Annotated in this window: 111 protein-coding genes, 2 pseudogenes, 1 riboswitch and 1 other annotated feature; of the genes and pseudogenes, 33 read left to right on the top strand and 80 right to left on the bottom strand. The window is 36.2% G+C overall.

The features are described 5' to 3' along the window. From BHX94_RS13235 to BHX94_RS13020, 4 genes and pseudogenes are all read right to left on the bottom strand, one after another. A pseudogene (locus tag BHX94_RS13235) lies at positions 1 to 1,507 on the bottom strand (lectin-like domain-containing protein); the annotation flags it as partial. A 1,443-nt stretch (positions 1,508 to 2,950) separates the two neighbouring features. Continuing rightward, positions 2,951 to 3,076 (bottom strand): annotated as a pseudogene (locus tag BHX94_RS13230) (KxYKxGKxW signal peptide domain-containing protein); the annotation flags it as partial. A 451-nt stretch (positions 3,077 to 3,527) separates the two neighbouring features. Then, complete coding sequence (locus BHX94_RS13025) at positions 3,528 to 3,620, bottom strand: hypothetical protein (protein ID WP_238999240.1); 93 nt, start codon at positions 3,618 to 3,620, stop codon at positions 3,528 to 3,530. Between the two features lie 199 nt (positions 3,621 to 3,819). Next, a complete protein-coding gene (locus BHX94_RS13020) occupies positions 3,820 to 3,918 on the bottom strand; it encodes an ATP-binding protein (protein WP_242446697.1) in 99 nt (32 codons plus the stop codon). Positions 3,919 to 3,935: 17 nt separating this feature from the next. Here BHX94_RS13020 and BHX94_RS13225 point away from each other — a divergent pair, with 17 nt between their 5' ends. Then, entirely contained in the window at positions 3,936 to 4,028 is a 93-nt protein-coding gene (locus BHX94_RS13225) for an IS3 family transposase (RefSeq protein WP_111746766.1), read from the top strand. A gap of 221 nt (positions 4,029 to 4,249) precedes the next feature. On the opposite strand, the gene BHX94_RS11335 is transcribed toward BHX94_RS13225, so the two are convergent. The 5 genes from BHX94_RS11335 to BHX94_RS11315 form a co-directional block, all read right to left on the bottom strand. Continuing rightward, a complete protein-coding gene (locus tag BHX94_RS11335) occupies positions 4,250 to 5,833 on the bottom strand; it encodes an ABC transporter substrate-binding protein (protein WP_146606924.1) in 1,584 nt (527 codons plus the stop codon). Positions 5,834 to 5,962: 129 nt separating this feature from the next. Beyond that, a complete protein-coding gene (locus tag BHX94_RS11330) occupies positions 5,963 to 7,540 on the bottom strand; it encodes a periplasmic substrate-binding domain-containing protein (protein WP_111746762.1) in 1,578 nt (525 codons plus the stop codon). Positions 7,541 to 7,628: 88 nt separating this feature from the next. Next, positions 7,629 to 9,107, bottom strand: a complete 1,479-nt coding sequence (locus tag BHX94_RS11325) for an EVE domain-containing protein (RefSeq protein ID WP_111746761.1) — start codon at positions 9,105 to 9,107, stop codon at positions 7,629 to 7,631. A 231-nt stretch (positions 9,108 to 9,338) separates the two neighbouring features. Further along, entirely contained in the window at positions 9,339 to 10,310 is a 972-nt protein-coding gene (locus BHX94_RS11320) for a YeiH family protein (protein WP_111746759.1), read from the bottom strand. Next, the gene (locus BHX94_RS11315) at positions 10,307 to 10,978 is read right to left on the bottom strand and encodes a helix-turn-helix domain-containing protein (RefSeq protein WP_242446696.1); all 672 of its coding nucleotides are present in this window, start codon (positions 10,976 to 10,978) and stop codon (positions 10,307 to 10,309) included. Before BHX94_RS11315 ends, BHX94_RS11320 begins: the two co-directional genes overlap by 4 nt. 77 nt (positions 10,979 to 11,055) lie before the next feature. Here BHX94_RS11315 and BHX94_RS11310 point away from each other — a divergent pair, with 77 nt between their 5' ends. After that, positions 11,056 to 11,616 carry a thermonuclease family protein gene (locus BHX94_RS11310; RefSeq protein WP_170120835.1) on the top strand — a complete coding sequence of 187 codons (561 nt, stop codon included), beginning with the start codon at positions 11,056 to 11,058 and terminating at the stop codon, positions 11,614 to 11,616. A 36-nt stretch (positions 11,617 to 11,652) separates the two neighbouring features. Here BHX94_RS11310 and BHX94_RS11305 read toward each other — a convergent pair whose 3' ends face one another. Then, entirely contained in the window at positions 11,653 to 12,699 is a 1,047-nt protein-coding gene (locus BHX94_RS11305; protein WP_111746753.1) for a LysM peptidoglycan-binding domain-containing protein, read from the bottom strand. A gap of 506 nt (positions 12,700 to 13,205) precedes the next feature. Between BHX94_RS11305 and trhA the strand changes: the two genes are divergently transcribed. Beyond that, positions 13,206 to 13,874 (top strand): PAQR family membrane homeostasis protein TrhA, encoded by a 669-nt coding sequence (gene trhA / locus BHX94_RS11300; RefSeq protein WP_111746752.1) that lies wholly within the window; start codon positions 13,206 to 13,208, stop codon positions 13,872 to 13,874. 65 nt (positions 13,875 to 13,939) lie between these two features. Here the strand turns inward: trhA and BHX94_RS11295 are convergent, their stop codons facing one another. Both BHX94_RS11295 and BHX94_RS11290 read right to left on the bottom strand, forming a co-directional pair. Then, positions 13,940 to 15,079 (bottom strand): TcaA NTF2-like domain-containing protein, encoded by a 1,140-nt coding sequence (locus tag BHX94_RS11295; RefSeq protein WP_111746750.1) that lies wholly within the window; start codon positions 15,077 to 15,079, stop codon positions 13,940 to 13,942. Positions 15,080 to 15,208: 129 nt separating this feature from the next. After that, positions 15,209 to 15,445, bottom strand: a complete 237-nt coding sequence (locus BHX94_RS11290; protein ID WP_111746748.1) for a hypothetical protein — start codon at positions 15,443 to 15,445, stop codon at positions 15,209 to 15,211. Between the two features lie 350 nt (positions 15,446 to 15,795). On the opposite strand from BHX94_RS11290, the gene BHX94_RS11285 reads away from it, so the two are divergent. Then, positions 15,796 to 16,074 carry a hypothetical protein gene (locus tag BHX94_RS11285; RefSeq protein ID WP_111746746.1) on the top strand — a complete coding sequence of 93 codons (279 nt, stop codon included), beginning with the start codon at positions 15,796 to 15,798 and terminating at the stop codon, positions 16,072 to 16,074. Positions 16,075 to 16,115: 41 nt separating this feature from the next. Here the strand turns inward: BHX94_RS11285 and BHX94_RS11280 are convergent, their stop codons facing one another. The 4 genes from BHX94_RS11280 to BHX94_RS11265 form a co-directional block, all read right to left on the bottom strand. Beyond that, a complete protein-coding gene (locus BHX94_RS11280; protein ID WP_111746744.1) occupies positions 16,116 to 17,072 on the bottom strand; it encodes a cation diffusion facilitator family transporter in 957 nt (318 codons plus the stop codon). Positions 17,073 to 17,084: 12 nt separating this feature from the next. Next, positions 17,085 to 17,585, bottom strand: coding sequence for a hypothetical protein (locus BHX94_RS11275; protein WP_111746742.1), 501 nt, complete (start codon positions 17,583 to 17,585; stop codon positions 17,085 to 17,087). A gap of 389 nt (positions 17,586 to 17,974) precedes the next feature. Continuing rightward, entirely contained in the window at positions 17,975 to 18,226 is a 252-nt protein-coding gene (locus BHX94_RS11270; protein WP_111746740.1) for a hypothetical protein, read from the bottom strand. 84 nt (positions 18,227 to 18,310) lie between these two features. Beyond that, entirely contained in the window at positions 18,311 to 19,471 is a 1,161-nt protein-coding gene (locus tag BHX94_RS11265; protein WP_111746738.1) for a Rho termination factor N-terminal domain-containing protein, read from the bottom strand. A gap of 147 nt (positions 19,472 to 19,618) precedes the next feature. Here BHX94_RS11265 and BHX94_RS13220 point away from each other — a divergent pair, with 147 nt between their 5' ends. The 5 genes from BHX94_RS13220 (at position 19,619) to BHX94_RS11240 (ending at position 23,266) form a co-directional block, all read left to right on the top strand. Then, on the top strand, positions 19,619 to 19,732 hold the full coding sequence (locus BHX94_RS13220; protein WP_379875399.1) for a hypothetical protein: 114 nt from the start codon (positions 19,619 to 19,621) through the stop codon (positions 19,730 to 19,732). Positions 19,733 to 20,155: 423 nt separating this feature from the next. Then, positions 20,156 to 22,015, top strand: a complete 1,860-nt coding sequence (gene nrdD / locus BHX94_RS11255; RefSeq protein WP_111746736.1) for an anaerobic ribonucleoside-triphosphate reductase — start codon at positions 20,156 to 20,158, stop codon at positions 22,013 to 22,015. Beyond that, positions 22,012 to 22,500: an anaerobic ribonucleoside-triphosphate reductase activating protein gene (nrdG, locus tag BHX94_RS11250; protein ID WP_111746735.1), complete on the top strand. Its 489-nt coding sequence runs from the start codon at positions 22,012 to 22,014 to the stop codon at positions 22,498 to 22,500. The genes nrdD and nrdG overlap by 4 nt, the downstream gene beginning before the upstream one ends. Before the next feature lie 24 nt (positions 22,501 to 22,524). Next, positions 22,525 to 22,785, top strand: coding sequence for a hypothetical protein (locus tag BHX94_RS11245; RefSeq protein WP_111746733.1), 261 nt, complete (start codon positions 22,525 to 22,527; stop codon positions 22,783 to 22,785). Positions 22,786 to 22,966: 181 nt separating this feature from the next. Then, entirely contained in the window at positions 22,967 to 23,266 is a 300-nt protein-coding gene (locus BHX94_RS11240) for a DUF2316 family protein (protein ID WP_111746731.1), read from the top strand. 59 nt (positions 23,267 to 23,325) lie between these two features. Here the strand turns inward: BHX94_RS11240 and BHX94_RS11235 are convergent, their stop codons facing one another. The 5 genes from BHX94_RS11235 to BHX94_RS11220 all read right to left on the bottom strand — a co-directional run bounded on the left by BHX94_RS11235 (position 23,326) and on the right by BHX94_RS11220 (position 26,613). Continuing rightward, positions 23,326 to 24,060, bottom strand: a complete 735-nt coding sequence (locus BHX94_RS11235) for a class I SAM-dependent methyltransferase (RefSeq protein ID WP_111746729.1) — start codon at positions 24,058 to 24,060, stop codon at positions 23,326 to 23,328. Positions 24,061 to 24,209: 149 nt separating this feature from the next. Continuing rightward, a complete protein-coding gene (locus BHX94_RS12910) occupies positions 24,210 to 24,350 on the bottom strand; it encodes a hypothetical protein (protein WP_170120834.1) in 141 nt (46 codons plus the stop codon). Between the two features lie 95 nt (positions 24,351 to 24,445). Continuing rightward, positions 24,446 to 25,216 (bottom strand): alpha/beta fold hydrolase, encoded by a 771-nt coding sequence (locus tag BHX94_RS11230; RefSeq protein WP_111746727.1) that lies wholly within the window; start codon positions 25,214 to 25,216, stop codon positions 24,446 to 24,448. Positions 25,217 to 25,227: 11 nt separating this feature from the next. After that, a complete protein-coding gene (locus tag BHX94_RS11225; protein ID WP_111746725.1) occupies positions 25,228 to 25,938 on the bottom strand; it encodes a hypothetical protein in 711 nt (236 codons plus the stop codon). Next, positions 25,939 to 26,613: an HAD family hydrolase gene (locus BHX94_RS11220; protein ID WP_111746724.1), complete on the bottom strand. Its 675-nt coding sequence runs from the start codon at positions 26,611 to 26,613 to the stop codon at positions 25,939 to 25,941. Between the two features lie 72 nt (positions 26,614 to 26,685). Here BHX94_RS11220 and BHX94_RS11215 point away from each other — a divergent pair, with 72 nt between their 5' ends. Beyond that, positions 26,686 to 27,201, top strand: coding sequence for an NUDIX hydrolase (locus BHX94_RS11215; protein ID WP_111746722.1), 516 nt, complete (start codon positions 26,686 to 26,688; stop codon positions 27,199 to 27,201). Here BHX94_RS11215 and BHX94_RS11210 read toward each other — a convergent pair. The 6 genes from BHX94_RS11210 to BHX94_RS11185 form a co-directional block, all read right to left on the bottom strand. Further along, positions 27,191 to 28,141 carry a FecCD family ABC transporter permease gene (locus BHX94_RS11210; RefSeq protein WP_170120833.1) on the bottom strand — a complete coding sequence of 317 codons (951 nt, stop codon included), beginning with the start codon at positions 28,139 to 28,141 and terminating at the stop codon, positions 27,191 to 27,193. The genes BHX94_RS11215 and BHX94_RS11210 overlap by 11 nt on opposite strands. Further along, positions 28,131 to 28,994: a heme/hemin ABC transporter substrate-binding protein gene (locus tag BHX94_RS11205; protein ID WP_111746718.1), complete on the bottom strand. Its 864-nt coding sequence runs from the start codon at positions 28,992 to 28,994 to the stop codon at positions 28,131 to 28,133. The genes BHX94_RS11210 and BHX94_RS11205 overlap by 11 nt, the downstream gene beginning before the upstream one ends. Before the next feature lie 101 nt (positions 28,995 to 29,095). Continuing rightward, complete coding sequence (argS, locus tag BHX94_RS11200) at positions 29,096 to 30,754, bottom strand: arginine--tRNA ligase (RefSeq protein WP_111746716.1); 1,659 nt, start codon at positions 30,752 to 30,754, stop codon at positions 29,096 to 29,098. Further along, entirely contained in the window at positions 30,754 to 31,161 is a 408-nt protein-coding gene (locus BHX94_RS11195; protein WP_157742250.1) for a YwiB family protein, read from the bottom strand. Before BHX94_RS11195 ends, argS begins: the two co-directional genes overlap by 1 nt. A gap of 253 nt (positions 31,162 to 31,414) precedes the next feature. Then, positions 31,415 to 31,912, bottom strand: a complete 498-nt coding sequence (locus tag BHX94_RS11190) for a YwhD family protein (RefSeq protein ID WP_111746714.1) — start codon at positions 31,910 to 31,912, stop codon at positions 31,415 to 31,417. 9 nt (positions 31,913 to 31,921) lie between these two features. Beyond that, positions 31,922 to 33,217, bottom strand: coding sequence for an HD domain-containing protein (locus BHX94_RS11185; protein WP_111746712.1), 1,296 nt, complete (start codon positions 33,215 to 33,217; stop codon positions 31,922 to 31,924). A 164-nt stretch (positions 33,218 to 33,381) separates the two neighbouring features. Beyond that, positions 33,382 to 33,486, top strand: a riboswitch (SAM riboswitch). Positions 33,487 to 33,566: 80 nt separating this feature from the next. On the opposite strand from BHX94_RS11185, the gene mtnK reads away from it, so the two are divergent. The 9 genes from mtnK to BHX94_RS11140 are packed head-to-tail and all read left to right on the top strand — an operon-like array spanning position 33,567 to position 42,076. Then, positions 33,567 to 34,769: an S-methyl-5-thioribose kinase gene (gene mtnK / locus BHX94_RS11180; RefSeq protein ID WP_111746710.1), complete on the top strand. Its 1,203-nt coding sequence runs from the start codon at positions 33,567 to 33,569 to the stop codon at positions 34,767 to 34,769. After that, positions 34,766 to 35,788, top strand: a complete 1,023-nt coding sequence (gene mtnA / locus BHX94_RS11175; RefSeq protein WP_111746708.1) for an S-methyl-5-thioribose-1-phosphate isomerase — start codon at positions 34,766 to 34,768, stop codon at positions 35,786 to 35,788. Before mtnK ends, mtnA begins: the two co-directional genes overlap by 4 nt. After that, the gene (locus BHX94_RS11170; RefSeq protein WP_111746706.1) at positions 35,785 to 36,807 is read left to right on the top strand and encodes a sugar ABC transporter substrate-binding protein; all 1,023 of its coding nucleotides are present in this window, start codon (positions 35,785 to 35,787) and stop codon (positions 36,805 to 36,807) included. The genes mtnA and BHX94_RS11170 overlap by 4 nt, the downstream gene beginning before the upstream one ends. Before the next feature lie 17 nt (positions 36,808 to 36,824). Further along, positions 36,825 to 38,204, top strand: a complete 1,380-nt coding sequence (locus BHX94_RS11165; RefSeq protein WP_111746704.1) for an ATP-binding cassette domain-containing protein — start codon at positions 36,825 to 36,827, stop codon at positions 38,202 to 38,204. Beyond that, positions 38,194 to 39,195 carry an ABC transporter permease gene (locus tag BHX94_RS11160; RefSeq protein WP_111746702.1) on the top strand — a complete coding sequence of 334 codons (1,002 nt, stop codon included), beginning with the start codon at positions 38,194 to 38,196 and terminating at the stop codon, positions 39,193 to 39,195. Before BHX94_RS11165 ends, BHX94_RS11160 begins: the two co-directional genes overlap by 11 nt. Continuing rightward, positions 39,149 to 40,318: a 2,3-diketo-5-methylthiopentyl-1-phosphate enolase gene (locus BHX94_RS11155; RefSeq protein WP_111746700.1), complete on the top strand. Its 1,170-nt coding sequence runs from the start codon at positions 39,149 to 39,151 to the stop codon at positions 40,316 to 40,318. The genes BHX94_RS11160 and BHX94_RS11155 overlap by 47 nt, the downstream gene beginning before the upstream one ends. After that, the gene (locus BHX94_RS11150) at positions 40,303 to 40,944 is read left to right on the top strand and encodes an MtnX-like HAD-IB family phosphatase (RefSeq protein ID WP_111746698.1); all 642 of its coding nucleotides are present in this window, start codon (positions 40,303 to 40,305) and stop codon (positions 40,942 to 40,944) included. The genes BHX94_RS11155 and BHX94_RS11150 overlap by 16 nt, the downstream gene beginning before the upstream one ends. Continuing rightward, a complete protein-coding gene (gene mtnB, locus BHX94_RS11145; RefSeq protein WP_111746696.1) occupies positions 40,941 to 41,543 on the top strand; it encodes a methylthioribulose 1-phosphate dehydratase in 603 nt (200 codons plus the stop codon). The genes BHX94_RS11150 and mtnB overlap by 4 nt, the downstream gene beginning before the upstream one ends. Before the next feature lie 14 nt (positions 41,544 to 41,557). Continuing rightward, positions 41,558 to 42,076, top strand: coding sequence for a cupin domain-containing protein (locus BHX94_RS11140; protein ID WP_096077911.1), 519 nt, complete (start codon positions 41,558 to 41,560; stop codon positions 42,074 to 42,076). Positions 42,077 to 42,128: 52 nt separating this feature from the next. On the opposite strand, the gene BHX94_RS11135 is transcribed toward BHX94_RS11140, so the two are convergent. The 7 genes from BHX94_RS11135 to pta form a co-directional block, all read right to left on the bottom strand. Further along, a complete protein-coding gene (locus tag BHX94_RS11135) occupies positions 42,129 to 42,602 on the bottom strand; it encodes a GNAT family N-acetyltransferase (protein WP_096077910.1) in 474 nt (157 codons plus the stop codon). A gap of 11 nt (positions 42,603 to 42,613) precedes the next feature. Continuing rightward, the gene (locus BHX94_RS11130) at positions 42,614 to 43,105 is read right to left on the bottom strand and encodes a GNAT family N-acetyltransferase (protein ID WP_096077909.1); all 492 of its coding nucleotides are present in this window, start codon (positions 43,103 to 43,105) and stop codon (positions 42,614 to 42,616) included. A 78-nt stretch (positions 43,106 to 43,183) separates the two neighbouring features. Further along, a complete protein-coding gene (locus BHX94_RS11125; RefSeq protein ID WP_111746694.1) occupies positions 43,184 to 44,299 on the bottom strand; it encodes a peptidogalycan biosysnthesis protein in 1,116 nt (371 codons plus the stop codon). 17 nt (positions 44,300 to 44,316) lie between these two features. Further along, positions 44,317 to 45,429: an ATP-grasp domain-containing protein gene (locus BHX94_RS11120; RefSeq protein WP_111746692.1), complete on the bottom strand. Its 1,113-nt coding sequence runs from the start codon at positions 45,427 to 45,429 to the stop codon at positions 44,317 to 44,319. Positions 45,430 to 45,591: 162 nt separating this feature from the next. Then, positions 45,592 to 45,918 carry a YuzB family protein gene (locus BHX94_RS11115; RefSeq protein WP_099577062.1) on the bottom strand — a complete coding sequence of 109 codons (327 nt, stop codon included), beginning with the start codon at positions 45,916 to 45,918 and terminating at the stop codon, positions 45,592 to 45,594. After that, positions 45,911 to 46,750: a lipoate--protein ligase family protein gene (locus BHX94_RS11110; RefSeq protein WP_111746690.1), complete on the bottom strand. Its 840-nt coding sequence runs from the start codon at positions 46,748 to 46,750 to the stop codon at positions 45,911 to 45,913. The genes BHX94_RS11115 and BHX94_RS11110 overlap by 8 nt, the downstream gene beginning before the upstream one ends. Before the next feature lie 3 nt (positions 46,751 to 46,753). After that, positions 46,754 to 47,743: a phosphate acetyltransferase gene (gene pta, locus BHX94_RS11105; RefSeq protein ID WP_096077904.1), complete on the bottom strand. Its 990-nt coding sequence runs from the start codon at positions 47,741 to 47,743 to the stop codon at positions 46,754 to 46,756. Between the two features lie 152 nt (positions 47,744 to 47,895). Here pta and hemQ point away from each other — a divergent pair, with 152 nt between their 5' ends. Further along, positions 47,896 to 48,645, top strand: coding sequence for a hydrogen peroxide-dependent heme synthase (gene hemQ, locus BHX94_RS11100; RefSeq protein ID WP_111746688.1), 750 nt, complete (start codon positions 47,896 to 47,898; stop codon positions 48,643 to 48,645). A 158-nt stretch (positions 48,646 to 48,803) separates the two neighbouring features. Here the strand turns inward: hemQ and BHX94_RS11095 are convergent, their stop codons facing one another. The 5 genes from BHX94_RS11095 to BHX94_RS11075 all read right to left on the bottom strand — a co-directional run bounded on the left by BHX94_RS11095 (position 48,804) and on the right by BHX94_RS11075 (position 53,366). Beyond that, a complete protein-coding gene (locus BHX94_RS11095) occupies positions 48,804 to 49,334 on the bottom strand; it encodes a hypothetical protein (RefSeq protein ID WP_111746686.1) in 531 nt (176 codons plus the stop codon). Positions 49,335 to 49,534: 200 nt separating this feature from the next. Continuing rightward, positions 49,535 to 50,572 carry a ferrated catecholamine ABC transporter substrate-binding lipoprotein SstD gene (locus BHX94_RS11090; protein ID WP_111746684.1) on the bottom strand — a complete coding sequence of 346 codons (1,038 nt, stop codon included), beginning with the start codon at positions 50,570 to 50,572 and terminating at the stop codon, positions 49,535 to 49,537. A 95-nt stretch (positions 50,573 to 50,667) separates the two neighbouring features. After that, entirely contained in the window at positions 50,668 to 51,474 is an 807-nt protein-coding gene (locus BHX94_RS11085; RefSeq protein ID WP_111746682.1) for an iron ABC transporter ATP-binding protein, read from the bottom strand. Beyond that, entirely contained in the window at positions 51,467 to 52,420 is a 954-nt protein-coding gene (locus tag BHX94_RS11080; RefSeq protein ID WP_111746680.1) for an iron chelate uptake ABC transporter family permease subunit, read from the bottom strand. The genes BHX94_RS11085 and BHX94_RS11080 overlap by 8 nt, the downstream gene beginning before the upstream one ends. After that, positions 52,413 to 53,366, bottom strand: coding sequence for an ABC transporter permease (locus BHX94_RS11075; protein WP_111746678.1), 954 nt, complete (start codon positions 53,364 to 53,366; stop codon positions 52,413 to 52,415). Before BHX94_RS11075 ends, BHX94_RS11080 begins: the two co-directional genes overlap by 8 nt. 200 nt (positions 53,367 to 53,566) lie before the next feature. On the opposite strand from BHX94_RS11075, the gene BHX94_RS11070 reads away from it, so the two are divergent. Beyond that, positions 53,567 to 54,925: an APC family permease gene (locus tag BHX94_RS11070; RefSeq protein ID WP_111746676.1), complete on the top strand. Its 1,359-nt coding sequence runs from the start codon at positions 53,567 to 53,569 to the stop codon at positions 54,923 to 54,925. Positions 54,926 to 54,982: 57 nt separating this feature from the next. After that, positions 54,983 to 55,108 carry a hypothetical protein gene (locus BHX94_RS13115; protein ID WP_257790030.1) on the top strand — a complete coding sequence of 42 codons (126 nt, stop codon included), beginning with the start codon at positions 54,983 to 54,985 and terminating at the stop codon, positions 55,106 to 55,108. Between the two features lie 39 nt (positions 55,109 to 55,147). On the opposite strand, the gene BHX94_RS11065 is transcribed toward BHX94_RS13115, so the two are convergent. Genes BHX94_RS11065 through BHX94_RS11055 form a run of 3 tightly spaced genes read right to left on the bottom strand, consistent with a single transcriptional unit; the run spans position 55,148 to position 56,493 of the window. Beyond that, positions 55,148 to 55,513 (bottom strand): DUF423 domain-containing protein, encoded by a 366-nt coding sequence (locus tag BHX94_RS11065; RefSeq protein ID WP_199798156.1) that lies wholly within the window; start codon positions 55,511 to 55,513, stop codon positions 55,148 to 55,150. A 15-nt stretch (positions 55,514 to 55,528) separates the two neighbouring features. After that, positions 55,529 to 55,837, bottom strand: coding sequence for a DUF5327 family protein (locus tag BHX94_RS11060; RefSeq protein WP_111746672.1), 309 nt, complete (start codon positions 55,835 to 55,837; stop codon positions 55,529 to 55,531). Further along, positions 55,834 to 56,493, bottom strand: coding sequence for a uracil-DNA glycosylase (locus tag BHX94_RS11055; protein ID WP_111746670.1), 660 nt, complete (start codon positions 56,491 to 56,493; stop codon positions 55,834 to 55,836). The genes BHX94_RS11060 and BHX94_RS11055 overlap by 4 nt, the downstream gene beginning before the upstream one ends. A 107-nt stretch (positions 56,494 to 56,600) precedes the next feature. Between BHX94_RS11055 and thiD the strand changes: the two genes are divergently transcribed. The 5 genes from thiD (at position 56,601) to BHX94_RS11030 (ending at position 60,044) form a co-directional block, all read left to right on the top strand. Then, a complete protein-coding gene (gene thiD, locus BHX94_RS11050) occupies positions 56,601 to 57,431 on the top strand; it encodes a bifunctional hydroxymethylpyrimidine kinase/phosphomethylpyrimidine kinase (RefSeq protein WP_111746668.1) in 831 nt (276 codons plus the stop codon). Between the two features lie 124 nt (positions 57,432 to 57,555). Next, entirely contained in the window at positions 57,556 to 57,912 is a 357-nt protein-coding gene (locus BHX94_RS11045; protein ID WP_096077892.1) for a YojF family protein, read from the top strand. 13 nt (positions 57,913 to 57,925) lie between these two features. Next, a complete protein-coding gene (bshB2, locus tag BHX94_RS11040) occupies positions 57,926 to 58,588 on the top strand; it encodes a bacillithiol biosynthesis deacetylase BshB2 (RefSeq protein ID WP_199798155.1) in 663 nt (220 codons plus the stop codon). A gap of 13 nt (positions 58,589 to 58,601) precedes the next feature. Continuing rightward, positions 58,602 to 59,480: a GTP cyclohydrolase FolE2 gene (folE2, locus tag BHX94_RS11035; RefSeq protein WP_111746664.1), complete on the top strand. Its 879-nt coding sequence runs from the start codon at positions 58,602 to 58,604 to the stop codon at positions 59,478 to 59,480. Between the two features lie 9 nt (positions 59,481 to 59,489). Beyond that, complete coding sequence (locus BHX94_RS11030) at positions 59,490 to 60,044, top strand: sugar O-acetyltransferase (protein WP_199798154.1); 555 nt, start codon at positions 59,490 to 59,492, stop codon at positions 60,042 to 60,044. Positions 60,045 to 60,161: 117 nt separating this feature from the next. Here BHX94_RS11030 and BHX94_RS11025 read toward each other — a convergent pair whose 3' ends face one another. After that, positions 60,162 to 61,028 carry a Cof-type HAD-IIB family hydrolase gene (locus tag BHX94_RS11025; protein ID WP_111746662.1) on the bottom strand — a complete coding sequence of 289 codons (867 nt, stop codon included), beginning with the start codon at positions 61,026 to 61,028 and terminating at the stop codon, positions 60,162 to 60,164. A 54-nt stretch (positions 61,029 to 61,082) separates the two neighbouring features. Then, positions 61,083 to 61,595 carry a tRNA adenosine(34) deaminase TadA gene (gene tadA / locus BHX94_RS11020; RefSeq protein ID WP_111746660.1) on the bottom strand — a complete coding sequence of 171 codons (513 nt, stop codon included), beginning with the start codon at positions 61,593 to 61,595 and terminating at the stop codon, positions 61,083 to 61,085. 55 nt (positions 61,596 to 61,650) lie between these two features. Here tadA and BHX94_RS11015 point away from each other — a divergent pair, with 55 nt between their 5' ends. Together BHX94_RS11015 and BHX94_RS11010 are read left to right on the top strand one after the other, a co-directional pair. Further along, on the top strand, positions 61,651 to 62,271 hold the full coding sequence (locus BHX94_RS11015) for a deoxynucleoside kinase (protein WP_111746658.1): 621 nt from the start codon (positions 61,651 to 61,653) through the stop codon (positions 62,269 to 62,271). Then, complete coding sequence (locus tag BHX94_RS11010) at positions 62,252 to 62,908, top strand: deoxynucleoside kinase (RefSeq protein ID WP_111746656.1); 657 nt, start codon at positions 62,252 to 62,254, stop codon at positions 62,906 to 62,908. Before BHX94_RS11015 ends, BHX94_RS11010 begins: the two co-directional genes overlap by 20 nt. 49 nt (positions 62,909 to 62,957) lie before the next feature. Here the strand turns inward: BHX94_RS11010 and BHX94_RS11005 are convergent, their stop codons facing one another. The 5 genes from BHX94_RS11005 to BHX94_RS10985 form a co-directional block, all read right to left on the bottom strand. Beyond that, entirely contained in the window at positions 62,958 to 63,650 is a 693-nt protein-coding gene (locus tag BHX94_RS11005) for an HAD family hydrolase (protein WP_111746654.1), read from the bottom strand. Positions 63,651 to 63,741: 91 nt separating this feature from the next. Next, positions 63,742 to 64,776, bottom strand: coding sequence for a PTS sugar transporter subunit IIC (locus tag BHX94_RS11000; RefSeq protein WP_232508207.1), 1,035 nt, complete (start codon positions 64,774 to 64,776; stop codon positions 63,742 to 63,744). Between the two features lie 92 nt (positions 64,777 to 64,868). Next, complete coding sequence (locus BHX94_RS10995; RefSeq protein WP_096077883.1) at positions 64,869 to 65,939, bottom strand: branched-chain amino acid aminotransferase; 1,071 nt, start codon at positions 65,937 to 65,939, stop codon at positions 64,869 to 64,871. 194 nt (positions 65,940 to 66,133) lie between these two features. Then, entirely contained in the window at positions 66,134 to 67,087 is a 954-nt protein-coding gene (locus BHX94_RS10990; RefSeq protein ID WP_111746652.1) for an L-threonine 3-dehydrogenase, read from the bottom strand. A gap of 177 nt (positions 67,088 to 67,264) precedes the next feature. Next, on the bottom strand, positions 67,265 to 68,455 hold the full coding sequence (locus BHX94_RS10985) for a glycine C-acetyltransferase (RefSeq protein ID WP_111746650.1): 1,191 nt from the start codon (positions 68,453 to 68,455) through the stop codon (positions 67,265 to 67,267). A gap of 157 nt (positions 68,456 to 68,612) precedes the next feature. On the opposite strand from BHX94_RS10985, the gene BHX94_RS10980 reads away from it, so the two are divergent. From BHX94_RS10980 to BHX94_RS10970, 3 genes are read left to right on the top strand one after another with little or no spacing between them, the layout of a single operon-like run. Further along, positions 68,613 to 69,788 (top strand): amidohydrolase, encoded by a 1,176-nt coding sequence (locus tag BHX94_RS10980; RefSeq protein WP_242446695.1) that lies wholly within the window; start codon positions 68,613 to 68,615, stop codon positions 69,786 to 69,788. Next, the gene (locus tag BHX94_RS10975; protein WP_096077879.1) at positions 69,773 to 70,960 is read left to right on the top strand and encodes an amidohydrolase; all 1,188 of its coding nucleotides are present in this window, start codon (positions 69,773 to 69,775) and stop codon (positions 70,958 to 70,960) included. The genes BHX94_RS10980 and BHX94_RS10975 overlap by 16 nt, the downstream gene beginning before the upstream one ends. After that, positions 70,947 to 72,125: an amidohydrolase gene (locus BHX94_RS10970; RefSeq protein WP_111746646.1), complete on the top strand. Its 1,179-nt coding sequence runs from the start codon at positions 70,947 to 70,949 to the stop codon at positions 72,123 to 72,125. Before BHX94_RS10975 ends, BHX94_RS10970 begins: the two co-directional genes overlap by 14 nt. Before the next feature lie 64 nt (positions 72,126 to 72,189). Here the strand turns inward: BHX94_RS10970 and tuf are convergent, their stop codons facing one another. From tuf to BHX94_RS10820, 30 genes are all read right to left on the bottom strand, one after another. Continuing rightward, complete coding sequence (tuf, locus tag BHX94_RS10965) at positions 72,190 to 73,377, bottom strand: elongation factor Tu (protein ID WP_096077877.1); 1,188 nt, start codon at positions 73,375 to 73,377, stop codon at positions 72,190 to 72,192. A 148-nt stretch (positions 73,378 to 73,525) separates the two neighbouring features. Next, entirely contained in the window at positions 73,526 to 75,607 is a 2,082-nt protein-coding gene (fusA, locus tag BHX94_RS10960; protein WP_096077876.1) for an elongation factor G, read from the bottom strand. A 104-nt stretch (positions 75,608 to 75,711) separates the two neighbouring features. Next, complete coding sequence (gene rpsG, locus BHX94_RS10955; RefSeq protein WP_111746644.1) at positions 75,712 to 76,182, bottom strand: 30S ribosomal protein S7; 471 nt, start codon at positions 76,180 to 76,182, stop codon at positions 75,712 to 75,714. 114 nt (positions 76,183 to 76,296) lie between these two features. Beyond that, positions 76,297 to 76,719 (bottom strand): 30S ribosomal protein S12, encoded by a 423-nt coding sequence (gene rpsL, locus BHX94_RS10950; protein ID WP_096077874.1) that lies wholly within the window; start codon positions 76,717 to 76,719, stop codon positions 76,297 to 76,299. An 86-nt stretch (positions 76,720 to 76,805) separates the two neighbouring features. Next, the gene (locus BHX94_RS10945; RefSeq protein WP_111746642.1) at positions 76,806 to 77,063 is read right to left on the bottom strand and encodes a ribosomal L7Ae/L30e/S12e/Gadd45 family protein; all 258 of its coding nucleotides are present in this window, start codon (positions 77,061 to 77,063) and stop codon (positions 76,806 to 76,808) included. A 318-nt stretch (positions 77,064 to 77,381) separates the two neighbouring features. Further along, positions 77,382 to 77,570 (bottom strand): hypothetical protein, encoded by a 189-nt coding sequence (locus tag BHX94_RS10940; RefSeq protein ID WP_111746640.1) that lies wholly within the window; start codon positions 77,568 to 77,570, stop codon positions 77,382 to 77,384. A 130-nt stretch (positions 77,571 to 77,700) separates the two neighbouring features. Next, positions 77,701 to 81,321, bottom strand: coding sequence for a DNA-directed RNA polymerase subunit beta' (rpoC, locus tag BHX94_RS10935; protein ID WP_111746638.1), 3,621 nt, complete (start codon positions 81,319 to 81,321; stop codon positions 77,701 to 77,703). 130 nt (positions 81,322 to 81,451) lie between these two features. After that, positions 81,452 to 84,994 (bottom strand): DNA-directed RNA polymerase subunit beta, encoded by a 3,543-nt coding sequence (gene rpoB / locus BHX94_RS10930; RefSeq protein WP_111746636.1) that lies wholly within the window; start codon positions 84,992 to 84,994, stop codon positions 81,452 to 81,454. A 191-nt stretch (positions 84,995 to 85,185) separates the two neighbouring features. Further along, a complete protein-coding gene (locus BHX94_RS10925) occupies positions 85,186 to 85,782 on the bottom strand; it encodes a class I SAM-dependent methyltransferase (RefSeq protein WP_111746634.1) in 597 nt (198 codons plus the stop codon). A gap of 112 nt (positions 85,783 to 85,894) precedes the next feature. Next, positions 85,895 to 86,260 (bottom strand): 50S ribosomal protein L7/L12, encoded by a 366-nt coding sequence (gene rplL, locus BHX94_RS10920; RefSeq protein ID WP_223160861.1) that lies wholly within the window; start codon positions 86,258 to 86,260, stop codon positions 85,895 to 85,897. A 61-nt stretch (positions 86,261 to 86,321) separates the two neighbouring features. After that, positions 86,322 to 86,846, bottom strand: a complete 525-nt coding sequence (gene rplJ, locus BHX94_RS10915; RefSeq protein WP_165958653.1) for a 50S ribosomal protein L10 — start codon at positions 86,844 to 86,846, stop codon at positions 86,322 to 86,324. A gap of 36 nt (positions 86,847 to 86,882) precedes the next feature. Then, positions 86,883 to 87,009 (bottom strand) — a sequence feature (ribosomal protein L10 leader region). 46 nt (positions 87,010 to 87,055) lie between these two features. Then, positions 87,056 to 87,751: a 50S ribosomal protein L1 gene (gene rplA, locus BHX94_RS10910; protein WP_096077865.1), complete on the bottom strand. Its 696-nt coding sequence runs from the start codon at positions 87,749 to 87,751 to the stop codon at positions 87,056 to 87,058. A 109-nt stretch (positions 87,752 to 87,860) separates the two neighbouring features. Next, positions 87,861 to 88,283, bottom strand: coding sequence for a 50S ribosomal protein L11 (rplK, locus tag BHX94_RS10905; protein ID WP_111746630.1), 423 nt, complete (start codon positions 88,281 to 88,283; stop codon positions 87,861 to 87,863). Between the two features lie 154 nt (positions 88,284 to 88,437). After that, positions 88,438 to 88,983, bottom strand: coding sequence for a transcription termination/antitermination protein NusG (gene nusG / locus BHX94_RS10900; RefSeq protein WP_111746628.1), 546 nt, complete (start codon positions 88,981 to 88,983; stop codon positions 88,438 to 88,440). Positions 88,984 to 88,994: 11 nt separating this feature from the next. Further along, entirely contained in the window at positions 88,995 to 89,174 is a 180-nt protein-coding gene (gene secE / locus BHX94_RS10895) for a preprotein translocase subunit SecE (protein ID WP_099577350.1), read from the bottom strand. A gap of 151 nt (positions 89,175 to 89,325) precedes the next feature. After that, complete coding sequence (locus tag BHX94_RS10890; protein WP_111746626.1) at positions 89,326 to 89,952, bottom strand: sigma factor; 627 nt, start codon at positions 89,950 to 89,952, stop codon at positions 89,326 to 89,328. Between the two features lie 77 nt (positions 89,953 to 90,029). Beyond that, complete coding sequence (locus BHX94_RS10885; protein WP_096077860.1) at positions 90,030 to 90,548, bottom strand: NYN domain-containing protein; 519 nt, start codon at positions 90,546 to 90,548, stop codon at positions 90,030 to 90,032. Further along, the gene (gene rlmB / locus BHX94_RS10880; RefSeq protein ID WP_111746624.1) at positions 90,545 to 91,297 is read right to left on the bottom strand and encodes a 23S rRNA (guanosine(2251)-2'-O)-methyltransferase RlmB; all 753 of its coding nucleotides are present in this window, start codon (positions 91,295 to 91,297) and stop codon (positions 90,545 to 90,547) included. The genes BHX94_RS10885 and rlmB overlap by 4 nt, the downstream gene beginning before the upstream one ends. After that, positions 91,297 to 91,695: a Mini-ribonuclease 3 gene (locus BHX94_RS10875; RefSeq protein WP_111746622.1), complete on the bottom strand. Its 399-nt coding sequence runs from the start codon at positions 91,693 to 91,695 to the stop codon at positions 91,297 to 91,299. Before BHX94_RS10875 ends, rlmB begins: the two co-directional genes overlap by 1 nt. Continuing rightward, positions 91,688 to 93,082, bottom strand: a complete 1,395-nt coding sequence (cysS, locus tag BHX94_RS10870) for a cysteine--tRNA ligase (RefSeq protein WP_111746620.1) — start codon at positions 93,080 to 93,082, stop codon at positions 91,688 to 91,690. The genes BHX94_RS10875 and cysS overlap by 8 nt, the downstream gene beginning before the upstream one ends. Beyond that, the gene (gene cysE, locus BHX94_RS10865; protein WP_111746618.1) at positions 93,066 to 93,707 is read right to left on the bottom strand and encodes a serine O-acetyltransferase; all 642 of its coding nucleotides are present in this window, start codon (positions 93,705 to 93,707) and stop codon (positions 93,066 to 93,068) included. Before cysE ends, cysS begins: the two co-directional genes overlap by 17 nt. Before the next feature lie 249 nt (positions 93,708 to 93,956). Beyond that, positions 93,957 to 95,411 (bottom strand): glutamate--tRNA ligase, encoded by a 1,455-nt coding sequence (gene gltX / locus BHX94_RS10860; RefSeq protein ID WP_199798157.1) that lies wholly within the window; start codon positions 95,409 to 95,411, stop codon positions 93,957 to 93,959. Between the two features lie 10 nt (positions 95,412 to 95,421). Then, a complete protein-coding gene (ispF, locus tag BHX94_RS10855; RefSeq protein ID WP_111746614.1) occupies positions 95,422 to 95,904 on the bottom strand; it encodes a 2-C-methyl-D-erythritol 2,4-cyclodiphosphate synthase in 483 nt (160 codons plus the stop codon). Beyond that, positions 95,901 to 96,581: a 2-C-methyl-D-erythritol 4-phosphate cytidylyltransferase gene (gene ispD, locus BHX94_RS10850; protein WP_111746612.1), complete on the bottom strand. Its 681-nt coding sequence runs from the start codon at positions 96,579 to 96,581 to the stop codon at positions 95,901 to 95,903. Before ispD ends, ispF begins: the two co-directional genes overlap by 4 nt. Next, positions 96,574 to 97,629 (bottom strand): PIN/TRAM domain-containing protein, encoded by a 1,056-nt coding sequence (locus BHX94_RS10845; protein ID WP_111746610.1) that lies wholly within the window; start codon positions 97,627 to 97,629, stop codon positions 96,574 to 96,576. Before BHX94_RS10845 ends, ispD begins: the two co-directional genes overlap by 8 nt. A 12-nt stretch (positions 97,630 to 97,641) precedes the next feature. Beyond that, a complete protein-coding gene (radA, locus tag BHX94_RS10840) occupies positions 97,642 to 99,003 on the bottom strand; it encodes a DNA repair protein RadA (RefSeq protein WP_111746608.1) in 1,362 nt (453 codons plus the stop codon). A gap of 152 nt (positions 99,004 to 99,155) precedes the next feature. Beyond that, on the bottom strand, positions 99,156 to 101,579 hold the full coding sequence (locus tag BHX94_RS10835) for an ATP-dependent Clp protease ATP-binding subunit (RefSeq protein WP_111746606.1): 2,424 nt from the start codon (positions 101,577 to 101,579) through the stop codon (positions 99,156 to 99,158). A 12-nt stretch (positions 101,580 to 101,591) separates the two neighbouring features. Continuing rightward, complete coding sequence (locus BHX94_RS10830; protein WP_111746605.1) at positions 101,592 to 102,602, bottom strand: protein arginine kinase; 1,011 nt, start codon at positions 102,600 to 102,602, stop codon at positions 101,592 to 101,594. Continuing rightward, on the bottom strand, positions 102,592 to 102,984 hold the full coding sequence (locus tag BHX94_RS10825) for a UvrB/UvrC motif-containing protein (RefSeq protein WP_111746602.1): 393 nt from the start codon (positions 102,982 to 102,984) through the stop codon (positions 102,592 to 102,594). Before BHX94_RS10825 ends, BHX94_RS10830 begins: the two co-directional genes overlap by 11 nt. A gap of 11 nt (positions 102,985 to 102,995) precedes the next feature. Then, positions 102,996 to 103,457: a CtsR family transcriptional regulator gene (locus tag BHX94_RS10820; protein ID WP_111746600.1), complete on the bottom strand. Its 462-nt coding sequence runs from the start codon at positions 103,455 to 103,457 to the stop codon at positions 102,996 to 102,998. Between the two features lie 185 nt (positions 103,458 to 103,642). Between BHX94_RS10820 and BHX94_RS10815 the strand changes: the two genes are divergently transcribed. Continuing rightward, positions 103,643 to 104,872: a NupC/NupG family nucleoside CNT transporter gene (locus BHX94_RS10815; RefSeq protein WP_111746598.1), complete on the top strand. Its 1,230-nt coding sequence runs from the start codon at positions 103,643 to 103,645 to the stop codon at positions 104,870 to 104,872. A gap of 42 nt (positions 104,873 to 104,914) precedes the next feature. Here BHX94_RS10815 and BHX94_RS10810 read toward each other — a convergent pair whose 3' ends face one another. Further along, on the bottom strand, positions 104,915 to 105,580 hold the full coding sequence (locus BHX94_RS10810; protein ID WP_170120832.1) for a nitroreductase family protein: 666 nt from the start codon (positions 105,578 to 105,580) through the stop codon (positions 104,915 to 104,917). Positions 105,581 to 105,825 lie beyond the last annotated feature (245 nt).

Genomic DNA, 105,825 nt, shown 5'->3' with positions numbered 1-105,825 from the left:
CGCTTGCTGAATCAGATACTGATGTTGATGTACTCGCTGAATCAGATACTGATGTTGATGTACTTGCTGAATCAGATACTGACGTTGACGCGCTTTCTGAATCAGACACTGATGTTGACGCGCTTGCTGAATCAGATACTGACGTTGATGTACTTGCTGAATCAGATACTGATGTTGACGCGCTTGCTGAGTCAGATACTGACGTACTTGCTGAATCAGATACTGACGTTGATGTACTTGCTGAATCAGATACTGATGTACTTGCTGAATCAGATACTGATGTCGACGCGCTCGCTGAGTCAGACACTGACGTACTTGCTGAATCAGATACTGATGTCGACGCGCTCGCTGAGTCAGACACTGACGTACTTGCTGAATCAGATACTGATGTACTTGCTGAATCAGATACTGATGTACTTAATGAAGTACTATCTGAGATCGATGTTGACGCGCTTGCTGAGTCAGATACTGATGTACTTGCTGAATCAGATACTGACGTTGATGTACTTGTTGAATCAGACACTGATGTTGACGCGCTTGCTGAATCAGATACTGATGTCGACGCGCTCGCTGAGTCAGACACTGATGTTGACGCGCTTTCTGAGTCAGATACTGATGTTGATGTACTTGTTGAGTCAGATACTGATGTACTTAATGAAGTACTATCTGAGATCGATGTTGACGCGCTCGCTGAATCAGACACTGATGTACTTGTTGAGTCAGATACTGATGTTGATGTACTTGTTGAGTCAGACACTGATGTACTTGCTGAGTCAGACACTGATGTTGATGTACTTGCTGAGTCAGACACTGATGTACTTGCTGAGTCAGACACTGATGTTGATGTACTTGTTGAGTCAGATACAGACGTTGATGTACTTGTTGAGTCAGATACAGACGTTGATGTACTTGCTGAATCAGATACTGATGTACTTAATGAAGTACTATCTGAGATCGATGTTGACGCGCTCTCTGAATCAGATACTGATGTACTTGCTGAATCAGATACTGATGTACTTAATGAAGTACTATCTGAGATCGATGTTGACGCGCTCTCTGAATCAGACACTGATGTTGACGCGCTTGCTGAATCAGATACTGATGTTGATGTACTCGCTGAATCAGATACTGATGTTGACGCGCTTTCTGAGTCAGACACTGACGTACTTGCTGAATCAGACACTGATGTTGACGCGCTCGCTGATTCAGATACTGATGTCGATGTACTTTGTGAGTTCGCTACACTTGTACTTGTATTCTGAGAATTAACTATACTTGTACTTGTGCTCTGCGAATTCGCTATACTTGTGCTTGTACTCTGTGAGTTCGCTACACTTGTACTTGTATTCTGAGAATTAACTATACTTGTACTTGTGCTCTGCGAATTCGCTACACTTGTACTTGTATTCTGAGAATTAACTATACTTGTGCTTGTACTCTGCGAATTCGCTACACTTGTGCTTGTGCTCTGTGAGTTCGCTACACTTGTACTTGTTGAAACACTTGCTGAATCAGGTACAGTGATTAACTGATTATTAAAAAAGTCTGTCCCTCCAGTTACAGATGTTGCGTAAGGATCAAATTTAAATGAAGTATCACCAGTAGCATTGAGAGGAGCTGTCCAAGTCGTCGTTAACCCAGAACCTAACTTTGCATAATATCCATTCATTTGGTATCCATTAGCCCAAGTATATCCACTGCCTTGTTTAACCATAGGTGTTGTTCTAGTTTCCAGGGTACTAACTTTTGTACCAGTTGAATCAGTAATATAACTAGTAGCGTCAGAAGGTGTACCAAACCCACTTCCTAATGTAAACATAGTTTGGTTAGATGTTCCTGTATTATATATAGCATAACTACTAGACATTGTGGATGGCGCTTTTTCCACTGTAGTAGTATTTGGATTATCATAGGTAACTGTATATGTGAATGTCACTTTACTTCCATCATTATAAGTTTTTAATATATAGTAAATTGGAACATTGTAATTTATATCAGTACCAGCCCCCGTATATGTTAATGTCTGTCCAGCTGCTGCTAATGTATTTATCGTACTAAATGATCCCAAAGTTATTACTTTGTTAACAGTAGGAGTTTCACTAAAATAAGTTGAAAGACTCTCACTTACTGAAACAGATTCGCTCATTGATAGACTATTTAAAGAGTCAGAATCAATATTAGAATCGCTTACAGATGTTCCAGCTTCTAATGCACTTTGTGAAAGGCTTTCTGACTGAGAAATTAATTCACTATCTGAATTATTAGTTACACTTTCTGAGTTCGAAGATGAGTCAACACTTTCTGAGTTCGAAGATGAGTCAACACTTTCTGAGTTCGAAGATGAGTCAACACTTTCTGAGTTCGAAGATGAGTCAACACTTTCTGAGTTTGAATCAGAACTTTCACTATCCGTTGTCAAGCTTGTACTATCTTTCGTAGATGATAATGATTCATCTGAACTATTAGAGTTAACTTTCTCTTCAGAAATTGATTCACTTTCTGAAATTGATTTACTTTCTGAAAGTGATTCGCTTTCTAATATAGAAGTACTCATTGAAGATGAAATACTTTCACTTTCACTAACAGATTGATTTTCTTCTGTAGTACCACTTGAAGATTCACTAGAACTATCCTGTTCCTGTGTTTCCAAATTCTCGCTTGATGAAGTTGAATCACCAGTTAAAGATTCAGATTCACTGACTGCACTTTCTGAATTAGAAATTACTGTAGAGTTTTGGTTAGCAACGGTTTCACTTAATGAAGATAAATCTGAAGTTATAGGAAGGTCAGATGCTGCAAAAGCTTGATTATTATCTAATAAATTTATTGTTAATAATCCCCCAGCCATGGTCGTCCCTGTAATTGCTGCATTCTTAACTCTATCAGCAGCTTTGTTTTGAATATTTTCTTTATCACTGATTTGTTTAACAATCATTGGCATACCTAAAATTCTAAGCATCTCTAACTCTTTAATACCTGCTTTAACCCAGTGTTTACCAGATTTATACAACTTAAATCTAACTTTTTCATCAATAACACTAATCTTGAAAAATCTTTTCTTTTTAGATTCTGACATATGCCACCTCTTAAATTTTAAATTTACAGAATTTTAAATAACAAAATTTAAATCCATACTATATTATTTAATTATTTTTATAGCTAAAACTTTTTTATTTATTATTAATAATAAATAAAAACCACTAAAGAACTTATTATTACAATGGTGTAAAAAGTGAATATATTCCCCTTAGTATATATAGATATTAAATTAATTTCTGTTATATATCTTAAATGATATAAACTTTTTTTAAAAGAGACATTTTACTGATAAATGTCTTCTTTTAGTTTTTTAAAACGACGAATCGCTTTATATCAATAGCGGTTTATGAATATAGTTTTATGGCGGTTTGAAAATGTCGTTTTTTAGCGATTTATGAATGTCGTATATTTAAGGATTTTTCGTTTTTATAATCTTTTAATTGATATGATTCCCCGGTAATTTTAAATACTTTAGAATGGTGAATTAATCAATCAATTATAGCTGCTGATACGATTTTATTACTGAATTGCTCACCCCAGCCAGAAAAGGGAATATTAGTCGTAATTATTGTTGATTTCATTTCGTATCTTAGTGACATTAACTGATAAAATAAATCCGCTCGTTTTTAAGTGATGGGAGTATAGCCAATTTCATCAATGATAAGTAACTCTATTCTATTTAATTACCTTAATGTTTTATTGATGATTCCTTTGTAATCTGAGTCAGTTAATAAGTCTATTAAATCTTTAAAGGTATAGAATCTAGTCTTTATATTTTGTTTACATGCTTCTATTTCCTAATGAGATTGCCAAGTGTGTTTTACCAACACCACTGTTATCCAGGAAACAAATATTAATACTATCTTCTAAGAAATGCATAGATCTTAAAGCAAGAAATGTTTTATGGTGAGACATTTGAATCATACGATGAATTAGCAAATGAAATTAATAAGTATATAGAATATTATAATTTCGTAAGAAAGAAGTGAAAATTAAAAAGCAAGACTCCTGTAGAATACAGAAATCTTGCTTTAATAAAAGTAGCATAATAAAAAGTTCAACTTTTGGGTTCACTACATTAGCACAGAAGGCTTTTTAGTTGTCTAGCTTAATTTTACAAATTAACGATTTATTCATTTAGCTTAGTTCCTGATTGATATACTAATATATACTGTTTAATTGCGACATTTTTGTGAACTCACATATGTTTTTATTTTAATATTGCATTACCAAAATCAAGATAACCATATTTATCTTCATCTACATACTTTACAACAGAAGGATAGAAGAAGACTTTCTGCTTTAATAGTACATTTGCAAATAAATATCTATCTTCAAAAGATTGTAGAATTGTTTTTGCGATATTTTCAAGCTGATCAAAATTTTCATATCTATAATTTTTAATAAATTCTATACAATTTGGATCATCGATATACCAATCTTTAAATTTACAATGTAATAGTAAATCGTAAAGCATAAATGGTTGTTTCTGATTATATGCTTCTGACATCCACACAATATCAACATCATATTCTTTCAAGCTTGTGCTTAAATAATTGTGATGTTCTGTATATATAAGCTCTATATAATAACCTGTTTTATTTAGTTCGTCTCTCACCTTTTCCATGATTTCAGCGTTGTATTGATCGACTAACATTCGTACAGGTCTGGAAATGTTAGAAATATCTCCTCTGCTCTGTGGTTCATCAAGCAGCCAATTAAAATTCTTCCAGTTATTGATGTTATCTTCATATAGAACGTATAACATCGCTTCAATAATGACATGTCGTTCTTCTAAAGAGAATGTCGTATTCGGATTAAAGACGAGCATATCGTTACCTATATAGACTCTTTTAGATAGTGATTTGTCATATTTATTGGATGATATATATTCCAGAAAACGTTTACGGTTTTTAATCAATAGTATTTCCTCGATTAGAACGACACGTTTGTAGTAAGGATTTAGTGACAGTTTAATTTCATTTTCATCTTTAAAAGACAAATAGTAGGGGCCAGTACCTTGAAGTTCCCCATTTTTCACTTTAAAGATTGATGCAAATGGCTCGGCAAGCAAATACTTAACATGATCTGTTCTCTCACATAGTTCAATCGTTAAATAGTACTTATCAATGATTGTTATTTTGTTCACGTTGCCAAAATAAATACGATAATTTGAGTCAAACATCAAGGCATAAAGTGAGTCATACACATGTTGTGCTGTTAGTTTAGTCTTGTCATTGAAGTAAATATCTTTATGTAAGTATATATGAAGTGTTTGTTCTTTCCACTCATCGTACTTTACGATTTCATTTAGGATTTTGTTATCCTTATCAAGTTTATATAACGTATTATTGGTCTGCGTAATCACTTGGAAGCTGATTATATCTTGAGAGATATGTGGGTGTATTGTATAGGGAATTGAATACACGAAATCGACAACCATATTACCACTACTATCTTCTTGTTTAAAACTTTCTTTCAACTTTTTAACAATAACTTCTTTCGATTCATCATCCCACGGCAACTCCAGAAAATCATTGATTTCCTGGAGTGTCATATTTTTATGGTGTTTCATCGCATAGTAGAACAATTCTTTTTCGACGTCAGTAATAAATGTTATTTCAGCTTTTCGACCTCTACCTACAGCCGGTGTATATTTAATATAGCCTTCATCTGCCCATTGCTTTAATAGTCTTGATAATTGTCGATTTGATATATTTAAGTATTCTGCCAAAGTAACATCTTCTATATTATCGGTGATATATTTTTCTAAATATAATAATCTTTTATCCATTTTAATCACATGCTACTTCCTACAAAGTTATAAAAATTTAAATTTTTAAATAAATTTATTTTTTTAATTTTATAATAAACATTATTATACAAATTAATAAGAGATATTTTAAAATTGCCCCTTTTACACTTATCTTACGAGTATATCTCCGAATATAATTATACCATCATTGTTAAATTTAACATTTTTCTGACCCTTCAAAACGATAAACTTTCTTCTCTTCTGTTTTGTAATCATGAAATAAGCATTATTTGTTAAGAAGTCTGAGTAACCTTGTTCTAGTTTTTTCCATTTATTAAGTGGTTTTACAAGGTATTCTTTTTTTAACATTCTCATTTCCGGTAAACAATCAAACCATTGTCTCATATGCGTATAGTTCATCAGTTTATAAAAATATGTTTCTTCTCTGTAAGTATGACCTAATATTACAAAATCACATTGTATTTCTTTGTTATTCTGACCAATAAAATAATCAAAGGGCAACTCTACAGATGCTATGTTAAATCCAACTGCTTTAAGGTACTGATAAAGTGGTATTACTTTATGCCTTGTTAAGTCAGGTATCCCCATAACAATTGATTTCTTAGTTATCGAATATTGCTCTAATGTTAGATCTTCATAATCTTGGTAGTAATGTTTTTTTATGTAATGCAAAAGAACCCGTCTTTCTTGTAAATCTAATTGAGTAAAGCAAGGATTCATCATTACAAATTTTGTCATCTTCGCATATTTATCAACTTCTTCACAATGTTTATCTTTAATAAAGCTTTCATAACTTGCGTAACTTTTCATTAAAAAAACATCGTTAATTTCAGGTAAAGCATGATGAGATGTTTGGCGTGCTGTTAATTGAATATAACTATCCTTTATTGATGCTATATAGTATGTGTTTGTACCAATAAAAGCATCAAATTCCTGAATATAAATGCTTGAAAAAGTGCTCGATAAATCAAACTTCAATTTGTCTAAGTCAGCATCAAAATAGATTTTTAATGCAAATAAATCAACTAATTCAATTTTATAAATGTAGTCTAAGTTTTCTTTATGCCACTCATGATTAATTAATGTCTCTAAACAATTTACAACATCAACTGCCAACAAATTCTTCCCATTAGAAAACGTAATATCCTGATATAAATATAAAGTAATACTATTTTCATCAACCACTTCATATTGAACAAGTTTGGATGTAAACGTCATGTCATTTGAAATTGTATATAATCGATCCATTGTATTATACAAAAGCGTATCTAAAGCTATGTCTGTTTGTTGGAGTGGATTTAAGTTCTCTGGAAGCCGATAAATATAATCCATCGTTACTGTGCCTTTTTGCTCTTTAAGTGGTGACATTTGCGTATTCTCTGCATGAATAGCATTGTTAAACAAACCTTCAATAAGCCTCTTAGAAGATTCATTTAAAGGGAGTGACAATATATGTGTTATTTCTTCAATAGAATAATCATTTAAGTTGGAAATGATATCCATTATAACTTGTTGTTCGATATCAACGTTGAATATTATCGTTGAATAATTGCCTCGGCCAATGCCACCGATATATTCTATTATTCCTTCGTCCTGCCACTGATTAATAAGTCGTGATAACTGCCTCGGTGTAATCTCAATGTACTCTGCAACTTCTTCTCTTAAGAAATCATGTTCTTCCAAATATTTATACAGTAACAACAACTTTTCATCAATTGTTTTCATCTTATCCACTTTTCATAAAATAATTTTGTTAATATATATTATTTTAATAAATAAAAATTGTTTTGTCATATTTAATTATATTTAATTATTAATTATATGCATAAAATTTCATATATGGGTGCATATAAATTGGATACTGCGCTTTAAATGCTTCTATTGATTGCGTTGTAATTGCAACGATTTTAAAGTCTTTATGCAATTGATACGTTGCCGCTTCTGACTGCCCTAATGTCGCGCGTGTAAGTTCTGTCATAATCGGTAACGACACATGTTCACCTTGCGCAGCGTGAATTAATGGTTTCAGTTGTCCTGCACTTATTTGATCAAAATCTTCTATTAATAAATCGCATTGCACAGCACTTGATAGCGCTTCAGTAATAATACCTTGGTGAAGCACTGTATATTCTTCTTCTTTAACGTATTGTCCATATAAATTACCAATCGTCCAATCATTTCCTGCAGTAAAAACTTTGAGTTGTGACCGTTTTAGCTGCAAATACTTAATAGCAGTTGCTATCCCATTAAAATGTTCTGGTAAGCTAAATACGTATATCATCTTCCACGGTTCTGATGGTGTATACAATTTATTTGTTTCATTCGGTAATGCTTGCTGGGTATTATTTCGTGGTTTATTTAATCCGTGTATCGGACTTAACATATCACTTGCTTGTGCTTGCTTATGTGCACTGTGCATATTTTTCTTCGCTGAGTAGCTTGCTGCTTCAATCGTTTGCTGTATAGAAGTTGAGATAGGCGGTGTTTCTTCAGATGGATTGAGGAACGCTTCATATTGTATACGAGTTATCTCAGTAATCGACTCATTCCACTTCTCATGTAAGAAATATTGCGCACGTAATTGTGGTTCACGGTCTAGTTCATAGATGGTACGTGGCGTAATGTCTTCTATATATTTTATCTTTACTGCTGTGCTGTCAGTTCTTCCTGGAATCGGTTGATTTTGTTGCATTCCTTCTATTACGCTAGCAGTTCCGTAAATACCACGTTCAGGTGCTGTCTTATAAATAATTACCTTATCCTCTGGCTGCATCTGCCCGTAATGTTTAAATCCATTTCTGTTAACACCATTAATATTACATACATAAATCGTATACGTTTCGTCGGCTTTAAAATCTATATCTTCTTTCATTAGAAAATAGCGATTAATCTTTTCTTCATTTCGACCAACGCGTAGCAACTTGTCATACTCTTCTTCAGATAATGGATTGAGCAGTTGCTCTTTCATGCCGTTAATCGTTTGTTTAAGCGCTTCATCCCGAATAAGATATTCCTTCGTAAATGGTGCAAGCTTTTCATCATATTTAAAATGGATTTTAATTTGACCACGTCTCGGCTCTTCCACTTTAAAGACAGAACCTGCTCCAAGAATCCCTATTTTATTCTGCACTTGATAGAAGATTACTTTATCTCCCGGCATAGCGCGTTTAAATGCTGTATATCCTTCATTTGGGTTAAAGTGTACTGTGGAATCGAACACTGAAACTTGTCCCATTAAATCTTCGAAGTGATTAAATCTATTGTATCCACAATTCAACCAAAAGTAGTTCACAAATATTTCCCCCTGTTTGCTCAGTTAACTTTATTATAGTAAAGATTTTATGGGTATGATAGCGTTTTATATTAAATTAATTGTTTTAAACTGATTACTGAAGTATATGCGTAAAAAAGAGCCCTTTACAGGACTCTTAATAGTTATTCTGCTTTCTTATCACTTCGTAAAAGTAGCACAATTAATCCAGCTATAAACGACAAAATAAATTTCCTGATCATCTCAACACTCCTACCAAATGTGTAATAGCCATTGCATTATTAGACTTATACAGGCCACAACAAACCATACACTTGCACCTAATAATACCGGCTTTATTCCGATTGTTCTAAATTGTCTGATACTCACCGATAACCCGATGCCTGCCATCGCAATACTGATCATAAAGGTTGATAGCATTTTTATATACGAAATTATTGCTTCAGGCAAATTAATAATTGAAGTCACTACACTTGCCAGAAAGAAATATAGAATAAACCACGGGAATACTTTTTTAATACTAAATGCTTTCTTCTCGCTTTTCTTAAGTTGTATCATTACTAGTATGAGACAGACCGGTATAATCATCAGCGCTCTAACAAGTTTAACGATTGTTGCGGTGTCCCCGGCTGTTTCAGAATAGGCATATCCAGCTGCAACGACGCTGCTCGTATCATTAATCGCTGTGCCCGCAAAATGACCGAATCCAATATCACTTAAGCCAATTGTATGTCCAATAACCGGGAAGATGAACACCGCAATAATATTAAATAGAAAGATCGTCGATAATGAAAATGCCACTTCATCTTCTTTTGCATCCACAATCGGACTTGCTGCTGCGATTGCAGAGCCACCACAAATGGCTGTCCCCACACCGATTAATGTTCTAATATTTTCTCCGATGTTCATAACTTTCCCTAACCATATGCTCGTGAGTAACGCTGCTGTTATCGTCGTTAATGTAATAGGTAATGATGATAATCCCATTTCTATCACCACTCTTAAATTAAGCGTAAATCCCATTACAATGATGGCATACTGTAATATTTTCTTGGAAGCGAATTTAATACCTGGTTGATATTTATCAGGTAGCTTTATTGCATTGCTGATGATGATGCCAAGAATAATACTAAAGATAATACCACCGATAATCGGAAACAATTGTCCGAGTAGTGTCGCAATGACTGCGATGATACTACATAAGATAACTCCATGCCTTTTCATAGCATTTGCTCCGAATAATAAATAGTCATTGTACCACGAACAATACCATCACCAATATTGGTATACACATGAGGGACATCCGCATCAAAGCGAATCGACATGTCACTTCCAATTTGATAATCTTCATTCTGTACTTTCAGATTGAGCATGCCATCATAGATCATAATATATTCTTCAGCACCGGGTTGATGGGCTTCTGCTGCGAATACCCCACCTGGCTCAATTTCAAACTGATACATTTCAAATGGGTGTCCGCTTTCAAATGGATAGAACGGGTATAAACGATATCTTCCATCATCTCCGGTCATCTCCATTAATCCTGACTTTTTCTTTATATCTACTTTTTGATTAGGAGACTTGATTAATGATGTGAAACTTATCTTCAAGCCATTCGCTATTTTCCACACCGTCGTAATTGATGGGATAGAATCTCCTCGCTCAATTTGCGAAAGCATTGTCTTTGAAACTCCTGTACGTCGCGATACATTATCTAAAGTTAACCCATTATCAGTCCGATACATCTTTAAGTTATGCGCAACAATATCATGTATTTCTTTCATCACCTTCACCTGCTTTACTTTGTTACATTCATTATAACGAACAAGTATTACTTGATAAAGCACTAGCTCATTTGAAACAGAACATACGTTTGTGTATAATAGAAACATCTTTTAAAAAATGAGGGTTTATTTTGATATTATCTGCTTTATCTTTAACAATAAATTTGAGCATGTTTCAAACAGACATGCCTAAGATTGATGCAAAATTTGATCGCGCTATTGACGGCGATACTATTTCTGTAAAAGTAAATAACAGAAAAAAGACAGTAAGATTACTACTTGTTGATACGCCTGAATCTAAAAAGCCTAACACACCAGTTCAACCGTATGCGATTGAAGCGGCACGCTTTACAGAATCTATTGTAAAAACATGTGATTTAAAGATTCAGTATGACACGAAAGGTAAGAAAGACCGTTACGGCAGAGATTTAGTTTATCTATATTGTGGCAATACGATGATTAATGAACTACTCGTTCAGCAAGGTTATGCACGTGTTGGTTATGTTTATCAGCAAAAGGATTATCTAGACAGATTGTTACAAGCCGAAAAAAAGGCGAAACAGCAAGGTTTGAAGATCTGGTCGATTAAAGGTTATGTCAATACAGACGGAGAAGGCTTTAATAGTACAGCTGAAGCACGCAAAGCTGAAACTGATATCGGTCTTCAAATACGCGAAGCACTGCATCGAATATTAGATGCTGCAATCGATGGTTTGATTAAAGGCATAAAAGATTTATTTAAATAGACATAATTAAAGAGGAGAGACAATTGTCTCTCCTCTTTAATGTATAAATTGATATCTGCTCATTTGAGATAATGTAAGTGTTCTATAGCCCACAACACCTGAAGGCGTCAAATAATTCGTTTCTGAAACCATAATAGTTCCATCTGCATTTACACGTTCAACGAATGCAACGTGACCATATGGACCATCAGTAGTTGTTGCAATTGAACCAACTGCCGGAGTGTTGTTTACTGTGTAACCATCTTTGCGCGCACCACTTGCCCAATTGTAGGCATGCCACCAATATGTTGAAATACCTTTTCCGATTGCAGCACGTTTGTTAAATACATGCCATGTACATTGACCGTAGTCATACAAATTAGCATGTGCAAATACCGGTGTTGTTGTGACTACTGGTGTTGTTACAACTTTAGCAGGTGCTTTTTGCACGTGGCTTGTCGGAATAGTAGCGGCAACTGCATTCCCACTAACGATTAATCTTTGATTTGAGTAGATGATATTTGATGAAAGATTATTCCATTGTTTAATACTCTGGATTGAAACACCGTATCGGCTGGCAATCTTCGCTAAATAATCACCACGTTGCACTATATGTACTTTTGCACCAGTTGTGCCTGAATTTGTAGATGTCGTTGTCACACGAATAGTTGTACTTCCTGCCCCTTTTACTTTTAATTTCTGATTCGGGAATATTAAATAACCAGATAAATTATTTAATTTCATAATCTGTGCTACAGATGTATTGTATTTTGCTGCAATGATCGATAAACTCTCACCCGATTGAACTACATGTATATTACCCGTGCTTGTACCATTTTGTGGACGGCTCACATTTGTCGTTGAAGTTTTCGTATTTGTTCGTGTTACTTCACCCGATACCTTTAAAGTTTGGTTAGGAAAAATCAAATTTGATGATAATTGATTTAACGACTTTAACTGATTAATCGAAGTATTATATTGGTTGGCGATAGACCATAATGAGTCACCAGGTTGTACTTTATGTTCTGCTGCTTCTGCTTGATGTGAATAAGTAGCAACCGCAGCTGATGCAGTTGTAACCGCGAAAATTAATTTCTTTTTCAAATTTTGTTCCTCCTTGACAAACTTTTTCAATAAATTTATTATTGCATATTTATAGTGCTTTCGACATTACAGTTTTCTTTCAAATGATTATTAAGTAATAAGTAATAATTTTTATTTGAAATACGAACACTTTTTGAACAAAGTTGTGTTCAATTGAATTATACCAATACTTCCAAGTGTTCGGTAATGCATTGATATAAAAATTCTTTTTATTAGTTTCGACAATTTTTATATTTCACTTAACAATTAAAGATTGGTTTGCCATTTCAATAAAACACTGATATATCAACGTTTGAAAGCGCTTTAAAACACTTAATTAATTAAATAATATATTCAGTTTTACATTGTAACATAACTGTAACAAATCGCTGTAAATTTAGAATTTTCAGTAAATTAATCATTGATATCGACAAATTTTTATTTATTTTTTACGAATAGTCTAAAATCATATAATGATTAATTATATGTTAGAATAAAATAAAAACACATACTAAAGGAATGATCAGATGAAACCGGAAGCACCTAACTATAATTTCAGAGATATAAAAGAATTGAAATTCGGTGAAGAAGTAGGCAACTCGGTATCTCATGGTGTGCCCGCTTTGCTTATCTTACTCACCCTTCCTTATTTTTCCATCAAGACATATATCGAACATGGTACAACATTTGCCTTTGGTATCAGTGTATTTTTAATCAGCATCTTTCTTATGTTCTTATCATCAGCGATTTACCATCTTATGCCTCCGAAGTCGATTCATAAATACGTGATGCGCATTATCGACCATTCTTTAATTTATATCGCTATTGCGGGGACTTATACTCCTGTGGCTTTAAGTCTAGTGGGTGGTAAGTTAGGTATCAGTATCATGATTATCGAATGGGTTATTACGATTGCAGGTATCGTTTATAAATCGACCGCAAAACATGTTAATCCTAAAATCAGTCTTGCAATCTATCTGATTATGGGATGGTTAGGTATCCTCCTATTTCCGGCGCTCGTTACTAAAGCGAGCTGGTTGTTTATTACCTTTATCGTTTTAGGTGGTGTGATGTATAGTGTTGGATCATGGTTCTATGCACAAAAACATCGTCATTACTTCCATATGATCTGGCATTTCTTTATCTTTGCCGGTGCACTTTGTCACTTCGTCGCATTACTATATTTTATCCAGTAAAATAAATCACAAATTAAAAAACGTCAGATTAATTTCTGACGTTTTTTGTATCTATAAAATATAATTTATTCTGCGATTATTTTCCCGTTTTGAATATATACTTTATATGTTTGTAATAGTTCTTTCGACTGAATATCTATCGCTTTAACTTTATAGTACTTTCCACCTAAATCTTCCTGAATATCTTTACCGTTTATCGGTTCACCACCAACAATTGCGATATCCATTTCAGAATAATAATCTTCTACCTTTTTGCGGTATTTATCGGATGCCATTTGAACAGCTTGAGGTAAACTTTTCACCTTTACTTGAGAAGCGACCGGCTGATCTTTTAACTGATAAGCTGCTTTAATTGTACAAGTAATACATCCATTGTCCGCTGCTTGAGGTAAATTACCTGCACTCACCATTGTGTTGTATACATTACGTAATTGTGTATCACTAACACCTTCACAACTTGATTGCAATCTTGTTTGAATACATGTCGTTGCATCACCTTTCGCTTGTTGTGTTGGCTGTTTTGGTTGAACCGAAGAAGTTTTCGGTGTAGCTGGAGCGTTATCTTGTACATCAAATATTGCTTTATCGTTAAAATCATATAGCTCCATTTTTTTCGTTTGTTTATTATAGTAGAAGTCAAACACTGTTATCACGCGTTTCAATTGTCCACCTGTGGCATTTGATGATAGCGTACGAGTAACAATAGCATGCGTATATCTATTTCTAACATCAATTTGATCTATGCTCTGAGCGGTAATACGATAGTTATCAAAACTTCCTGTTGGTAATTTCGCTAATATATATTCTTCAGCTTTAGAGTTAGATTTTATAAAGGGACGAATCATACTATAATTACGTTGATTAAATGCATTCGGCATTGCATTTAAATAATCGGTCATCGTTTGGTGCGTCAGCTGTTTTAAGTTCACTGCCGTTTCGTTTGTATTCGTCACTTTAGCTTTAGTAGATTTTTTTGTTTGTTTTATTTTTTTCTTTGATTGTGCTTCTTTCTTCTTATCTTTATCAGACTGCGCTTCACTTGATGGTTGCTCTGTTGTTGCTTCAGGGCTGTCTGACTTCACTTTTGATGTTTCAGTAGATTTCGTTTCTTCTTTGTTTTGTTGTGCATCATTACATGCCGCAAGCACAAAGGACAACATTACCGCAAATATTAATTTATATATACGCACGACTACACCATCCATTCAGTTATTTTCCTTTATTTTACCATAGAAGTGTATGAATACTCTAAAAAGCAATCTATCTTCGCGAAAATTTCTTTCATGCTTTCAGATATAATATTAAACCCCTACAACTATTTGTAGGGGCATCACTTATTTTAATTTTTCAACATATTCTACTTCTTTTTTATTTGTTGATAAATGAAATGCAAGAACATCCTGATACAACATGTACGGAGGGATAATTACCATATCCTTTGCTGTTTCAGCACCTGTGCTCTTATCGTCTAACTGTTTATTAAAATTGATACCAGCATTGCCGAAGATATAATATTTCTTTTGGTTAATCGTTGTATGATCTGAGAAGTCTCCCCACTTATCCTTAATCACCCGGAAACTCATTTGTTCAGAAATACCGCCAGCAAATCGATTATTATGTTATCCTCTTTATTGTATGTTATGTCAAATGAATTTGAAATATTTATTTTACAATATTATCTATATGAAATAAAATTAACTATTATTTTCACATTATGATAAATTTAATTTAAATTAATTTTATAAATCGTATAAAGTAATTAATTCATTAAGTTTTCAATATTTGTTACCCACCACTTGATTTCAATCATGCAATTTAATAGTAAATAGAAATTAATTATTATTTTTTTTTGTAATTTATTATTGTATTATTCAAACAATGAACGTGATATATTTAATTTAATATAAAGGGGGGATACATCTTGAACGCACTAAACAACTATGAAATCTTCGATCGTTTCAATCACAGATGGACATGTTCTATTTACCAGAATGACATGTATCATGAGGCCCCTACATTTATGCGTCTCCGTTGTAGAAAACTCAATTATGATCGTATTATGGAAACAAATAATGATGAATTGACATTATTACGTCTTCTACGCTATATTACCCTTTATTTGGATGAGCTACAATATATTAGTCATAATGTATATAAGTTATCAGATGTATCGCCTTTTCCAAAAGATCAGCTATTATAATTATCTATAAAAACCGTGTACAGCAATTGCTGCACACGGTTTTATTCGTGATATTTAACCTCTTCAAAATATGCATTGTTCGGATTATTTTTCTCCAGATGTTCGATTTGAAGGGTTGAGTGCTTTAAATTGTATTTATCAGCTAAAATTGTTGAGAGTTCATCGATGACCTGGTAATTCTTATCATCTGTTGAAGGTTCAACAACAACGTGCGCTGTAATTGATGGATGATCAGTTGTAATTGACCATAGATGGAATTCATGCACATCAACAACTGCCGGATGATTTTTCATCGTCTGAATAATTTCATCAGTATCTAATCCATCTGGCACACGCTCCATTAAAATCCCCCAAGTATTTTTACAAATCTTATATCCTCCACGGAAAATGATAATTGAAATGATGATACTTAAAATTGGGTCAATTAAAGTCCAGTGTGTGAAGTAGATGATGATCACTGCAACAATAACACCCACTGAGTTTAATAAATCTCCGATAAAATGCCAAAGTGCACTTTGAACATTTATATTGTCTTCACCTTTTATTGAACGGGTTAAGATGATTGTTAAGATAATATTGACGATAAGTCCGATTGTAGAGATAATCAGCATTAATTTAACATCAACTGTTTGCGGATGTAAAATACGCATAATCCCTTCGTATGTGATACCTAATGCAATGACGATAAGTGCTAAGCCGTTAAGTAATGCTGCTAATATTTCTAAACGTAAATATCCGAATGTATATTTAGCTGTTGGTGCTTTTGATGCAAAATAAATAGCAAGCATCGATAATCCTAATGCTAATACGTCACTCATCATATGCATTGAGTCAGATAGTAATGCAAGTGAGTTAGATAATATCCCCCCGACAATTTCTACAATCGTAAAGAATAATGTGATGTAAAGTGATGCCCATAGTGTGCGTTTAGAGCCTTGCTGATGTTTTAAATGTTCAACGTGATGAAAGTATGTTGGACTTTCTAATTGTTTTCTCATAAAATTTACCCCCTAGTCTTTGTTCATTATAAGCTGATGCATCGTTTTAAGCTGCCCGAGATGAAGCGTCATATGGTTGGCAGCAAATTCGATATCGTCATTCTTAATATATAGTTCGTCACGATCGCAAATCCCACCTAATAGACGTTTCGTCTGAAGTGGAAGCAATAACTTCAATGTATCAAACGAAGGAATATCTTCATCAAAGTCATCAGGGCTCGTTCCCGATTTAAAATATTTTGCTAATCCAGCAATTTCAGTATTAGCAGCGTTCGGTATTAAACGATATTCATTTTCTACAATGACATGCCCAACCATCCAGTAAATATTATTTGGCAGTCCGTCGATTGTCGTCTTCGCTTCAACTTCTGTAATCGGCTTAATCAGTTCAGTGATTTGCTGTTCGTGATGCACATATTCCTCACCTGCAGTACCACGTACGCGATCATCAACCCCTAGAACAGTTAACATATCGTTTGTCTTTTCCTGTTTCCTCCTAAATATATTAAACATTATCGTTCTCCTATGCAGTTTTTATATAGTGTATCAAGTAAAAATGTATTGTGCTACATTATTGTACTGATAACGATTATTAGTAATTAAGTATATAAAAACGAGTCCGATATCGTGTGGATATCGGACTTGTTTATTGGTGATGGTTGGACGAAATTGGTGACACTCCAATTTCGAGTTGGATTTTGTTGCTGAAATTGGTGATTCACCAATTTTGATTTTACAAGTTCGGGCTTCCCGACACATCCATGCCACCATCGTGATTAAAATACACATTTGTTTTCTTCATAATAAAAAGACTCCAATCTATTTAATAATATTCCTCATTATAAGTTGAATAAGGAACTTATTTCAATAGCATTGAAGTCTTATTGATGACAATTTGTATATTATCCGAAATAAAGTGCTGCAAATAATACAAGCAATATAAGATCAAATATATGACGGAACATATTCTCACGCCATGCGTTGCGGTCTAAACTATCCAGTAGTCCAAGTACAAGTAAAGCTGCAAATGAACATATGATTAACATATTAAAGTTCATATCAGTAATTAGTCGGATAATGATTAATATTACCACGGCAATATTTAATATGTTATACATGCGACCCCAAACTGTTGTTTCTTTAGTTCTATTCAAGTTGTTCACCTCTAAATGTTTGTTACGATACACTATAACATCAAACGCTATATCGCTCTAGTTATACGCTTATCTCCATACCAATTAATGTTTATTCAATCTCGCTACGTGTGCTACGTTTCTATTTTTACCACGTTTTTTCGTTTTTCTTTTTACTTGTACTGGTTTCTTCTTTTTCACTGTTTGTACTGGTGCCTGTGGTTGAACCTGAGATTGTCCTTGTTCAATTTGTACTTTACTTTCTACTTCATTGCGCGTGTGTCCATTTAGCATCCATAATCTTGCTGTATTTAATGCGGCTGCAATAAGTTCAGTCAACTTTTCACGATCATCAAACTTAACGAAACCATTCTTCTCTACGTTATCAATATGTAATAGAATTTGTTCCGGTGTTTCGTTGGCACGTAATCCGAACAAGATTGTATTAATAATTAATTTCCCTGTGTCTGTTCCCTGGAAATCTTCAGTGATTCCTGCTTCGATATATTCAACTAAATTCTTAATGTCTTGCGTCGGCTCAATATAGAAATGTTCTGTATATAATTTATAATCTTCATATTTAGGAATAAAGTATTCTTTTTGTTCGGTTAAAAATTTTAAATCGATATCAATATTGCTAAGCTCTTTATGTTTAACACTGCCATCTTTAATCAGCGCTTCGTACTCAGGCATCACTGTAATAAGCTCTTCACGGATTTCATCTTCAGTCATTTGTACATTGAAATACTTTTCTTTTAACACTGCTAAATGTTTCAACGTTACAAAGCCATATAAATTTAATGCGCTACGATAGAAATGAATCTTATCAATTTCTTCTTTAAATGCTGGATGTGCTTGAATATACGCATTAAAATGCGCTTTTACATCTTGAGGAATGAACAATAGCTCAGTGTCATCTGCATAAAATAAGAAAACTTCATCCGGTATATCATGATGATATACTATGTAGTTCTTTTCTTGTGCTGTGATATCATCTAACACGACTTTAAAGTTACTATCATATGTTTCCAGCATCTTACCTAGCATTTGATCATCTTCAAAATAAGCTTCGGTAATTAAGCTGATCAAATCTTCTTTATTTTTAGAAGAGTAACCTTTAATACCCAGGTTGCGACATATATTTTTTAACGCTTCTTTAGATAGCGCTGATAAATACATATCAAGTGTATTGTCATTAAATTTTTCAGCTACTAATTTCTTTTTTTCTTCCTGTGCTGCGATGTCGATATTTAACTCGTTTGTCATAGTAAGTCCCCCACGGTTCTATAAGTTGTTGCTATCCTTTTTAAAAGCATTTATTTTTATTAATATTTATTCTATTTTACCAATGATTAAGTAAAAATTAAACTTTCTAATTTAACATAAACATACATTTTAGAAACTAAACAAAAGTTGTATGAAAGCATTCAAGGTATCGCACCAGAGAAAACCATCTTCTTAACAAATTCTTCAACGATGATGCCAAGCGATTTTCGTGATTTTACAGATCGCCAGATCGCTTTTTAGCGTTGCACTTCGCTAATTATATCTGGCAAAATAATATTGCGGAAGTAATGAGCCACGATACAACAGATCCAAAATACAATCAAATTGTAAAGAACAACCTGGCTATATATTAAATTCTTTACTTGTGCCATTATTACATTCAGCTGAAACGGTTGATAGAGCCTGGATGATTGGGACAGGAGAGGAGTTCTATACATATCCAAACCCTAGCTATAAAGCACCAGACTTTCTAAAAGGATAATATTTTCACAGCCGAACATTGTGTTCGGCTTTTTTTGTAACTTTTCTCACACCGCATGTTCTTAAAACCAGATAGCTTCGTTGTAAATATGACATCTTTTCAAATTCACTACTATTTTGTACACAAATGCTATATATAGTATTAATATTTAATTGCAAACACAATATATAGTAGGTGATAAAATGTTAACAGAAACAACTGATTTGAAGGATAGCTTAGAACGTTTAATAAATAGACACCCGGAAGTCGTTCATGAGAATGCAAACAAGGATGCGAATGTCTTTAATACACTGCGTGATTTAACAGCCGGTACTGTTGCTAAATCACTCGGCCTTGATATGCTACCGAAACATGTTAAACATGCTCACTTGAACGGAGATATTCATTTCCACGATTTAGATTATCATCCTTATATGCCGATGACGAACTGCTGTTTAATTGATATTCCAAATATGCTGGCTCATGGTTTTAAGATAGGTAACGCAAAAGTTGAATCACCAAAATCGATTCAAACTGCTGCAGCTCAGATTGCACAAATTATCGCTAACGTCGCCAGCAGTCAATATGGAGGATGCTCAGTAGATCGTATCGATGAAGTGCTAAGTCCTTATGCTGTCTTAAATGCAGAAAAACATCGTCAAACTGCAATAAAGTATGTCCAGCAAGATAAACAGGAACAATATATCCAGCAAATGACCGAAAAAGATATCGGTGATGCCATCCAGTCGCTTGAATATGAAATTAATACACTATATACAAGTAACGGGCAAACACCGTTTGTAACTTTCGGCTTTGGATTAGGAACGGATGAGTACAGTGTTATGATTCAACGTGCAATATTAAAAACGCGTATTGCAGGGCTTGGTGCTGATCAAACGACTGCAATATTTCCAAAGCTTGTCTTCAGTTTAAAAGACGGAGTGAATTTAAAACAGACTGATCCAAATTATGCGATAAAACTATTGGCTATCGAATGCGCTACAAAACGCATGTATCCTGATGTATTAAATTATCAGGCGTTAACAGAAATGATTGGAGATTTCAAAGCACCGATGGGTTGTCGAAGTTTCCTGAATGCTTATCAGGAAGATGGACAGTTTATCAACAATGGTCGTTTCAATCTAGGTGTCGTAACGCTTAACTTACCTCGGATTGCATTACTAAGTAATAACCCGGATACATTTATGACCATGTTACATCAAAGATTGGATATTGTACGTGATGCTTGTCTTTTTAGAATTAATCGATTAATAGATGCGCTCCCACAAAATGCCCCTATACTTTATCAATATGGTGCGTTCGGTAAAAGACTACATGCCGACGAAGACATATCAGCATTGTTTAAAAATCGTCGTAGCACCATCAGTATCGGCTATATCGGATTATACGAAGTTGGCGCACATTTATTTGAGAAAGACTGGGAACATCATAAAGATGCTTCTGACTTTATATTAAATATATTAAAGACGATAAAATCATATGCTGATGACTTAACTAATCAATATGATATTCAGTTCAGTGTATATGGCACACCAAGTGAATCTTTAACGGACCGCTTCTGTACGCTCGATTTTAAACGCTTTGGACCTGTGGTAAACGTGACCGATAAAGGATATTATACAAATTCATTTCATTATGATATACGCAAAAATATAACACCTTTCGAAAAAATTGATTTTGAAAAAGACTTCGCGCGTTATTCAACAGGCGGATTTATTCATTATTGTGAATACCCGCCGATTATCCATAACCCCGAAGCGTTAGAAGCGGTATGGGACTATGCTTATTCACGTGTCGGTTATCTCGGTACGAATACACCGATTGATCAATGTTTTGAATGTGGTTATTCAGGTGAATTTCAACCGACGGCTACAGGACATGTCTGTCCTGAGTGTGGAAACAATAATCCTGAAACGACAGATGTGGTCAAACGTACTTGCGGTTATCTCGGCCAGCCTTTAAAACGTCCGATGGTAAAAGGACGTCAAATTGAAATTGCCACGCGTGTCAAACATATGTCGACAAGAGATGATTTATTATGACGTATGAAGGCATGGGATATGTTGCTAAAATAATGAATTGTGTCGTTACAGACGGTACAGGTATGCGTGTGTCTGTCTATGTATCCGGCTGTCACTTTCATTGTCCAGCGTGTTTCAATGCAAGTATCTGGTCATTTAATAATGGAGAACGCATCACAGAACAGAAAATCGAGGAGATATTAACCTTGCTGGATAAAGATTATATAAGCGGACTTTCTCTACTTGGTGGGGAACCGTTAGATAATTTAGCTGTTATTCAACCACTTATTTCAGCATTCAGAAAGAAATTCGGTGATAGAAAAGATATATGGATGTGGTCAGGATATATGATCGAGTATATTAATAATACGCCAGTGCTGGCTGAAGTATTAAATGATATCGATGTACTTGTTGACGGTCCATATGTCCACAGCCTATCTCAGCCAAACTTAAAGTTTCGCGGGTCACTTAATCAACGTATCCATTATTTAAATAAATGTAATTAATATCATTTTATGGGAGTTTAACCAATGGATAAATATCAAATTAAAGCACTTGCACTTTCTGTATTAACTGCATCACAATTCGTTCTACCTACAGCTGTACTTGATCATCAAATACCCGAAGCACAAGACGGCGTCGCGAACTTAAAATCAATCGGTGACGTACTCGTTCATGGTCATGTGGCACGTCATGCACAGACGGCAAATGGTTATGACTTTAATCCAGTATTTGAAGCGGTTAAAATGAAGGTGATTATAACGCTGGCGGCTACAAAATTGTACCTTTAATGCAATCATCACTTGATAACGGTACGAAACAAACACAGTTTAATTTTATTAATGATTTAATGACAACGTATCCTTCAAAAGTGAAAGTTGTGGAGAATTTATCACATTAAAGTAAAAAATACCTTGTGTTTTACATTAAAAGTATTATAATAACCTTCTACACATAGAAAGAAGGATGAACATGTCACTATCAGTTGAAGAACGTAAAGTTACAAGCACAGAATTATACGCTCACTTAAACGATGCGACGTTATCTATTGCAACAATCGCAGAACATTTTAATTTAACATCTCAGGATATTACAGCAATTTTAAATATCGATAATTCGCAAATGTCTACAATACTTCCAACGAATGAATTTATTCACCTCGTTTGGGATGTTAGAGATTTTATCAACGATGAACTTCGTACACACGGAATTACGCCGAAAGAATATAGTTATTTAAAAGGTATGAAAACCGATTATTGGTTTTTACGATAATAGAAAGGAGAGACAAGCTTAAGCTTATCTCTCCTCTTTTATTTATAACACAATATGCATTATTTTCTACGTGCAGAAATAATAAGCATCATCGGCCTTCTCAGTTCATCTTTCATCTCAGGCACTCCATCTAATAGTTTTTCACTTGGCTCAGGTTCAGAGATGCCCTTAATCACGAAATCATTATCAATCAGCACACTTAAGTAATGTGAAAGTGTTCGATGATATTTCCTTACTTCTTCCCCAAGAAACTGCGTTTCACGTTCGCCTTCTTTATAATAGTTGTCTACCGGCCAGAACAATTTATTACCAGCCTCATCATAGATCCAGTCCTGACTACCTTCAGCTGTAAATACAGGATGTTCTACACTAAAGATAAATGTACCGTTAATCGTTAATACTTTCTTAACCTGCTCAACAACATCTTTAAATGACGGCAAATAATGTATCGCTAATGAGCTCATTACTACTTCAAATTCATGTGGTTCAAAGTCTAATTCATCCATCGACTGATTAATAAAAGTAATCTTATCTGCATCCGGCTGTGCCTGGGCACGCTCTAACATCTTTTCCGAAATATCGATTCCGACAACTTTCTCTGCGCCTTGTTCTACAGCATACTGGCAATGCCATCCGTAACCACAACCTAAGTCTAGCACAGCAGCACCATTTAACTCGGGAAGCATTTCTTTAAAGCTCTCCCATTCTCCTGCTGCTTCTAAACCTTTCTTTGAGCGTTCCATCTCACTATATTTATCGAACAATGACCGATTATCATACATATTATTGTCCATAGGCACTCCTTTAAGTATCTTATTAGCATTTACTTTATCAAAATTATAATAGATTATAAAGTTTTTTGAGTAATCTTTCAAAAAAGAACAAACAATAAAATCATAATGATTTTCACTGTTTGTTCATCACATTTGTGTAATAAGTATCTTTATTTCAATGGTGCACACTTCTTAACTTCCAGTGAATCACTTAGCGGTAACGCTTCACTACCGTTTGCTGTATAAACGACAATCTCTAGAGATGACGACTCACTCGTTGGTGGTTCGTTTGTAGCATCTGGTTCAAACATTGCTTCCTTTTGTACGTTATCCTCAATAGATTGTACACCATAATATTATCAGTACTCACATATTTTAACATAACGCTATCAGATTGTAACTCGTTTTAAAGGAACAATTTAACCTCTTTTACAAAATCATCGTATTGTTCATATAACAACCCATGGCCACTATTTTCATAAATTGACAATTTGCTGGCAGGTAATAGTGCAGCGAGCGCTTCAGCTTCTTCAACCGGTACTAACTCATCATATCTACCGCTCATCACGAGCGTCTTTACTTCAATCACATCAAGCTTTTGAGGGTTATAATCAACAGTAGAGAGGATGACCGCATCCTCTTCTTGTTTAGTCATACCACTTTGTGTATCTTTCATCTTCTTATAATATTTTTTTACAGTTTTAGCATCTTTAAACATATAGTCATCCAGCATAGCGTTACGTTCTTTGCGTGACATCGTTCTTAGTATACTCGCATATTGATTATGAAATTCACGCTCAGCTTCATAGTAACTTCTAATCCCAGTACTGATTAATATTAATTTTTTTACATACTTTGGATATTTAGAAGCAATCGTTGCTGCTACAGAACCACCGAGTCCAAATCCTAAAAAGTGTGCTTCTTTAATATATAAAAGATCCAGAACAGTCAATACATCTTCTACATAATCATCCATCTGAATTTCTAACGGTTTATCACTAAATCCGTGGCCACGCAGATCTATTTTAATAATTTGAAAGTTTTTCATAAATACCGTATCGAAATCATCAAACATCGTTGTATTCATAAATTGGCCATGTAGCATCACCAGAGGATACCCTTTTCCAATCAGTTCATAATGAATCGCGATATCATTATTCGTCAATGCCAGTTCCATTCTCTATCCCTCTAGTCTCTCTTGATTTTTGCAAATTCTAATACATCTGAAGCTTCGTCGTATCCATAATCATTAACGTACTCTACGACTTTAATCGAACAATTCTCTTTAATCGTTACGTCATCTGCCCGTAGTAGATCACAAACTACATTTTCTACACTTGCTTTTACCGCATCGATTTCACGTACTGTAAGTACTGATGATTCATCTTTAAAGATGAGCTTTTCTCGTTCGGCTTTCACCGTAAGTTCGTCGCATATAATATAACGAATATTACTTACTTCAGCTACAATAATTGTAACGTTTTCTGCATTCAGCTCTTCATCCAGACGCAATGATCCATTAGACTGAAATGTTATGGCTTTTACTGGTCCCATTCCAATAAATGAACCTTTATTTTGAATATCATCCACTTTTATACCACGCTTTAAATCAAGCGTTCCTTTATTATCGATTGTGCCGATAACCGCTTCATCTTCTACAGCAATATAGCCATCTTCACCAATTACAAGCTCATTCGTTTCAAGCGTACCTTCAACAACTAATTCACCATACACTTTCAAATAAGGTACATTTAATTTACCTTCAATTTTTAATACACTTTCTTTCTCAACGATTAATTCATTGGCCTCAACACTTGAATTAACTACTGAATTCCCTTCAACATTGATTGTCTCGAATATACCGCCTGCAACTGTTTCATCTTTCCATACGACATTCATCTATATCGTCTCCTCACCTATAATATTAAATAATTTTGATAAATCCTCTATTTGATAGTCCATCATTGTTTCACTCGGTGCTTTAAAATAATGATTATCTTTAAATACTGTCTTCATCCCTAAACGGTGCGCCGCTTCGATATCATTTACCGGATGGTCACCGACAAAAATACATTCCTCTGGTTTAACACCCAGCTTATCGCACATCATCATAAATATTTCCGGCTCTGGTTTTCTGTAACCTACTGCCTCTGAAATTAACGTTTCTAAAACATATTTCTCTATACCCAAAATATCGATAATATAACTTTGGTGTGATACCTTACCATTTGTAATAATACCTATTTTTAATCCTCTATTTTGAATTCTCGAAATAATATCTTTTACATCTGGATAACCTGTAGCAAACTTCGGATAATTTAAATCATAATCTAGCAGTAAATCCTTCTTTTCGATGTAATGAATATCAAGTTGATTAAGCAAAGCTTTATATACACGCTCTTTTTTCACATAACCATGTTCATCGTATGCTATAAAATAATTGATATAGTCATTTTTCTGTACATGCGTAAAATACGCTCTATATCTTTCAAACTGATCTTCTAAAAATAAGCGTAACGAACGTTCTCGATCAAGTAATGTTCCGTCAAGATCAAATATGATTGCTCTTTCCATGAAACCCCCTCCAGTTAACAATAGTATAGCCTATCTGTTAAAATTAAATCGACTAAAATGACGAGGTGACTTATGGACTGGCATAAAAGACAAATCATCAATACGACTGATTACCGTGTATTTCAAGTCAATACGACAGAATTTACTTATCAGGCACAAAGTGCTGAATTTTATCAAATCGCAGCTCCAAATTGGGTAAATATTATCGCAATACATAACGATTGTATCGTTATGATCAGGCAATTTCGTATCGGCATCGAAGATTACGTACTCGAATTACCTGGCGGCATTGTGGATAGAGACGAACCTCCATTAATTGCTGGTCGAAGAGAACTCAGTGAGGAGACAGGATATATCGGCGAGGCGCAAGTGATTGGCGTTATGCACCCGAATCCAGCTTTATTTACGAATCAATTAACGACCGTATTAGTGTCCAACAGCACACAAAGAGACACTATTTCCCGAGAAATGTTTGAAGATATCAAAGTCGTGCTCGTGCCAATTAAAGATTTAAAAACAAAAATAGCGCATGGCGAAATCACCAATGCGCTTACTTTAGCGAGCTTAATGCAATATTTCAGTTTATAGTATTTCTGTTTTGTTTCATAATAATCCATAGTAATAGCGGCATACCCATTAAACACATCATAATTGATACAGGAATCTGTACTGGATAAAGCATTTCTCTACCCAGAAAGTCTCCCGTTAAGACGAGTAATACTGCAAGAAGTATTGTCAGATTCAGCTTCGCATGATGATTCCCTTTAAAATTCAGTTTTACAAATGGCGGGATAATCATACCTACAAATCCGATAATACCTGTCATACTAATGAGTACAGCACACATAATACTCGTCGTAATAAGCAAAATATAGATGATTGTATTCGTTCGTAAACCAAGTGCAATCGCTCGGTCTTGTCCTAAACCGAGTATTTCAATTTGCTGCTGCAAAAAATAAATAATCATCATGCCAACAATAGTTAATGGTAATAAAATCATAATATCTTTAAAACTTACCGAGTTTATCGAGCCAAACAAATAATTCATGATGTTTGATGATTTCTCCGGAAACATCAGCACTAACACATATACGAGACTAGAAAAGAAGAAGTTAATCAACATACCGATTAGTATCATCCATGTCGTCTGTGAATTAAATTTATGATTTAAGCTTGCTAGAATTACTATCATGAGCGTAATCATACTGAATATAATACTAAACATCGCAGTCATCGTAATGCTTAAACCCAGTACGATGGAAAGTGCACTCCCAAAACTTGCACCGCTTGCAAGTCCTAACGAAAAACTATCCGCAAGATAGTTATTTAATACGGTCTGAAACACATAACCAGTAATAGAAAGAATGATACCGACGAGCATACCCGTAATAATTCTCGGCAGTCTAATCTCCAGTAAAATTGTCTTACCCATTGAATCCGTTACGTCCAGCCATCCAAAGTCATCGTAAAAGAGCGATAGCAATGTCACGATAAGAATAAGTGTTAATACGATAATGTTATTTTTCATTTGCGATAGCTTGTGCAATGGTTTCCATACCTTGTGCAATTCTTGGTCCGGGACGTGATACAGTATCCGGATCAACTGCATAGATTTGATTTTGTTTTACGGCTTCAACATGCTTAAATCCATTCCTTGATTTTACTTCTTTAATTAAAGCTTTTTTTGACAGCCCGCTCGTAGAAATAATGATGTCCGGATTTTTCTTAACGATTGCTTCCGTACTCACTGCCTGGTAACCTTCTATACCACTAAATATATTGACTGCACCCAGCTGTTTCAGTAAATCGTTCATCAATGTATGATTTCCACCTGTATAAATGTCGGGGTGTGATGAAATTTCAAGAAATACTTTTTTACCCTGGACATCCTTTTTGTAATTAATCGCAGTCTCTTGAATTTGACGTTTAATATCTTTTATCATCGCTTTACCTTCTGCTTCTTTATGTGTGACAGAAGCAATTTGTTCTATGCTTTTATATAGCGAATCAAATGAATTAGCATCTTGAACGACGACTACTTTGATGCCTTTAGATTTCAACTTTTGTAACGTCTTCTCCTGTGCTTTTTCCATCGATTGATGTGCAAAGACAATTGTAGGTTTCGCTTTTAATATCGCTTCATAATCAAGCTTCATCCCATCAAACTTTTCTTTATCTTTCACTTGTTTAGGATAATCATCAACTGTGGAAACTCCGATAATCTCTTTATAAACACCTAAATCATAAAGAATTTCAGTATTGCTCGGTATTAGTGAAATAATACGTTCTTGTGTGTCAGACTGCTGTACCTTGTCTGTTGTATTGCAGCCTGAAACAATGAAAAGTATAGTCATTAAGAGTATAAATAACGTTTTCTTCATAAATCCTCCATCAATTCAATTTTGTATAATTATACCATATGCAATATCTTTCTTACAAAATACTAAAAGAGTAACGTTAGTAAACGCTACTCTTTTAAGCATTACATCTTTTCAGGACTTGAAACACCGATCAATGTTAAAGCATTGTGTAATGTGATTCTTGCCGCTTCAATTAACGCTACATGCGCTTTTGACTTTTCCAGGTCGTCTGTTAATACTTTCTCAGCATTATAGAATTTATGGAAATGCGCTGCTAAATCCTGAATATAATTTGTAATGCGGTGTGGTGCACGTGCTTCTGCTGCCTGATCGATTGCCGTTTCAAAATCAGCGATACGTTTCAACAATTCAAATGCTTTGTCATTTGTAATTAAACTAAAGTCTGCGTCAGCAGAAGGTGTGATATCATTTTCAGCTGCCTGACGTAAGATCGAACAAATTCTCGCATGTGCATATTGCGCGTAGTATACTGGATTGTCACTAGATTCGCTCTTTGCAAGTTCCATATCGAAATCAAAGTGTGAGTCAGGGCTTCTCATCGTTAAGAAGTAACGTGCTGCGTCAATGCCTACTTCATCCATGATGTCACGTAACGTAATTGCGTTACCTGTACGTTTACTCATCTTAACTTCCTGGCCATCCTGCAATAAACGTACCATCTGCATCACTTGAATTTCTAAACGTTTAGAGTCTGTGCCAAAAGTTTCAAGTGATGCTTTTAGACGGTTAATATAACCATGATGATCTGCACCAAACAAGTTAATTAACGTATCAAAACCACGTTCAATCTTATCGTAGTGATACGCAATATCCGGAAGGAAGTATGTATAACTGCCATCTTTTTTAATCAGTACGCGGTCTTTATCATCACCAAATTCAGTTGTACGTAACCACGTTGCACCATCTTCTTCAAATAAATAACCATTTTCACGCATCTTATCTAATGCTTTATCAATTTCTTTATTTTCATAAAGTGAAGTTTCACTAAACCAGTTATCAAAATGAACATTAAATTCAGTTAAATCTTTTTTAAGCTTATCCATCTCATAATCTAATCCTAGTTTACGGAATGCTTTAATACGCTCAGCTTTGTCAGCATCTTTGTATTCAGGATGATCTGCAGCTAACCTTTTACCAATTTCAATAATATCTTTACCATGATATCCATCTTCAGGCAGTGCCATTTCTTGACCTAATGCCTGGAAATAACGTGCCTCAATAGAATATGCTAAGTTTTCAATCTGTTTACCAGCATCATTGATATAATACTCGCGTAATACATCATATCCTGCTGCAGATAATACGTTGCATAAAGTGTCACCCACTGCAGCGTTTCTTGCATGACCAATATGTAAGCTTCCAGTCGGATTCGCCGAAACATACTCAACTAAGATTTTTTCATTTTTAGGTTGCTCTGCTTTACCGAAATTATCTTTTTTATTTAACGCTTCCGTAATAATACCAGTGAGATATGCATTATCCATATAGAAGTTGATAAATCCAGGACCTGCGATATCAATTTTAGTGACATCCGCTTTTTTAACATCTAAATGGTCTACGATTGCCTGTGCAATTTCACGTGGATTTTTTTTAGCGTGTTTCGTTAACACCATGGCGATGTTTGTTGCATAGTCACCATTTTTAGTGTCTTTTGGAATTTCAATTTTAATTTCCGGTACTTCTGTAACAAGTGCTGCTTTTAATATCGCCTGTTTAATTTCTTCGATTAATGTTTCTTTTTGCTGTTGTACGATGTTCATTATACTCGCTCCTTATATTCTATATCGTATGTATAACTGCCTAAGACAGTTTGATTATTCACAATTGTGTATTGAATGTAAACTTTACCGGAATGTTCATCAGACTCGATGAACATTTGATTGGTTGTAACTTCCATAACAGTTTTTTGATTAGCCAGGTGATACATATTTTGTGTTGTCTCGTATGGGACAAACAAAAAATCTAACGTCAGTTGACCTTTTCGATTAATACGCACCCGTTCATCCTCAACCTTAACACGTACATCGGTCAGGATATCATCGATTGTTTCCTTATACATAATATATGTATGTGCCTTTTTTATGAGTGTGCCTGTAGTAATTAAATCGAATGTCTCCGTACCTTCACTATTTGTGATTTGTTGCTTTATATGAATCTCTATATTCAAGTTGATCACCCACTAATGATTATAACAAAATTTGCATAAAATTAAAGAAAGCAGGTATAAAAATACCTGCTTTCTTTAGTGTCCTAGCTATTTTTATAGCTACTCATATCTTACTAATGTTAAGCAAAAATTACAACCGAAAATCTACACGATTATCAAAGTCACATTTTTGTCACAAAATTGATGATATGACGGTGCTTATATTTTGCGGATACTCGCCGTATCCAGAAAAGATGAACTATCGTTAGCCCGTTTAACCTAACATCGTTTTTAGTTCTTCACCAGAATTGTTCCACATCTCAGGGTTATGATGCATTAAGAAGTCTTTTAGGACCTCTTTATTGTCATCACCAATCTGATCTAAAATGAACTTGTGCTTCATCGATTTATCCATCATATTGACGTGTTCAGCCATCACTTTATAGCCACGTTTACGTTCCTTATTTACTGCCATATAACAAGCAGTAGCCCCCGCATAATACGGACCGACTTCTGCACGTTCTGTCGTTACCCATACGAGCCAGTATTCTTTCTGGTCAGGACCTTCTGTTTCAGATTTATCCGTCACCCATTTCACACGCTTTTCAACTTCACTACGCGCATGCATCGCACCGATATCGATAAATGCTTTTTTCTCAGCAACATCAAGAAATACTGGTGCCACATTATCTAAGCTAATCGAGCCGATATTCGTACCTTTATGTCCGTCAAGCGGATCATTTTTTATAATATTAAACTGAAATTCTGCCATATTATCACCCTATTCTAATTCATTTAATACGTTAATAATTGCACCTCGAATTTCAAGGTCTTCGATATTTAAAATTGTTTCTTTAGGATAGTAAATTTTATAATCTTTTCTCTGAATACCTGTAATACTATTGATTATAACCGATTGAGTACTAATTTCTTTAATCTTGCCAGTAGACGTTATTAAGTGAATTGGTTTACGCGAGTTAATCCCAGGTCTGTTATAGTCATATGGCAAGTCACTAAACGAGTCCACAACAAAATAATAATCCGGATCTATGCCCCCTTTCGTAAACAATTCAGTTAGTTCATCTATCGTAAATCGATTACCATCAAACGGTAAATGTTTAAATAAATCACGGTTAACAAATCTGCGCGATAAATCACTTAAAATGGCGTCCTCTTCGTCAATCCATTGCTGCAGATAATAATTTAACACCATTTCATCGAGTCTTAAATATGCATCAACGGACACTTGATTTGATTTAAAGAACGGCACTAAATATTTAGGTGGTTCTTTAAACGCATATCCTGCCTCATACAACACTTTGGCACGTTTCAGGACACGATTTAACAATACTTCGCCACCACGACTGACTGGATGAAAATATACTTGCCAGTACATCTGGTAACGGCTCATTAAATAATCTTCTACAGCGTGCATACCACTTTCTTTAATCACAACTTCATCTTTTGTCGGACGCATAAGCCTTAATATACGTTCCATATCAAAACTACCATAACTCACACCTGTATAGAAAGCATCGCGTTGCAGATAGTCCATACGGTCAGCATCAATCTGCGAACTAATCATCGAAATGACCAGCTTATTATGATGTGTCTTGTTGATTACAGCAGCTACTTCTTTCGGAAATTCAGGTGAAACGCGTGACAACACATGATTTACTTCCGTATCTCCTAATATGATCTGCTGTGTGTAAAGCTCGTGATCCGTATTAAAAATCTTCTCGAAACAATGAGAGAACGGACCATGGCCTAAATCATGTAACAGTGCTGCACATAATGCGAGCGGACGATCTTCATTATGCCAATGTTCACGTCCAGCAAATATTTCGTCTATCATACGACGTACGATTTCATAAACGCCTAACGAATGATTGAAACGTGAATGTTCAGCCGTATGAAAAGATAAATATAACGTACCAAGTTGTTTTATTCGACGTAATCGCTGAAATTCCTTCGTCTTGATTAAATCCCAAATCAACTGATCCCGTACATGCACATAGCGATGCACCGGATCTTTGAATACCTTCTCTTCCTGCATCTTTTGGAATTGGTAGCCCATAGTGGTTCTCCTTTATTTTTTCATTACTTAAATTTTATCATAAAGCCTCTAAAATAGAATGATTAACGGCTTTTAAAAATTTTGTAATACAAAATTTTTTCAGAAAGTTATTGACTTATATATTTAATTAATTTAATATTCAACTTAACAAAAAATTTAATAATTATTTATCAAGAGTGACTGAGGGATTAGGCCCTATGACGTCCAGCAACCTATCCACACGGAAAAGGTGCCAATTCCTACAGTACAATTGTGCTGAAAGATAAGTAGAGATACTGATGGCTAACGTTTTCCCGTGCATACGGGGAAACGTTTTTTTTGTGAAAAAATTAATTCTGAGGTGAAACCATTGTCTAAGTTTAGTTCATATTTCTTAATGCAGGAAGTTGATATTGCAGCATACATACTTGAAACTACAAATTTATTTAACCCCGGTGACAAGTTAACAGTAAATGAAATCGGAGATGGTAATTTAAATTATGTCTTTCGTGTATCTAACGGCATCAAGTCCATTATTGTCAAACATTCAGGCGTCGTAGCGCGTATTTCAGATGAATTTAAATTATCAACTGATCGTACAATTCGTGAAGGGAAGTTACTCAAAGTACACGGCGACATCGTACCACAACTTGTGCCGCATATTTATGCGATTGATGATGTAATGAAATGTGTCATCATGGAAGACTTAAAAGATTACACAGTATTACGCCAAGGTTTAATCGATGGCAATATTTATCCGAATATCGGTGTTGATTTAGGGACATATTTGGCTGAGACACTGATTAACACATCAGACTTTGTACTTGATGCTAAAGAGAAGAAAGCTTTACAAAAAGATACGATAAATCCCGAATTATGCGAGATATCTGAAGATCTCGTGTTCACCGAGCCATTTTACGATAATTTCTCTCGCAATGAGGTCAGTAGTGCCTTACTTCCATACGTCGAACAGTTACTTTATAACGATGACGCATTAAAGCTTGCAGTCGCAGAAGCGAAGCTTAAGTTCTTAAATAAAAGTCAAAGTTTAATCCACGGTGATTTACATTCAGGTTCAGTATTTGTTAATGAAACAGAAACAAAAGTCATTGATCCTGAATTCGGTTTCTATGGGCCAGCAGGATATGATGTCGGAAATGTGCTCGCTCACCTTTTCTTTGCATATAGTAATGCGCAAGCGCTTGGCAGAGATGAACAGGCTAAATTTATTGCCGAAAGTATCACTGATGTATTAGAAGTATTCAAACAGAGAAGTTTAGCGATCTTACAGGAAAAGACGAAAGATGTCGCATTGAAACAAACTTCAGTTTATGCAAGCTATATCCGTTCAGTGCTTGAAGATGCTTATGTAGTATGTGGACTTGAAATTATTCGTCGTATCGTCGGACTTGCTAAAGTAAATGATTTAACGACTTTACCTGAGCAGCAACGCGCTCAGATAGAAGTGCAGCTTATTAAGTTTGCGAAATCGCTCATTCAATATCCGGAATCGGTATCCATCTACCCATCTATATTCTCACTATATACAGAATTTAAGGAGATTGCGGCATGACATTACAATCCATTCAATACAAAGATGGCGTTCTTACGCTCCTTGACCAGACGAAATTACCACATGATATACAGTATATCGACTGCACAGATTATGAAGCAGTAGCAGTAGCAATTGAAGATATGATCGTGCGCGGTGCACCAGCTATCGGAATTACTGCAGCGTATGGTGTTGTAATCGGTGCCTTACAATACAACGGGGATAAAGACTTTAAAATTTATATGCATGACGTTATTACACGACTATCCAATACACGACCAACAGCAATCAACTTGTTATGGGCGCTTGAACGATTGAGTCAGGTCATCACTGAAGATGTCAATCAGAGTATCGTGGCTTTAGAAAAGCTCGCTCAACACATTTACGAAGATGATAAATCAATCAATGACCGTATCGGGAAACATACGTTACCACTCATAAAACCGAATTCAACGTTTATTACGCATTGCAATCCAGGTAGTCTTGCAACAAGCACGTTAGGTACAGCGACAGCGGGATTTTATTTAGCTCACGCTCAAGATATTCAATTTAAAGTGTTTAGCGATGAGACTAGACCGAGATTTCAAGGCGCACTTACAGCTTTTGAGTTATCGCAAGCCGGCATCGATGTTACAACAATTACAGATAGTACTGCAGCCACTGTGTTACAGCAACAAGATGTTACAGCTGTTATTGTCGGTTGTGACCGCGTAGCATTAAATGGCGACGTCGTTAACAAAATCGGCACATTACCACTCGCAATTGCAGCAAAATTTTATAATGTACCGTTTTACGTTGCAGCTCCAACCCCAACCTTTGATTTAACCGTACCTCATGGAGACGCAATTCCAATCGAAGAACGCGATGTACGTGAAGTCACACATATTTATGACAATAAAGTTGCAGCTGACGTAGCTATTTATAACCCAGCTTTCGATATTACACCAAACAGTTTAATCACAGGGCTGATTACAGAACACGGCATTATCGAAGCACATGAACAAACAATCACAAAATTATTTGAGGAGATTAAAGCATGAAGAAACCATTACAATTATTACTTGCAACAAGTATCTTACTTACAGGATGTAATCAGGCAACATCACAATCTGAAGCGTCAGGTGAAATGAAAGGTAGGAAAATTGCTGTTATCCGTAACCTTGGTAGTGATGATCACACGAAACAATTTATCGAGGGTGCTAAATCACAAGGTGAGAAACTTGGGCTTAAGGTTGATACTTTCCTTTCGAATGGGAATGACGCAAAGTTTCAGCAGCTCGTCGATCAGGCAATCCTAAAGAAATATGACGGCATCGTATTATCGCACGGTAAAGAAGATTACAGCTATGACTTGGTTAAGAAAATTGCAGATGCAAAGATTAAAGTTGTTACATTTGATACAAAGTCAGATAAAGACGGCAAGGTTATCGATAATGTCGTTGCTACAAGTCAAGATGACCATGCATTAGCAAAGTTATCATTAGAGGCGCTGATTAAAGATAAAGAACAACCTGTAAAAGTACTTAAATTATGGGTCGGACCTGGTTTCCTACCGCTTGATAAACGTCAGGAAATCTTTAAAAAATATGAAACCGAAGGCAAAATTAAAGTCATTGAAAGTATCGGACCAACGAATTTTGAAGATGTACAAGGCGATGTGAAAAAGAAAACACAAGCTGTACTTTCAAAGCATAATCCAAAAGATTTTGAGGCGGTATGGGGATCTTGGGATGAGATGACAAAAGGCGCTTATCTTGCACTGAATGAAAAGAAAATCAATCTACCGATTTATTCAATAGATATCTCAAACCAGGACATCAACTTTATGAAAGCTAAAAACAGCAACTGGAAGACATCTGCAAGTGTTAATCCTAAAGTCATCGGTGAAACAGATGTAAGAATTCTGGCAAAGCTCATTAAAGACGAAAAAGTCCCTGCGACTTATGCATTTAAACCTGTTCAAATTACACAAAAAGATTTGAAAGAAGATACGAATATGAATAACCTTTCAAAGGCAGTTCCGGCATTTAGTCAGGAAGATGCTTTCAAAATTAAATAACGATAGGACTGAATACAATGCGCTTTGAAGTCTCAAATCTTAATTTAACGCTCAATAATCATCACATTTTAAAGGATTTATCTATTCATTTTGAACAAGGAAAGATTCATGCAATTATCGGTGGCAACGGTGCAGGTAAATCGTCATTAATGAAAGTATTGAATGGTACTTACCCTTACCAAAAAGGAACGCTATATAAAGATGGACAAAAAGTTTCAAGCTTTGCAGATGATATCGCCTACGTTGCACAAGAAGTTGATGATGTCTTATTTCAAAGTTTAACGGTATATGACAATTTGACATTCAAAGATTGCACGAAAGGATTTTTTTATAAGCAACAGCAAAAACAGAAATTGCAAAATTATATAGAGAAGTTTGGTTTATCTTTTTCTCTGAATACACATGTGCGTGACTTAACTGTTTCTGAAAAACAGCTACTTGTCATCATTCGAGCGATACTCGAAGATAAGCATTTACTCATATTAGATGAACCAACCGCTTCACTTAGTCAGCGTGAAGTTAATATTTTATTCAATGAATTAAATTTATTAAAAAAAGAAATGGCTATCATCTTTATTTCTCATCGCATACCTGAGTTATTAAATATTTCTGATGATATTTCTATCCTTAATGATGGCGAACGCATTGCATCCAAACAATCAGATGTATATGATGCTGAAGTACTTTATGAAGCTATTGCTGGAAATATACAGACACATCATAAGACAAATCACACTACAAAAGCGCAACTATTTTCTTTTCAGCATATACAAACCGATAAACTTCACGATATCAATATTCATGGCTTTAAAGGTGAAGTAATTGGCATAGCTGGATTAGTCGGTGCCGGTAAGACAGAATTGTGTGTTTGGTTATATGACCATTTATCTCATGAAAAAATATCTTATTGTCCAGAAGAACGTCAGAAACATGGACTGATTATGTCGCACAGTATAAAAGATAATATTTGCTTTAAAGACAATCATTTTTTTACCCATCATCAAGACGAAGAAAATAACATCTTACCTTTAGCAAATCATATTGGCTTAAAATATAAATCGTTATCTCAACAAGTTCAATCATTATCAGGCGGAAATCAACAGAAAGTAGTATTACTACGCGGCCTTTATCAACAATCAAATATCTTTATCCTTGATGAACCAACTGTAGGAATCGACGTCGGTGCTAAACAAGACTTATTTAAAGTTATCAATCAATTAACTGCCAACGGAAAGACAGTCATCTATGCATCAAGTGATTTTAGTGAACTGGTCAATATAACTGATCGCATCTATACACTACATAAAGGTCAAGTCGTTGATGAACAACTGACACAAAATACATCAGAAACTGATCTTTTGCACAAAGCTTCTGGAGGAATACAACATGCAGTTTAAACAATTCGGCTTACTCATTGTAATCACTATGTTAGTCATACTATTTAGTTTGACTGCACCAAACTTTCTATCTACCGATAATTTACTTTCAGTCATTAGTGGTATGGTTATTGTCACCATCGTAGCCATCGGTATCACTTTTAGTTTGAGTGTAGACGGTTTCGACCTATCTGTAGGCTCTACAGTTACGCTAAGTAATGCTGTTATCATTTCATTATTTGTATGGCACGGGATGAATATCGGGTTATCCATCATTATTACATTAACGGTTGCCCTTGTCGTTGCACTCATTAACTTAATATTAATTATTAAATTTAAAATCCCTGATCTGTATGCAACACTTGCGACGATGTTTATCGTTGAAGGTATCGCACTGACTTATGCTGAAGGTGGTTCAATCAGTCAAGGCATGACACGACAAAGTGGAGCTACTACAACTGGTAAGATTCCTGAAGCATTCAAAGTTTTGTCAGAACCTATACCATTAATTATCACAATGTTCATTATTGTAGCCATTACATACGTTTTATTACATCGCACAAATCCCGGTCGCATCATGTATATGATTGGCGATAACAAACATGCAGTACAATTCGGTGGCATCAAGGTAACAAAATATATCATTATCAGTTATTTGGCATCTGCATTCTTTGCATGTATCGGTGGTATACTCCTTGCCAGTCAAGTATCATCAGCTCAAGTTAATTCAGGCTCAGGATACTTAATGACCGCAGTTGCGGCTGCATTTATCGGGGCCACTGTTTCTAAATCAGGTAAGCCTAATATTATCGGTACATTTTTAGGAGCTCTGCTCATTGCAATACTGGAAAACGGTCTCGTCATGTTATCCGTTCCATATTATGGCTTGAATATTATAAAAGGGCTCGTCCTAGCAGGTGCATTAATTATTAACTATGCACAGTTTAAACAAAGGAGGTCAAAACGTGTCACATATCATAGCGAAGTACCAGCTACACAACAATCCATCTAAAATTGATACTATCGCAGAAAAATTAGCAGTTGGTTTAACTGTCGGAAGCTGGACAGATTTAACGGCTGAAGATCAGGCACATTTAGAGCAATATAAAGGTGAAGTTATTACCAAGGAAATCATCGATGCAGAAAAAGGGTTATTACATATTGCTATTGCTTATCCGGAACACAATATCACCCCAGACTTTTCTTCAATATTAACGACTGTATTCGGCAAACTTTCATTAGACGGAAAAGTAAAGTTACTCGATATCGATTTTACGACGTACAGCAAACATTTTAAAGGTCCTACGTTTGGTGTTGAAGGTGTGAGAGATTTACTAAATATTTATGATCGTCCACTTGTAATGAGCATCTTTAAGGGCATTATCGGTAGAGATGCAGCATTTTTCGAAGCGCAACTGCGTGCACAGGCGTTGAGTGTCGATATTATTAAAGATGATGAAATATTATATGACGTACCTGAACTCCCTTTTGAAGAACGTATTACTATCGGCAAACGCGTGCTAGATGAAATATTTGAAGCAACTGGTCGTCGCGTACTATATGCAGTCAATCTATCCGGTCCGGTATTTGAATTACCAGACAAAGCACGTAAGGCAAAACATCTCGGTGCGAATGCCTTATTATTCAACGTTCATACGTATGGACTTGACGCACTTAGAGGGTTACGCGATTTAGAATTGGATTTACCAATTCTTGCTCATCCTGCATTAAGTGGTGCATTATGTGGTAGCTCTGACTATGGTATCAGTTATCAATTACTACTATCTAAGTTGACACGACTTGCAGGTGCAGATCTTATTCTTTTCCCTGTCCCATACGGGTCTATCGAACTAACAGAAGATGATGCTAAAAGTATTGTCGCCCATGCATTAGAAGGGAGTACAATAAAAAAAGCATTTCCTGTCCCATCAGCCGGCGTTCATCCAGGTCTGGTTAAACGTATTATCGATGACTTTGGTGAAGACATCGTCATTAATGCTGGTGGTGGTGTCCATGGTCATCCAGACGGTGCAACTGCTGGCGGTGAAGCTTTCCATGAAGCCATTCGTCAATACAAGACAGGCGTAGGTGGTAAACATTATGATAAGGCGGTGGCTTTATGGGGTACATCATAGCCTGTGATTTCGATGGTACAGTAACAGCTACTGATACGATTATAGCCATCATAAAGAAGTTTGCACCTATTGAAGGACAACCTATCACCGATCAAATACTGAATCAGGAAATCTCAATACAGCAAGGCGTTAGTGAACTCTTCAAATTATTACCGAGTGAAAAGAAAGAAGATATCATTCAATTCGTGTTAGAAGAAGTGAATCTCCGACCAGGATTTCAGAAGTTATTAGACGAAGCTCAAACACTAAACATTCCTTTCTATATTATTAGTGGCGGCATGCATTTCTTTATTGGTCCAATACTAGAGAAATTTAATGGCATCAAACAAGTGTTTGCCAATACCGTAGATTTTGCTGGAGATTATATGGAAGTAATTTGGAATTATCCGTGCGATAACTTATGTACTGGAGACTGTGGAACATGTAAGCCTTCTATCGTCAGACAATTAGTGAACGATGATGAAGTTATAGCAATTGGTGATAGCGTTACAGATTTAAAGTTACTGAGTATTGCCGATATTGCATTTACAACTTCAAAGCTTACGAAATTTGCCCGGGAAAAAGGCATCGCACATCATCATTTCGAAACATTTGATGATATTAAATTAAGCGAGGTGATCAAATGAGTGCATTAGAAGAAATTACACATATCAAAGAACGGCTCGCACGTAATGACTACTTCCCTGGGACAAGCGGTAATCTAGGTATAAGAATAGATGACCAGCATCTTTATGTGACTACAAGCGGTGTCGATAAATATGAAACAACAGACACAAGTTTTGTCAAAGTAGATATGGAGGGCATAGCTGTTGATACAGATCTCACCCCATCTCTCGAAACCGTACTGCATTTAGAAATATTTAAACGCAGTAACGCACACGCATCAATTCACATCCATACCGTTAGTAACAATGTGATTTCAGAGCTATATCATTCTAAAGGTGTAGTTGAATTCAGCAATCAGGAATTAATTAAAGCATTCGGTTTATGGCAGGAAAGTGATGTGTTGCGTATTCCTATTATCGAAAATCCAGCAGACGTTAAAAAACTCGCTGAAGGATTTGGAGAACACGTTACTTCCGATAGTGGTGTTGTACTCATTCGTAATCATGGAATCAATGCCTGGGGGAAATCTACTCAGGAAGCATATAAATTATTTGAAGCAGCAGAATTTTTATTTCAATATCATTTACAACTTGCATCTGCAAGACAATATATCAAATAAGAGGAGCGAAAATTATGGCATATTTAATTTTTCAGAAAACAGGTAAACGATTAGACAATCAAGAGGAAATTCATGCATTTTTAGAAAGCAATGAAGTCATTTATGAACAGTGGGATACTTCAAAATTACCTGACACATTAAAAGAAAATTATAACTTAACAGATGAAGATAAATCAGAAATCTTAAACGTATTTAAAGAAGAAATTGATGCAATCAGTGCGCGTCGTGGTTACAAAGCAAGTGACGTAATCAGTTTATCAGACACAACACCTAACTTAGATGAGTTATTGACTAACTTCCAGCGTGAACATCATCATACTGATGACGAAGTACGATTCATTGTAAGTGGAAATGGCGTATTTGTTATTCAAGGAAAAGATGACCAGTTCTTTGAAGTACATTTAGATCCAGGCGACTTAATTTCAGTACCACCTAACATAAGACATTACTTCACTTTATCAGACAATCGTAAAGTCGTTGCTGTAAGAATCTTTGTTGATGAAGCAGGATGGGTGCCAGTTTACGAAAAATAAATATAGATGATATTATAAAACCCGACACCTCAATATGAGTGTCGGGTTTTAATTATATCATCTTCTTCAACAATCCTGTTGTTACTGTTTCACCAAATAATTCTTCATTATATTCTCTAACAAGTTCAAATCCAGTCTTTTTGTAGAATCCACGTGCCTGTTCATTATTACTTGCTACTTCTACAAATAGTTCTTTATAGTCATCAAAGTGATTCAATCCTGCTTCCAGAAGTTCTGCACCTATATTGTGTCTTTGGAAGGATGGATTAACATAGATTGCTGATAAGAATAATTCTGTACCATTGATAAAATTAGCGAAACCAATCACTTCATCGTCATTTTCAGCGACTAAAAATAATGAATCCCCTATGCGTCGCTCTAGACGCTCATCATTATATGCCGCTTCTAAAAACTTAGCGATCGTACTTGCTTCCATAATTTTCGCATATGTATCATACCACGCCATAGAAGCGATTTTTTTAATATTGGGTACATCTGCATTTGTTGCTTTTCTAATCTTAACCATTCTACTTCCTCCTAAATTTTACAGCCTAATATTGTGAGTGAGTAATGATTCCCATCCATTATCGCAACATCAGGCAATTCCCCGTATTTAATAAATCCGTGTTTCATAAATAATTTCAATGCACGTGTATTATGTGAAAAAGTAAATGCCAAAAGCGTCTCTATATCGAGCGTCTGTGCAATTCGCTTCATTTCAGTCACTGCATACTCCCCTAAACCTATACCACGATAATCAGAATCTAAATACAAACTGATTTCTACCGTCTTACCGTATGCTGGTCTGCCGTAAAATGTTTCAAAACTCAACCAGCCCGCTATTTCATTATTTTTGAGAAATAAAAAAATCGGACGTTTTTCCGAATGGTTCAAAAACCATTCTGTCCGACTTTCTACGGTTACAGGCTCAGTGTCTGCAGTCACTAATCTACTTTCAATTGTGGAATTGTAAATTTCAACAATACGCGGCAAATCTTCTAACGTTGCATGTCTCATCTCAATCGACATGTGCATCACCGCCTAAAAATATGATAAACATATTATATCACTATTAATATCAGAATAATAAATATATTTATAAAATCTTTACTTAAACTGCAGCTTTTCTAATAAAAATTTGCCTAAAAGTGTCGCAACTTTTGTAAACAATGCGTAGCTTAAAAATGGTATTAGCTTTAAATGTTTGTAATAAATATAATGATATTCTAAATACGGTCTACTTCCGCGTGCTAGTTTATAATCTTTCGCACCAGCGCTATTGTTAATTTTATAACCATGTTCTTTTGCAAAATGGTATAACAATCCACTTGTCATAAAATACAACCCTTTAACAGACTGATCCATTCCAAAATATGCTGGAAATAATACATTTTCTGTTTGACTGACACCCATAAATGACACGATGCGTTCGTTATCTTTAAGGACAAACCATGTAAGTCCCATCTCTTTATATAAGAATTTAAAGAACTCCTCTGTGTAATGCGGATTGAAGTCCGAATATTTATCTAAATATACTTGTTTATAGAGAGGCATTAACTGGTGAAATTCATCCTCACGTAATTCATTCTTGAATGTTAGCCCACTTTTTTCAAAGCGCTTCATGTCTTTCTTTAAGTCTTTTCGTTCGTTCTTTGTATGTTTATCATCTGGATCAAATATATATATCGCGCGAGATATCATCGCTTCATAGCCGATTTCATTTAACTGTTTCATTTTATCTTGATGAAATTTGTCATTCAACGTACGAAATACAAGCGCATGTTTCGGAAATCTTGCGACGAGTATTCTTGTAATTTCCTGAAGCTGATCGAACTGAAAGTCTTCATACATTGTCGTTGACATAAATGAAGGAAATATCGTCACTGTCTTCTCACCAGTAAGTCCGAGTACCGTTCTGCCCACGTTCAATAACTGATGTGCAAGACTACGTACTATATTCGGCATCTCCATACGATTTACTTCTGAAATCATTTCTTCAATATATTGCCCTGTAAATGAATGAATCCAGGATGCTTTGTTGCCACCATCTTTCACACTATAAGGAATGAGCTGTCCGTTCAGCAATATCACTTCTACGCGCGCGTGTACATTCTCGATGCCACGATGAATACCTTCCATCATATACTGAATATATGCCTTATTAAAAGGAGAGATATCTGCTTCGTTAAAAGGGATATCTGCGTATTTCGTATAAATCGTCATTCGTAAGACCTCTTTATCTATAGATTTACAATGTCTTCATTCCATTCGATATCATACGTTGTAATCGTGTTGACTGTTGTCTTTTGAGATTTCGCTTCAAACCACCACTGAGCACCGCTTATAATTTGTTCAAAGAAGATTGACTTTTCACTTGGATGCCAGAAAATATCTTTCCCATACTTTAATCGCTCTAAATTATGTTTCTTTGGACGCATAATAAAATTATATAGCGAAACGAAGATCAGTTGACGCGCTTCATATTTCGGTTCGCATTGCTTTAATTCCCAAACGTCCGGCTGCATAAATAACGCACCATTTGTCGCACGTGGATTACATTCAATAAAGTAATAGTCACCTGTCGTATCACATTTAATCACATCAAAGGCAATTTGATACGACCAGTTTAAGTTCTTAATTACAGCTTCAATAATTGACTGAAGTTCTTCATTCTTCTCTGATGTGAAGTGTGTAGAACAGTTATAACTGTCATGTGTGTTCGATAAATATAATGATGTAGACAATGTTTTCCCGTCTTTTGCAAAGCTGTATGAACACCATTCTGTCCCCTTAATTAATGTCTGAATCATAAAAGGGAATTCGATCATATTATCATTCTCTAATGACATACGTGTTAATTTACGTACAGATTGACCGAAACGTCCGTACGGTTGTTTGACGATATATTCGTCTCCGGGAAAGTCGTTTATAAATGCTGTTAAGTCATCGTAATTCATGACATATTTCGTGTCAGGCACTTTAAAACCCATCGCATCGATTAACTTTGTGAAGTTATACTTGTTGTGGACTGACAGCATCTTAGAAATATCTTCAACCCATACAGGTGCGATTATTTTATCTTTCATATAAGAAAGATAGAAAGATTCTTCATTTAAAGGAATAATCAGATCAATATGATATTGCGTTACAATATTATTAATATCGTTAATATATTCTTCAGTAGAAAATCGTGGTGACGTCGTTAAAATGAACGCTTCGATAAACTTAGAATTTTTAATGCTGACCTTTTTGGTAGAATCCGTCAAGAAAACCGTTCTGCCTAATGCGACCTGCTGCTGCACAACTTCATAAGAAATTGGAGCACGCGCACCAGTAATTAATATACGTTGCACGAATCGTTCCACCCTTCTATTGATTCATTCATATCGTTATACAAACTAAGCATATCAAAGGGATGTTAAACTCATGTAAATTTACATTAAAGAAGTATGTAGGATTGTAAAGAGGAATAATTCAAATTAAAGAGACTGGAACAATTGTCCCAGCCTCTACATCTATCTCTTCAATTTCTCTTTCAGCTTCGCGTTCTGTTCGTCTAAACGACGTTTACGTTCAGCGTTACGTTTGGCAAGTCTCGCTTCCTCTTCAGGATCGCGTTTCTGTGCTAAACGTTTCTCAACTTTTTCAAGTAGTTCTTCTTCAGTTGCAGCTGCTAGAGGGCGATTATTGACAAATGCGAAAGTTTTTCGTCTACCTGGTCCACAGTAAGACTGGCATGCGATTTCAACTTCAGCATCTGGATCTAACTTCTCTAACTTCGGTAGCAATGTTCTAAGACATACGCCTTGGCAATCATCGCACACTTGAAACTTATTACGCATTTGCTTCACCACCTTGATTAATTTTTATTTTTGCGTTGCGTTCAGTCATGCGTTCGAAGTAATTATTATACAACGTCCACATAGCATCTGTCATCTCATTATTTGATAAAGTTGCACTTAAGTCTTTCATAGCATACAGTAATTTGAATATGACTTCGTCTACTGTAAGCTCCACACCGAGCAATTCTGATAGACTCGCCATACACTCAGGATCTATTTCAGGATACCTAAATTTCGTAGCTTCACCGCGACGTGCCACATCATAAAATTGACGCATCAGTTCAGCACGTGCGCTCCCGCTGCCTTCGACACTAAGATAAATCTGGACCGCGATACCGTCTTTTACACGACGTTGTGAAATACCTGCAAATTTCTTATTATCAATACTTAAATCGTAACTTCCCGGGCAATATGAATGAACGATTTCTTTCGCTTCAATATGTTTATGATAATCTTTAAACATCTCCTGAATCAGTTCATACATATATTCATATCCCGCATCAATTGAAAATGTAATATCTCCGGGAAATATAATCGAAATATTGAGTACACCTGCATCGAGTACCACACCTAAACCGCCTGAATTACGAACAATAGCACCATACCCATGATTGTTTAGGAACGCTATTCCCTCTTCAATATAAGGCAGACGTACATCGTGCATACCGAGAATAATGACATGATCATGAATCCAAGTGCGTACCACACTATCATGATTTTGTTGTCCAATTAAATGACAGTACATATCATCAAAAGCAAAGGACTGCATTGGCTGCAGTCCTCGCGTATGATCTACGTATTGCCAATTCTCTTCAAAAATTGACTTCGTCATCTATTATAAAGATTGTGCTGCAGTGATGATTGATAATGAAACAACATCTTCTGTTGAACATCCACGTGATAAATCATTCACTGGTGCATTTAATCCTTGTAAGATTGGACCTACAGCATCAAATCCACCCAAGCGTTGCGCAATTTTGTAACCGATATTACCAGCTTCTAAGCTAGGGAATACGAATACATTTGCGTCACCTTGAATTGGTGATTCTGGTGCTTTTTTCGCTGCTACTGATGGTACGAATGCAGCATCAAATTGGAATTCTCCGTCAATAACTACGCCTTCTAAATCAGCTTCTGAAGCTAATTTTTCTTGTGCTAAGCGTGTTGCTTCTACAACTTTTTCAGTTTCAGGTGTTTTTGCTGAACCTTTAGTAGAGAAAGATAACATCGCAACTTTAGGTTCCATACCGAAAGCTTTTGCAGTCTTAGCAGACTCGATACCGATTTCAGCTAAAGCAGTTGCATCAAGTTCTGGATTGATTGCGCAATCACCCATTAAGTACTGCTCGTCTTCGCGAATCATAAAGAATACGCCTGATGTACGAGAAACACCTGGTTTAGTCTTGATGATTTGTAAAGCTGGACGTACAGTATCTGCTGTAGAATGTGCTGCTCCTGATACAAGACCTGCTGCACGACCTGTATAAACTAACATCGTACCGAAATAGTTCGGATCATTTAGCATTTGTGTCGCTTGCTCTTCTGTCGCTTTACCTTTACGACGCTCAACAAACTTCGCGATTAATTCTTCACGTAATTCGTTGTTTGTTGGATCCATTAATTCAATTCCGTCAATTGATAAACCTAAATTTTCAGCAAGCGCTTGTACTTCTTCCACGTTCCCTAAAACGATTGGTGATACTTTATCACCTTTGTGTAATTCAACAGCTGCTTGTAATACACGCTCGTCTGTTCCTTCCGGTAAAACGATCTTCACATTTTTACCGGAAAGTTTTTCATTTAATACATCTAATAATTTAGCCATAATAGCCTCCTGAAATTTTGATTCATCCCCATTAACTATTATAGACTCTTTTTATATAAATTACACGTCATCAATATGTAAAATCTTCGAACATACATATGTTTCGAGATATGTTAGAATAATAATGATTACAATTAGAGGAGAGATGGACAATGAACGAAGCAGCAAAAACATTAGACGGTTGGTATAGCTTGCACTTATTTTATGCCATTGATTTCACAAGCTTAAAATTAGTTGAAGCAGAAGACCGTACAAAAATGATTGAAGAATTCCGTGAATTTATCAATAAATTAGAAGAAAATCATGTAGCTAAAGAAGGTTCTTACGCGCTTTATAACATTACAGGTCAAAAAGCCGATTTAATGCTTTGGATGTTACGTCCGGAAATGAAAGATTTAACAGCGGTTGAAACTGAATTTAATAAATTAGCAATTCGTGATTACTTAATCCCAACATATTCTTACGTATCAGTAATTGAGTTAAGTAACTATCTTGCACAAGGCTCTGACGAAGATCCATACGAGAACCCACATATTAAAGCAAGATTATATCCAGAATTACCACGCTCTGAGTATGTATGTTTCTATCCAATGGATAAACGACGCCAAGGTGAAGATAACTGGTACATGTTAGATATGGATCACCGCAAAGGATTAATGCGTTCACACGGTATGATCGGACGTGGGTATGCAGGTATCGTTAAACAGTTCATTACAGGATCAGTTGGATTTGACGATTACGAGTGGGGCGTTACTTTATTCTCAGACGACGTATTACAATTTAAGAAGTTAGTATACGAAATGCGTTTCGATGAAGTATCAGCGCGTTACGGTGAATTCGGTTCATTCTATGTTGGTAACATCTTAAAAACAGAAGATTTACAGGGATTATTTACAGTTTAATATATCGTTATGAGACAACCTTTTGGGGTTGTCTTTTTTTGCGAGTAGACTGAAGTTGAACTTCATAATCTATGTAGTGCATGTTCAGAAGTGACCTCAAATCGTTTTTGACGACACTTCCCTTTCTTCACTACAATACTTCAATCAAACCAACCATTTTATTTTTCCTGGACAACATGTATTGCGCCATCATTATGTAGTGTGACTGTAGATGCTCTTTCCTCTTTTTCATCAACTTCTCTAAATCTTCTATAATCATTGATATAACAGTTGTAGACATGACCATCGATTTTATCTGTCCACATTTTTTTATCACCTTTTTGATAAGTCACATTGACTTTACCTATCTTAACCTGATATTCATCTTTATTCTTTAGGATATAATACGTTGTGACATAGTCTTTTGTCTTGCCATCATAATACGCATATATACCGATACCCGATTCATTTGCATTAGAACTTAAAGATATACCACTTTCCTTGACGCCATCAAATAGTTGTTTCCCCACAGCTTCTTGTGCTTCTTTTTCTGTTGGAAATGTACTGCTCTCCAATTGGACAATCTGATTTTTCGTTACTTTCGGCAACTTTTGTGGGTTCATTAAATTTTGAATTGAAATACCTATCGCAAATATTCCAATAAGTATCAGAGCCATCATTAAAAATTTCTTCGTAAATATGTCTTTCATATCATCAACCCTTCTCTCTTTTAAAAATCAAAAACGCCTGCAATGCTTATGCATTTGCAGGCGAATGATTCTAATCATAAGTAAATATGTTCTCACCATACAAATTCCTTACTATTAGCATAATCGTCTTTCTATATTTTTACAATTATCATAAGTAAGGTTATTTGCTGGTAATCTATTTTGATTATTGTGTTTTAATTTTATTTGTATGCTTTTTCTACTTCTTCAATTTGTTTTATAACAGTGACTGCCCCGCCACCTGAGAAATACCATAAGTACGGATCGATTTCTACGACTTTATCATTTTTCACTGCACTTACGTCTTTAATAACATCGTTAGATAATGCTTGTTTCGCAGATGATTTACCACCAACTGCTACTCCACGATCCATCGCATAGATGATATCCGGATTTGTTTTGTTAATATATTCAAAGTTAATAACTTGTCCGTGTCCTTTTGCCTGAATATTTTTGTCCGCTTCTTTCACGCCTAATACATCATGAATAAATCCGAAACGTCCACCTTTTCCAAATACAGATAATTCACCTTCATTGGCTAATACAAATAATCCTTTGTCTTTAGACTTTTCAGTCATTGCTTTTACTTCTTCAATCTTTTTGTCTAAATCATCAATTAATGTTGTTGCTTCTTTTTCTTTACCAAAAATTTTACCGATATTTTCAGTATTTTCTTTTACGCTTTCGATATACTTCGTATCATCAGTACCAACATATAAAATAGTAGCGTCTGGTGCTGCTTTTTTCATTTCTTCCATTACTTTTTGTGTTGCCTGGCGTCCAGAAATTAAGATTAATTCTGGTTGTTGTTCAGCTAATTTCTCAAAATTAGGTTCTCTTAAGCTTCCTAAGTTTGTATATTTATCATCTTTAAAGTTTTCAAGGAATGATGGAACACTGCGATTGCCTTCACCTTTAGGTAATCCTTTAACTTCACCATCGACACCTAATTCCTGCATCGTTGCCAATGTTCCGTAGTCAAATACTGCAATATTTTTTGGGTTTTTCGACACTTCTACTGTTTCAGTTACGTCTTTTGCGTCACTGCCGTCTTCTTTTTCACCCATTAGCTTGTATTTATTTTCAATTTTAATCGTTTCAGCCTTATCTGAGTCTCCTGCTGTCTTATCTTCTGATTTTGTACTTTCTTTGTCATTACCACATGCTGCTAACACAATAATTAAAGCTAAAGTTAATACTAAACTAAAAATACGTTTCATTCCTATATTCTCCTTTGATATATGTATTATTCCCCTGTAAATAAATTAGCCCTACATTAAAAACTACCCGGCAACACTCCTTTCAAGAACTTGAATTATACTGCCTGCACTTCTTCTATAAATTCATCAACGGTCATGTGTTCATCATCAAAATAAACACAGATTTGCTGACCGAAGATACATTCAATTTGAATGTCCATATCGTATACTGCTTTTAACTTTTCAGTTGTGATAACATCTTCTTTCTTCCCGTCTAATAATACGACACCATCTTTTAATGCAATGATATAATCTGCATAACATGATGCAAAGTTAATATCATGAATTACGATAACAATCGTCTTTTGTTTTTCACGTACTAATCTACGTAGTAACTGCATCATCTGAACAGAATGTTTCATATCTAAATTATTCAACGGTTCATCTAAGAAGATATAATCCGTATCCTGAGCTAAAGTCATCGCGATATATGCGCGTTGTTTTTGTCCGCCTGATAATTCATCTAAGAAGCGATTTTCAAAAGGTTTGAGTTCTAAATATTCAATTGCTTCATCAACAATTGCATGATCTTCTTTTGTTAAGCGTCCTTTTGAATAAGGAAAACGTCCAAAGTTAACTAAGTCACGAACAGTGATTTTTAAGTTCGTATGATTACTTTGCTTTAAAACTGCGAGTTGCATTGCGATATCATCACTTTTCATCTCTTCAACCGGAGCATCATTTAACAATACAGCACCTCTATCGTAATCACTTAAACGTGTAATTGCTGATAACAATGTACTTTTACCGGCTCCATTCGGTCCGATAATCGCCGTGATTGCACCTTTTTTTATTTCCACGGAAATGTCACTTAGAATTTCTTTCTGTCCAATCGTTTTGTGCAAATGTTGTACTTTAATCATGTGCACCCTCCTTAAATAATAGATAGATGAAGTAAACGCCACCTATAAAGTTAATCAATATCGTAATTTCTGTTGTGCCATCAAATACATATTGATTGATCATTTGTCCAAGTAATAATGTAATGCCCGATACTGCAAATACCGAAATAATTAAATATTGATGCTTAAATGTCTGCATAAATTGATACGTTACGTTACAGACGATGATACCTAGAAATGTAATCGGACCAACGAGTGCAGTCGAGATACTGACTAATATTGCAACGACAAGCAACATGTTACGTGTTAATCTTTCAACGTTGACCCCTAAATTTGTTGCGTGTGTGTTCCCTAAACTTAATACATCTAACTCGTGTGCGTGACGATAAATATAAATGAGTAGCAGCACGATAATAATACAGCTGATGAGTAATAACTTTTCATTTACCGTATTAAAGCTTGCGAAAAGTTTATCTTGTAACAACAAGAAATCATCTGGATTCATCACCATATGCATAAAGCTCGAAAGACTAGAAAAGCATGTTCCCATTACAATCCCAAACAGTAATACGAAATAAACAGATGTATTTTTCTTAAAGACGATATTGAATAATAGTAATGTAAACAAAATCATCAGAACAACGGAAATAAAGAAGTTCACATATACATTAAAGAATAAATCTCCTAGTTTTCCGAAAAAGAAAATAATAATGGTCTGTATAAATAGGTAGACTGCATCAAGACCGATGACTGATGGTGTTAGCAAATGATTTTCAGTAATCGTCTGGAAGATGAGTGACGATACACCAATTGCTGCACCGACTAAAATAATAGCAGCAAGCTTTCGCAGTCTTGATGGCAGTACATAATCTAAAATTTGCAAGTTGAGTTGAATCATTACAAAGCCAATCATCAGTGCAATCATCACAAAAATGAGTAACGAGACTTTTTTCGTTGTATTAGACATATTCTTTCCTCCTTTTCAGAAGGATAATCATAAATACAACACTCCCTAAAATGCCTAGCGTTAGCCCAATCGGTATTTCGTATGGAAAGATAATAATTCGGCTGAATATATCAGCAATCATTACAATAATCGCTCCAAGAAGCGCAGTGTACGGTAACGCTTTATTCATATGATCCCCGACAAAAAGCCCAACAATATTCGGTACAATCAATCCCAGGAATGGTAATACACCGATTGTTACGACGACAGTGGCTGAAACAACTGCCGCAATAACTACGCCGAGATTCATTATCTTATTGTATGAAATACCTAAGTTCTTACTAAACGACTCTCCCATTCCGACAATCGTAAAGTGATGTGCAAAGAAGTACATAATAATAACCATCGGAATGATGATATACAGCACTTCATAACGTCCTTTCGTAATCATCGAAAAATCACCGACAAAGAAGTTAGAAATACTTTGCACTGCATTAAATCTTAATGCCATAAATGTTGCTAAGCTGGAAACGATATTACCCAGCATCAATCCGACAAGCGGAATGAATATCGCATCTTTAAACTTAACACGATTAACAATCCACATAAACATAAATGTTCCGAGAATAGCAGTTGTAATACTAAATCCAAGTTTTACTAATAGCGGCGCTTGCGCAAAGAAAATCATTGATATCAATACACCAAACTTCGCAAAATCCATTGTACCTGCTGTCGTCGGCGAAACGAATTTATTACGTGTAAGCTGCTGCATCAGTAACCCTGCAACACTTAATGCCACACCTGCCAATATGATAGATAGCGTCCTCGGGAAACGACTATTCATTAAAATATTCTTCTGATTGTCTGATAGATGCATTAAATGTTGCGGCGAAATATCAATCACCCCTACAAATATCGAAACAATCGATAATAATACTAATGCGATAAGACCATACATCATTTTCATTAACAAGAGCTCCAATCATAAATGATAATAATTATCATTGAGAAACATTTTCAATTATAATCATAACAGACTGAGAATTATTTTCAACCTGTATTTAAAAAAATACGTTGAAAACTTTGACATTATTAAAAAAGTTGTATTGGTAATGCTTTATTCCATGATATATTGAACAATAAGAAAAACACAGAGGGGTGACTTTTATGAATAAACAACATGGAGAACAGGCACTGGAAAAAACGATAGGTTTCTGGACTGCCATTACTGTCGTTATTGGTACAATTATCGGCTCAGGGGTTTTCGTTAAACCGTCAGTCGTATTAAATCATGCAGGTACAAGTGACATGGCAATCTGGGCATGGGTTGTCGGAGGTATTTTAACGCTTGCAGCAGGACTTACAATTGCTGAAGTTGGCGCACAGATTCCTAAAACAGGTGGTCTTTATGCTTACATTAGAGATATTTACGGTCCATTCTGGGGATTCTTAACAGGATGGATGCAAACTGTTATATATGGACCAGCAATAATCGCTTCATTGTCTTTATTTTTTGGTATTTTAGTAACAAACTTCTTTGAACTAGATCCTGCACTAGGTATATGGATCGGTATTGCAGCATTTACTTTCCTTGTTATCCTTAATATTATGGGTACTGGTCTAGGTGGTGCAATGCAGACATTTACAACAATCTGTAAATTGATACCTGTATTTGCGATTATCATATTTGGTCTATTATGGGGTAAAGAAGGTATATTCAGTCAAGACGTTACTAGCCTTATTAAAAACCAAGAAGAAATTAACTTTGGTCGTGCTGTTTTAGCAACGCTTTTCGCCTATGATGGATGGATTCTATTAACAAACTTAACCGGAGAAATGAAAAATCCAAAAAGAAATTTACCGTTAGCAATGTTTGCCGGCTTAAGTGTTGTAACACTTGCTTACGTCCTGATTAATATCGCTGTATTTCATGTTATTCCTGCAGATAAATTAGTAGGTATGGGGAATACTTCTTCAGCGGAAGCAGCTAAGATTTTATTCGGTGATTTCGGTTCTAAATTTGTAAATATCGGTGTTATCATTTCAATATTCGGATGCTTAAACGGTAAAATTATGACATTCCCACGTATTCCATTTGCGATGGCCGATGATCATCTATTACCATTCGATAAAGCAATCAGCTATGTCAGCCCTAAATTTAAATCGCCAATCGGTGCACTAATCGCTGTTTACATTATCAGTTTGGTGTTATTATTACTGACGATTGTCATTCCTGATATCGTTAATGCAGATTACTTATCAGAAGTATGTATCTTTATTATTTATATCTTCTATAATGCAGCATTTATCGGTCTATTTTTATTAAGACAACGCAATAAAGGTATGAATCGCGATTACTCAGTGCCGCTTTATCCGATTGTTCCAATTGTTGCATTACTGGGTGGATTATTTATTATCATCAGTACATTAATGAGTGACTTTATCGGTTCTATGCTAGGTGTGGCATTTGTTATCATTGGTATTCCGTTCTACTTTATTTTAAGAAAGAGGCATTTAGATGTTTAATGCCTGTTAAATGGGATATATATAAATTATATATTAATAGAAATGAGGCAAATGATTATGAATAAATTAGTGAGATTAATTATTAAATTAAGTCCTATATTAATTCCAATCGTAAAGAGACAATTAGAAAAACGTGCACAACAACAATCAAATACACAATCACAACAAGTTAATAATAAGTAATAAAAATAAGGCTAACGCGTATACGTTAGCCTCATTTTTTTAGAGTTTAATTGCTGCCAACATGAGTGTAACCCATGCTGCAATAAACAATACGCCACCAATCGGTGTAATAGCACCTAATATTTTAATTTGTGTTAAAGCTAAAATGTATAAAGAGCCGCTAAAGAAAACAATACCAAGTGTCATCATCCAGCCTGCTGCATTTAAATTTAACTTTGTTGTACCATTTAATATACCAATCGCTATTAATCCTAGTGCATGATACATTTGATATGTTGTTGCTTTCTCCCAGATGGCCATATACTTCTCACTTAACTTACCTTCTAAACCATGGGCACCAAATGCGCCACATGCCACTGCTATCATTGCATTAATCGCACCGATAATTAAAAATAATTTCATCACTTATTCCTCCTGAATTTAAAAATCAAATATTGAATCACCGTTACCGAAACCGTCATCCGTTTTTACTTTATTATCACTTAAAACTACTTTAGCACCCATCATCTTCAATTCTTCAGTAGTAATACCTGCATGAGGGCCTGTGCTTCTACTTATATTTGTCGGCTGCAATGGTGTATCAGGCATTGCTACACCACTTTCTTCAGTTTGCCCGAAACGCGCTAACATTTCAATCGCATACAGATGCTTATTAAACGCTGCATCACTATTCGCTTGTTTCAAAAGCGTTATTTCCTGAGATAATTGTGCAATTAATTTCTGGTTCATGATAAATCCTCCCTTGCCCAGTTAATTGGCGTTAATCCGTGCATTTCTAAATCCTGGTTTATTTTACTGAAGGGTTTTGAACCGAAGAATCCACGATATGCACTTAGTGGACTAGGATGGACACTTTTAATAATTCTATGTTTATCTGTATCGATATACTGGATAAGTTTTTGCGCTGGACTGCCCCATAGGACAAAGACAACATGTTCTTTATGAACAGAAACCGCTTCAACGATGGCCTGCGTAAAATACTCCCATCCAATACCTTGATGTGCATTCGGCGTCTTTTGTTCGACAGTGAGCACTCTGTTCAAAAGTAGTACACCTTCTTTAGCCCATCCGGTAAGATCACCTGTTACACGCGTGATACCTAAGTCGCTTTCAAGTTCTTTATACATATTACGTAGCGATGGTGGTAATTTAGTACCATCTTGCACCGAGAATGCTAAGCCATGCGCTTGATTCGGACCATGATACGGATCTTGTCCGATAACAACTACTTTAACATTTTCAAAAGGCGTTAAAGCAAATGCATTATAAATCGCTTCACGCGGCGGATAAACCGTTTTCGTATTGTAAGCTTCTTCTAAAAATGCATCCATATCTGAAAAATCATGTGCTAATTTAATTTCATGAAATATCTTTTGCCAATCCATAACTTCACCTCATTGAAATTGTAACATAACTTAGTGTTTATTTATTTTTTAAAATCCTTATTAATGATATGATATTATAACAAATAACTTTATAGGGGAAATGAATGATGAGCTTAAAAAAGATTTTAACAATTGCGGGATCTGATACAAGTGCCGGAGCTGGTATGCAGGCTGACTTAAAAACTTTCCAGGAATATAACACATACGGGATGGTAGCATTAACTGCTGTTGTAGCAATGGATCCAGAAACTTGGGGACATGACGTTACACCACTCCCAATTGAGTTATTAGATAAACAAATTAAAACTGCATTATCAATCGGACCAGATGCAATTAAAACAGGTATGCTAGGTACTGAAGAAATCATTGAACGTGCCGCAATTGCTTTCGAAGATTCTGATGCAGAGTTCTTCGTAGTAGACCCTGTTATGGTATGTAAAGGGGAAGATGAAGTACTTAACCCAGGTAATACCGATGCCATGATTAAATACTTATTACCACTTGCTACAATTGTCACACCTAACTTGTTTGAAGCAGGTCAATTATCTGGTTTAGGTAAGTTGACGACAATCGAGCAGATGAAAGAAGCAGCAAAGATTATTCACGAACGTGGCGCAAAACACGTTATCATTAAAGGTGGAAAAGCATTAGAATCTGATGAAGCATTAGATTTATACTATGATGGTGTAACTTATACATTACTGACAACAGATAAATTCCAATCATCATATAACCACGGTGCAGGGTGTACATTTGCGGCAGCAACAACTGCAAACTTAGCATTAGGTAAATCTCCACGTGAAGCTGTAATTGCTGCTAAAGGATTTGTAGCATCAGCAATTAAACACGGCTGGAAAATGAACGAATTTGTTGGCCCAGTACAACACGGTGCTTACAATAACGTTGAGAAGATTGAAGTAACTGTAGAAGAAGTTTAATTTAAATGCTGGGACAATTGTCTCAGCTTTTTTATGTCTTTTTTTCGTATGCAAGCTCAAAAGGTATAATTTTTACAATTTATTTAGTAAAATAGTCTAGTATAAACTTTGAGGAGCAATGAAGATGGAATTAATCGAAAAACAACAAGTACAGGAGCTATTGAATCAATTTCAAGGCAAGCCTGTCTATTTACATGTAGAAACGACAAACGGTGCTTATGCAAGTCACTTTGACCAAAAAGTGTTCAATGCGGGTACATTCTTACGTAATATTCAAGTATCATATATTCAAGGGATTATTACTGGCGGCGGAAAAGAACCTTTCCGTGTCGGTTTAAAATTAAATGGCGGATGGATATACGTGCAAGGTTTAACACATTTTGAAATAGACGAGCAAGGTCGTTTCTTAATGGCAGGATTAAACTATCAAGGGCAGCTTGCAGCAGCTCTTGAAATAAGCGAAACGCCATTTGAGGTTTAAGGGGGAAATGATGATGGAACAAGAAAGACAAGTACTCGTAATCTTCCCTCACCCGGATGATGAAGCATTCGGTGTATCAGGTACGATTATGAAACATATCGATGCAGGTACGCCTGTCACTTATGCATGCCTTACTTCAGGACAAATGGGGAGAAACCTAGGCAATCCCCCATTTGCAACACGTGAAACGCTGCCTAAGATTCGCGAGAAAGAATTGGAAGATGCATGTCGCGTTATGGGAATTACTGACTTACGTAAAATGGGTTACCGTGACAAAACGTTGGAATTTGAATTATTAGATGACTTAACAGATATGGTTACAGGATTAATCAATGATTTAAATCCTTCAAAAATTATTTCGTTCTATCCAGGTTACTCTGTGCATCCAGATCATGAAGCAACAGCTGATGCAGTAGTTGAGGCAGTCCGTCGTATGGACGGTGAGAAACCTAAATTACATTTAGTCGCTTTTAGTAATGATACAGTTGAGAATATTGGCCAACCCAATGTTGAATATGATATTTCGGGATATGAAGAAAGAAAGATGAATGTATTAGGTGCACATGCATCCCAAACAGGACCAATGCTAGAAAATTTAGCAGCAAATACACAAGAAGCAGAAGCGGCAAAAGATATGTGGCTTCGAAAAGAACGCTTCTACGAATACGAAGTTTAATTAGGAGAATGAGATGGATCAATATAATTTAAATACACGTGAAGGTCGCTGGAAACATTTCGGTTCAGTAGATCCTATTAAAGGGACTAAACCTACTGAGAAAGAAAAGATGACTGACCTGCAAAGTTCAAAAAAAGATTTTTTATTTGAAATCGATCATGTAGGTATTAAAAATTTAACATATCCAGTCCGTCTGGATGGATATCAAACAGCAGGAACATTTAGCTTATCTACACATTTAGCTAAAGATGAAAAAGGCATTAACATGAGCCGTATTTTAGAATCCGTTGAAGCCCATTATGATAATGGTTTATCGCTTGATTTTGAAACATTAAAAGCAGTATTAGTTACTTTACAGACAGTGATGCATCAAAAAGATGCGACAGTTGATGTAGATGCGAAATGGTTCTTTGACCGTTTCAGTCCGGTTACGAATTTACGTGCAATCGGACATGCAGACACGCGTTTTTCTATGACAGTAGAAGGTGATGCTGTAGTTAATAAATCACTAACATTAACAGCAATGGTAACAACACTTTGTCCATGTTCTAAAGAAATCAGTGAATACTCTGCTCATAACCAACGCGGAATTGTGACAGTAAAGGCTGACTTCGCGCCAGAAGGTGAATTACCTGACGATTTTAAAGAACGTATCTTAGAAGCGATGGAAGTTAATGCAAGTTCAATGCTCTATCCTATATTAAAACGTACAGATGAGAAATCAGTAACCGAACGTGCTTATGAAAATCCTCGTTTCGTTGAAGACTTATTACGTTTAATCGCAGCTGATCTTGTTGAATTAGAATTCGTTGAAGGGTTCACAATCGAATGTCGTAATGAAGAATCCATTCATCAGCACGATGCATTCGCTCGTTTAACTTATAAGAAATAGGTGATTGTCATGTCTGAAAAGGAAAAAATGATTGCCGGATTGATGTATGATCCTAGTGATTTAGAATTAAAGAATGACCGTTTGAATGCTAAATTAACTGTGCGTGCGTATAATAACACGCCTGAAAATTTAGCAGATGAACGAAAAAAACGCATTAAAGCAATTCTTGGTTCAACTAAAGAACATGTTACGATTGAAACAGATTTCCGTTGTGACTATGGTTATAATATTCATGTGGGTGAAAACTTTTATGCTAATCATGATTTAACGATTTTAGATGTTGCACCAGTAACTATCGGCGATAATTGTATGATAGCGCCTGGCGTCCATATCTATACAGCAACTCATCCGGTTGACCCCGCCCAGCGCAATAGCGGTTTAGAGTATGCTAAACCGGTTGTAATCGGAGATAATTGCTGGATTGGCGGTCGTAGTGTGATTAATCCAGGTGTGACGATTGGCAATAACGTTGTGATTGCCAGTGGCGCAGTTGTAACGAAAGATGTACCTGATAACGTTGTAGTGGCAGGTGTGCCATCCCGCGTTATACAAGTAATAGAATAATATGAAGAAAGCGATGATACATGTAGAGATCATCGCTTTTTATTTGGATGTGACAATAAATCTAGTGCGTCTTGTCCGATATACCACTTATATCGGACTTGTTTGGCTCTGTGAAATCTAAACTTCTCCATTCATCACTTGCATAATTGCGCGTCCGACACCGCTGTCTTCATTAGATCCAGCCATATAACGCGCTGCAGCTTTTACTTCATCTGTACCGTTTTCCATTGCAAATGAATACTGCGCTTTCTCAATCATCGAAATATCATTTAAATTATCACCAATCGCCATCACTTGATCCATTGTGATATTTAGTTGTTCGCATAGCGCCTCTAATGCAATTCCTTTTTGTGCATCATTATGTGTGATTTCAATGTTACCACGAGATGACGCTGATACTGCTAAATGTTTAAACTGCGCGAGTTCAGCTTTAGCGGCATCAATTTTTTCTAAATCACTAGAGAAGGCTAAGAATTTCATCACGATCTCACCATCACGTTCGTATACTTCCTGATAATTTGATACTTCTTTCAGTGATCCATTATCAATTCGTTTCTGGATAGAGTGGCGTATTTTTTCTACATCCGGTGTGTGTCCCATCTTTTCTGCAATATCCAGATAAATTTGTAAGTCTTTCTCTTTATCTTCCGTATAAATGCGTGCACTTGTGTATACCTGATAATACAAACTATATTTATCTAATATCGAAGTAACATCTTTAATCTGCTGATCGCTTAATTTCGAAGTATGTCTAATATTGAATTCCTCATCACGTACTTCTGCACCATTCAAGCAAATGAATGGTACTTTTAATCCTGTCGGTTTAATAGGCGTATTCGCTTCATAGAATGCACGTCCTGTAGCAATGACAACTGTAACACCTTTTGATTGTGCATATTCAATCGCCTTAATATTTTCTTCAGATACTTCATGTGCGCTGTTTAATAATGTTCCATCCATATCGGTTGCAATTAGTTTAATCATGGGCTCATCTCCTCATTTGAATACATACAGTTTAACAAATTTTTTAAGCGATATCTAAAATAACTCACTTTCAAGTTTTTTTTGTTTTTCGAGTAACTTTTTCTGTCTTAAAATTCTAAAGAAATCTTTCAGTAAGTTACTACATTCATCATGACATATCCCGCTAATCACAGTTGCCCGATGATTAAATTCCCGTTGATTGAGTAAGTTCATCAGACTGCCACTGCATCCACCTTTTTCATCATGTGCGCCGTAAACAACAATTGGTATACGACTCATCACGATAGCTCCACTGCACATCACACATGGTTCCAGTGTTACATACAACGTACACTCCTCTAAGCGCCACGACCCTAAATGTTCACTTGCTGCCTGAATTGCTTTCATCTCCGCATGATGAATCGGATTTTGTTCGGACTCCCGTGTATTAAATCCTCTACCGATAATTTCACCGTGATGGACTACTACAGCACCAATCGGTACTTCATCAATTGCTAAAGCTTTATTCGCTTCTTCAATTGCAAGTTTCATATAAACTTCATGATTCAAATTTTCGTCCACCTTCATAATTTTTGTGTTACAATACTATATACTATTTTATTCTACATTAGAGGAGATTATTATGACACCTTTATATATTGCAATTGAAGGCCCTATCGGTGTCGGCAAAAGTTCATTAACTACTTTACTTTCCAAACATCTAGGCGTTCCTGCGATGTACGAAATCGTAGAAGAGAATCCTTTTCTTTCAGACTTTTATGCTGACATTGAAAAGTGGAGCTTTCAAACCGAGATGTTCTTCTTATGCCATCGATACAAAGAGTTAAGTGAGTTAAGTAAAGATAAAGCTGTAGTCAGCGATTATCACATTCTAAAGAATAAAGTGTTTGCAAAGAATACTTTAAACTATAATGAATATGATAAATTTATCCGCATCTACGATATTTTGACTGAAGATATTAGAGAACCTGATGCAACGATATTCTTAACAGCAGATCTTGATACGTTAAAGAAACGTATCGCCAAACGTGCGCGTGACTTTGAACAAATCATTGAAGATGATTATCTGATTAAGTTAACCGATGATTATAAAAATGTATACGAATCTATGAAAGATAGTGATACAACCTTACTTATCGATACGACACATCTTGACTTTGTAAATAATCCACAAGATTTCGAACAAATATTACAACGCATTACCGCGAGAATTGGAGAACACAATGTACCAAATACCAAATGATGCAATTATTACTATCGCTGGCACAGTAGGTGTCGGTAAATCTTCTTTAACAAGAGCTTTAGCTGAAAAATTAAACTTTAAAACGTCTTTCGAAAAAGTTGATAATAATCCTTATCTTGAAAAATTCTATGCTGACTTTGATCGTTGGAGCTTCCATCTGCAAATATACTTTTTAGCAGAACGCTTCAAAGAACAAAAACGTATGTTTGAGTATGGTGGTGGATTTATTCAAGATCGCTCTATTTACGAAGACGTTGATATCTTTGCTAAGATGCATGAAGAAGGCGGTACGATGACGGCTGAAGACTTCAAAACGTATTATGAATTATATGAAGCCATGGTGATGACGCCATACTTCCCTAAACCTGACTGTTTAATCTATTTAGAGTGTGACTATGAATCTGTAATTAATCGTATCGCTGAGCGTGGACGTCAAATGGAAATTGAAACTGATGAAACTTACTGGCGTGCCTTATTTGCGCGTTATGAAAAGTGGATTGATGGTTTCAACGCCTGTCCAGTCGTACGTGTAAATATTAATGAATATGATGTGTATGACAATATCGATTCACTGGACCCTGTTATTCAAAAAATCGCAAAAGTCATTGAAACGCATAGAGCTATGCATAAAAGATAAAAGATAAAAATGGTACGGTAAAAATTTACCGTACCATTTTTATATTGTTTTATAACTCAAGTTTGTCAATCATTTCAGCGACACTATCTAGAACAACGTGGGCATTACGCAAATCCTGTTGATTACCAGATCCTGATAATACACCAACGATTTTACCAACTTCACCATTTTGCCCAAGTTCAATATCCATCTCTGTATCACCCACCATCATCGTTTTCTCTTTGGCAACATTTAAATCATTCATAATAAGCTGCAACAATTCTTTTTGGGGTTTATGATACTCTGATGTGTCACTCGTAATAATCATATCAAAATATTCACGGATGCTATATTTATCTATAAATAAATCCATTGAAGCTGTGTCATCCGCTGATACGACAGCAAGAAGGTAACCTTTATCATGTAGAGATTTCAATGTTTTCTGAACACCTTCAATAATTTCGATGTCTTCCACTTCATTGTCAGACGTTGCATGTTCAATCTTTTTAAGTAACCAGCTGGCCATCGCATCACCATTCGGAAGCTTCTCTAAACTGGATACGATTGCCTTTGCTGTTTTTGCACCAATCAATTTATCAACATGATCATCGACAATACCGAATGCGTCTTTTATTTCAGATTTTGGCACATGAATATTTGTACGGACTGAAAATTCGTTAATCAAGTCATCAGCTAACTTCACCACCGGATGGCCTAATTTCATTAATGTTCCGTCTTTATCAAATACGATTAATTTCGTCATAATCTTTTTCTTCTCCTTAGCTTTACTTTTATTATTTTTATACCCCTTTCACGCAAATATATCTCACTCGAACTTGAGTGAGATATATTATTTATTTGATTTCTAACGCTAAATCCCCTGCTTTCACATGGTTGAAACGTCGTGCGACACCGTAGTGTAATACATAAGTAACTACAAGCGGAAGTAATACGCCTGCAATCATAAATTGCGTAAATGGTACAACCCCTTGATCATTTAAGATTTGCATCGGTGCGATAAATCCGCATAAGCCGATGCCACCAATTTCATATGGCACGCCTAAATGAAATCCAAGGATTGCAACCGGTCCACTGATTGCAGCAGCTGCAAGTGGCGCTACCATAATTTTAGGGTTGTTTACAATGTTCGGGAACTGAACTTTAGGTGTACAAACGAGCTGTGCTAAGAAGCCACCTAAATCATTATCCTTTAATCCCATAGCTGTGTATCCTACAAATTGTGCTGAGATACCGACAAGTGCTGCCGCAGAAGATGCTGGGTCAAGTTGTAAGACGATAACCAGCGCTGCTGAAGATGCTGGTGTCATTACGATAACTGCAAATACGAGCGCAATCACTACAGATGAGATAAGTGGTTGTCCTTCTACAGATTGAGCGATCGATTTCGAAATAACGACTAATGCCGGTTCAACGACACGTGCGAGATAATAACCTACTACACTACCTACAAGCACTGCAGATGTTGGTACGGCCATCATGTCAAGAATCGTCTTTCCGGTTACTTTCTTCCCGACATACGTTGCTACGATTGCACCGATAATTGCACCGATTGGAAGTCCTGTCTGGATTGTAAATACTCCATTCACTTCTTTTAGTGCGTTACCGCCAATCGTTGCAGCAACCATTGCAGAAACTAATGTAATGCCATTTGCGCCTAAACTATAAGCAATCGCTCCTCCTAGTGCCGGCGCTAAAATTAACATCGAAATTGTGCCAAAAAGAACTAATAAATCAATGTGTAATAAACCACCTAGTGACTTTAAGAGCATGCCTACCCCGAGAGATACAAAGATACCGGCTGAGATACCTTGTGCTCCTTTTTCGAATCGATCCTTAAAATATGCTTTTTTACTCATCTCATGTTCCATAATTATCCACTCCTATTTTTAGTTTTTACATAATATGACCTTCTTTATCGTTACAAATATGAATATCCATAATTGACCACTCTCCTTAATATTTATTCTACTGAAATACACCATCCAAATGGATCTTCTTTCGAACCATTTTGAATGCTTGTATACGCCTTATATAGCTCTTCAGTTAATTTACCTGTATTACCATCGCCAATCGTTAATACTTCATCTTTATATTTAATCTCGCCAACCGGTGAGATAACGACTGCTGTTCCTGCACCAAATACTTCCGTTAAACTACCATCCTTTGCACTATCCACAACTTCCTGAATGCCGATGCGACGTTCTTCTACATCGTACCCTAAATGCTCAGCAAGCTCTAAAATAGACTTACGTGTAATACCTGGTAAAATACTGCCATTCAGTTCAGGTGTTACAAGCTTATTGTTGATAACAAAGAATATATTCATACTTCCTACTTCTTCAATATATGCTTGATCCACACCGTCTAGCCACAATACTTGATCATAGCCTAATTTTTCAGCTCTTGACTGAGCAATCAGACTTGCAGCATAGTTGCCTGCTGCCTTCGCAAAGCCTACACCACCTCTAACCGCTCTAACATATTCATCTTCAACATAGATTTTCGTTGGTGATAATTGTTCACCACCGTAATAAGCACCTACCGGAGATAAAAGAATCAAAAATTTATAGCTGAGCGCTGGTCTTACACCTAAGAATGGTTCATTCGCAAATACAATCGGTCTAATATATAAAGACTGGCCGGCGCCATCTGGAATCCACGCTTCTTCCAGTGCAACAAGCTGTTTGAGTGCTTGTACCATTTCCTCAACATCTATTTGAGGCATTTCTAATCGTTCACATGATTTATTCATTCGTTTAAAATTTTGGTCGGGGCGAAATAACTGAATACCATCTTTTGTCTTGTAAGCCTTCAGTCCTTCAAAGACTGCCTGACCATAATGAAGTACTTGCGAAGCTGGGCTCATGGAGATTTCCTGATAAGGGATGATTTTTTTATTATGCCAACCTTCTTCTTGTGTGTAATCCATTGAAAACATATAATCTGTAAAAAATCGACCAAATCCCAAGTTTTCAGGATCAGGCTTTTGCTGTTTATGCATTCGTTCTTCCACTTCAAAGACTGCTACCATTTCATTCAATCCTTTCAAAATTTATTATTAATGTCACTCAGTATAGCAACTCTAAATTTGTTTTTCAATAAGTTTTTAGAAAATTCTAATTGTTCTATATAATTAAAACGCTTACATTTTAAAAATCAAAAAAATCCGAAGAAATTCGCAGTATTTACTACGCATTTCTTCAGATTCTTTATAAAATTTATCAATTATTTATTTTCTTTTAAGTTAATTGCATCTAACATTTCTTTCGTCATCGCATCTAAATCAAACTTAGGTTCAAATCCCCATTGTTTCTTCGCTTCCGTTGCATCGATTGAGTTCGGCCAGCTTTGTGCAATACCTTCACGCACTGGATCTACATCATAATCAAGTTCGAAGTCTGGCATTACTTTACGAATGCTTGCAGCGATCATTTCGGGATCTACACTCATTGCTGTAACGTTAAATGCGTTACGGTCTTTTAAGTTTTCAGCAGGTGCTTCCATTAACTTGATAATTGCATCAATCGCGTCATCCATAAACATCATATCCATGTATGTACCTTTGTTGATGTATGAAGTGTATTTACCTTCACGAATCGCTTTGAAGTAGATTTCTACTGCATAGTCAGTCGTACCGCCACCTGGTTCTTTAACGTGTGAGATAAGACCTGGGAAACGTACACCACGCGTATCTACACCGAAACGGTGGAAGTAGTAGTCACATAATAACTCACCAGAAACTTTGTTTACACCATACATTGTTGTAGGACGTTGAATTGTAACTTGTGGTGTATTATCAGCTGGTGTGCTAGGACCAAAAGCTCCGATTGAAGATGGTGTAAAGAATTGCATGTTATATTTACGTGCAACTTCTAATGCATTCAATAATCCACCCATATTTAAGTTCCATGCAAATACCGGATTTTTCTCAGCAGTAGCTGATAATAATGCAGCCATATGCATTAATGTATCTGCTTTAAAGTCCGCAGCTAATTTGTCCATACGTTCAGCATCTGTTACATCTAACGCTTCGAAAGGACCTTCTAAAACTTTTGCGCCTTCTTCTGGACGACGTAAGTCTGTGGCTAATACATTGTCTACACCATAAATTTCACGTAATTTAAGCGTTAATTCAGTTCCGATTTGACCTAATGCACCAGTAATCATAATTCTTTTCATGTTTATACCCCTTTATGTACATTTGTCTTTCTCAAGAGTACAAATGTAATAATTTTTAATTATTTTTACATTTATTCTATAATAAAAACGGTTACATGTCCATTAGGGAGATACATAAAAAGAGTGGGAAATTCCCACTCTTTTGTGATTTGTTCATATTATTTTAAGATTTACAAATTATTTAATGATATTTAACGCTTTACCTACACGCTCATAAATTGCTAAAGCATCGTCTAACATTTCTTTAGTATGCGCAGCAGTTGGCATATTACGTACACGTCCTGTACCCTTTGGCACAGTTGGGAAGACGATAGATTTAGCATATACGCCTTCTTCCATTAAACGTTTAGAGAATTCTTGAGTTGTTTTCTCATCACCGATAATACATGGAGTGATCGGTGTCTCTGAATGACCGATATCGAAACCTAATTTTTTAAGACCGTCTTTTAAGTAGTTACCATTTTCCCATAACTTATCATGTAACTCAGTAGATTCCATTAAAATATCGATTGCTTCAGTAATCGCACGTGTATCTGCTGGCGCTAATGAAGTAGAGAATAAGAATGGACGTGAAGCAACTTTTAACCAGTCAATTAAATCTTGAGTACCAGCTACATATCCACCAACAACACCGATTGCTTTTGATAAAGTACCGATTTGGAAATCAATCTTATCCTGAAGACCGAAATGTTTCACTGTTCCTGCACCTTTACCCATTACACCACTACCGTGTGCATCATCAACATAAGTGATTAAACCGAATTCTTCAGCGATTTCAACGATTTCTGGTAATTTTGCAACGTCTCCATCCATAGAGAATACACCATCAGTAATATACATTACTTTTTTGTATAAACCAGATTCAACCGCTTCTTTTGCTTTCGCACGTAAATCGTCCATATCTGAGTGATTTACACGGATGATCTTCGCTCTAGATAAACGACATCCGTCGATGATAGATGCATGGTTTAATTCATCTGAAAGAATTGCATCTTCTTTATTCATAACTGCGCTAATTGCTGCCATATTACAGTTAAAACCAGATTGGTATGCAATTGCAGCTTCAGTACCTTTAAATTCTGCTAATTTTTCTTCTAATTGAACGTGTAAATCTAATGTACCATTGATTGTACGTACCGCACCTGCACCAACACCGTGTGAGTCTACAGCTTCTTTTGCAACTTTCTTCATGCGATCATTTGTAGCTAAACCTAAGTAGTTATTAGATGAAAGGTTGATTAATTCTTTACCTTTGATTTTAATGATTGGACCGTTTGCGCCTTCAACAACATTAATTTCATTGTATAGACCGTTGTCTTTTAAATAAGTTAAATTCTCTGTTAAGAACTGTTCTAATACTTTAGACATTTTAAGCACCCCTAGAATGTAATTTTCATTTACATCATAACATAAGTTATATTGAACTGCTATTGAATAAGTAAACGGTTTCGTCCAGATTAAGAAGTTTAAATATTCTAATATCTCTGTTACACTAATAACATTATACTGCAGAGGAGTGAGCCACTTGGATATCCAGCAGCTCGTACAAAATGAAACAGAGCAACTTATAAAAGACCGCAGATTTTTACATATGCATCCAGAACTATCTTTTGAAGAAACAAATACTTATGCATTTATTCTTGAGCAATTACAGCAGCTTAAACAATTCTCGATCCGAGAACGTGTCGGTCAGAAAGGATTAGTGGCAACCATTTCAAACGGTAGCGGTTCTTCAATTGCTTTCCGTGCTGACTTCGATGCACTGCCGATTCATGATCAAAAAGACGTCCCGTATAAATCTCACAACGATGGTGTTATGCATGCCTGTGGGCACGACGGTCATACTTCTATTCTGCTAGGAGTAGCGCGAATATTAAATAACCACTTCTACAATATTAATGGAACCATCGTTCTAATTTTCCAATTTGCTGAAGAACTTGCTCCAGGTGGCGCAGAACCAATGGCCAATGATGGTGCACTCGAAGGTGTGGATAGAATATACGGCAATCATCTATGGTCACCTTTTGAGCATGGGGCAATACATTGTAAATATGATGCGATGCTGTCTAGTCCGGATATGTTCGATATCACAATACAAGGGAAAGGTGGTCATGGTGCTCATCCTGATACAGCAATAGATGCGATTGTAGCGATGGCAACATTTATTACAAATATACAGACTATTGTTTCCAGAAATGTTCCCCCAACAAGTGAAGCAGTTCTTACTATCGGCAAAGTTGTTGCTGGTAATGCATTTAATATCATAAGCGATAAAGCTTTTTGTACCGGCACAGTGAGAACATTCGATCCTGAAATTAAAACGCTGATAAAAACAGCGATGGAAAATGAATTAAGAGGACTATCGATTGCAAAAGGGCTAACATACACATTAGATTATATCGACGGTTATCCTGCTGTTATCAATCACAATGAATGTGTGGATGTTATTAAACGTGCCTCAGAACGTGCCGGGTTACCCTTTAATGAAATGGAACAAGTGATGATCGGTGAAGATTTCTCATACTATCTACAGCATAAGCCAGGTGCTTTCTTCTTTACCGCTGCTGGTAATAAAGAACGTGGCATAACTGCACCTCACCATCACCCTTTATTTGATTTTGATGAGTCTGCAATGAATGATGCTGCCATGTTATTTTTAAATATTTTATTAGAAGAAGGTGTACTATGTTTAAACAAATAGAGAAGTATTATGACGAACTTGTAGCACTTCGTCGTCATTTTCATATGAATCCGGAACTATCATTTCAGGAAACCGAAACGCCCCAGTTTATCGCTGACTATTTAACTGATTTAGGAATTGAAGTTGAAACTGGCGTAGGTGGACGCGGTGTCGTAGGACGTTTAATTAAAAATCCTGATTTACCTACACTTGCTATTCGCGCTGACTTCGATGCATTACCTATTCAAGATGAAAAAGAAGTGCCTTATAAATCACAGGTTCCAGGTATTATGCATGCTTGTGGTCATGATGCTCATACAGCTGTCCTACTTATCACAGCAAAAATTCTATCAGAAAACTTTGATAAACTGAACGGAAATTTAGTATTCATCCATCAACACGCTGAAGAAGTTGATCCTGGTGGTGCAATACAAATGATAGCAGACAATTGTTTAAGTGGTGTGGATGCTATTATCGGTCAACATGTATCAAGTTCTTTAGACGTAGGAAAGATTGGTTATAAATATGGTACAGCTACAGGCATCCCTGATGATTTCTGGATTACGATTCAAGGTAAAGGTGGGCACGCCGCACATCCAGATACGACGATTGATCCAGTTGCAGCAACAATACGCTTATGTAATGATCTTCAATATATTGTTTCACGTAAAACGAATCCAACAACACCTGCAGTGCTATCAATTACACAATTAGAAGCAGGTGATCAGAACAATGTTATTCCAGATACTGCTAAAATAGCTGGGACAATCAGAACGTTTAATGCCGAAACGCAAAGTTTAATGTATAAAGAACTGAAAAAATGTTTAGAAGGACTCGTAACGACGATGGGCATTACCTATGAATTAAAATATTTAAAAGGATATCCTCCAGTTGTAAATACTACAAACGAAACAGACTTAATTGTCAGTGCCGCACGCAAAATAGAGAGTGTAGAGGAACTTGTTGAACTTGAGCCTTCTCTAGGTGGAGAAGATTTTTCTTATTACTTACAACGTGTCCCAGGTTCATTTTTCTATACTGGTACACGCAACGAGAACTTTAAAGCAGATTTTCCTCATCATCATCCAAAATTTGATATTGATGAAAGAGGCATGGTAAATGCAGTAAAAGTATTCTTACAAGCAACTGAAGATTACTTTGAACAAGGGGGGACTGTAGATGGCATGGTATAAAGAGGTAGAGAAATTTAAAGAAGAGTTGATTGAAATAAGAAGATATTTGCATATGCATCCGGAACTCTCTTTTCATGAGACAGAAACAGCTGAGTATATCGCAAACTATTTAACAGCACTTGATATACCGGTTACGCGTAATGTCGGAGGTAATGGATTATATGGTGTGATAGAAGGTAAATTACCTGGCCCATCAGTATTACTCCGTGCGGATTTCGATGCATTACCTATTCAGGATTTGAAAGATGTACCTTATAAATCAAAAGTCCCTGGTGTTATGCATGCCTGTGGACATGATGGTCATACAGCAATGCTGCTGATTACTGCTAAAATCATTAAAACACATCAAAATGAACTTAAAGGTACCGTCATTCTTTGCCATCAACATGCTGAGGAAGTTTTACCAGGTGGCGCTAAATCAATGATTGAAGCAGGTGTTCTAGAAGGAGTTGATTATGTTTTTGGAACGCACAGTTCAAGCAATTTAAAAAGTAATGCAGTGAGTTTTATTACCGGTCCATCACATGGATTTGCCGATGCATTTACAATGGATATACACGGATCAGGCGGACATGGCGCTGCGCCACATACGACACATGATGCAATTATCGCAGCTAGTTACTTAATCACACAACTACAAACCGTTGTCTCTCGTAGCATCAATCCGATAAAAACAGGTGTATTAACGATTGGAGAATTTAATAGTGGTAATGCTTTTAATGTTATTGCAGAAACTGCGCATTTAAGCGGTACATTGCGCACGTATGATAAATCGATTAAAGCTGTAATGATCGAAAGAATAAATGAGATAATTCAAGGTATTGAAAAGAGCTTTAGTGTTAACATTACATTAAACTACACCCATGGTTATCCTGCATTAATCAATAGTGAAAAAGAAACGTTATGGCTTAAAAATTTAAGTGAAGATATTTCAGAAATTGCTGAAGTACTAGAAGGAACACCATCTCTTGGTGGTGAAGATTTTGCTTACTTTCTTCAGGAAAGACCGGGATGTTATTTCAACACTGGGGTTAGAAATGAAACATTACAAGCTGATTTTCCACATCATCATCCTAAATTTGATATGGATGAAAATGGATTGTTAAATGGCGTTAGAGTATTTGTCAATTTAATCGAACATATGGATACATTAGGAAAAGAATAGTAAAAATATAAAAATAAAACCCACGAGGCGTCCCTCGTGGGTTTTAAAAATCACAAAAGTGATATTATTTTTCGATTACAGATACAACACCTGATCCTACAGTACGTCCACCTTCACGAATTGAGAAACGAGTTCCGTCTTCAATCGCGATTGGAGAGATTAATTCAACGTTCATTTCAACGTTGTCTCCAGGCATAACCATTTCAGTACCTTCTGGTAAGTTAACTACACCAGTTACGTCAGTTGTACGGAAGTAGAACTGTGGGCGGTAGTTAGTGAAGAATGGAGTATGACGTCCACCCTCTTCTTTAGATAATACGTAAACTTCAGCTTTAAATTTAGTATGTGGCGTGATAGTTCCTGGTTTAGCTAATACTTGTCCACGTTGAACATCTTCACGTGAAACCCCACGTAATAATGCACCAATGTTGTCACCAGCTTCAGCGTAATCTAATAATTTACGGAACATTTCAACACCAGTTACAGTTGTTTTAGATGGCTCTTCAGTTAAACCGATGATTTCAATTTCTTCACCAACTTTAACTTGTCCACGTTCAACACGTCCTGTAGCTACTGTACCACGACCAGTGATTGAGAATACGTCCTCAACTGGCATCATGAATGGTTTTTCAGAATCACGTTCTGGAGTTGGGATGTACTCATCAACTGCATCCATTAATTCCATGATTTTTTCTTCGTATTTTTCTTCGCCTTCTAATGCTTTTAAAGCAGAACCAGCGATTACTGGAATATCGTCGCCAGGGAAATCGTATTCAGATAATAAGTCACGAACTTCCATTTCAACTAATTCTAATAATTCTTCATCGTCAACCATGTCAACTTTGTTTAAGAATACTACTAATGCAGGTACACCTACGTTACGTGATAAAAGAATGTGTTCACGAGTTTGAGGCATTGGACCGTCAGCAGCAGATACTACTAAGATACCACCGTCCATTTGAGCAGCACCAGTGATCATGTTTTTAACATAGTCAGCGTGTCCTGGGCAGTCAACGTGAGCGTAGTGACGTTTTTCAGTTTCATACTCGATATGTGAAGTATTGATTGTGATACCACGTTCTTTTTCTTCAGGTGCGTTATCGATTTGGTCGTAAGAACGAGCTTCCCCACCTAATTTTTTTGATAATACAGTTGCAATTGCAGCTGTTAAAGTTGTTTTACCGTGGTCAACGTGACCGATAGTACCAATATTGGCATGTGTTTTCGAGCGATCAAATTTTTCTTTAGCCATTTCGAAATCTCTCCTTAAGTTTAAGTTAATTTTTTAATATTACTCATGAGGGATTCTCACCCTCATGAGGAAATACATATTTCATTTATAAATCATTTAGTCTTAAATTGCAATATATTGAACTGTGCACCGTTCAAGTATTTACAGATTATTGACCTTTGTTTTTCTTGATGATTTCTTCTGATACTGATTTTGGTACTTCTTCATAATGATCGAACACCATTGAGTAAGTTCCGCGACCTTGTGTATTAGAACGTAAGTTAGTTGCATAACCGAACATTTCAGCAAGAGGTACAAATGCACGAACAACTTGTGCGTTACCACGAGCTTCCATACCTTCTACGCGTCCACGACGACTTGTAACGTCACCCATAATATCACCCATGTATTCTTCAGGCATTACGATTTCTACCTTCATCATAGGTTCTAAGATTACAGGATCACATTTTTTAGCAGCTTCTTTTAAAGCTAATGAAGCAGCTACTTTGAAGGCCATCTCAGATGAATCGACATCATGGTATGAACCATCAAATAATTTAGCCTTAACATCGATTAATGGATATCCAGCTAATACACCGTTTTCCATTGCATCTTTAAGACCCGCTTCAACTGAAGGAATATATTCACGAGGAACTACCCCACCGACGATAGCGTTTTCGAATTCGAATCCGGCTCCAACTTCATTAGGTGAGAATTCGATATGAACGTCACCATATTGTCCACGACCACCTGATTGACGTGAGAATTTACCTTGAACGGCAGCAGTTGTTTTAAACGTTTCACGGTATGATACCATTGGCGCACCAACTGTACATTCAACTTTAAATTCACGTTTCATACGGTCTACAAGGATATCTAAGTGAAGCTCACCCATACCACCGATGATAACTTGTCCTGTTTCAGGATCAGTATGTGCGTGGAATGTTGGATCTTCTTCTTGTAATTTAACTAATGCGTTAGTCATTTTATCTTGGTCAGCTTTAGATTTAGGCTCAACAGATAAGTGAATAACTGGTTCTGGGAATTCCATTGATTCTAAGATTACTTGAACCTTTTCATCACATAAAGTATCCCCAGTAGTTGTATCTTTTAAACCTACTGCAGCAGCGATATCTCCAGCGTAAACTGTTGAAATCTCTTCACGTGAGTTAGCATGCATCTGTAAGATACGTCCTACACGTTCACGTTTACCTTTAGTAGCATTTTGTACATAAGAACCTGAGTTTAATGTACCAGAATACACACGGAAGAATGTTAATTTACCTACGAATGGGTCAGTCATAACTTTGAACGCTAAAGCAGCAAATGGCTCAGAATCATCTGGTTTAGCGATGATTTCAGCATCTTTATCGTCAACTTCGTGACCTACGATTGGTTTAACATCTAATGGTGATGGTAAGTATGCAATTGCAGCATCTAACATTAATTGAACACCTTTGTTTTTGAATGCTGTACCAGCTAATACTGGGAAGAATTCAACATCACAAGTAGCTTGACGGATAGCAGCTTTCAATTCTTCAACTGAAATCTCTTCTCCGCCTAAATATTTGTCCATTAAATCTTCATTAACATCCGCAACAGCTTCAATTAATTGTTCGCGCATTGCTTCTGCATCTGCTAAGTATTCTTCAGGAACATCAGTTACTTCAATGTCAGTACCTAAATCATTTGTATAAGTGTGTAATTTCATTTCAACTAAATCTACGATTGCGTTGAATTGATCTTCAGCACCGATTGGCATTTGAATTGGGTGTGCATTTGCTTGTAATCTGTCGTGTAAAGTACCTACAGAATAATTGAAGTCCGCACCAGTTTTATCCATCTTGTTGATGAATACGATACGAGGAACTCCGTATGTAGTAGCTTGACGCCATACAGTTTCAGTCTGTGGTTCAACACCTGATTGTGCATCAAGTACTGTTACCGCTCCATCAAGTACACGTAATGAACGTTCAACTTCTACTGTGAAGTCTACGTGTCCAGGTGTATCGATGATGTTGATACGCGTACCTTTCCACTGAGCTGTTGTAGCAGCTGAAGTGATTGTGATACCACGTTCTTGTTCTTGTTCCATCCAGTCCATTTGTGAAGCACCTTCATGTGTTTCACCAATTTTGTGGATACGACCAGTATAATAAAGAATACGTTCAGTAGTAGTCGTTTTACCAGCATCAATGTGGGCCATGATACCGATATTACGAGTGTTGCTCAAAGAGAATTCTCTTGTCATGGGTATTCTTTCTCCTTCCAGGATTGGTTTATTTTAAGAAAGTAGCCCTCAAGTAAATTGAAGACAGCAAGCTGCATACAATTACTAAAGGGTTAACTTTTATCTTACCAACGGTAATGAGCAAATGCTTTGTTTGCTTCAGCCATTTTGTGTGTATCTTCGCGTTTCTTAACAGCACCACCAGTGTTGTTAGCAGCATCTAAGATTTCGTTAGCTAAACGCTCTTCCATAGTTTTTTCACCACGAAGACGTGAATAGTTTACTAACCAGCGTAATCCTAAAGTTGTACGACGCTCAGCGCGTACTTCTACAGGTACTTGGTAGTTAGATCCCCCAACACGACGAGCTTTAACTTCTAATACAGGCATGATATTGTTGATCGCTTCTTCGAAAACTTCCATAGAATCACGACCAGAACGTTCTTGAACTAATTCAAAAGCGTTGTATAAAATCTTTTGAGCAGTACCACGTTTTCCATCGATCATAATTTTGTTGATTAATTTAGTAACTAATTTTGAATTATGAATTGGATCCGGTAATACATCTCTTTTAGCAACAGGTCCTTTACGAGGCATATTAATATCCTCCTTCCTCAGTATATTTTTTTTATTTTTCGATGTCTAGTGAGAACACTACATTTACAAAAATGAAATATTCTCTAAACAGTAAGTGCAAGATTTAAATTAAAATTATGCTTTTTTAGCTTTAGGTTTTTTAGCTCCGTATAAAGAACGTCCTTGCATACGGCCGTCAACACCTGAAGTATCTAATGCTCCACGTACGATATGGTAACGTACCCCCGGTAAATCTTTAACACGTCCTCCACGAATAAGTACTACACTATGTTCTTGTAAGTTGTGTCCGATACCAGGAATATAAGCATTAACTTCAATATTATTTGATAAACGCACACGTGCATATTTACGTAACGCTGAGTTAGGTTTTTTAGGTGTCATAGTTCCTACACGAGTACATACACCACGTTTTTGTGGAGATGCTAAGTCAGTAGCTTTTTTCTTATGACTGTTATACCCTTTGTTTAATGCAGGCGCAGTTGATTTTTTAACTTTTGAAGTTCTTGGCTTCTTAACTAATTGGTTAATAGTTGGCATTTTGAATGTCCTCCTCTCTTTTGTTTAATTCCACACATCCAGGTGGTTCATTTTTGGGGTAAAAAAAGATTTGTAAGAATACCGCCTTACAAAGCGGATTTCAAATGTGCAACAACAGTTGCTCTCACTTGAATGCCATATTGTTTACCCAGCACGTCTTTAGACTTGCTGAATTCAATAGGTATTTGCTTTTGGTATGCTAGTAATAGCACGGTAGTTAATAAGTGGATGTTGGTATCGCATGCTATCTCAAGAGATGTTACACAATCCTTCTTAAGTGCTTTAACAGACTCCTTAAGTCCCACTACATATTGACTAGAGTGCATAACTTTTTCATTAGACATTGCAATCCTCCAAAGCTATTAAGTGCTACTCATCAACCTAAATAATACTATCATCATTTTAGGTATAAGTCAATTGTATTTCAATATTTTTTTATTTAATTACGTATTATCTTCTTATCGAAAACAATATCGATATTAGTACTATTAAGATCCTGAACATTATCATCATTATTGTCTACAGGTGGTAAAACGCCTGGACGATTAGGTAACTGTTCTGATACAGAAGGTAACTCACCAGATGGCGTCAGTGTGATAATTATAACAGGACGTTCTCCCGTCGGGATTTTGATCGATGGTGATAGGTTGTTTTTGTAAATTTTATTTCAGTTTATAATGTTTACTATCGTAATCTTTTCGTTCTATGATAAACATAATCGCTAAGAATACAAAGCCCAACAAAATAAATGTAATCCCGCCTAATTGTGACTCTTCATACAATGCAAATCCGGCAATAATTTCAACGAATCCTAATACCATTACGATGAGTTCTTTCATTTTAATATTCATATTCACCCTCCTTTATTGTATTCATTTTAACTATCATACACCAATTTCTATTAAATTATCTGTTTTGTGATTGTGAACGTTTAGTGACATAAAAAAACACCCAAATATTAATATTTGGGTGTAAAATTTATTAGTTTTCAGTTACTACTACTTCATCTTGCTCTAATGCTGGTGCATCTTTTTCGTATTCAACGCCACTATAACGTCTCATACCTGTACCAGCTGGGATTAACTTACCGATAATAACATTTTCTTTAAGTCCTAATAAGTCATCACGTTTACCTTTGATCGCCGCATCAGTTAACACACGTGTTGTTTCCTGGAACGATGCTGCAGATAAGAAACTTTCTGTTTCAAGAGATGCTTTCGTAATACCAAGCAATACAGGTTTCGCTGTTGCTGGGTGTTTTCTCGCTTTAAATACTTCACGGTTAGCATCAGTAAATGTATGAATATCAACTAATGCACCTGGTAATAATTTCGTATCTCCTGCTTCGATAATACGAACTTTACGTAACATTTGACGTACCATTACCTCAACGTGTTTATCTGAGATTTCTACCCCTTGCATACGGTATACTTTTTGAACTTCTTTTAATAAGTAGCTTTGTGTCGCATTAAGTCCCGCTACAGCTAATAATTGTTTAGGCTCGATAGAACCTTCAGTCATTACTTCACCACGTGCTATTTTTTGACCAACTTCTACTTTAAGTCTTGCAGTACCAGGTGCTAAGTACGTACGTACTTCATTTTCACCTTTAACTTTAATTTCCTGCATACGATCTTTTACTACGTTTAATTCGATAATCTCACCGTTAATCTCAGAGATAACAGCTTGACCTTTCGGATTACGCGCTTCGAATAATTCCTGGATACGAGGTAAACCTTGTGTAATATCGGCACCGGCAACCCCACCTGTATGGAATGTACGCATCGTTAACTGAGTACCAGGTTCACCGATAGATTGGGCAGCGATTGTACCAACTGCTTCCCCAACTTCTACTTTTTCACCTGTTGCTAAGTTTTTACCATAACATTTTTCACAAACCCCGTGACGTGAGTTACATGTAAATGCTGAACGGATATGCATTTCTTCGATACCTGCGTCCACGATTTGTTTCGAGATTTCAGGTGTAATCAATTCGTTCACTTTAACAAGAATTTCTTTTGTTTCTGGGTGTCTTACTGTTTCACGAGAATAACGTCCTTCTAAACGCTCAATGAATGGTTCAATAAGTTCTGAACCTTCACGGATCGCTGAAACAAGTAATCCACGGTCAGTACCACAATCAGGTTCACGTACGATAACGTCTTGAGCAACGTCAACTAGACGACGTGTTAAGTAACCTGAATCGGCAGTTTTAAGTGCTGTATCGGCAAGACCTTTACGCGCACCATGCGTAGAGATAAAGTATTCTAATACTGTTAAACCTTCACGGAATGAAGATTTGATTGGTAACTCGATGATACGTCCAGCCGGGTTGGCCATCAGTCCACGCATACCTGCTAACTGCGTAAAGTTAGACGCGTTACCACGGGCACCAGAGTCACTCATCATGAAGATTGGGTTCAAGTCATCTAAAGAGTTCATTAATTTTGCTTGAATGTCATCTTTAGCTTTCGTCCAAATCTCAATAACAGCTGCGTAACGTTCACTTTCAGTAATTAAACCACGTGTGAACTGTTTTGTTACTCTATCTACTTTTTCTTCTGCTAAACCGATAATATCTTGTTTATCAGGTAATACCACAATATCAGATACACCTACTGTAATACCAGCACGTGAAGAATATTTAAATCCTAAATCTTTCATTCTATCTAACATCATAGAAGTATCAGTAATATGGAATCTATTGAACACTTCAGCAATGATTTGACCTAAGAATTTTTTATTAAATGGTTTAACAAGTGGTTGCTCGTTTAAGTATTTTAATAATCCTTCTTCAGTTAATTCAGTTGCATCGATGAAATATTTATCAGGTGTTACTGTTTCTAAGTTTGATAAAGTTGGTTCGTTAATGAACGGGAATGATTCAGGCATAATTTCATTAAATATTACTTTACCAACAGAAGTGATTAATAATTGGCTGTTTTGTTTGTCAGTAAATGTTGGGTTGCTAAATGATCCAGCTTGAACTGCAATACGCGCATGTAAATGAACATACCCGTTGACATAAGCCATAATAACTTCATTCGCATCTTTAAAGATTCTACCTTCACCAATTGTACCTAAACGCTCTAATGTTAAGTAGTAGTTACCTAATACCATATCCTGAGATGGTGTAACAACTGGTTTACCATCTTTAGGGTTTAAGATATTTTGTGCAGCTAACATTAACATACGTGCTTCAGCTTGCGCTTCTTTAGATAAAGGTACGTGAACGGCCATTTGGTCACCATCGAAATCGGCATTGTATGCAGTCGTTACAAGTGGATGTAATCGAATCGCACGACCTTCAACTAATGTCGGTTCGAATGCCTGGATACCTAAACGGTGAAGTGTTGGTGCACGGTTTAACAGAACTGGGTGTTCACGAATAACGTCTTCTAAAACGTCCCAGATTTCTGGTTCCATACGCTCGATTTTACCTTTAGCGTTCTTAATGTTTGTCGCAATTTCACGTTCAACAAGTTCTTTCATAACAAATGGTTTGAATAATTCAAGTGCCATTTCTTTAGGAAGACCGCACTGATACATTTTTAAGTTTGGACCTACTACGATAACCGAACGACCAGAATAGTCTACACGTTTACCAAGTAAGTTTTGACGGAAACGACCTTGTTTCCCTTTTAACATATGAGATAAAGATTTTAATGGACGGTTACCTGGTCCGGTAACTGGACGGCCACGACGACCATTATCAATTAAAGCATCAACTGCTTCTTGTAACATACGTTTTTCGTTTTGTACGATGATACCAGGCGCACCTAAATCTAATAAACGTTTTAAACGATTGTTACGGTTAATAACACGACGATATAAATCGTTTAAATCAGATGTAGCGAAACGTCCACCATCTAATTGAACCATTGGACGAATTTCAGGTGGAATGATTGGTAAAACATCTAAAATCATCCAAGAAGGATCATTACCAGAATTACGGAATGATTCCACAACTTCTAAACGTTTGATTGCTCTTGTTAAACGTTGTCCAGTTGCTGTTTCTAATTCTTCACGTAAAGATTTTAATTCTCCATCTAAGTTGATGTCCGTTAATAAATCTTTAATCGCTTCAGCACCCATCTTAGCAGTGAATTGCCCAGGGAACTTATCGTAATACTCACGGTATTCTCTTTCAGATAATAATGATTTTTTCTCTAATCCAGTGGGACCCGGATCAATTACAGCGTAAGAAGCAAAATAGATAACTTCTTCTAAAGAACGCGGAGACATATCTAAAAGTAATCCCATACGAGAAGGAATTCCTTTGAAATACCAGATGTGTGATACAGGTGCAGCTAGCTCAATATGACCCATACGTTCACGACGTACTTTTGATTTTGTTACTTCAACGCCACAACGGTCACAGACCATACCTTTGTAACGTACACGTTTATATTTACCACAGCTACATTCCCAGTCTTTTGTTGGACCGAAAATTTTCTCACAGAATAAACCATCTCTTTCAGGTTTTAATGTACGGTAGTTAATTGTTTCTGGCTTTTTAACTTCACCAAAACTCCATGAACGGATTTTTTCAGGTGAAGCGAGACCTATCTTCATGTAATGAAAGTTATTTACATCAATCAAAGCCCTACCTCCTTAGTGTATTAAAAATTTTATCAAGATTTATATTTCAACTTGTTTAACCATCATGTAAACACTTAAGTATCTACATGATGTGCTAAACAAAATTAGTGACTAGCTTTTGAGATAGTGATTATTCAGTGATCTCAGCCTCTGGTGTTGGTGCTTTTGCAAGGTTAATCTTTGAATCGATGAAATCGTCATCTTCTAAATCACGCATTTCAATCTCTTCATCTTTGTTATCCATTACTTTTACATCTAACCCTAAACTTTGTAACTCTTTCATCAATACTCGGAATGATTCAGGAACACCTGGACGTGGAATGTTTTCACCTTTAACGATTGCTTCGTAAGTTTTCACACGACCAACAGTATCATCTGATTTGTACGTTAAGATTTCCTGTAAAGTATACGCCGCACCGTAAGCTTCAAGTGCCCATACTTCCATCTCACCAAAACGTTGTCCACCAAATTGCGCTTTACCACCAAGTGGTTGTTGTGTAACCAGTGAGTAAGGTCCAGTTGAACGTGCATGTAACTTATCATCAACCATGTGGGCTAATTTAAGCATGTACATTACACCAACTGATACACGGTTATCGAACGGTTCACCAGTACGTCCATCATAAAGTACAGTTTTACCGTCACGTGCCATACCAGCTTCTTCGATTGTTGACCAAACATCTTCATCGTTCGCTCCATCAAATACTGGAGACGCAACATGCAGACCTAAGTTTTTAGCAGCCATACCTAAGTGTAACTCTAATACTTGTCCGATGTTCATACGAGAAGGTACCCCAAGTGGATTTAACATGATGTCGATTGGTGTTCCATCAGGCATAAATGGCATATCTTCTTCTGGTAAGATACGTGAGATAACCCCTTTATTTCCGTGACGTCCACACATTTTATCCCCAACGTGAATTTTACGTTTTTGAACGATGTAAACACGTACTAATTGGTTAACACCTGGTGGTAACTCGTCGCCATCTTCACGATTGAAGACTTTAACGTCTAATACGATACCATCAGCACCGTGTGGTACACGTAATGAAGTATCACGTACTTCACGCGCTTTTTCACCGAAGATTGCATGTAATAAACGTTCTTCAGCCGTTAATTCAGTAACCCCTTTAGGCGTTACTTTACCAACTAAGATGTCACCATCACGTACTTCAGCTCCAACAAAAATGATACCACGATCATCTAAGTTTTTAAGTGCATTGTCAGATACGTTAGGAATATCTCTTGTGATTTCTTCAGGTCCAAGCTTCGTATCACGCGCTTCTGATTCATATTCTTCAATATGAATAGAAGTATATACGTCGTCTTTCACAAGACGTTCGCTCATGATTACAGCATCCTCATAGTTATAACCATCCCAAGTCATAAATCCAACAACTACGTTACGACCAAGTGCCATCTCACCAAGTTCCATAGAAGGACCATCTGCTAAGATTTCACCTTTCGTTACAATGTTACCAGCTTCAACGATTGGACGTTGGTTGTAACAAGTACCAGAATTTGAACGTGCGAATTTCGCTAATTTGTATACATCTAAATCTGTTTCGATTTCTTTTCCGCCTTCTTCAACAATACGGCGAACTTTAATCTGACGTGCTTCAACGTGCTCTACACGACCTTTATATTTTGCTACTACTGCAGCTCCAGAGTCACGTGCTGCTACGTGTTCCATACCAGTACCAACAAATGGTGCTTCAGGATTCATTAACGGCACTGCTTGACGTTGCATGTTCGCACCCATTAAGGCACGGTTCGAGTCATCGTTTTCTAAGAATGGGATACATGCTGTGGCAGCAGAAACAACCTGTTTCGGTGAAACGTCCATGTAATCCATGCGTTCACGTGCCATTACAGTATTATCACCACGGAAACGACAAACAACTTCGTCATCTAAAAACTTACCATTATCATCTAAGCGAGAGTTCGCTTGAGCAACAACATAAGCATCTTCTTCGTCAGCTGTTAAGTAGTCAATTTGTGATGTTACAGTATTTGTTTCGATATCAACTTTTCTGTATGGTGTTTCAATGAAACCAAATTCATTGACACGTGCATAACTTGAAAGTGAGTTGATCAACCCGATGTTTGGTCCCTCCGGCGTTTCAATCGGACACATACGGCCATAGTGAGAGTAGTGAACGTCACGTACTTCCATACCAGCACGTTCTCTTGTTAAACCACCCGGTCCCAATGCAGATAAACGACGTTTATGTGTAAGCTCAGCTAACGGGTTTGCCTGGTCCATGAACTGAGATAATTGTGAACTACCAAAGAATTCTTTAATAGATGCAATGACAGGACGGATATTAATTAATTGTTGAGGTGTTACAGATTCAGTATCTTGTAAACTCATACGTTCGCGTACAACACGCTCCATACGACTTAAACCGATACGGAATTGGTTTTGTAATAACTCACCAACTGAACGTAAACGACGGTTACCTAAGTGATCGATATCATCAGTGAAACCTACTCCAGCTAATAAGTTAAAGAAATAACTAATAGAAGATAAGATATCGGCAGGTGTGATACATTTCACTTCTTCATCTGGGAAAGCATTACCGATAATTGTTGTCGTACGTTTTTCTTCATCTCCAGGAATGTAAACTTTAACAGATTGAATTTCAATCGGCTCGTCTAATAAACCATTCTCTAAAGTAAATACTTTTTGGTTGGCATTGTTTTCAAGTACATTTAAAATTTGATCTAAATTACGACGATCTAAAAGTGTACCCTCTTCAGCTACGATTTCACCTGTTTCAACATCAACGATAGGCTCAGCTAAAGTTTGGTTGAATAGACGGTGTTTTAAATGTAACTTTTTATTCATTTTATAACGTCCAACGCTTGCTAAGTCATAACGTTTTGGGTCAAAGAAACGAGAGTATAAAAGGCTTTTCGCGTTCTCAACTGTAGGTGGTTCACCTGGACGTAAACGTTCATAAATTTCAAGTAATGCAGCTTCAGTTGACTCAGTATTATCTTTATCTAATGCGTTACGTAAATACTCGTTGTCACCTAATAAATCAATGATTTCCTGGTCACTTGAGAATCCTAATGCACGTAAAAGTACAGTTATCGGTAATTTACGTGTACGGTCAATACGAACGAATACAACATCTTTCGCATCAGTTTCATATTCAAGCCACGCACCACGGTTAGGGATAACAGTCGCTCCAAAGCTCACTTTACCATTCTTATCGACTTTATCATTGAAGTATACAGATGGTGAACGAACTAACTGAGATACGATAACACGTTCTGCACCATTGATGACAAACGTACCTGTATCAGTCATTAATGGGAAATCACCCATAAAGACTTCTTGTTCTTTCACTTCGCCTGTTTCTTTAATAATTAATCGTACCTTTACTCGAAGTGGCGCTGAGTAAGTAGCATCACGGTTCTTTGCTTCATCTAAATCGTACTTTGGCTCACCTAATTTGTAATCAACAAATTCTAATGAAAGATTTCCAGTGAAGTCTTCAATTGGTGAAATGTCTCTAAACATCTCGATTAAACCTTCTTCTAAGAACCATTCATAAGATTTTGTTTGAATCTCTATTAAGTTAGGTAATTCTAAAATCTCGGAAATTCTTGCGTAACTTCTACGCTGACGATGCCTTCCGTATTGGATAAGTTGACCAGTCAACAGATTCACCCCTCAAAAATTGTGATGCCTTTTACCTAAACAGAGGAATAAGACAAAAAGAAAACGGAATCACATAACTCCATTTTCACATTTTATTTTAAACTCATTTCTCCTAAAATTAGATAGAAAAGTGCACACTTATTCATTTAAATTTTTACATTCTATTACTATAACAGACGGAACGTATAAGGTCAACCTTTTACACTCTTTAATATATAGTAACCTTTATCTTTCTTCAGAACTGCAACATTACCAAAAACATCTTCCATCTTCTTTTTTGCTGATGGCATACCTTGTTTCTTTTGGATTACAACGTATAGTGCACCGTTATCTCCAAGCACTTTTGCACTATCTTCTAATATGCGATGAACAACGTCTTTGCCCGCACGAATTGGTGGGTTTGTAATCACTGCATCAAACCGTTCTGTTACTTCATTTAATCCATCACTCTTATAGATAGTTGTGTTATAAATATTGTTAGCATTACTATTTCTTTCAGATAAAGATAATGCGCGTTCGTTCACATCTACCATATGTACTGTTGATTCCGGATAATGCTTTGCCACCATTAATCCCATCGTGCCATATCCACATCCGACATCAAGTACTCGAGCAGGGCTTGTATCTTCTAAAAAAGTTTTGACGAGTAAGTTAGATCCGAAATCAACGCCACCTTTTGAAAACACACCACTATCCGTCGTAAGTTTCAAACTGTGATCCCCCATATTAAAACTGATGATACTTTCATTGCTTTCTACCGTTTGTTCTTCACTATAATAATGACTCACCTTAACACCTCACTTATTTCAACTCAGCGCAATGCGCACTCAGTTGAAATTATACCAATATAAAGCAAGAAAAACCCGTTATATACATAACGGGTTTCGAACAAAAGAGAAATTATTTAACTTCTACAGTTGCTCCAGCTTCTTCTAATTTAGCTTTTAATTCTTCAGCTTCATCTTTAGATACGCCTTCTTTAACTACTTTAGGAGCGCCATCAACTAAGTCTTTAGCGTCTTTTAATCCTAAACCAGTAGCTTCTTTAACAGCTTTAACAACTTTAATTTTTGAAGCTCCAGCAGATACTAATTCTACGTCGAATTCAGTTTTTTCTGCAGCAGCACCTTCGCCACCAGCAGCACCAGCAACAGCTACAGGAGCAGCAGCAGTAACACCGAATTCTTCTTCGATAGCTTTAACTAAATCGTTTAATTCTAAAACTGACATTTCTTTAATCATTTCGATAATTTTTTCGTTTGACATGATTGTATTCCTCCATTTAATTTAAGTTTTTTATGATACTAATTGTCTTTGGCTAAGTGAATTATGCTTCTTCAGCAGGAGCAGCTTCTTCTCCGCCTTCTTTTTGTTCTCCAACAGCTTTAACTGCATATGCGAAGTTACGCATTGGAGCTTGTAATACTGAAAGAACCATTGAGATAAGTCCTTCTTTTGATGGTAATGATGCGATAGCTTTGATATCATCAGCGCTAGTCACTTTACCTTCAATAACACCGGCTTTGATTTCTAACTTTTCGTTTTCTTTTGCGAAGTCAGCAAGAATTTTTGCTGGCGCAACAACTTCTTCGTTAGAGAATGCAATAGCGTTTGGTCCAGTTAAAAATTCTTCAAGTCCTTCGATACCAGCAGCTTCTGCTGAACGACGCACTAAAGTATTTTTGTAAACATGGAATTCCACACCAGCTTCACGAAGTTGTTTACGTAGTTCAGTTACTTGCGCAACAGTTAAACCGCGATAGTCAACGATGATAGTTGATACTGAATTTTTTAATTGTTCAGTGATCAAATCAGCTTTTTGTTGTTTGATTTCGATAGCTTTTGTACTCATTATGACACCTCCATTAAGATTTTCGTGCTTTTCTAATAAATTATTAAAAAAGCACTTTTCACCCATGGTAAAAAGTGCTTGAAAGTTCATCAAGTCAAATTTCACCTCGGTAGGATTATTAAGCATTCGCCCCTACTGTCTTAGGTTATTTATAAAATACAAATTACACTATAACGTGAAATTCGAATCTTGTCAATTTGTTTTTTAAATTAGTTTCTGATTTCTGATGGATCAACTTTGATACCAGGGCCCATAGTAGATGTTACAGAAACAGTTTTGAAGTAAGTACCTTTTGATGACGCTGGTTTAGCTTTAGCTAAAACATCTTTTAAAGTGTTAAAGTTTTCAACTAATTTAGCAGTATCAAATGATACTTTACCGATTGAAGCGTGAACGATACCAGATTTCTCAGCACGGTATTCTACTTTACCAGCTTTGATTTCCTGAACAGCTTTTGTTACGTCCATCGTTACAGTACCAGTTTTAGGGTTTGGCATTAAACCTTTAGGTCCTAAGACACGTCCAAGTTTACCAACTTCACCCATCATGTCTGGAGTTGCTACGATTACATCGAATTCGAACCAACCTTGGTTGATCTTGTTGATGTATTCAGCATCACCAACATAGTCAGCGCCTGCAGCTTCAGCTTCTTTTAATTTTTCACCTTTAGCAAATACTAATACACGTTGAGTTTTACCAGTTCCGTTTGGTAATACAACTGCCCCACGGATTTGTTGGTCATTTTTACGTACATCGATTCCTAAACGGAATGCAACTTCAACAGAAGCGTCAAAGTTTACTGTACTTGTTTCTTGCGCAAGTTTGATAGCTTCTTCTACAGAGTAGAATTTAGTGTTATCAACTTTTTGAGCGGCTTCTTGATATTTCTTACCTTTTTTAGCCATTTATTATTTCCTCCTTATAGTGGTTTTAGCGGAATGTCCTCCCACGGGCACTGTCTATAACAGTGCAAGAGCAGACTTAGATAAGTCTGCTTGTTAAATCTTAAAATAACTATTTAATTTCTACACCCATACTACGAGCAGTACCAGCAACAATTCTTATTGCCGCTTCAACGCTTGCTGCATTTAAATCTTCCATTTTAGCTTCAGCGATTTCACGTACTTGATCTTCAGTTACTGTAGCAACTTTAGTCTTGTTAGGTTCACCAGAACCTTTTTCGATTTTAGCTGCCTTTTTAAGTAAAACTGCTGCAGGTGGTGTTTTAGTGATAAATGTAAATGAACGATCTTCAAATACAGAAATTTCAACCGGAATAATTAAACCTGCTTGTTCTTGTGTACGTGCGTTAAATTCTTTACAGAATCCCATAATATTAACACCTGCTTGACCTAATGCTGGACCAACTGGTGGCGCTGGATTCGCTTTCCCTGCTGGGATTTGTAATTTAACAACTTTGATTACTTTTTTAGCCACGATGTGCACCTCCTATAATATCGTGATGTGGTCACAGGGTATGATATTTACCCTCCCACTCAACAACCGTACTAATTAGCACGACCATAAAATATTACCACTTACTCATAAAAATTGCAAGTGAAAATTTACATTTCATTTTTTAAAATTTTTATTATAATTTTTCGATTTGATCGAATTCAACTTCAACTGGTGTTTCACGACCAAACATATCTACTAATACTGTTAATTTGTATTTATCGATATCGATTTCTTTCACTTCACCAATCTGGTTTGTGAAAGGACCGCTCGTTACGCGCACTTGTTCACCAACTTCAATTTCAACATCAATCGTTTTTTCGTTCATACCCATTGATTTCAAAATAAACTTAGCTTCTTCTGGTAATAATGGATTTGGTTTAGATCCTGCACCGGCAGATCCTACGAAACCTGTAACACCTGGCGTGTTACGTACAACATACCAAGATTCATCCGTCATCACTAATTCAACTAAAACGTAACCAGGGAATGTTTTCTTTACTGATGTTTTTGCTTTACCGTCTTTAATTGTTGTTTCCTCTTCTTCCGGAATAACAACTCTAAAGATTTGATCTTGCATATTCATAGATTCTAGACGTTTTTCTAAGTTGTCTTTTACTTTGTTTTCATAGCCTGAATACGTATGAACTGCGTACCAATGCTTTTTGCTTTCCTCAGACATAATATGCCTCCTTAATTAATTAATCGAATAAGCTCAGAAATGCCTAAATCGATTGCGTAAAAGAAAATAATAAAGAATAATACAGTTAATACTACGATTGTTGTATCTCTAACAACTTCCTGACCAGTTGGCCATGAAGTTTTTTTCATCTCAGAAATAACACCTTGAAAGAAATTTTCTTTATGTTCCATGCGTTTGCCTCCGTCATGTTTAAATTGATAAAAAATAGACCGAACCGTAATTCGATACTTATTTTTTAGTGCTATATTGTTCATGTCTAATCATCACATTAATTCATTCTAATCCTAGTTTAATATAACGGTGAAATTGTAATTTGTCAAACTAACATGTACCTTGTATGAAGGATTTAATCTTAACTTTCAGTCTTGAAATCGCATTATGAATTGTTTTCAACGATTCATTCTCAATTGCTGCCATCGCTTTGACAGGCATCTGTTCCTTCAAATATTCAAGGACGCGATATTCAAGCGGACTCAATTGTAATGCAACAGGTGTCATACGTGACTGTAAATCAACAAGTTCACTTTCAATATCAGGATGCAAAGCGTTCACATCTTGTATGAACGCTTCAAGCGATGGTTCATCGTCATACTGCGTCGTTTCAAAGCTAACAATAGGACGATTGCGCTCTTTCTGCAAGTCCCTCACATAATCCAGCAGTGCATATTTCAAATGGTAGAAATAAAACCTTTCAAAATTGTCGCTCTTTAATGGATCATAAACTTTCACTGCCTGATATAACGCAATCAGACTCTCTTGATATAAAGCTTCATGGTCTCTATACGAAATTTTACGAATATGCACTTCAATACCATTACGTAGTCTTGCTACAAGACTATCAAAAGCATCAATATTACCACTCTGAATATCTTTAACAATTTGTTCTATTGGCTTTAGATGATACATTGTTTGTTCTTCACAAATCACTTGTGTATAAGTTTTAAACATGCGCTTAACCTCTAGATGTGTTTTTCTTTAGGTTAAATGTAATAAATGATTATCTCAAACAATAAAATTATCTTGAATTAATAATCTCCGCGCCTTAATCTCTCTAATCGCTCTTTCGTTTCCTGATCGATTTCAATACGTGTACGCGGTTTATTGTTATCCATCTTTACCATATCTTTCGCCACATTGATTTCTTCTTCACGCAAATTGTTGATAAACTCACGGGACGGGATCCTTAACGCACCGCTTCCAAATATCGTATGCTGTTCTGATAAATCACTTGTTACGACCTTGATCGTTGTAATGTGCTTTTCATACATCTCGTAGACAAGCCGTTCAATGACTGCATCAGCCGTTTCCTTTTCCCGAGAATAGACAACACGGATGCCATGAATTACTTCTTCGCGCTCATGTGATTTCACATCATATGCATCGAACACTACAATCATTTCGTCCGCAATACGTGCATTATAATTCGCGATTTCAAGCAATAGTTGAATACGTGCCTCTTCTAATGATTCTTGTGCGAGTTGTTTAAGTCTTGAACTTTGTCCGATAACATTATAACCATCAATGATAGTATATTTTTTTATCATGCGTCTAGCGGGTTCCTTTTGCGATAAACTTCGTACATTAACAAACTCGCTGCCACTGAAGCATTCAAACTATTAACATGTCCAACCATTGGCAAGTGAATTAAGAAGTCACATTTATCTTTAACGAGCCTACTCATTCCCTCACCCTCTGAACCGATAACAATCGCAAGGTTCATATTAGCATCCATCTTACGGTAATCGACTGATTTGCTGGCATCCGTCCCCGCAACCCAGTAACCTGCTTCTTTCAGTTTATCTATTGCCTGACTAATGTTTGTGACACGCATTACCGGCACATGTTCAATCGCTCCTGTTGAAGCTTTCACAACCGTTTGATTCAAGCTTACTGAGCGACGTTTCGGAATCAATATACCGTCTATTCCAATCGCATCTGCCGTTCTTAAAATAGAACCCAGATTATGCGGATCTTCTAAACCGTCAAGAATCATAATCGTGCTTAACTTATCTTTATCACGTGCATTTAAGAAGTCATCCAGATCAATATATTCATAAGGTGAGATCATCGCCATAATCCCTTGATGTGGTACATCTGATAAATGGTCAAGCTTTGATTTCGGTACTGTTTGAACAATAATCTTTCTTTCCTTACATAAATTTAATATGCTTGAAATTTGTGATTTATTAATACCTTCCTGGATAAACACTTTATTTATTTCGTGATCCGACTCAATCGCGCTTTTCACAGCATGACGTCCTACTATCATTTCATCAGTTGTTTCTTTTTTCATTATTTACCCCTCATTTCACATAACGTGATGATTTTATCCAGCAGCGTCTGTAATCTTTCTGTTTCTTTATTTAAATGTAAATAACCGATAACCGCTTCAAGTGCGGTACTTTTCTTATAAGAAATAACATCTGTATTTTTCGCGCGGGTATGACTTTTGGCATTGCGCCCGCGCATCAGTATTTCTGTTTCCTGTTCAGTAAAATAACCTTCATCAACTAAAGTATCAAACGTATGCGCCTGACTTTTAGCAGATACAAAAAATGTTGCCTGACGATGTAGTTCATTCGGTTTTTTATTCTTTTCTCTTACGATATAATTTCTGACATGTAAATCAAGTACTGCATCACCTAAATAAGCAAGTGTCAGTGGATTATAAAGACTCGCTTCGTTAACCACGTTTAAATCTCACACCTTGTGCAGTATCTTCTAAAATAATATTTTGCTCTTTTAATAAGTCGCGAATTTCATCTGCACGTGCAAAGTTTCGTCCTTTACGTGCTGTTTCACGTTCTGCTATTAATGCTTCGATGTCAGCATCAAGCAATTCTTTTTCTTCAACCAGTTTGACACCTAATACTTCGCTAAAGATTTCGAACACTTCCAGGAAACGATCGATTACTTTTAAATCTGTTGATTCATTCTGATTATAGATATTGGCTTGTTTCGCTAATTCATACCAAGCTGTTATTGCATTTGCTGTATTAAAATCATCGTCCATCGCTGTTTCAAACTGAACTAAAATATCATCAACTACTTTGATCATCTCAGTGTGATCAACAATACCTACAGAAATTTCTTTTCTTTCCTGCAGTGCTGCATATGCATTTTGAATACGTTCAAGTCCTGCTTTCGCACTAGAAACAAGTTCCATATTGTAGTTGATTGGATTTCTATAATGTACGCTGATCATAAAGAAGCGCAATACGTTCGGATTAACTTCTTTAATGATATCGTGCACTAAAATAAAGTTACCCAATGACTTACTCATCTTTTCATTATCAATATTGATAAATCCGTTATGCATCCAGTAATTTGCAAATGTTGTGTCATTATGTGCTTCAGATTGCGCGATTTCATTCTCGTGGTGTGGGAATGTTAAGTCAGAACCACCTGCATGGATATCAATAGAATCACCTAAATGTTTCTTCGCCATTACTGAACACTCGATATGCCAGCCCGGTCGACCTTTACCCCATGGAGAATCCCAGCTAATTTCACCTGGCTTTGCTGATTTCCATAACGCGAAATCTAACGCATCATCCTTTAATTCACCCGTTGCAATACGTGCACCGACTTTAAGTTCGTCAATTGACTGATGACTTAACTTCCCGTATCCATCAAATTTACGTGTTCTAAAATAAACATCTCCGCCACTTTCGTATGCGTAGTCTTTCTTAATCAATTCTACGATAAACAAAATAATATCATCCATATGATCCATAACACGTGGGTGATGTGTCGCATGCTTACAATTAAGGGCACTCGTATCTTCGAAGTATGCTTCAATAAAACGATCAGCTACTTCCGGCACAGTAGAATTTAATTCATTTGCAGCTTTAATTAGTTTGTCGTCAACGTCTGTAAAGTTTGACACGTAGTTGACTTCATAGCCGCGATATTCAAAGTAACGTCTAACGACATCGAAACTGATTGCAGGACGTGCATTACCGATGTGAATGTAATTGTATACGGTAGGACCGCACACATACATCTTCACCTTACCTTCTTCTAATGGTACGAACTTTTCTTTTTTACGACTTAACGTGTTATATAACGTAATCATCAACAATCTCTCCTTTTTTTGTCGCCTCTATATGACGTTCTAATTCTTTTAATTTTTCATAAATCGGATCCGGTAAATTTGCATGTTCAAAGCTCTTACCGACTTTAACACCATTTTGTTTTACAATGTGTCCGGGAATACCTACTACAGTAGAAAAGTCGGGTACACACTTCAATACGACAGAATTCGCACCAATATTCACATTGTTACCGATTTGAATATTCCCGAGTACTTTAGCGCCTGCCGCAATTAACACGTTATCTCCGATATCAGGGTGACGTTTACCATTCTCTTTCCCTGTACCGCCTAACGTCACACCTTGATAAATTGTTACGTTATTGCCAATCGTACACGTTTCACCGATGACAATCCCCATACCATGGTCAATGAACAATCTTTTACCGATCTTTGCACCAGGATGGATTTCAATGCCCGAGAAAAATCTTGAAATTTGACTGATAGCACGTGCGATAAAATACATTTTATGATTAAAGAACCAGTGCGCAACTAAATGCCACCATACAGCGTGTAATCCTGAGTATGTCAAAAACACTTCTAAACTACTTCTTGCAGCCGGGTCCTGTTCAAACACCATATTAATGTCATCTTTAATTCTTGCGAACATACACACACCTCCCAATATAAAAAAGAAGCACCTCTAAAATAAGAGGTGCTTCTGCACGGTTCCACTCTGATTAGTAGATAAGTCTACTCACTTTAAAATATTTAAATAGAATTCATGAGATGCATTCAACAATTAATTTATCACATACTCGCACCAACCGTATGCTCTCTTTAGATAATTTAACTATCTACTTATTCTCATAATCTGATTATAATAGATTGCGATTATTTTTCAACTATTTTTGTTTCATTATGCGTAAACACTTAAACGCTCGATTACTTTATCCTTACCTAATAACTCCATTGTATTTGGTAATTCAGGACCATGTGTTTGGCCAGATACCATCACACGAATCGGCATGAATAAGTTCTTACCTTTAATACCAGTTTCTTTCTGAACCGCTTTAATTGCAGCTTTAATGCTTGCCGCATCAAAAGTATCTAATGCTTCAAGCTGAGCTGTTAAAGATTTTACTAACTCAGGTACTTGCTCACCGTTTACAACTTCTGATGCTTCTTCGTCTAAAGCTAATTCATCTTTGAAGAATAACTCAGATAATTCAACGATTTCACCAGCGTAGCTCATTTGTTGTTGATATAAACTTACTAAAGATTTCGCCCATGCAAGTTCTGCTTCTGTTGGGTTATTTGAAATAAGACCTGCTTTTTCCATGTGTGGTAACGTCATTTCAAATACTGTATCTAAATCTTTTGTCTTCATATATTGGTTGTTGATCCATGCAAGCTTTTGTTTATCAAAGAATGCTGGTGATTTACTTAAACGTTTCTCATCGAACATTTCGATAAATTGCGCTTTAGAGAAGATTTCTTCTTCACCTTCTGGAGACCAGCCAAGTAATCCGATAAAGTTGAATAATGCTTCTGGTAAGTAACCTAAATCATGATATTGTTCAATAAATTGAATGATTGAACCATCTCGTTTAGATAACTTCTTACGGTCTTCATTTACGATTAATGTCATGTGACCAAACGTCGGGATATCGTATCCTAACGCTTCATAAACCATCATTTGTTTCGGTGTATTTGAAATATGATCATCACCACGGATAACGTGAGTGATTTCCATGAAGTGATCATCGATTGCTACCGCGAAGTTATACGTTGGAATACCATCTTTTTTCACGATAACCCAGTCACCGATCCCGTTAGAATCAAATGATACTTCACCTTTAACCATATCATTAAATGTATAAGTTTTATCTTTCGGTACACGAATACGAATAGCAGGTTCGCGACCTTCAGCAATTAAAGCCGCTTCTTCTTCTTTTGTTAAGTGTGCATGTTTACCACCGTATCTCGGCATTTCTCCACGTGCAAGCTGTGCTTCACGTTCTGCTTCTAACTCTTCAGATGTCATGTAACAACGATAAGCTTTATCCTCAGCTAATAACTTTTCAATGATTGGATTATAAATATGCGCACGCTCAGATTGACGGTAAGGACCATATCCTCCATCTTTATCAATCGATTCATCCCAGTCCATCCCTAACCATTGTAAGAACTTTAACTGACTCGCTTCTCCGCCTTCAACATTACGCGCAGTATCTGTATCTTCAATACGGATGATAAAATCTCCGCCGTTATGTCTTGCAAATAAATAGTTAAATAATGCAGTACGTGCATTACCGATGTGTAAGAAACCAGTCGGACTTGGTGCATATCTTACTCTTACTTTACTCATTATATTCACTCCATTAATTAGTTTTCTTTAATAATAATACCACAGCTTGAGCTTGTATCCCCTCTTGTCTGCCTAAATAGCCCATCTTCTCATTCGTCGTTGCTTTGACGTTAACATTGAATATGTCTGTATTTAACACATTTGCAATCGATTCACGCATCGCATCGATATGAGGTCTGAATTTCGGCTTTTCAGCGATAATTGTGGCATCTAGATTTCCGATTTCATAACCGAGTTCCAGTACATGCTGGTAGGCGTTTTTCAGTAAAACTTTAGAATCCGCACCCTTATATTTCGGGTCATCGTCCGGGAAGAATTTACCGATATCACCAAGTGAAACCGCACCTAATATTGCATCTGTAATCGCATGTAGTAATACGTCGGCATCACTATGGCCCAGTAATCCTTTATCGTGAACAAGCTCAATCCCGCCGATGATCAAAGGCCTGCCTTCGATTAATTGGTGTACATCATATCCATATCCAATTCTCATCATAACCCTCTTTTCTTCAGTATTGCTTCCGCGAAGAACATGTCTTCCGGCGTTGTGATTTTGATATTGTCGTAGTCACTTTCTACGATATGAACTTTGGAAATACGTTCAACAAGTGATGCATCATCTGTACCTAAAAAGTGATCTGCATCTGCTTTATTGTATGCATCGAGTAGTAACTGATAGCTAAATGCTTGTGGTGTTTGTATTTGCCATAATTCATCTCGTTTTAATGTTTCTGTAACTTGATCGTTTTCTATGCGTTTAATCGTATCTTTTACTTTCACAGCCGCGATAACGCTGTGATTTTGTTGTATCGATTCATATAGTTTGTTTAATGTGTCCTGCGTAACAAATGGTCTTGCCGCATCATGTACAAATACATATTCACAGGGCTCAATCACTTTTAATACGTTATAAATACTGTATTGGCGTTCACTACCACCTTCAGTGATAACGTCAATTTTACTGTAATTTGTGAGCATTGATTGTAACATACTTATTTCATCACGTTGTGCGGCCAGATGAATCGCCCGACAATTATCATCATTTTGAAATACTTGAACGGTATGTTCAAGTATTGATTTATGATTGATTGTCAGTAATATTTTATTTTGATTCGCCTGCATGCGTTTACCCATGCCTGCTGCCGGAATGATTACGTCATACATATCAGTCATTCACTTTCTTTGTAAATATAATTCTGCCTGAAGCAGTCTGAAGTACAGATTGTACTTCCACGTTCACTTGTTTATTAATTAAATGTTTACCATTCTCTACAACGACCATTGTGCCATCTTCTAAATATCCGACACCTTGGTTCTCTTCTTTCCCAGCTTTCGTCACATTCAGTATAAACTTATCACCTTGTGCGACAACTGGTTTAATTGCTTCAGATAGATCATTCACATTTAATACTTTAATGCCTTGCACCTGACATACTTTGTTTAAGTTAAAGTCTGTTGTAATGACGCTTGATTTTGTTTCTTTTGCCATTGTGACTAATAGTTGGTCGACTTCTTTAATATTTTTATTGCCAGGGACAATCTTAATCGGATGACCTGTGTTCTGAAGCTGACTTAAAATGTCCAGTCCACGTTGTCCTTTATCACGCTTCATGCCGTCTGTTGAATCTGCGATAAGCTGTAATTCATCTAATACGCCTTGAGGAACGATAATCGTACCATCTAAAAATCCGCACTCTACGATTGATAAGATACGACCATCAATGATTGCCGACGTATCCAATAATTTCGTATTATCCAGCACACGGCGTTTGTTTGAACCGCTCTGGAATCGTTCCGGTAAGAAACTTTGAATTTCATCACGTTTCTTTAGTCCAACCTGAAACCCTAAATAACCTAATACAACCGCCAGAATTACTGGCACTGTATTTTTAAGTAATATAAAGCCCATAGAGTTAAAGATTAAACTGATCATCGAAGCAATCATCAATCCTAAAATCATACCGAGCGTTGCAAAGATAAGTTCCATAAAATTAATGTTTAATAAAGATTTTTCACCTTTAATAATGAGGTTAACTACGCGATCAATCAACCAATAAAATAAAATAAAAAAGACAACAATCCCAATCGCACCATCAACATATGTATTCTTAAGAATTTCAGGAACATTCAAATTAAATAAACGAATCAATTCAGGTATCGCAAAAATCCCTAAGCTTGCACCTACTACAATAAATATTAACGTTACTAATTTCTTTAACATATTTTCACCTCCTTAAAACGCAAGCTTTAATGCTTCGCTTATATTTGTTACACCGATCACTTCGATATTCTCCGGGAAATCCCAGCCACCGATATTATTCTTTGGAATAATGACACGTTTGAATCCAAGTTTTTCAGCTTCCTGCACACGTTGTTCAATACGCGCAACACGTCTTACTTCTCCAGTCAAACCTACTTCTCCGATAAAGCAGTCATCGCCACGGGTTGGTTTATCATTATAGCTTGAAGCAATGCTAATAATAATACTTAAATCAACAGCAGGTTCATCTAATTTTACGCCACCTGCTACTTTGACATAGGCATCCTGTTGCTGTAACAGATAACCTTGTTTCTTTTCTAGTACTGCCATTAACAGCGTTAAACGGTTATGGTCAATACCCGTCGCCATACGTCTAGGGTTATGAAATGATGTCGGTGACACTAAAGATTGAACTTCAACAAGGAGTGGACGCGTGCCTTCCATTGTGGCAACAATCGTAGAACCGGCTACATTCTTCGTACGTTCTTCTAAGAACATTTCACTCGGGTTTAATACTTCTGTAAGGCCAGTATTGCGCATTTCAAATATACCCATTTCATTTGTAGAACCGAAACGGTTTTTCACGGCGCGTAAAATACGGTAACTATGATGTGTATCGCCTTCAAAATAAAGTACAGTATCTACCATATGTTCAAGTAAACGTGGTCCTGCGATTTGCCCTTCTTTTGTAACGTGACCGACGATAAACGTCGCAATATTCATCTGCTTTGCAATACGCATTAACTCCTGCGTACATTCACGCACTTGAGATACTGAACCTGGTGCGCTCGTTACTTCCGGATGAAAAATCGTTTGAATAGAGTCAATCACTAAAAACTTCGGCTGCATCTTCTTCACGGTTTCATGTATGATTTGAAGATTTGTCTCCGCATACACATCTAACTCTCCGGCATCTTCCTTTAAGCGGTCTGCACGGAGTTTTGTTTGTCTTACCGATTCCTCACCTGATATATAAAGTACGGGATGACGTTGTGACAACATCGCACACACTTGTAGTAACAATGTTGACTTTCCGATACCTGGATCTCCACCAATGAGCACGAGTGAGCCAGGAACAATACCGCCACCTAATACACGGTCTAGTTCTCCCATTTGCGTATGGTCTCTTGGCACACTTTCTTTCGTTATATTTTTTAATTTTTCTACTTTAGAATTTGAATCTTGCTGATGTATTGCTGTTTTTGGTCCTTTTTGTTTATGTTCGATGACTTCTTCCATCTGATTCCAGGCGCCACAATTCGGACATTTACCCATCCATTTTGGGGACTGATAACCACAGGCCATACATTCAAAAGTTGATTTCACTTTAGCCAATATATTCCCCCCCATTATAATATGTATTTATTTTAAATCTTTTTGCATGTTTAGACAATGTTAACCCCTAATATGATGCAATAATATTTTAAAAATAAAAATACTGCTGAAATAACAGTGTTTCTACTATTATTTCAGCAGTATGTGTTTCATTATTGCTTTTCTTTTGTAATTACAAATTCGCCATCTTTATAATCAATTGTCACATTGTGACCAGCTAATTCCTCACCTTTTAATAGCTCTTCAGATAACTTATCTTCGATGTTCTTTTGGATAGAACGTGTTAACGGACGTGCACCATATTCTGGATCGTATCCATCATCGGCTACTTTTTCTTTCGCAGCGTCTGTTAATGTAATATAAATATCTTGTTCTTTTAAGCGTTTCGTTAAGCCATTGACCATGAACGTAACGATTTCTTTTAATTGTTCTTTCTCCAACTTATGGAACACGATAATATCGTCAATACGGTTTAAGAACTCTGGACGGAACTGTTTCTTCAACTCATCCATCATTGTCTTACGGATAGTTTCATAATCTTGTGCCGCATCACTACCACCGAATCCTACGAATTTATTATCTTTTAATTCCTGTGCCCCAACGTTACTTGTCATAATGATTACAGTATTTCTAAAGTCTACTGTACGCCCTTTAGAATCCGTTAATCGACCATCATCTAACACTTGTAATAACATGTTAAATACATCCGGATGAGCTTTTTCAATTTCATCGAATAAAATAACTGAATACGGTTTGCGGCGCACTTTCTCAGTTAATTGGCCTCCTTCTTCAAAACCAACATATCCTGGAGGTGAACCTACTAAACGAGACACGCTATGTTTCTCCATAAATTCACTCATATCTACACGAATCATTGCATCTTCTTCACCAAACATCGCTTCCGCTAATGCTCTTGCAAGCTCAGTTTTACCAACACCAGTTGGTCCTAAGAAGATAAAGCTTCCGATTGGACGTTTCGGATCTTTAAGACCAGCACGGGCACGACGCACTGCTTTAGAAATCGATACAACCGCATCATGTTGTCCTACTACACGGTCATGTAAAATTTCTTCTAAGTTTAATAATTTTTGTGATTCAGTTTCTGCAATTTTATTTAATGGAATACCCGTCCAGTTCGCAACAACAATTGCGATATCATCAGGTGTCACTGATGTGTTGTTAGAACCTTGCGTTTTTTGCCATTCTTTTTTCGTTTCATCTAATTGCTTTTCAAGTTGTGATTGTTTGTCACGTAACGCTGCTGCTTGTTCGAATTCCTGAGAATGCACTGCAGCATCTTTTTCATTTTTTACTTTTTCAAGTTCAGCTTCAAGTTCTTTTAAACTTGGTGGCGTTGTATAGTTACGTAAACGCACTTTTGAACTTGCTTCATCAATTAAGTCAATCGCTTTATCTGGTAAGAAACGGTCAGAAATGTAACGATCGCTCATTTTTACGGCTGCAACTAAAGCTTCATCAGAAATTTGAATACGGTGATGCGCTTCATAGCGGTCACGTAAACCATGTAAAATTGCAATTGCATCTTCTACATTTGGTTCATCTACCTGAACTGGTTGGAAACGACGTTCTAACGCTGCATCTTTTTCAATGTATTTACGGTATTCTTCTAAAGTTGTTGCACCGATACATTGAATTTCTCCACGTGCTAATGCAGGTTTTAAGATATTCGATGCATCAATAGCACCTTCAGCGCCACCCGCACCGATTAATGTGTGTAATTCGTCGATGAATAAAATGATGTTGCCAGCTGCATGAATTTCATCCATCACCTTTTTAAGACGTTCTTCAAATTCCCCACGATATTTCGTACCCGCTACAACTGTACCCATATCTAAACTCATAACACGTTTACCTTTTAACGTTTCAGGCACTTCATTGTTTACGATTGCTTGTGCTAATCCTTCTACAATTGCAGTTTTACCAACACCTGGTTCACCGATTAATACTGGATTGTTCTTCGTACGACGGCTTAATACTTCAATAATACGCGTTACTTCATCAGCACGACCTATAACTGGATCTAACGTGCCGTCTTTAGCGATGACCGTTAAATCACGCGCTAATTCATCTAATGTTGGTGTGCCTTGTGCTTTAGCTTCACCGTGGCCTTTAGCATCCATTTCCGGACTACCTAATAATTTAACGACTTGAGAACGCGCTTTCGTAATATTTAAATCAAGATTTGCAAGCACGCGTGCTGCAACACCTTCGTTCTCACGAATTAATCCTAATAGAATATGCTCAGTACCAACAAAGTTATGGTTAAGTTTACGTGCTTCGTCTAACGATAATTCAATTACCTTTTTAGCACGTGGTGTATATTGAATTGTTCCACCCATATCTGTGCCATGACCGATTAATTGTTCAACTTCCTGTACAACCTTTTCTTCTGTAATGTTATACGCCGCTAACACTTTCGCAGCAATTCCATCAGGTTCTTTTACAAGACCTAATAATAAGTGTTCTGTACCGATATTATTATGATTTAAACGAATCGCTTCTTCTTGTGCATGTGCTAACACACGCTGTGCTCTTTCAGTTAATCTACCAAACATATTTTATCCTCCTTACAAATGCTCTCGTAGCATTTGTGCTCTTTTTTCATCTATTTGTTTATTCTCTGGATACAATTTATCAATAAATGGTGCCTGTATAGCAACCATCAGTTCATTGAATCTAAACGGAGTATCTTTTATGATGCCCATATCAATACCCATTTTAATCTCACTTAATCTAAGACTCGCTTCTTCTACAGAAATTTTATGACTATATTTCAATATCCCTAAGCTTCTGTAGATTCTATCTACTGTATCGATATGATCATAATTATTCATACGCTTACGCATATTGATTTCCTCTTCAATAATCTGTTCAACCACCTGTGTTAAATCATCGATGATACTTTCTTCTGATTTACCGAGCGTCAGTTGATTTGACACTTGATATACATGTCCTAAAGCTTGTGTACCTTCTCCGTAAATCCCACGAATCGTGAATCCAAATCGATTAATCGTTTGTGCGATCCGCGACATTCTCTTCATAATAGAAAGTCCCGGCAAATGTAACATAACGCTGGCACGTAAGCCTGTTCCAATATTGGTTGGACATGTTGTAAGATAACCATAGTGCTCATCATAAGAAATCATTAATTTTTCATCAAGTTTTTTGTCTATAACGCGTGCACGTTCATATAAATGATGTAGCGACAAATCGTGACCTAATACTTGTATACGAATATGATCTTCCTCGTTAATCATGATACTTTCAGATTCATCTTCATTGATTAATACAGCTCCGTGCTTTGCCTCCATCAATTCTTTGCTAATCAAATGTTTTACTACCAACATTTGACGCTCTTTCATCGGTGTTTCAATCATCTTGATTAGTTCGTAATCCTTTATTAATACATTCGACACTTCTTCAATTACTTTATCAGCAGTATCTTCAGCAAACATCATCGGATGAACGAAATTTTCCAGATTACGTGCGAGCCTGATACGTGAACTCAAGATAACAGCGGGTTCATCAGCTGACTGCATCCAATCACTTAATATATTCTGAAGATGTTTATTCAGCATGTGTATCTCCACCTTCCTTAAGTGCACGGATTTCATCACGCACACCAACCGCTTCTTCAAATGCTTGCTTCTCTACTAATGATTGTAATTTCTCTTCCAGTGCTTCTATCTTTTTCTTCAGTGCAATCTTTTCCTGTGATTTATGTGGTGTTACACCAATATGCTGTAAATTACCAGCCTGTACGCGCTCTATAACTTGCGGTACATAATCACTAAATGTGTTATAACATTCATGACAACCAAATTTGCCGATGTGTAATGCTTCTCTTAAAGTCAGTCCACAATTTGGACACTTGTCAGGTGTATGGGCTGCTTGAAACTCACCACTATTTAACAAGTGTTTGAGTAACTGATTCATTGAAAATTCTTCTTCGTATGACATACAATCTCTCCTTAGTTATAATGAATGATATTCAGCACATTTTGTAAAATATTAGCGCGTATATAATCACGATAAGGTACATCAATCATTAAAACATCACGATGAATCGTACCAAGTATAATCTTTTTCTCTCGCTCATTAATCAATTCATTTTGGTGTAAACCTTCTATAATACGTTCAGCATTTTGTTGTGAAATCTGTTTCCCCGTTAATTCCATTAAATGCTCAATAAACGCTGCCTTATTATTTGATTCAATTTTTGTGATACGAATATAACCTCCGCCACCACGTTTGCTTTCAATCTGATAGCCGTGTTCATTTGTGAAGCGCGTTTTAATGACGTAGTTTAACTGTGATGGAACGCAATCAAACTTTTCAGCAATATGTGCCCGTTTAATTACGACAACATCATCCTGCGCTTCTTCAAGTAACTGTTTTAAATATTGTTCAATTATATCTGACATATTGTGCATGACATCACCCACCTTTGACCTTCTTTGACTTAATTATATTTAATCCTACTTTGTTAATCAAATATTTTGTTTGACCTTTTTTGATGAACAAATTTTCATAATAAGTTGAAAAAATGTTTAGCGCTTTCATTCGTTGTGTAGTATGATATTTATAGTATAAAAAATATGACTAAAGGAGAGATTTCATGAATTATATTATCGGTATCATCGGTCTTGTTGTGTTCTTGTTACTTGCATGGGTTATGAGTTCGGATAAAAAAGGTGTAAGATGGCAATATATCGGCATAATGATGACCATTCAGTTTCTATTTGCTTTTCTTTTACTTAAAACTTCAGGTGGTATTAAATTAGTAGAAGCATTAGCTACCGGTTTCGGTTATTTACTAGGCTATGCAGAACAAGGTGTCAACTTCGTATTTGGCGGTCTGGAAAATCCAGCTGTCGGTAAAGTACCTGCCGCTTCAACTTTCTTTATGGATGTATTATTACCGATTACTTTTATTTCAGCTTTAATCGGAATCTTGCAGTACTTAAAGATCTTACCGTTTATCATTAAATATTTAGGATGGCTGATTTCTAAAGTAAACGGTATGGGGAAATTAGAATCATTTAATGCAGTAGCAGCAGCAATTTTAGGTCAATCAGAAGTATTTATCTCTATTAAGAAACAATTACCATATATTCCGAAGCACCGTTTATATACGTTAACAGCTTCAGCGATGAGTACGGTATCACTATCTATCGTCGGTGCATATTTTACGATGATTGAACCTAAATATGTCGTAACAGCTATTATCTTAAACTTATTTGGTGGTTTTATCGTTGCTTCAATCATCAACCCTTACGTTGTTTCAGCAGAAGAAGAAGATGCTGTAATTATGGGTACAAATACGGATGAAAAGAAACAATCATTCTTTGAAATGTTAGGAGAATATATTTTAGATGGATTTAAGGTTGCAGTAATTGTTGCTGCAATGCTAATCGGATATATCGCATTAATCGCGATGCTTAATGGAATCGTCGATGCGTTTACACCAGGCGAAATGAACTTCCAGACTATACTTGGGTATTTGTTTGCACCTCTTGCATTCTTAACAGGAATCGCTTGGGACGATGCGGTTCGCGCAGGATCTATTATGGCAACTAAACTCGTTTCGAATGAATTTGTTGCAATGCTAGATATTCAGTCCATTGTTAAAGGAAAGACTGGCGAATTATCAGAACATGCGATCGGAATCGTTTCTGTATTCTTAGTATCTTTTGCTAACTTCTCATCTATCGGTATTATTGCAGGGGCAATCAAATCATTGAACAATGAACAAGGCGATGTCGTTGCTCGTTTCGGTTTAAAATTATTATATGGTGCAACACTTGTATCATTCATCTCTGCAACAATCGCTGGATTCTTCTTATAATAGTAAAAGCTCAATCTGAGATTTTCAGATTGAGCTTTTTTGTTAGAATCCTTTTTTCTTACCAATAACGCCTGTTTCAGAAAAATTATATGTCACTATTTCTGAAACATCATATCTTGAGGATGGATAATGTTCTTTAGCTGCAATTCCAATTGCGATGAACATTACAGGTGTGTATCGTCCTCCATCAATATTTAACGCTTGTAATACTGCCCCTCTATCAAAACCACCAATTGGATTTGTATCGAAGCCGTAATCTTTTGCGACAAGCATAAACTGCATTGCCGCCATGGCAGAATCCATCATTCCTTGAGTATACATAGATTCATCTGGCGTCTGATCCAGAAGCTGTTGAATCACCTTCGTATTTTCATCTTTTATATTTTGATCCATATATCCTTCTTTTACATTTTGCTGCATAATTCTATCTAAGTCATTTTTATGGTTATTATCCGATAATACTAGTACAAAAGCTGAGCTCGTATCTAATTGACGCGTATTAAAATGAACGTGATCTCTTATTGCAGCTTTCGATTCATCGGATTCTACTACAACAAATCTCCAAGGCTGTAAATTTATAGAAGACGGTGCCTTTGTTGCTAAAGTAATCATTTCTTCCATTATTTCATGAGAAATTGTGATATCTGGATTAAACTCTTTTATTGAATGACGTGATTCGATTGCTTGTTTTAATGATAAGTCTTTCATGTAGGACACTCCTTTTTTATAATGATTGATTATAACATGCATCTGAAATGTCACAAAATAAAAAAGCCTGCATTTTTCAAATGCAGGCTTCAGACTGAAGACAAACTCACAATTTTATAAGTGAGTTTGTCTTTTTTCTTCGAAAAATATTGTTATTTTAAAGAAATTAGCAAAATATCCAGCTTAACCTGCTAGATAATTTGCTAATTTCTTTAAATTCATGCATGCGAAAATAAGCGTGGTCT

This window comes from Macrococcoides bohemicum (assembly GCF_003259675.1).
Taxonomy (GTDB): domain Bacteria; phylum Bacillota; class Bacilli; order Staphylococcales; family Staphylococcaceae; genus Macrococcoides; species Macrococcoides bohemicum.
This window is presented reverse-complemented; position numbering and strand designations above follow the sequence as displayed.

Excerpts from the sequence above, each read along its gene's own strand:
- BHX94_RS13025 (WP_238999240.1), bottom strand. The coding sequence starts at position 3,620 with ATGAAATCAACAATAATTACGACTAATATTCCCTTTTCTGGCTGGGGT.
- BHX94_RS13020 (WP_242446697.1), bottom strand. The coding sequence starts at position 3,918 with ATGCATTTCTTAGAAGATAGTATTAATATTTGTTTCCTGGATAACAGT.
- BHX94_RS13225 (WP_111746766.1), top strand. The coding sequence starts at position 3,936 with ATGTTTTATGGTGAGACATTTGAATCATACGATGAATTAGCAAATGAA.
- BHX94_RS11335 (WP_146606924.1), bottom strand. The coding sequence starts at position 5,833 with ATGGATAAAAGATTATTATATTTAGAAAAATATATCACCGATAATATA.
- BHX94_RS11330 (WP_111746762.1), bottom strand. The coding sequence starts at position 7,540 with ATGAAAACAATTGATGAAAAGTTGTTGTTACTGTATAAATATTTGGAA.
- BHX94_RS11320 (WP_111746759.1), bottom strand. The coding sequence starts at position 10,310 with ATGAAAAGGCATGGAGTTATCTTATGTAGTATCATCGCAGTCATTGCG.
- BHX94_RS11315 (WP_242446696.1), bottom strand. The coding sequence starts at position 10,978 with ATGTTTCTATTATACACAAACGTATGTTCTGTTTCAAATGAGCTAGTG.
- BHX94_RS11310 (WP_170120835.1), top strand. The coding sequence starts at position 11,056 with ATGCCTAAGATTGATGCAAAATTTGATCGCGCTATTGACGGCGATACT.
- trhA (WP_111746752.1), top strand. The coding sequence starts at position 13,206 with ATGAAACCGGAAGCACCTAACTATAATTTCAGAGATATAAAAGAATTG.
- BHX94_RS11295 (WP_111746750.1), bottom strand. The coding sequence starts at position 15,079 with ATGGATGGTGTAGTCGTGCGTATATATAAATTAATATTTGCGGTAATG.
- BHX94_RS11280 (WP_111746744.1), bottom strand. The coding sequence starts at position 17,072 with ATGAGAAAACAATTAGAAAGTCCAACATACTTTCATCACGTTGAACAT.
- BHX94_RS11275 (WP_111746742.1), bottom strand. The coding sequence starts at position 17,585 with ATGTTTAATATATTTAGGAGGAAACAGGAAAAGACAAACGATATGTTA.
- BHX94_RS11265 (WP_111746738.1), bottom strand. The coding sequence starts at position 19,471 with ATGACAAACGAGTTAAATATCGACATCGCAGCACAGGAAGAAAAAAAG.
- nrdD (WP_111746736.1), top strand. The coding sequence starts at position 20,156 with ATGTTAACAGAAACAACTGATTTGAAGGATAGCTTAGAACGTTTAATA.
- nrdG (WP_111746735.1), top strand. The coding sequence starts at position 22,012 with ATGACGTATGAAGGCATGGGATATGTTGCTAAAATAATGAATTGTGTC.
- BHX94_RS11245 (WP_111746733.1), top strand. The coding sequence starts at position 22,525 with ATGGATAAATATCAAATTAAAGCACTTGCACTTTCTGTATTAACTGCA.
- BHX94_RS11240 (WP_111746731.1), top strand. The coding sequence starts at position 22,967 with ATGTCACTATCAGTTGAAGAACGTAAAGTTACAAGCACAGAATTATAC.
- BHX94_RS11235 (WP_111746729.1), bottom strand. The coding sequence starts at position 24,060 with ATGGACAATAATATGTATGATAATCGGTCATTGTTCGATAAATATAGT.
- BHX94_RS12910 (WP_170120834.1), bottom strand. The coding sequence starts at position 24,350 with ATGTTTGAACCAGATGCTACAAACGAACCACCAACGAGTGAGTCGTCA.
- BHX94_RS11230 (WP_111746727.1), bottom strand. The coding sequence starts at position 25,216 with ATGGAACTGGCATTGACGAATAATGATATCGCGATTCATTATGAACTG.
- BHX94_RS11225 (WP_111746725.1), bottom strand. The coding sequence starts at position 25,938 with ATGAATGTCGTATGGAAAGATGAAACAGTTGCAGGCGGTATATTCGAG.
- BHX94_RS11220 (WP_111746724.1), bottom strand. The coding sequence starts at position 26,613 with ATGGAAAGAGCAATCATATTTGATCTTGACGGAACATTACTTGATCGA.
- BHX94_RS11215 (WP_111746722.1), top strand. The coding sequence starts at position 26,686 with ATGGACTGGCATAAAAGACAAATCATCAATACGACTGATTACCGTGTA.
- BHX94_RS11210 (WP_170120833.1), bottom strand. The coding sequence starts at position 28,141 with ATGAAAAATAACATTATCGTATTAACACTTATTCTTATCGTGACATTG.
- BHX94_RS11205 (WP_111746718.1), bottom strand. The coding sequence starts at position 28,994 with ATGAAGAAAACGTTATTTATACTCTTAATGACTATACTTTTCATTGTT.
- argS (WP_111746716.1), bottom strand. The coding sequence starts at position 30,754 with ATGAACATCGTACAACAGCAAAAAGAAACATTAATCGAAGAAATTAAA.
- BHX94_RS11190 (WP_111746714.1), bottom strand. The coding sequence starts at position 31,912 with ATGGCAGAATTTCAGTTTAATATTATAAAAAATGATCCGCTTGACGGA.
- BHX94_RS11185 (WP_111746712.1), bottom strand. The coding sequence starts at position 33,217 with ATGGGCTACCAATTCCAAAAGATGCAGGAAGAGAAGGTATTCAAAGAT.
- mtnA (WP_111746708.1), top strand. The coding sequence starts at position 34,766 with ATGACATTACAATCCATTCAATACAAAGATGGCGTTCTTACGCTCCTT.
- BHX94_RS11170 (WP_111746706.1), top strand. The coding sequence starts at position 35,785 with ATGAAGAAACCATTACAATTATTACTTGCAACAAGTATCTTACTTACA.
- BHX94_RS11165 (WP_111746704.1), top strand. The coding sequence starts at position 36,825 with ATGCGCTTTGAAGTCTCAAATCTTAATTTAACGCTCAATAATCATCAC.
- BHX94_RS11160 (WP_111746702.1), top strand. The coding sequence starts at position 38,194 with ATGCAGTTTAAACAATTCGGCTTACTCATTGTAATCACTATGTTAGTC.
- BHX94_RS11150 (WP_111746698.1), top strand. The coding sequence starts at position 40,303 with ATGGGGTACATCATAGCCTGTGATTTCGATGGTACAGTAACAGCTACT.
- mtnB (WP_111746696.1), top strand. The coding sequence starts at position 40,941 with ATGAGTGCATTAGAAGAAATTACACATATCAAAGAACGGCTCGCACGT.
- BHX94_RS11140 (WP_096077911.1), top strand. The coding sequence starts at position 41,558 with ATGGCATATTTAATTTTTCAGAAAACAGGTAAACGATTAGACAATCAA.
- BHX94_RS11135 (WP_096077910.1), bottom strand. The coding sequence starts at position 42,602 with ATGGTTAAGATTAGAAAAGCAACAAATGCAGATGTACCCAATATTAAA.
- BHX94_RS11130 (WP_096077909.1), bottom strand. The coding sequence starts at position 43,105 with ATGTCGATTGAGATGAGACATGCAACGTTAGAAGATTTGCCGCGTATT.
- BHX94_RS11125 (WP_111746694.1), bottom strand. The coding sequence starts at position 44,299 with ATGACGATTTATACGAAATACGCAGATATCCCTTTTAACGAAGCAGAT.
- BHX94_RS11115 (WP_099577062.1), bottom strand. The coding sequence starts at position 45,918 with ATGCGTAATAAGTTTCAAGTGTGCGATGATTGCCAAGGCGTATGTCTT.
- BHX94_RS11110 (WP_111746690.1), bottom strand. The coding sequence starts at position 46,750 with ATGACGAAGTCAATTTTTGAAGAGAATTGGCAATACGTAGATCATACG.
- pta (WP_096077904.1), bottom strand. The coding sequence starts at position 47,743 with ATGGCTAAATTATTAGATGTATTAAATGAAAAACTTTCCGGTAAAAAT.
- hemQ (WP_111746688.1), top strand. The coding sequence starts at position 47,896 with ATGAACGAAGCAGCAAAAACATTAGACGGTTGGTATAGCTTGCACTTA.
- BHX94_RS11095 (WP_111746686.1), bottom strand. The coding sequence starts at position 49,334 with ATGAAAGACATATTTACGAAGAAATTTTTAATGATGGCTCTGATACTT.
- BHX94_RS11090 (WP_111746684.1), bottom strand. The coding sequence starts at position 50,572 with ATGAAACGTATTTTTAGTTTAGTATTAACTTTAGCTTTAATTATTGTG.
- BHX94_RS11085 (WP_111746682.1), bottom strand. The coding sequence starts at position 51,474 with ATGATTAAAGTACAACATTTGCACAAAACGATTGGACAGAAAGAAATT.
- BHX94_RS11080 (WP_111746680.1), bottom strand. The coding sequence starts at position 52,420 with ATGTCTAATACAACGAAAAAAGTCTCGTTACTCATTTTTGTGATGATT.
- BHX94_RS11075 (WP_111746678.1), bottom strand. The coding sequence starts at position 53,366 with ATGAAAATGATGTATGGTCTTATCGCATTAGTATTATTATCGATTGTT.
- BHX94_RS11070 (WP_111746676.1), top strand. The coding sequence starts at position 53,567 with ATGAATAAACAACATGGAGAACAGGCACTGGAAAAAACGATAGGTTTC.
- BHX94_RS13115 (WP_257790030.1), top strand. The coding sequence starts at position 54,983 with ATGAATAAATTAGTGAGATTAATTATTAAATTAAGTCCTATATTAATT.
- BHX94_RS11060 (WP_111746672.1), bottom strand. The coding sequence starts at position 55,837 with ATGAACCAGAAATTAATTGCACAATTATCTCAGGAAATAACGCTTTTG.
- BHX94_RS11055 (WP_111746670.1), bottom strand. The coding sequence starts at position 56,493 with ATGGATTGGCAAAAGATATTTCATGAAATTAAATTAGCACATGATTTT.
- thiD (WP_111746668.1), top strand. The coding sequence starts at position 56,601 with ATGAGCTTAAAAAAGATTTTAACAATTGCGGGATCTGATACAAGTGCC.
- BHX94_RS11045 (WP_096077892.1), top strand. The coding sequence starts at position 57,556 with ATGGAATTAATCGAAAAACAACAAGTACAGGAGCTATTGAATCAATTT.
- bshB2 (WP_199798155.1), top strand. The coding sequence starts at position 57,926 with ATGGAACAAGAAAGACAAGTACTCGTAATCTTCCCTCACCCGGATGAT.
- folE2 (WP_111746664.1), top strand. The coding sequence starts at position 58,602 with ATGGATCAATATAATTTAAATACACGTGAAGGTCGCTGGAAACATTTC.
- BHX94_RS11030 (WP_199798154.1), top strand. The coding sequence starts at position 59,490 with ATGTCTGAAAAGGAAAAAATGATTGCCGGATTGATGTATGATCCTAGT.
- BHX94_RS11025 (WP_111746662.1), bottom strand. The coding sequence starts at position 61,028 with ATGATTAAACTAATTGCAACCGATATGGATGGAACATTATTAAACAGC.
- tadA (WP_111746660.1), bottom strand. The coding sequence starts at position 61,595 with ATGAAGGTGGACGAAAATTTGAATCATGAAGTTTATATGAAACTTGCA.
- BHX94_RS11015 (WP_111746658.1), top strand. The coding sequence starts at position 61,651 with ATGACACCTTTATATATTGCAATTGAAGGCCCTATCGGTGTCGGCAAA.
- BHX94_RS11010 (WP_111746656.1), top strand. The coding sequence starts at position 62,252 with ATGTACCAAATACCAAATGATGCAATTATTACTATCGCTGGCACAGTA.
- BHX94_RS11005 (WP_111746654.1), bottom strand. The coding sequence starts at position 63,650 with ATGACGAAATTAATCGTATTTGATAAAGACGGAACATTAATGAAATTA.
- BHX94_RS11000 (WP_232508207.1), bottom strand. The coding sequence starts at position 64,776 with ATGGAACATGAGATGAGTAAAAAAGCATATTTTAAGGATCGATTCGAA.
- BHX94_RS10995 (WP_096077883.1), bottom strand. The coding sequence starts at position 65,939 with ATGGTAGCAGTCTTTGAAGTGGAAGAACGAATGCATAAACAGCAAAAG.
- BHX94_RS10990 (WP_111746652.1), bottom strand. The coding sequence starts at position 67,087 with ATGAAAAGAATTATGATTACTGGTGCATTAGGTCAAATCGGAACTGAA.
- BHX94_RS10985 (WP_111746650.1), bottom strand. The coding sequence starts at position 68,455 with ATGTCTAAAGTATTAGAACAGTTCTTAACAGAGAATTTAACTTATTTA.
- BHX94_RS10975 (WP_096077879.1), top strand. The coding sequence starts at position 69,773 with ATGTTTAAACAAATAGAGAAGTATTATGACGAACTTGTAGCACTTCGT.
- BHX94_RS10970 (WP_111746646.1), top strand. The coding sequence starts at position 70,947 with ATGGCATGGTATAAAGAGGTAGAGAAATTTAAAGAAGAGTTGATTGAA.
- tuf (WP_096077877.1), bottom strand. The coding sequence starts at position 73,377 with ATGGCTAAAGAAAAATTTGATCGCTCGAAAACACATGCCAATATTGGT.
- fusA (WP_096077876.1), bottom strand. The coding sequence starts at position 75,607 with ATGACAAGAGAATTCTCTTTGAGCAACACTCGTAATATCGGTATCATG.
- rpsG (WP_111746644.1), bottom strand. The coding sequence starts at position 76,182 with ATGCCTCGTAAAGGACCTGTTGCTAAAAGAGATGTATTACCGGATCCA.
- rpsL (WP_096077874.1), bottom strand. The coding sequence starts at position 76,719 with ATGCCAACTATTAACCAATTAGTTAAGAAGCCAAGAACTTCAAAAGTT.
- BHX94_RS10945 (WP_111746642.1), bottom strand. The coding sequence starts at position 77,063 with ATGTCTAATGAAAAAGTTATGCACTCTAGTCAATATGTAGTGGGACTT.
- BHX94_RS10940 (WP_111746640.1), bottom strand. The coding sequence starts at position 77,570 with ATGAATATTAAAATGAAAGAACTCATCGTAATGGTATTAGGATTCGTT.
- rplL (WP_223160861.1), bottom strand. The coding sequence starts at position 86,260 with ATGTCAAACGAAAAAATTATCGAAATGATTAAAGAAATGTCAGTTTTA.
- rplJ (WP_165958653.1), bottom strand. The coding sequence starts at position 86,846 with ATGAGTACAAAAGCTATCGAAATCAAACAACAAAAAGCTGATTTGATC.
- rplA (WP_096077865.1), bottom strand. The coding sequence starts at position 87,751 with ATGGCTAAAAAAGGTAAGAAATATCAAGAAGCCGCTCAAAAAGTTGAT.
- nusG (WP_111746628.1), bottom strand. The coding sequence starts at position 88,983 with ATGTCTGAGGAAAGCAAAAAGCATTGGTACGCAGTTCATACGTATTCA.
- secE (WP_099577350.1), bottom strand. The coding sequence starts at position 89,174 with ATGGAACATAAAGAAAATTTCTTTCAAGGTGTTATTTCTGAGATGAAA.
- BHX94_RS10890 (WP_111746626.1), bottom strand. The coding sequence starts at position 89,952 with ATGTTTAAAACTTATACACAAGTGATTTGTGAAGAACAAACAATGTAT.
- BHX94_RS10885 (WP_096077860.1), bottom strand. The coding sequence starts at position 90,548 with ATGATAAAAAAATATACTATCATTGATGGTTATAATGTTATCGGACAA.
- rlmB (WP_111746624.1), bottom strand. The coding sequence starts at position 91,297 with ATGAAAAAAGAAACAACTGATGAAATGATAGTAGGACGTCATGCTGTG.
- cysS (WP_111746620.1), bottom strand. The coding sequence starts at position 93,082 with ATGATTACGTTATATAACACGTTAAGTCGTAAAAAAGAAAAGTTCGTA.
- cysE (WP_111746618.1), bottom strand. The coding sequence starts at position 93,707 with ATGTTCGCAAGAATTAAAGATGACATTAATATGGTGTTTGAACAGGAC.
- ispF (WP_111746614.1), bottom strand. The coding sequence starts at position 95,904 with ATGATGAGAATTGGATATGGATATGATGTACACCAATTAATCGAAGGC.
- ispD (WP_111746612.1), bottom strand. The coding sequence starts at position 96,581 with ATGACTGATATGTATGACGTAATCATTCCGGCAGCAGGCATGGGTAAA.
- BHX94_RS10845 (WP_111746610.1), bottom strand. The coding sequence starts at position 97,629 with ATGTTAAAGAAATTAGTAACGTTAATATTTATTGTAGTAGGTGCAAGC.
- BHX94_RS10835 (WP_111746606.1), bottom strand. The coding sequence starts at position 101,579 with ATGTTTGGTAGATTAACTGAAAGAGCACAGCGTGTGTTAGCACATGCA.
- BHX94_RS10830 (WP_111746605.1), bottom strand. The coding sequence starts at position 102,602 with ATGCTGAATAAACATCTTCAGAATATATTAAGTGATTGGATGCAGTCA.
- BHX94_RS10825 (WP_111746602.1), bottom strand. The coding sequence starts at position 102,984 with ATGTCATACGAAGAAGAATTTTCAATGAATCAGTTACTCAAACACTTG.
- BHX94_RS10820 (WP_111746600.1), bottom strand. The coding sequence starts at position 103,457 with ATGCACAATATGTCAGATATAATTGAACAATATTTAAAACAGTTACTT.
- BHX94_RS10815 (WP_111746598.1), top strand. The coding sequence starts at position 103,643 with ATGAATTATATTATCGGTATCATCGGTCTTGTTGTGTTCTTGTTACTT.
- BHX94_RS10810 (WP_170120832.1), bottom strand. The coding sequence starts at position 105,580 with ATGAAAGACTTATCATTAAAACAAGCAATCGAATCACGTCATTCAATA.